Raw genomic sequence first — 115,343 nt, forward strand, 5'->3', positions numbered from 1 at the left:
TGCAATTGTCGGATTCATTTGTATTTCCCTTTAAGGAGGAAATTTTTATTATGCCTAAGAAAATTCTCGTTGTTGATGATGAAAAGCCGATTACTGATATTATGAAGTTTAACCTTGAAAAAGAGGGTTACGAAGTGGCCGTTGCCTACGATGGCGAGGCTGCGATTCAGCAGGTCGAAGAGGATAGCCCTGACTTGGTTATCTTAGATTTAATGTTACCTAAGGTCGATGGCCTCGGGGTTGCCCGTGAGATTCGCCGGAAGCACGATATGCCAATCATTATGGTAACTGCTAAGGACTCTGAATTGGATAAGGTCGTTGGTCTGGAAGTTGGGGCTGATGACTACGTGACTAAGCCATTCTCTAACCGGGAGTTGGTTGCTCGGGTGAAAGCTAACCTGCGGCGGCAGGATACTGTCGCGCACGCCCAGCCAGAAGAACCAGAAAACCAAGATATTGAGATTGGTGATTTGACCATCCATCCTGAAGCTTATTCTGTTTCTAAGCGCGGCGCCAACATTGATCTGACCCACCGGGAGTTTGAATTACTCCATTACTTGGCCCAACACATTGGGCAAGTCATGACGCGAGAACACTTGCTGCAAACGGTTTGGGGCTACGACTACTTTGGTGATGTCCGGACTGTGGACGTCACGGTTCGTCGGCTCAGAGAAAAAATTGAAGATGCACCGAGCCACCCAACTTGGCTGGTAACGCGACGGGGTGTGGGGTACTACCTGCGCAACCCAGATTCAGACCAAGCTTAAGCTAGCGGCAACGCTAAATCTCGCATTGAGGAGTATGTGACTTCGTGAATAGTAAAATTAAATTTTTCCAGTCGATTCACTTTAAAATCGCGCTGGTCTTCGCGCTACTCCTACTTTTAACGCTGGAGATCGTCGGTGCTGTGTTTGTGCGCCAGTTGGAGCGGCAGAACTTAAATACGTTTAAAGCCCAACAAGTCGTGCAAACCTATATTGGGAATCGGCTCTCAGATGAGCTGACGATGACGAACACCGTCAAGGGAAATAAACAAATTAAATCAACGTTGTCGGAAATCAATAACACCAATAACGCTCAGATTCGGGTCATCGATAACAAAGGGACCATTCGGGGGACCAATGAAGTCGACAACCAAGGGGTCGTTGGGCAAAAGACGACCGATAACAACATTAAAAATGCCATCTACAATAACCGTGATGTGGTGCGGACGACGTATAATTCACAGAACAATAGTCGGTACTACACCACCATTACGCGGCTGATTCGGACCCAGGGAAATAACAGCGAATTAGTTAGGGTTATTTCAATGCGCTCTAGCCTGGACTCGGTCTATCAAAATATCAATCAAATCACGCTGATTTACTTCTCAGCCACGTTTGTTGCGATTATTTTGGGACTGGTCATGGCGATTATTATTTCGCGAGCCATTACCCGACCGATTGATGAAATGAAGAAACAGACGTTACGAATTGCCCGGGGGGACTACTCTGGCCACGTTCACGTGTACGGGAATGATGAACTGGGGCAACTAGCCAGTGCCGTCAATAACCTGTCCGTGCGGGTCGAAGAGGCTCAGGAATCCACTGAGTCTGAACGACGCCGGCTGGATTCAGTGATGTCTCACATGACCGATGGGGTTATTGCCACCGATCGCCGGGGAAACGTCACGATTATTAACGAAACCGCCGGTAGCCTGCTCGACCAGGAGACGGACGATGCCGTGGGCAAGTCGATTCTGGACCTGCTCGACATTCGTGATGACTACACGTTGCGTGAACTGTTAGAGGACCCCGATGATTTGGTCCTGGACTTCTCAACGAAGGAACATGATCTAATTCTGCAAGCTTACTTCTCCCTGATTCAACGGGAGTCTGGCTTTATTTCCGGGTTGGTCTGTGTCCTACACGATGTCACCGAACAACAGAAGATCGATCAGGACCGGAAGGAATTCGTTTCTAACGTGTCCCATGAATTACGGACGCCACTGACCAGTGTGCGGGCGTACATCGAATCGTTGTCCGAAGGGGCCTGGAAGGACCCTGAGGTGGCGCCACAGTTCCTGAAGGTCACCCAAGAGGAAACTGATCGGATGATCCGGATGATCAATGACCTCTTAACCCTGTCACGAATGGATTCTGGCACGCAAAAACTTGAACTAGAAATGGTTAACTTAAACGAACTCTTTAACTATGTCCTGGACCGCTTTGACATGATGTTGAAGCAAGACGACCAGCCTAAGAAGACGTACACCATCAAGCGGGACTTCACGAAGCGGGACCTCTGGGTCGAAATCGACACGGACCGGTTCACGCAAGTATTGGATAACTTGATGAATAACGCGATTAAGTATTCCCCAGACGGTGGGGTCGTAACGGCCCGCTTGCTGGAGACGCATAATAACGTCATTTTAAGCGTTTCTGACCAAGGTTTAGGGATTCCACGGGCAGATGTTCCCCGTATCTTCGACCGGTTCTACCGGGTCGATAAGGCCCGTTCACGGGCCCAAGGTGGGAGTGGGTTAGGACTTGCGATTTCTCGTGAAGTGGTCCAAATGCTGGGCGGCCGAATCTGGGTCGATAGTCGTGAGGGCCGTGGCTCCACGTTCTACATTTCCTTGCCTTACAAGCCGTACGATGAGGAGGATCTCTGGGATGAAGATAACTAAAGCATTCTTACCACTCGGGCTCACCATCGCCGTAGTGATCAGTGTGGCGTTGTCCGCCATGATCTGGACGAATCCGGCTCAGTACGAGCGTAACCGCCAGCGTAGTTCAAATACGCCCACGACCGAGTTAAATTCCCGGCCGAAGAAGGACGTTTATTTGCCGACGCAGGTGGTGTACACCAACGGTAGTGGCAACCAGGAATTGTTGAATAACCGGAAAGTTAATTTGACCACGGAGATTCGCGAGGCCCTGTCCAAATGGGACCTGGGACGAGTTCGCCGGGTCGATGCTAAGTCCCAAGCCGTTTACATGAAGTTTTTGACGACCAAGAGTAGCATTCTCTTGTCCTACGGGGCACCGGTCAACATTAAACTGTTCAACACGGTGTTTAACAGCAACCTGACCCGCTCCGCCACCCAATTTTCACGGATTATGGTGCCGCTGGATAACTCCAAGCACATCTACCTATTAGACGATAAGGATCAGGAAGTCTACCAGGTGACCGTGAAGAAGGGGAGTAACAAGCAACTGAACAAGATTCTGAAGGAAAATCTCTTTCGCATCGACATTAAGATGCAGTGGCTCAATGGCTCGGCGGTACCATACGTCTTGAACAACGTGACCGTGCAATCCTACAGTTACTTGGTCAACCAACAGTCGACGGACTACTTTACCACGCGCCTCCTGAACAAGGGGGAGTCGACCAACGTTTCAGCCAAGAAGAACAAGGACAATACCATCTATAGTGATGGGGCGTCGCAACAGCTGACCGTCTACCACAAGAAGGGGACGGCGCTGTATGAAGACTACAGTGCGTTGCAAGCGTCGCTGAGCTTCAGCCAGGCGCTGAATGCTAGCTATAGTGCGGTGAAGGCCGTGGGGATTCCAATGGAAAACTTGCGGTATTATGGGTACAACCACACGAACTCAACGGTCACGTACCGGAGCTTCGTTGAAGGGTTCCCTATCTTTAATCAAAGTAACTACGGGGCGGCGCGGGTTCAGATGCTGTCACAGGGTGTGCGGCGGTACTATTTCTCGCTGTACAGCTTGCAGGTCCCCGTGCCAACCGACAAGAAGTCCGTTTCGCTGCCTAGCACGCAGAGTGTGATTGACCAGCTAACGGCCGCCGGGTATAGTAAAAAGAAGATTGCGACCGTGCAACTTGGGTATCAGTGGCTGGCTTCGTCCTCATCGGATAAGGTCGTCAATCTGACGCCTACCTGGTACGTTTTCTACGACGGTAACTGGAAGACGTATTCACAGATGCTGAAACAGTAGGTCGTTAAAAAGGAGGGTGGTTTGGCATGGATTTCCGCCGCATCGAATGGTTATTCCTAGTCGCGTTCATTGTCATTGATATTTTCTTGTTCGTTGCCTTTCAAAGAGATACATCCGGGCAAACGGAGACGGCCTCGACGCGTTCGGCGGATAGCGATGCCACCATCGTCAAAGAAATGCGGTCCGACGATATCACCTTCAAGACGCCGTCGAAGGCCAGCAGCGAAGGCTACTACATTTCAACCAGTAACGACAGCAGTGTTAAAAATATGCTGACGACGCTGAGTGATCAAACGGTTCGGTACCACGATGACGGTACGGTTGCGTCGACGTTTAAGACGCCCATTACGGGTATTGATGCCAAGCATCCGGATAAGACGTTGGATACCGTGGTCAATAACGGCGCCATGATTTTGAACGGAACGAATTACTTCTACAATAAGCAGTTGTCCAGTCAGAACACCGTGGTCTACACGCAACACGTGACGGACGGACAGATCTACTCGCGGTACGGTGAGATTCGCTTTAGTCTGACCAACGATGGCACGGTGACCGGCTACACGCAGGGCTACCTGTCAGACGTGTCGACCTTACGTGAAAAGACGGAAACCATTTCCGAGCGGAAGGCGTTGATCTGGTTGTATCAGTACAATCAGATTTCGAATAACACCAAGATCGTGTGGACCAAGCTGGCGTACACCCGCTACTTCACTTTGAAGAACAGCAGCGTGTACATTCCGACCTGGGTCATTGCGGTCAAGGCCAACAGTGGGAACAACGCCGGGGTCTTACAGCTGAAACACGTTAACGCGTTCACGGGGGCTATCTTGACCAACGACAGTAACGTGAAGACGGTCAGTGGGACCACGTCAACGAGTGATTAAACGCATGATGAATCGGGGGGCGGCCAGCTGGTTGCCCCCTTTTTACTTGGTTGCGGACGGCGTTAGTTACAAAGCCGGCCAGATGCGGTATGATAACGGTATTGAATTTAAGGAGAGGTCGAATGGACTTGCGGACAGAAACAACAGCAGATGACTTACGCATCAGTATTCTTTCCAGTGGGAGCACGGGTAACGTGGCCTACGTGGAGAGCCCTAACGAAAAGATTATGATCGACGCGGGACTGAGTGGTAAGAAAATTGAAAAATTAATGGGCGACATTGACCGCAATATGAGCGACGTCAACGCCCTCCTGGTAACGCATGAACATTCTGATCACCGCCAGGCTGTGGGTATTTTGGCGCGACGGTATGAACAACTGAACGTGTACGCCAACCAGGGGACCTGGGATGCCATGTCTTCCAAGATTGGGAAGGTCGATTTGGCCCAGAAGCATATGTTTGCGCCGGACACGGTTCAGACGTTTGGGGACATCGACGTGGAGAGCTTTTCCGTGTCTCACGATGCCGCTGAACCCCAGTTCTACGCCATCCACTACCATGGCAAGACCTTCGTCATCCTGACCGATACCGGCTACGTCTCCGAGCACGTGGAGGGCGTCATCAAGGATGCCGACGCCTACCTGCTGGAATGTAACCATGACGTGGAAATGCTGCGGATGGGTGAGTACTCATGGCCACTGAAGCAACGAATCTTGGGTGACAAAGGGCACCTCTCCAACGAGGAAGGCGCCGACGCCCTGATGGACGTGCTGGGTAACCGGACCAAGAAAATCTATCTGGGCCACCGGAGCCTGCACAACAACATGCAGTCGCTGTGTCACTTGACGGTTGCCTCCATGATGAAGAACCGGGATTTTGGTGTGGGTCACGATTTCCAGCTGATCGATACCAACCCCGAAGAGGCCACGCCCTTAGTTGCTTTATAGGTTAAGAAAGCGTAAATTTTAGGACTTGTGCATGAAATTATCAAAAAAAATTCACACTCACTCGCTATGATTAAGTTTATAAAATAAGCGGTTGAAGGTATTTTTCAACTGACGGATAAGGGAGGGTTCGCGCGTTAGCGCAATGTGATGGATAACAACAATAATCAAAATAATGATAACAACCAAACAACTGATAATAACCAAGCAACTCCAACGCCTACTCCAGAACCACGGAAGAAGCGGGGCGGACTGACTTTGACCAAGGTTGCCGTGACGGCACTGGTGGCCGGGCTACTCGGTGGGGGTGCCGCTTACGGTGGTATCACTTACATCAACAACAGTGGTCTCAACGATACGGCGGTACCTGCCGGGAGTAATAAGAGTGGGAATGCGTCGACCTCTAATGTGACGGTCAACGTGTCCAGCCAATCCACCAAGGCCTTTAACAAGGTCAAGGGGGCGATGGTCTCTGTTATTAATTTACAAAAACAAAGTAGTAGTAACAGTACGTTGGGCCAATTATTTGGCGAAGACTCTTCGGGCTCATCGACCAGTAAGGCGGCCCTGCAGGAAGCTTCTGAAGGTTCCGGGGTCGTTTACAAGAAGAGTGGGAACTCGGCGTACATCGTGACCAACAATCACGTGGTGTCCGGGTCATCGGCGCTGCGGGTCGTCACCAGCTCAGGTAAGCAGCTACAGGCGAAATTAGTTGGGAAGGATTCCGTGACCGACCTGGCCGTCTTAAAGGTCAACGGCGCGGACTTGAAGACCATTGCGTCGTTTGGTGATTCTGACAAGGTGAAGGTCGGCGAAACGGCCTTGGCCATTGGGTCACCACTGGGTAGCCAGTACGCAACGTCTCTGACGGAAGGGATCATCTCTGCCAAGAAGCGGACGATTGAGACCACTAATTCTAACGGGGCTCAGACGGGGAACGCCACGGTTATTCAAACCGATGCGGCGATTAACCCTGGGAACTCTGGTGGGGCGCTGATCAACGTCGGTGGCCAAGTCGTCGGGATCACGTCTTCCAAGATTGCCAGCGATGCTGAAGGGACCAGCGTTGAAGGGATGGGCTTTGCCATTCCATCTAACGAAGTGGTCAACATCATCAATCAGTTGGTCAAGCGGGGCAAGGTCGTTCGGCCAGCGTTGGGGATCACCTACGTGGACTTGGCGAACGTCTCCAGCTCACAACAGAAGTCGATTTTGAAGTTGCCAGCTAACGTGGACAGCGGTGTGGTTGTGATGAGCGCCACGGCAGGGTCACCAGCTAAGAAGGCCGGACTGACTAAGTACGATGTCATCACTGCCATGGGTGGTCACGAAATTTCGAACCAATCCACGTTGCGGGACATTCTGTACAAGTACAAGCTGAACGATACCGTTTCGATGACGTACTACCACAATGGTAAGAAGAAGACCACGAAGGTCAAGTTGACTGAGACCTCTTCACAATTGAAGACCACGTCCGGGACAACGACGAATTCCGAAAGCTAACCGAATAATCTCTGAAAAATGAAAAACGGCAGTCGGATTTTCCGACTGCCGTTTTTGTGTATGATAAACTGTTTAGTGAAAAGCCGAAGTTTAAGGTCGGCTTAAGGGGGATGAAAACGTCCCCGCCGGTTCGGTAACCGAACGAAAAATTTGTGAGTGGCCTGCGTAATTCAGGGCCGAAAATAATTGAATTTGTATCTGTGGATAACTTGGGGGATAATCAGAGGGCTGACCCGGTGGAAAACTCAAAAATTGGGTAATACCGGCAATGAAACCGGTGCAAAAGTTATCCACAGGTACGGTGGGTAACTGTGGATAGAAAAAGTTGTTCGCCATTTTAGACGCTCGAAACCCTTATACAATGCGGTTTGTAAGCGGGAACCCCGAACGTCCGTTTCGGTGGACAACGGTGGATAACTAATTTGAGATTGACTTTTTAACAAAAAATATATGTGGTGGGTGGTCCGACGACTCACCCCAATATCTAGGAAACCAGGTTGTCCACCTGTGGATAACTTTGTGGACAACCTGTGTACAGGAGGCTAATTATGAACATCAAGTTTGTGGTTGTGGGCAAATTGAAGGAAAAGTACTTCAAACAGGGCATCGCGGAGTATGCCAAAAGATTGTCGCGGTTCTGTAAATTTTCAATCGTCGAGGTCCCAGATGAAAAGGCACCAGAGAATTTGTCGCAGGCGGAGATGGATCAGGTCATGGCGGCAGAAGGCGAACGAATCTTGAGTAAGATCAAGGACCGTGAATACGTCTACGCATTGGCCATCTTAGGCAAGGAACGCTCGTCGGAGGAGTTTGCCAAGGAACTGAAGGACTTGACCACGTACGGCCACTCAGACATCACGTTCGTCATCGGGGGCTCATTGGGACTGACACCAGCCGTTCTGAAGCGTGCGGACGCCCAGATTTCGTTTGGCCGGTTCACGCTGCCTCACCAGTTGATGCGGTTGGTGCTGACGGAACAGGTTTATCGGGCGTTTATGATTAATGAGGGGTCTCCGTATCATAAGTGATGCGGTTTTTCCTGGGATTAATCGCTAAGTGGGTAGTTACGGGAGTCCGTATCATAAGTAAGTCGAGCTATAGCCATGGAATTATGGAAAAGTATTTTTGATAAAAGGGGGTTACGTCAATGAATAGGCATGAGAAGGTGTGGTATGACGAGTTCGATAACCTGGGATGTTTGGGTCAAGGGGGAAATGGGGATACATTCAGAGTAGTCGAAAAAAAATCTGGTAAAGAGTTTGCATTGAAAGAGCTTAGAGAGAAGAGTAAAGAGAAGAAGAGACGATTCGTCAGGGAAGTGGACTTGGTTTCTGAGTTTTCGTCATGTATTGAAGGGATTATTCCAATATATAAATATTCAAAAGAGAATTTTTGGTATACCATGCCGATTGCAATTCCCATTGATAAATACATTCAGAAAGGGAATAAAGAGGTTGATGACATTGTATCTGGAATCATTCAAGTTGCCGAAACATTATGTAAATTACATTTGAATGGAATAAGTCATAGAGATGTAAAACCATTTAATATTTATTTTTTTGACAATCAATATTACATAGGTGATTTAGGCTTAGCAGGTGATGAAAGAAACTTGGATGACGATACAAAGTCTGATAGAGCATTGGGCGCGATATTTACAATGGCGCCCGAAATGAAACGAAATCCTAAAGTGGCTGATGGAAAAAAAGCAGATGTTTTTTCATTGGCTAAAACGTTGTGGATGTTGTTAACTGGAGATACAAAGGGATTCGATGGTGTATACAATCCATCTGATCAAAGTTACGGATTGAAATATATATCAAAGTTCAAGGGAATGCATTTAGTCGAATTAGAGGATTTGTTGAAAAGCGCTACAAATAATGATCCAGAAACGCGGCCAACGATGTTGGAATTTAAAGAATCCTTGAGTGAGTGGTTAGTTATTAAAAAGGACTTTGAGAAGTCTCAATTGAGTGATTGGAAAGCTATCAATAAACATTTATTTGGCACAAATAAAGTCGAATCAGTTGTGTGGAAAGATCTTCAATCTATTATTAACACGATGAATGTATTAGGGGAATCACCAGTGTTTAATCATATGCTTTTTTCCGAAGGTGGTGGTCAGGATTTTACTAGAGTGACAAAGGCAAATGAACTAGGATGTATCTACTTATATGATGATAGTGGAACTGCTTCTGTAATAAAGCCTAAAGCACTATACTATGAGACCTTTGGAAATAGGTATTCGTGGAATTATTTTCTTTTAGAGGCCACTCCACTTAATTCAATTCTAGGGGATACAACGGAAGAAGGTTATGAGCGGCTTGTTGAAGATAAGTCAAATCCAGTGCATTACGTATCAGCTGCAGACGCTCAATATGGGGTTTATGATTACGATAGTGGGGATAAATTACCAGATGGGTACAAAGTTGTATATCGATACACAACCGGGAAGTTTTTAATGGTTTTAAAAAATGGTCCGTACAATCAAATTTCAGGGACCTATGATGGTCGACATGGTATGTGTAATGAATGTGAATTTAGAAAGTATATTGAGAGTTTGGCGGATGTTACTGAGCGATTGGAGCAGCAGGGATATAAAAAAGAAGAAATTTTACGGCTTAAATATTTTGATATAAATCCTTTTGAGAAAAAAACTAGTGTAGGCAGGGATATAAAGGAGAAAGAAGATATAGATGCAGTGGCATCGTTTATTATCAATAACTATGAAGAATGGAATTTTAAGGAGATATTTGTAGCTAAGGATTGTACTCATGATTTGGCCTATGAATTTGAGTTCTATAAAGATTCAAATTTTCAGCTTAATAGGTACTTTATTAATGTGGATGGCTTCATAGAATTAAATACGGGTAAGACAAAGAATTATGTAGTTTATAGTCGGTCTTCAGCGATTGAATTTCTGCAAAGATTAGAGGCTTTTCTAGAGAAAAAGTTTAAGGCTGGAGGCATGGTTAGCACACAGTTTAAATCCTATTTTAGACCAGTATTGAGAAAAGTTAGAAAGCCTCAGCACTTGTTTAATTTAGAGGAAGTAAAAGGTGCGATGAGAGGGGCGGATGATCGTGTAAATAATACGTTAGTTATCGATGAAAACGGGTATGTCAGTATTATTAAGAGAAATGAAAATGTAGATCTATATCCTGTAAGGTTAGAGACTTGGATAGCTGGTAATAATTATGTTGGTAAGTATTCTAATTTAATAACGGCTGATGAAACGTATACAGCATGTTTATCAGGCTGGCTTGATTTTTTGAAATCGGGAAAAGACAGCTTCGTGGATTATTTTTATACGGAATATAGCAATGAACAGCTGGTTAGCATGATTAACAAGTATTACTGATAATATGTAGTAATCAATTTTCAGATACTTGTTTGAGGGGTTCGACAAGCGGATATTAGTTTGATTAGGTTTTAACTTTTAACGTGATGTAATCAAATAGATACCGTCCCCTTGAATGATGATAGGATTATTGTGGAAATTAGGAGTGTCTATGAATTATTATGACTATTTTAGAATCAGATCAAATCAATTGATTGGGGGAATCGCAGAATAGTCTGTTACGGTTCTCCGTATCATAAGTGACGCGGTTTTAGATAAAAATACCAGATAGTCGTCATATGACTGTCTGGTATTTACTAGTTATGCTCAGTTACGTAAGAACTACTTTTGAATATGTTTTCTAATGAGTTTTATGTACTTGATGATTTTTAAGTAGTATTTTTCACCTGAGTTGACACAAATAGTATGCTTAGAATTGTTTGTCTTTGATAGAGAAGGTTTCATTTTCTGTTCTATATGTGTCTTGAGCAGTTTGAATCGATTTGATCAATGGTGTAAACGCTGAAATCCGTAGAATAGTAATTGCTCTTACAGCAGTTACTATTCTACGGATTTCATGGGGAATTCTCCGCTGTGGTAGAATTTCTTATCATAGACTTGTATTAATTATCAGCGTCGGTACATTTGACTCCCCTTATAGCCAAGAGCATGGACAAATAGGTACAAATGCTTCTTTTTATCGTGATAGAACTTGTTCTTATAGAATTTCAGTTTTAAATTGTACACGGGCATATTATCTGCATATACTCGAATATGATTCTTACTGTATGTACGTGAAAAACCAACGCCAGCATATATAGAGCGGTCTGACAGATAGCCAGTTGACATGCTATGTTTGGTAAACCTTATCCAATCACCATCCCAGGTTCCTCATTTATGACGGTACTTTTTGGGAACGTACTTTACAACGTGGGAAGCAGATGCATTAGTGGAACCAGAATTTAGAGTAATTCCGGTTCCGAGTACAAGACCAAAGAGCATTAGGAATACAAGTGTAGTTGTTTTTTTCATAAAAATCCTCCTAGTTTACAGTTTTAGTATACAAGAGCTGGTAGCTTATTCAAGCGAGCAGTAGCAAGTTCTTTTCATTATGATTGACCTAATGAAGATGAATTATCTGTGTTTTCAAATATATATTATTACCATGAAGACTTAGTATATCTTGTTATGCAATGGATTATAGGAACATAGAAAAGGGAGAATGATATTATGACAGAATCAGCAGTGACAAGTCCTGTAAGTTTCAAACTTGAGGGGCCAGTGAAGTTCAATAAGGCAAAGACTCATCGGTATGAGTTGAGAATTACGTGGAAGCAGCTAGCCAAGAAATTAGCGATGATCACTGACAATTTTGCCGGGTAGTAGTGATGGCATAGTCATGGATTTGACGACAGTGCTTAAGTCGCTCACATCACCGCACTGTCTCCGGCTAAATACCGCTCAAGCTTATGATCTATCACTTTCAGCTGTTCCTGCTTATCAGCAATCGCAGCGACGACTTGCTTACGCTGTTCACGCATTAATTCAATTCGTTGCGGTAAGCTGCTAGCGCCTTCACGTACTAAGGCGGTGTAGTGTTGCAACTCAACGATTGACATGCCAGCTTCTCGCAAGTAATGTAAATTAGTTATCCAGTGTAGATCTTCATTATTAAAGACCCGTTGATTATTTTTATTACGTTTTTCTGGTGGTAATAAGTCACATTCTAAGTAATACCGGACTGTTCGAATAGTAACATTAGCGGTTTTCGCAAACTCACCGATTCGCATCAATTTATTATTAGCCATTTTGGCTTGACCTCCCGTTACGTTAGGCTGATATAGTAGGTCCATCATAACAGAAAAGGAAGCTATGGATATGACTATCAAGACATTAATTACTGGTGCTGATCGCGGGATGGGTTACGAATTAGCCCTAGAACTTGGTTTGAAAGGCCAGTTTATCTATGTTGGTTCTAGGAATTTAGCTCGGGGACAGGCCGCTGTTGCCCGGCTCAAGGCTGCTGGTGTTCAAGCTCAGGCGGTACAGTTAGACGTGACCGATCATGAGTCGATTGTTGACGCGAAAACGAGTATCACTAATTTAGATATTTTAATCAATAACGCTGGGATTGCCGTTGATCATGAGACTAAGCCGTCAGAACTGTCACTAGACGCAATTCGGCAAGATTTTAACGTGAATTATTTCGGCTTGATTGACGTCACGCAGGTCTTCTTACCACTTTTGAAGGCAGCACCGGCTGGCCGGATTATCAATATCTCTAGTGCAGTGGGGTCATTGACTCTGGCCAGTGATGCCAATACCAGCATTCACAAGCTACAAGCATCAGGCTATCAGGCTTCCAAGTCAGCGGTCAATATGTTCACCGTCAAACTCGCCGCCGAACTTGAGGGAACGTCTGTCACGGTAAATGCCGTCAATCCTGGGTGGGTAGACACCAGTTTTGGTGGTGGCGGTGGTAATCGGACCGTGCAAGTGGGTGTGGCGCGGACTGTGGAATTGGCCACTTCTGATGCGTTAACTGATTCTGGCACGTTTTCGGATATTGATGGTATTGTGCCTTGGTAACCTTTTTAAACGCCAGATGATACCTGAAATCTAGAAGTTGGTTATCCGACCATTTATGTGGCATTAATTCCTTGCAATAATTTCAGTTCAAAACATATAAAAGAAGACTTAGCTTTTCGACTAAGTCTTCTTTTATGCGTCGTGCAGGTTAGCTCGCTGCCAAGTATCCTGGTTTGTAGAATTGATCTGAACGCTGTTTTAATAAAATTCACCAATTCATTTTAGATGATTAGTCAGGAATGTCTTAGTTTGATTATCCTCGTATATTTGCTAGAACCATCTTAGCTATCGCGTCAGAGTGCAGGTGCTTCAACTCCTTACGAAATGAACAAGACTCGGTCATTCCTTAGATTGTTGCTATTGAGTTCTGCGTAATTTGAGGAGATCATGATTATGTTAGACTGAGTATTTTACTATAGGGTTAGGCAGATTTAAGCTGCCTGATACGGAGCACCGTGCCATAAGTGACGCAATTTTTCTTGCGATTAGTAGCTAAGCGGCGTTAGTGAGAGGCTATAAGGCAGAATAATCCTGAATTTAGAACTTTTAATATATAGAGAGAAGGTCGCTCAAAATATATGGGCGGCCTTCTTCATGGTTACTTGATATGCTTGAGCACAGTAAATGAACCCTTTTTGAAGTGGGCACTGTAGCCATATTTACTAGTAAACTTATATTTGTGGGGGCTTTTTACTATAAACGCATAACCATCATGAGCGTAGTATGTAATTTTAACGACAGAGCCCTTATGTAAAGTGTAGTGCCCTGAAACCTTATTTAGATAGGCGTACTTTCCCTTTTTAATGCGGTCAACCCTGGTATTTTTTTTAATTTTCACTTTATAGAAACCGTCAGAATACTTCGTTTGCCATGCGGCTGCATGGGCTTCTTGAGCTGGATCGACAAGTGGTGCAAAAGCCGAAATTCCTAAGATGGCAGTCGCCGTAAGGGTAACTAATTTAATTTTTTTCATGGATAATCCTCCTCGTTGATAGTCTTAGTATACAAAATCTAGCTAACTATTCAATCGGGAAATAACGTATGCCCTTATTGATAAACTACACCAATGAAACTGAGCTGTTCCTAAGCATTCAAATCCCAACGTTTATCCGAGTTGCTAGAATATAACAAGTGAACGGACGGGGGCTTTCCTGCGCGTCGTCCAACAATATCACAACCGAAAATTATTTATGTATTCCGACTGTTAACCCAGTGCTATAATTATGATGTAATTGATGAATTAAACTATAGTCAATTGGAGGAATACATAATGAAAGTTAAATATTTGGTTGCAGCGGCTGCCTTAAGTTTGGGCCTTGCCGGAGCGGTGACGACCTTTGATCAACCGGTCAATGCCGCAGCGAAGACGAAGCGGATTACGACCTACAAGACGATGCCTAAGGCTCTACGAGGGACTTGGCAAGAGAAGAGCTACTCTAAGTACAAGAAGGGTATCAAGGTTAGATGGAGCTATACTTTCAACAAAAACTCTTATTCCATGAGAATGGACTTTAAGGGTGGTCCTAGAAAGTCTAAAACCATTCATTTTCCTAAAAACCAAATTGGTGGCATGAACTATGACCACCACTACAAAGTGTATAACGTCTTTCCTGGCGGGTCATCGATTCCTAAGAGCAAGCTGCCCTATGCCGCTTACCTGACGTTTACTGCTGGTCGCCACAATGGAAAAAAGGCATTGGGACAACATGGCATTGCCGATGATAAGATTACGTATTTCTACCGTAAATAACCGACCACAGCTAGGCTAGCTACGTCAGTAAGTCTGGAATAATCTAAATACTCACAGGAGGTCGTCTAACAACGTTGGGCGACCTTTTTCCTGTCCTTAAGCATTATCAAGCGGCTCTACACAGGCTTTCATCTAAGTTATCCACGCAACTATCCCGTACAAGCCAATCAAGAAGCGAAAGAAATAATCAACGAAACCAGTCGCCAGTACCTCAAAACTCAGAACAATCGATTCCTAACTATCCCCGAAAACCCCATCTTTCCGCCAAACGCCCCTACTTTATAGAAGCAACGCCACCCACAACTGTTCAATATATTTAGAGGTTGACATAATCGTTTTAGTATATAACACAACAACCTTGTTAATATTATTATAAAATACATATGGTGTTCATAAGTTATTCACATTTCGTTGGTATTCTGAAATCACTCGAAAAAAGACAGAACGAAACCCACAGGGGATATGGAGGATTACCGCATGAAAAAACTATTACGAATTATTGCGATACTGGGATGTTTCCTTGGCTTGGCATCACTGCTACGGATTCAGGCGCAAAAGCGAGAAGACATTATTAAAACGGCGGCCCTCCAAGACCAGGCGGGCAAAGTTGTTGAAAAGATTAGCAGTCACGACCCCCAGGAGCTACAGATGGCGTTGACCATCAAGCTACCCACTGGGGAGACGATGATGACGTTAGCCGACCAGGACAACGTAAAGCTTAAGACCGGGGAAATCGTTGACCTGCAGCCTAACGAAGACATCACGGCACGAGTTGACCAACAAAACCAACTCGTTATCCAAAACGACCGAGGCCGCGTAAAGAAAGTGAAGCTGGTCGTGCCAGTCGAAGTGACGAACCCACTACTGGTAGCCAAGCTACAACTGGACTTACACGTTGCCGACTCAAAAGAAACTTACACGCTTCCCGAAATCGCGGTTACGGCTGAGGAAACTAAGGAAGTCGCCGAAGAAAAGACCGAGGAATCAACGGAAGGTTTAGTTAAAGAACCAGCGGAAGACACGACTAAGGAATCAGCTACGAAAGTTCCTGAAAAATCCGCGAAGAAGATGACCGAAGAAACTACTAAGGAAACTACTAAAGAAACGACCAAAGAAGTTACACCAGCGTCGGACACGACCAACGACACCAAGACGACTGACAAGCAACAATCAAATTCACCAAAAGAGGGGCAAACAACGACCACCAGTGATCAACCAGCAACTACTAAGGAAGACACTGACGAAAAGGCAGCTAAGACGGCTACCACCACTAAATCCACGATGGCCGCGGCGCCGACAGATGCGCTATCTGGCGCAAATATCGACGTTCACCGGGCGCAAATCCAGGTGGACAGCTGGTCAGACAGCCTAATTGTTGCTGGTTCACTGCCTGCTAAAGATAATGTGAACGTGTTAGAAAAGGAATTAGGCGTTAAGGGTATCATTTCAGGTGGTTACTACGGTGGAGATAACTTTGATAACTTCGAAAAGCACTACCACCTATCCTACATGCGGAAGGGCGATGGCACGGGCACTGGAAATGGTGAAAAGGCCTACGCCGTGGCGGTTGACGGCGAGCCGACTAGTAATAAAACAGACGACATTCTAGTTTATTACCAAAACGTCGGGGCCTACACAGATTCAACAACGGCCGACAATCCAACGGAACCAATGGGGGCCATTGTGAAAATCTCCAACATTCAGTACCATACAAAGATTACCGGCAAACCTAAAGATGGCAAGGCCTTCATTGATTTTTCCAACAACTTCTACTCTGGAATGGTCTACAACGGGATTGAGACCCTCGATATCGACGTGACGTTTACCACTTCTGACTGGAAGCAAGCGCTTGTTTTCCCACCACTTGATGGTGACGGGGATGCTCGTAGCTACTTCACGTTTGGGTCACTGAACGGGAATACAGAAGGCGAACACGAATGGGCTGGTAGTCGATTGGAACTACCAGGAAAATTAGCGCCCAATGCCAAGATAGAAAAGCATGACGGTGGTTGGTACGAAGGTACCGGTATTGGAGTCGTTGATAAAGAAGAGTATGAACAGAAACGAAAAGAAGGCGATCCGCCAGCCGACTGGGGGGACTACCTCGGTTCTAGTGACTACGAATTAGGCGCCGTTTCCTTCCCACTGGTTGGGCGTGACCAACTATTCAAGTTAAAAAGTGAATCAGGCTTTACTTGGCAGTCCTTCTCTAGCGGCTACATCATGCCACTAGAGCAACCAGCACCACAAAAAAATGTTCACCGAGACAAAGAGTTGGGACTAGACAAGAACAATTTAGACGGCGTGACGATTGACCGGGACAATGACGACCAGAACAAGCTGTTCTACACGATTTACCAAAAGACCTACAGTATTCCCAACGAATCAATCGCGAAACCGAATGAGATTATTTTTCGGGACAAATTGCCAGCTGGCGTAACTGTTGCAGATGGTGGCTTTCGACTATTCAACACGGATGGCGGAAAAATGGAGCCGTTGACTGGTGATCTCGAAATTACCCCTGAAGGCAAAATCACGTACAAGTTCTCTGAAAAAGAAATTGAAGAGTTGAAATTTGACGGTGGCCACTTCGCAGTTCAAATAGAAACGAAGATCGGTAACGACTTTGTCGGAACCCTTAAGAATCGAGCTAGCATCGAATTCAACTCTGGTGAGAAGCACAGATGGCGGAAACGCACGAACAAAGTGGTAACCCATTTCATCCGGGGCAGTTACGAGTTCCAGAAGGTCGATGGCACCACTGGCAAGGCCCTCGCCGGCTCCACGTTTATCATTCAAAACGCGGATGGCAAGTACCTGACCTTTGATGGCAACAATCACCAAACTGGATTAGTCGCTCTGAAATCACGGGCGACCCGCCTGCAGGGCGACAGCGACGGCAACTTTAAGGTCGCCGGCCTCGCGAAAGGCACGTACAAGTTAATTGAAACTAAAGCGCCCGATGGCTATGTAATCGGGAAGCCAACTGAATTCACCATTTCTGGTAAGGTTCAGACCACACCAACGCAAATTGAAAATGACCCGTACAGTCTTCCCGTAACCGGGGGGCAAGGAATCTTCTGGTTCATTGTCGTTGGGCTCATACTCACCCTATCGTCTCTCGCCATTTGGCGCACTTACCCTAGAGGAGGATAACCCATGAAATTCACTAAAATTAGACAGCTGGTGCTCGCGACCTTCGCCGTTTGTGGCTTGGCGCTAGGCGGTCGGGCCGTTGCCCACGCCAGCACGCAAGCGCCAAGCACGGTCACCATGGAACTGCACAAGCTAGACAACAACTCGGAGGATCAAACGACAGAAACGATCAAGAACACTGGGGATGAAGTTTCCCTGCCAACTGGCGTGATACCTTACGACGCTGACAAGTACGGTAAGGTCACCTATAGTGTTTATGACTTGACCGACGTGATGAAACAGCGGGGCATCATCAGTGGCGAAGTAACTAGCGAAGCCTTTGAAGCCGCCCGGACCCAGCTACTGAAAGATATTACAGATGATCAGACTGATCCAAAGGCCTTACTCGCCGCCCAGGAAGCCTTCGTGAAGGCCAACGGGTTAACCAGCATTGCTGATAAAACGTTGGAAGGCCAGTCTAGTTCCCTAACTTTTCCTGGCATCCGCAACAGCGGCTTCTACCTGATCATGGAAACGGTCGCCCCGACGCACCATTTGACGAAGCTGTCGGCGCCCCTGATCATCGGGTTACCGTTGAGTGACAAGGCGACCATTCACCTGTACCCCAAGAACCTGATCGCCCGGGATGTCGACCCTGAGATCCACAAGGTGGGACGTAACCCTGAAAATCCGACCAGTAAGACATACCTGCCATTAGGCAAGGTGGAATTCACCCTGGCACAGAAGAATGGCGAAGGTGAAGTACGGACCCTGAAGACCGACAAAAACGGGGACATCGAGTTTGGTGGCCTGGAAGTCGGAATCGAGTACGTGTTAACTGAGTCAGCTAACAAGCGCTACCCGTGGTACCAACAAGCGGATACCAAGAAGCACAAACTATCATTGACCTTTACGGTTGATAAGGACGGCAACATCAAAGCACTCAAAACGTTGCCAAATAGAGCCCACTTTGACATCCAGGGCACGCGAATCGGAATCAAAAACGACCTGATTCTCGGGGGCGCCGAATTCAAGAAGGTGGACGCGCAGACCGAGAAAGGCTTAGCCGGAGCGAAGTTTAAGGTCCAAAAGATCAGCCCAAAGGGCAAAACTTACTGGGCCGTCTTCAAAGGCAAGACCTTCGTGAAATGGGTGACGAGCAAGGCCGCCGCGACTGAATTAACGTCCGCAGAGGATGGGACCTTTGACTTCACCGGCGTCCCTTACGTGTATGACCAACGGCATGGCAAGGTGACCTACAACTTGGTTGAAACGCAAGCCCCCGCGGGTTACGCGTTGTTGAAGGAAGCGACACCATTTGAAATTAATGAAGAAACAAATATCCAGACGATCAAAAACGAAAGCTACGCCCTCCCAACCACTGGGGGGATGGGTATCTGGCTATTCCTCCTCATCGGGAGTCTCCTGATGGGTGGCGCCGGTTACCTCTACTACCGACAACGGAAGGCGGCCTAACTGGTTAGCCACTTAGACAATTAGAGAAGGGAGGACCTCCACATGCGTAAATGGCTAGTGATTCTGCTATGTTGTTTCGGCTTAGGCCTGATTGCCTACCCAGCCGCCAGTAACCTGGTGATTGGTTGGCGTCAGCAGGGGGTCCTGGTGGCGTATAAGAACCAGTTACGGACGGCGAGTACTAGGCAGCGAAAAGCACTCCAACGGTCCTTACAGCGGCAGGCAAGGGATACTCGGACCACCCTCTATAACCCGTTCAAACAGGAAAATGATCGGTTCATGGGGACGCCCCCTCTAGCGTTAGTGGCGATTCCCACGATCAACGTGGAACTTCCGGTGTTTGCCGGAACCAGTGACCCCGTTTTACAGAAATATGCGGGGCTGGTTCACGGGACGGACGTTCCTCAGGGCAAACGTAACCAGCACAGTCTGATTACGGCTCACCGGGGATCACCCAACGCGACCCTGTTCACGGACCTACCGCGGTTACAACGGGGCGACCATTTCTATCTGAAGAATGCGTACGGGTTGATGACCTATCGGGTGACGAACATTCGGACTGTGAAGGCGGCCACGCGTCAGCCAATCCTGCGGGACACGGCCAAGAATCAGGTGACGCTGATGACGTGTACGCCGTATATGATCAATACCCACCGGCTCTTGGTAACGGGCCACCGAATTCCGAACGAAACTAAGACGATTCCGCAAGGGAAGATGGTGTGGGACTGGTACAAGATTATCTTGTTGGTAATTGGAGCACTCCTGTTGATTGGCGGCACGTGGGCCGGTTACCGGCGATTCAGACAAGCAAGGGAGGGCAACTAAATGACGAAACGTAAACGACGCTTCAAAAAAGGTTCCCTCTGGTTGCTGGCGATGTTTCTCGTCGGGAGTGGGTTGGTCTTACTAGGGTTGACGCAAAATTCCTCGGTAACCCGGATGGGTGATACGGCTAAGCGGGAGATGACGGTTGAGAGTGTTCAGCGAGCTAAGCGGTCGGCCCAAAGCAAAACAGAGCAAGGTAAGACGGCCCCGTTTGATTACGCCAAGACCTCGCAGCTGACGCCCCTCACGGTCGGTGGGTATCGCCTACGTGAGTTGACCGGGAATAGCGGCTACGATGGCGCGGTGGGTCAGCTGAAGGTCCCAGCGGTGGGACTGGACTTGCCGATCGGCATTGGTGTCAGTAATACCGTGCTGGTTCGGGGGGCGGGAACGCTGAAGGCGGACCAACGGATGGGCCAGGGTAATTACGCACTGGCCGGGCATTACATGGCGGCTAAGCGGCTCCTGTTTTCCCCGCTAAAGGGCGTTCAACGAGGAGATAGTGTCTACCTGACGGACAAGCAGCAGGTGTACCAGTACCAAGTCTCGCGGGTCCGGGTGGTGGATCGCCACCAGGTCAACGTCATCGATGACGTCCCCGGCAAGAAGTTGGTGACACTGGTAACTTGTGCTTCCGCCAAGCGCGGCGAACCTAAGCGGTTGGTGGTGCAGGGAGAACTGGTGTCGGTCCGGCGGGTTCGGGCTTGAGGCAGGATGAATAGGTGAAGGTAAACGAAACGAGCAGATACCGTGCTCGTTTTTTGTTGCGGATAAAATCAATAAGCGTCGTCAGTTGACTGTCCCGCAACGTTATAGTTTATGATTACCTACAACAGTTCGATTACTGAAGTCTGAAGGTAGGGTGGCGTCGTACATGAAACAGGAATCACTTTTCTCAAATCAACCGGAGAACACGCCGTTGGCTAGTCGGGTTCGGCCCCAAGACCTGGACCAATTCGTTGGCCAGCAACATCTACTGGGTCCTGGCAAGATTTTGCGAGAAATTATTGAAAATGACCAAGTCTCGTCCATAGTTTTCTGGGGACCGCCGGGTGTTGGGAAGACCACACTGGCTGAAATTATTGCGCGCAAAACGCAATCCAGTTTCTTGAGCTTTAGTGCCGTGGATAGCAGTATCAGCAAGATCAAGAAGATTATGAAGCAAGCTGAATTGGACCGAGAAATTGGGCAACGAACGATTGTTTTTGTGGATGAAATCCACCGGTTTAACAAGGCCCAGCAGGATGCGTTTTTGCCCTACGTTGAGCGGGGGAGCATCATTTTAATTGGGGCAACGACGGAAAATCCCTCGTTTGAAATCAACTCGGCCTTGTTGTCACGGTGTAAGGTATTTGTACTGAAAGCCTTGAAACAGGCGGACATTATCACACTGGTCGAGAATGCCCTGCATAATCCCAACGGTTACGGGAAACAGACCATAAAAATCGGTGACGAAGAGATCCAGGCGATTGCCAACTTCGCCGACGGGGATGCCAGAATGGCGTTGAATACGCTAGAAATGGCGATTCTCAATGGTGAAAAGGTTGATGGGGCCACGACGGTGACCATGGATAATCTCAGCCAGTTAATTACGAAAAAGTTTGTGTTGTACGACAAGAATGGTGAGGAACACTACAACATCATTTCTGCGCTGCATAAATCTATGCGTAATAGTGACACCGATGCCGCTATTTACTGGCTGTCGCGAATGCTAGAGGGCGGCGAGGACCCGTTGTATATTGCTCGGCGGCTCGTTCGATTTGCCAGTGAAGACGTTGGGTTAGCCGATACGAATGCCCTCAACGTGGCAATTAACGTCTTTCAGGCCTGCCAGTTTCTGGGGATGCCGGAGTGTGACATTCATCTGGTTGAGGCCGTGACCTACCTATCCCTGGCCCCCAAGTCCAATGCTATTTATAAGGCCAGACTCGCGGCGGCTAAGGACGTGAAACAGACGGTGAATGATCCGGTGCCGCTACAGATTCGGAACGCACCGACTAAGCTGATGAAAGATTTAGGGTACGGCAAGGACTATGAATTAGCCCACTATGCCAAAGATAAGCTGACGACGATGAAAACTATGCCACCTTCCTTAGAGGGGCATGAATATTATTTGCCGACGACTGAGGGCCATGAACGGCGTTTCAAAGAGCGATTGGCACAGATCAAGGCTTGGCATGAACAGAATGGGTAACAAAAATGGGTATCCTCAATGAGGACACCCATTTTTGTTAGACTTCAGGATGATTAAGATGTAACGTGTACTGCTCCTTAAGTTTCAGCCTAAACCAACGTTTTCTTCTGGCCGAAATCCATGTCCATTGGTCGGATGAAGGACCACGTTGAGTGAATGACCTTCCAGTCAGCACCTTCGCGTTCATAAACCTCAATGCAGTTGTAGCGCATCTCATTCAGTGAAGTCTTCGCAAACAGTTGGTAAGTTAGCACGGCCATGTCGCCTTTAATTTGAACGCGGGGGTCCTCGAAGTCGTAGGTGTCGGCGAATAGTTTGCCTTCCACGTTAGCGAGAACAAACTCTTTGATTTCAGCGTAAGTGTCGACCCGGTGCGGTTTAGCGCTGTCAAAGTAGGAAAAGTTCTTCTGGGACCAGATGGTTAGGTAGCCGGAAGTGTCTCCCTTGAACCATTTGTCCAGGGCGCCCTTTTCAAGCGCAATAATCTTTGTGGTTAAGTCAGTATTTTCGTTAGTCATGGTTTTTCTCCTATCTTTAATTAAGTAGCAGGGCCGGTTCTCCATAGGGGTGTTGCATAGAATGGGGAAGTAAGCTCGTGTATAACCATGAGTTTAGACTATGCCGTAACGTTACAGTCAAGCGTAATTCTTTGAAATTAGTGATATTGGTAAAGTAGCTACTGTTGTTTCGCATGAAACATTACTGCTAGCGGTATACTAAAAAGGCGATTCACCTAGTTACCCTGGAAACGGGTATTAGGTGAGTCGCCTTCGCTTAGGTTAGATGTAATTATTTGCCAGTTTCAGCTAATTCAAGTAGCCGTTGCCGTAAAGCATCGTCGTAGGCCGTCAGGTACAGGCCGTATTTCCCACGCTTCATCAGGACGTTCAGGACGTTAGCGATAAACGTTTTGTATTCGTCACGGCTAAATTGGATGTCCTTCCGTTTTTTGAAGATTTCCTTGTGGGAGTATTTTTCGGGAATGATGGTCATTGTATCTGTCTTAGGGTCGTAGCCAAATGATGGCCCAATGATCATACCCACGTAGTTGAGGTCAAAGCCCTGTAGGGTGTAAATGGTACCAACCTGGGTGATGGAGCCTTCACGCTTGGCCCAGTGGGTTCGTTGGGGGTCCCATTCGTCCCAAGGCAGGTTGAACGTATCCATCTCAACGTTGTGGCGGCCATCAATGCGAGGGAAACCAGAGGTGGCTACGACGCGGCTTATCCCGAATTCCTTGTTGCGCTTCTTAATGTTTTCGAACAATTCGCCGGCAGTATCAAACATTTTGAATTCGAAGTCGCTGTTGTCGGGGAAGGGTTTCAATGGCTTTTCAGCGGACAAGTCATCCATCCAAGCAACCTGTTCGTCGCTGGCAACCATCCGGTACTGGAAGTTCATGTTGAACAGCTTGTGTGGGTGGGAGCCGATGGTCTTGTAAAGCAGGTCTTTATCCCAGTACATCTTAGATTGGAAGACTTGTTCAAAGTCGTACACGACGACCACAACCTTAGCCAAGTTCATGAGGTCGGTCAGTTGGTTTTGGCCGCGGTAATGGGCGTAGGGTTCTGATTTGGAATAGAGCAAATGAGCTTCATCGACGAAAATAATGTCGTATTTTTTGTGGTTCTTTTGCGCGTAATTGATCAGAGCAGTGGGCCGCCGAATGGATTTTACCTTCATGTTCGGAATTGATTCAGCGAGGTCCTGATAGGCTTTGTATAACTCGGGGTGGTTGACCACCAGTGAGGTTTGGTAGCGACTATCGGTCATGTACTGACGAACGAGTTCCATCAGGACAACGGACTTCCCGGTTCCAGCAGCGCCTTCAATGATTGCTACGGAAGACTGGTTGCCGTTCAGCCCTTGCTTGATGTAGTCGTTGATATTGGTGATAACAGTCTTCTGGTCGTCTGACAGGTCATCGACGAAGAACTGTGCCTTTAAAATTTTATTCATTCTGAAACTCCCTTATGCCTTAGTTGATTTGCGTACGTAAACGAGACTAGATTCCTCTGTGAAAATTGCTATTACTAGTATAGCAGTTATGGGGTGGGAGACTGTAGAATTTTGAAAAGAGGGGAGTGGAGCGGAACCGTCAGACTTGATTGTGGATAGAGAATCGCTGATGTATCCTTAAAATATGAAGTGAAAATTACAGGCATGGCAACTATCAAAACATGGTGTGACGGTGATTGAGGGACTTGATAGCAGGTAAACCAGACGGTCATTACTGCTCTTTCAAACGACATATAGAGGTTGTTAATAAATTGACGTCGAAGTTTAAGGCGGTTAACGCATTGGGGATGAAAGAATGAATCAAAAGCCGGAGTTCGATGGCGATGGATTGGGTTGTGTTCACGTGATAGTATCATTGGCAATCGTCTATGTCTTATTTCAATTATTCATTGGCGTGTTGACCTATTAGTTACGGGAAATATAAAGCTGTCCTAAAAATAATATATTGTTATTCGAAATAGGTACGAATATAATTAATCCCATGAATCAAGGTGCATAACGAAGTTAGTTTCTCAGGAGGAGTAGAAATGCGTAAATTAATTCGTATCGCAGTGGTTGGCCTGATAGTTTTGCTGATTGGCGGGATTTACTTTGCCACGGGAACCACGGCCGACGCGGCCAAATGGCACAAGGGTGTGCCTAAGGTTGTTCGTAATCGGACTTATATGATCAGTCATGTTACTGACAAAAATTTGATGGCTTACGTGGGTTACACGTTCACCAACAAATCGTTGTTTGCCGGTCATACCATGGATGGCGGTCATTTCGTCAAGCATCTAAAGTATAAAAAGGTTGGCAAGCAGACCTATTCAATCAAGGGAAGTGTTTCAGGCGACAAGGAACGGTTAAAGCTCAAGGTTACCAACAAAAATAAGCTTACAGTCAAGGACCTCGACAATGGCGGGTTCAAAGGCTATGCTCCGTACAAATATTCTGGTAAGGCCTGGCCTCGGGTGCATTAAGCACCATAGTCAGTTAATTGAGTTGCACAACCAAAAGAATCTGTCACCGATTTGGTGGACGGGTTCTTTTTTCGTCTATGTAAGAATTAGAAATATCAAAAATAATATGGCTAAAAAACATTGATTTAGCAACGCTGATAGACTGGACTTGTTGGGCTGAACGATTGCCCGCCATGAGAATTTATAATAAAAGTAAATTAGCTTTATTATCGGTTATGATATATACTAGTTGTAACAGAGTGTTTATAATTCACGTGTATAAGCATTTGATTAAGATGACTATTACTTATTTATTTTTGTTTGGACACCCTAAGCAAACCCTGAAAGGGGAGGAAATATCGTGTTGAATCAGATGAGTACGAAGCGTCATTATAAGATGTATAAAAAAGGAAAGCATTGGCTATTTGCCAGTGTTATTGCAACTTCATTGGCATTGGGCGCAGTTGATGTGACCGCTAATGCCGATACGACGGCAGATGAGACCACGCCAGTGACAACTGAGACTGATGAAACACAGTCCCAGCTTCAGGATAAGCAGGTCAGTTTGACACCAACGCCGGCTAAACCAGCTGCTGATGAATCGGATACGCCAGAACCGGCAGCCACCACGGCAGAGTCAGAGACTCAGGTGCCCACTGCAGTTGGTTCGGTTAAGAATGGAGAATCAGCTAAACCGGTAAACAGTGAGGAAAAGGCGACGCATTCACCGGCCACTGTGGCAACTCCTAAGCCTGCCGCTAGAACAGCCAATGTCACACTGCCAACGGCGCGGACGAGTGCGCCGACTACGGCAGTAAAGGCGATGGCAGCGCCAGTGGTTAAAGTGTCCACCGATGACTGGTTGCCCAACAAGACGTTGCAGATAACTGTGCTGAATGCATTGAATGATTTGGGGATTGGTCGGACCTGGGCTACACCTGAAGATATCACCCAGGAAGACATGGCTTTGCTGAAACGTTTGGATGTGGCCGGGAGTCCTAACTCTGGTTCAAAGGATACTTACATTGATGGCACCACGGAATTTTCGTTGAAAGGTCTGGAGTACGCCGTTAATATCACCCGGCTGAGCTTAAAATCCAACCTGAACGCCTCGGGCCAATACTTTGGTGACGTGACCGATATCTCAGCGCTGGCGAATATGAAGAACCTGACGGATCTGGACTTAGCCGGTAACCGAATCACGGATATCAGTCCGTTGGTGGGCTTGAAGAATCTGAAGAATGTGGATATTCAATACAACAGTATTCTAGATTTGTCGGGCTTTTATGGTATGAACTTGACGTCGTTGAAGACCTGGTTCCAGTACGTGGTGCTGCCCGTCGTGCGGGTTGACCGGGCGACTAAATCAGGAACGCTGACGGCGGCATTTATCGATGAAGATAATTACCATTGGAATCTTTCTTCAGCCACTAAATGGTGGGTGGCGACTGATTCGAAAGTTCCCGGCACGACTTACGGCTTGGGATACTATCGTGGTGGTGACCGACAGTTTAACCCGGACGGTACGCTTACTTTTAACAATATGCCGGAGCAAGAACCGGGTGTGACGACGTATCCGCAAAAGAATATTCACGTCCAGCAATATAAGTATTTCATGATTGGTATCGTCAACGAAAATGGCACTAACCGACTGGCAATGTTCCAGCCCTATGTGTTGTCAGACAAGGCCGGCGCGGTCACCGTTTCCTACCAGGATAAGGTGGGGAATAAGTTAGCGGATGACGTTGTTTTGGATGCGAAATTAGTTGGCGACAGTTACACCACGGTAGCCAAGGATATTGCGAGCTATACACTGACCGCTCAGCCGGAGAACGCCACGGGAACGTACGCTGCGGAGGATATTTCCGTCGTGTACGTGTATGAGAAGACGCCGGTGAACCCACCAATCAATCCGCCAATCGTGACGCCTAGTGAAACGATTAAGGTGACGGTACACTATCAAACAAGTACAGGATTGACGGTGGCGAATGACGATGTTTTGACTGGCAAGGCTGGCGATAGCTACACCACCACGCCAGCAGTTGTCGTGGGTTACGAACTGATTGCGACGCCAGCAAATGCGAATGGTGTGTTCGGGGATCAGGATAGCGAGGTGACTTACGTCTACGCGAAGGATGGCGGAGACGGCGGCCTGGTTGATCCTGGCACAGAACCGGATGAGCCGGATATTGATCAGCCGACTGGGGAGACCCCAGACAAGGACGTCACGGGTGGCGATGCCGCGACGATTAGTAAGATGCCAACTGCGAAAGCTAAAGGAAATGCGGTGGTAAACTTAGAGACAACTAAGTCAGTGACAGCCAAGGAAACTTTGCCACAGACGGATGAAAAAACAGTCTCGCCGTTGTGGGGATTGGCTGTATTGGGATCATTGCTGGGATTAGCGGTGATTGGACGTAAACGGAAGAAATAATTTGGAATTTTTGTAGGGAATCGGTCGAGGGCCGGTGCCCTTTTTTTGTCTAGGGTTAAGCGGAACCATTAAACAGAAACTGTTGAAGAATACCGTGAGGAGGTTAATTAGAAGATAGTTGCAATGTAATTTTGGGTCATAAATTCAGTGTGAAATTTAGTTTATGGGTAGGTATTAAATACATTGTTAACTAGGTGCTTGTCAGGTATGCTTGAGAAGCAAACTAAAGGAATTTAGGTGCCTGGGAAATTTTGAATGCTGTTAAATCAACGTTTGTTTAGTGTATTCCCCACGGATGTGGGGGTGATCCCGCTGACCTTGGCAGAGTAACCCGGCAAGAACAGTATTCCCCACGGATGTGGGGGTGATCCTCCTCCCACACTGTGAACACTGGGCTTTTGTCGGTATTCCCCACGGATGTGGGGGTGATCCACTTTTGTGGCTCGACCCGCTCTGCTAGTGGTGGTATTCCCCACGGATGTGGGGGTGATCCTTCGACCATGCCGCGAGTAATCATCTCGATTGTGTATTCCCCACGGATGTGGGGGTGATCCTCGGGTTAACCTGTACCTTGGCAATCACTAACGGTATTCCCCACGGATGTGGGGGTGATCCCCACCACAGGGGAGCACAAACCATACGACGAGGGTATTCCCCACGGATGTGGGGGTGATCCTTTGAAAACAGAGTAAGGGATTTAAACGATTAAGTATTCCCCACGGATGTGGGGGTGATCCCAAGTCAGTTGAATAATGCTTAGTCATGGCGATGTATTCCCCACGGATGTGGGGGTGATCCCATCGTTTCCAACCTTTACCCAGATCTGACCTTGTATTCCCCACGGATGTGGGGGTGATCCCGTTATATGGCCACCCTTTAGGCAGGGTGGCTTGTATTCCCCACGGATGTGGGGGTGATCCTCATCGCAAGGGCAAGTGGCTTAAAATATATTGGTATTCCCCACGGATGTGGGGGTGATCCTACTAACACGAGGTGAAAATTATGGCTAGCAAAGTATTCCCCACGGATGTGGGGGTGATCCTCATTGCCAGCCCCTTTGCAGTTATGAGTCACTGTATTCCCCACGGATGTGGGGGTGATCCCTCGTTGCCGACAAGTACGGCACCCAGGTGTTTGTATTCCCCACGGATGTGGGGGTGATCCTTACTTGCCAGAGTAGGGTTTCGACTTCCGGGTGTATTCCCCACGGATGTGGGGGTGATCCCGAAATGCCAAAAAAGCACAAGCAACACCGGAAGTATTCCCCACGGATGTGGGGGTGATCCTTAAAAATTACACTGACCATAACTTCTACGCTGGTATTCCCCACGGATGTGGGGGTGATCCCCCCGTGACCATTGTGTCACTGCTGGCCGGCTCGTATTCCCCACGGATGTGGGGGTGATCCTGGAAGAAACACGCTCTATTTTTGTCACTCATAGTATTCCCCACGGATGTGGGGGTGATCCTGACATTCACTATTGGAATAGTGGGAAGGCTGCGTATTTCCCACAGATGTGGGGTGATCCCAGCTGGTCAAGGATTTGGATTGTGCTGTCACGGTGTTCTCCAGAGATGCGGAGGTGATTCTGATATGAAATTTGATGGTTATGAAGGCGATGGATGTGGTTGTACCAGCATTATTATTTCGGGTTTAGTATTATGGTTCCTACTTAAATGCCTACTGTCATTGCTATAGCATTCTCCATAGATGTAGGGACAAAATAAAGCGGTAAAAATGAAAATATGATTTATGAACATGTTTTCATTTTGCTTTTTGACATATTTTTCTAAAACATTATGACCTAATCTTTGACTAGTACTGGGACCATTACATAAATTACCTGTGCTTGTATATAGCGACGTATCAAGTATCTATCAGTAGATACGTTTCAAAAGAAAAAACAATAAATAAACATTATGAATTATTTTGTCGATTTACTACATTGACGTAAGAGTACTTAATCTGTATTGTTGGTAAAAAGAAAGTAACTACGTTGTGACATTTTTAAACTGTTGAAGGTATTTTTGGCAAACTTGATACGAAGGGAGGTTGGGTAATGGAACTATCTAAACAAGCCAGCGCTTTATGGGCTAAAAAACGCTCAGAAGATGGACGCCAGCATTGGTTGCCTTTAATAATCCATTTGTTGGATACGAAAAAAACAATCAATTGGCTATTTAATAACTGGCTTAGCCGTAGTCAAAAGCGACTGTTGATGAGCTCGTTTTCGGAAAAAGAAATACAGAATCTTGTTAAATTTTTGGGATTTAGTCATGATTTGGGGAAAGCAACAGCGGCCTTTCAGTCAAAGAAGTCTTATGAGCATGATGATTCGTTAGATCTAGATTTAAGACAACGATTATTGCGGAGTGGTTTTACACAAATAGAAGACCTGTACCTGGCTTCTGCTAAGGAATCGCCTCACGCTTTGGCTGGTGAAGCTCTTTTGGAAGACTTCGGTGGCCCAGCCTCAATTGGCGCTATTATTGGTGGCCATCATGGTAAACCGGCTACTGAGGCTCCTGATGAGCAGCTCGATGTTTATTCAGCCAACTTTTGGCAAAGTGATAATGATCCAATGATCCAAGCGCCTTGGAAGAATGTTCAAAGAGAATTATTTGAATATGGGCTAGCTATTTCTGAGTATCAAGATGCTAAGGATATTCCGGAGGTCACACAGCCACAAGCTGTCATCCTAGAAGGCCTCTTGATTATGGCCGATTGGCTAGCCTCCAGTGAATACCTAGATTTTCAACAAACCAAGCCCCTTTTTCCGCTGATTTCACTGGACCAATCCTGTCACGATATTAGTTTGAAAGAACGCTTCCGCAGCGCACTAGAAAACTGGAGTGTAGATGATGAATGGGAGCCCAGTCGAGTTGAGTTAGATACGGCTTATGAAGCGCGTTGGAAGTTTAAACCGCGTTCTGTGCAGCGCATCATGAGTCAAGAAATCAGTAAGGCAATTGATCCAGGAATGGTGATTATTGAGGCGCCTATGGGAATTGGCAAAACTGAGATTGCATTATTGGCAGCCGAACAGCTAGCTTATATTACTGGGAGTGATGGTCTCTTTATGGGATTACCTACGCAAGCGACGAGTGATGCCATGTTTAATCGGGTGAGCGAGTGGTTGGCATTTTTAGCGAAGATTCAGAGTGGAAACTTTGTGATTAAGTTAATGCATAGTAAAGCGCAATTTAATCAAAAGTATCGTGAATTACCAAATGCTTCGGGTGTTTACGATGAGTATAAATCCGGATAAGTAGTGATTAATGGTTGGTTTTCCGGTAAAAAATCCATTTTAGCTAAGTTTACGGTAGGAACAATTGATAATTTATTGTTGATGGGACTAAAGCAGAAGCACCTATTTTTACGGCATCTAGGTTTTAGCGGCAAAGTGGTGGTAGTTGATGAAGTTCATGCTTATGACGCCTATATGAATCAGTATCTTTATAAAGCATTGGAATGGTTGGGGGCTTATCACGTACCAGTTATCATTCTTTCAGCAACCTTGCCTAAGGCGAAAAGAAATGAACTACTGACATCCTATCTGAAAGGTAAGTATGGCAAGACGTATAAAAAACAATTAAAGGCACCTGAAGGTTGGTCAGATGTACAAGCGTATCCACTATTGAGTGTTTTAGACGGTCCTGAAATTCATCAGATTACGTCATTTCCAGATGCAGGTAAGCAGGCAACAACTTCCCTTCAGGTCCAGCGATTGCAATTGTTGGATGAAGAAGTGATTTCACATGTTGTCGACAAACTTCAATCGGGCGGAATTGCCGGCGTTATCGTGAATACAGTTAAACGAGCACAAGCCTTGGCTCAGTTAGTACCCACGGATATTCAGTTGATGGTTTTACATTCAGCATTTCTAGCTCCATATCGGTCAGTTCAGGAAACTAGGCTTCAAAATGCAATTGGGAAGAAGGCTCACCGACCGGCAAAAATGATTGTGATTGGGACCCAAGTCTTGGAGCAATCATTAGATATCGATTTTGACGTGTTATATACCGATATTGCGCCGATGGACCTCATTCTTCAGCGTGCTGGCCGACTGCATCGTCATCAGGTTGAACGGCCGCAAGCCTTACAGGTACCACAGGTTTTTGTCATGGGGATTGAGGGGCCCAATGCTTATGGCGATGGTAACGAAAGTGTCTATGGGAAGTATTTGCTCATGAAAACGGACCATTTTTTAAAGGCCGAGATTATCTTGCCAACTGATATTTCACCATTAGTGCAATTGGTTTATGATCCGACGAATGATTGTGAGGTTCCTGATATTACTGAAGCTCAGAATAGGTTTGAGACAAAGCTTAAACGTGAAGAACGTAAGGCCCATACTTTTCAGATTGCGAGTCCGAAATTGAAATTGGGCAAAACTATTCACGGTTGGCTAGATCGCAATCAAGGCAACCTTGATCAAAATGAACAGAGGGCGAGCGCCGCTGTGCGGGACATTCGAGAAACGTTGGAAGTAATTTTGATTCGGAGGACTACTGAGGGCAATTTTCTATTGGATGGGCGCAGGATGGCGGACGTTGCACCACAGGTTGTTGCTCAGCAGACGATAAGATTACCTTCAGTGGTCACGCTAGGACGCGGCAGACTTGACCAAGTGATTAAAGCTTTAGAAACAGTGACAAATCGATATTTTTTAGAATGGCAGGACAATATTTGGCTTAAAGGCGCGTTAGCCCTGCCAATGGATGAGGACTTGTCGACGGTCCTTGAAGGTTGGCGGCTAACCTATTCGACAAGCTTGGGCCTTACGTATGCAAGGGAGGATTGAGGAAAGTGGACAATAAAAGCTTTAACTTAACGACTAATCCATGGATCAAAGTAATTGCAGTTGATACGCAACGGGAACAGACAGTTTCGTTAATTGAATTATTTGAGAACGCTCAAAATTACCGTCAATTAGCTGGTGAAATGTGTAGTCAAGACTTAGCAATTTTACGATTGCTGTTGGCAATCTTAACGACGGTTTATTCACGATATACTGCCAGCGGCGAATCTTATGACTGGCTGGTAGCTAGTGGTGATTCAGAATTCGCAATCAATGAGGATAAATTCGATGAAGATGACAGTCAGGATGATTTATTTGAAACTTGGCGACAGCTGCAACAGGCCGGCCGTTTTTCTCAGGTAGTCACGGAGTACTTGAAAACGCAGGCCGATAAATTTGATTTCTTTGGTGAGCGCCCCTTCTATCAGGTGACAACGGCAGAATATGATGACTTGGTGCCTGAGAATAAAAGTGTGGCTAGGGGAAAAGGGCAAGTTTCTATCAAGCAGATCAATCGCCGGATTTCAGAGAGTGCTAATACACCAGCGATTTTCGCACCTAGCGCTGGGAATGCTAAAAATGAGCTTCAGGTAGATGAACAAGTACGTTGGATAATTTCATACCAAAACTTTACGGGAGTTACCGATAAGACAAAAGTTACGACTGAAGAAAAATTCTCGAATTCTGCCGGTTGGGTTTATCAGATTAATCCAGTATTTGCGCTGGGAAAAACACTTTTTGAAACGCTGCTTTTAAATCTGATTCTGGTGAATGATTGGCAAGATGATGTGGTGTATACGTTGCAAAAACCAGTTTGGGAATTCAAATCCGTACGTGAATATATTACGCAGAGAAAGTCACAAATTATTCCTGATAATTTGGCTGAATTATATACCGGTTGGTCGAGAATTCTTCACATAGAGTGGAATGAAGCTGGTCGTCCTCAAATTTTTAGTGCAGGTATTCCAATTTATGGCGATGAAAATGCCTTTATAGAGCCAATGACGACCTGGCGTTTGGATAAAAAAACTAGTGAATATCGGCCAGTGGTTAAGAGGCTACCCTCATTAGGAATTGCAATGTGGCGTGATTTTGGGCAGTACGTCAAAGTTACACAATCAAAGGATACGCAAGAACCAGGAATAGTGGTTTGGCTACGTTATCTAAAACGGAAAAAGTTAATTTCACACGATTACCCACTTATTTTAAATTCAGTAGCGTTGATCAGTGATGGAAACGCTACTTCACAGTCACCAGCGGCAGAAGTAAGTGATGATATGCAATTAGCAACAGATGTCATATTTGATGAGGATGGAACTAGGCAAGACCCAACTTCTCGGTGGCCATCTCGGATTGAAGAAGTTATTGATCTGACACAGGTTATTGGCCAACATTACTATCGCTTTGCCAGCAATATTGGCAAAATTCGTAACCTGGATACTCGCACATTTGCGGGTAGAATGAGTGCCAAATTTTATAATCGATTGAATGAACCCTTCAAGGTATGGCTGGCTGGTTTGTCGGGGCAGGATGACCGAGAAGAAAAGATTAGATTATGGAAAAGTGAACTTCAAAAAATTGTATCGGCTGCTGTCACAGACGTTATGGAGGCGAGTTCCCCCAGAGATATGAAGGGAATTGATACGGATCGTGGACCATTAAATATTTTTACGGCCAAGAGTCATTTAGAATATAGCGTTCGAAAAGACCTTGAGTTGGATAAGGAGTGATGAAAACTTATGCTATATAAAATTAAAGAAACGACCGCTCAAATCATTACCGAACTTTACCGGGATGGTCAGCCTGATAAAGCGGTATTAGCAAGTTTAAGAAATGCACCTACCATTGCCAGTCAACATGCTCAAGCAGTTTGGCCACTTTTAATGGCTAAACTAAATGAAAGTCAACTTAGTCAAAGTGGAGTCCCTACCCGGGCGGAAGTCGCTGTGTATACGGCAATTCGGTTCTATGCTATTCACCAACAAGCCAATCATACGCAATCGGTCAGTGCGTCGGCTTATGGTCATGGAGCAGAGGGAGAGACTTTCTTTGCAGCTTTGGCAAGACTACGGGGAATTGAGGGGCTACGGACGGCAATGGATCGTCGCGTACAGCCGCTTTTGGCAACAACCAATTCTGCTGGCATAATCAACGAACTTTCCCATTTAGTTAGTATTTTAAAGGCTAATGGTGGCTCACAAAAGGTTGACTATGCCTGGTTAGCACAGGATCTGTATGGTCTGCAGGGAAGCTATGAGCAAGCTAGCCAAGTTCGTTTACGTTGGGGGCAACAGTACTTTTGGGTAAAACAATCAGTAAAAGTTGAAGGAGAGAAAACTAATGACTAAATCAAATTTATATGTTGACGTAAGTGTGTTACAGACGGTTCCATCTTCAAATATTAATCGAGATGATACAGGCGCGCCTAAAACAGCACTTTATGGCGGGGTTTCTCGGGCGCGAGTTTCTTCTCAAAGCTGGAAAAAGGCTGTTCGAGATGCTTTCAAGCAAGACAACGTTTTAGTAGGTACGCGAACAAAAAAGGCGGCTAGCCTGTTAGGTGAAGAATTAAAATCGCTGAATTCTCTTCTGGACGATGATACTGTCGCAACTAAAGTTAGCGAGATTTTTAAGGCAGCCGGAATTAAATTGAATAAAGATAACGAAACCGGGGCTTTACTATTGGTTAGTCATGGTCAGATTAATAAATTGGCGCAGTACGCATTGGATAATGAGGAGTTGGATAAGAAAGCTGTAAAAAGTGTTTTGACAACTGACCACTCTTTGGACTTAGCTTTGTTTGGTCGAATGGTGGCTGACAATCCTGAATTAAACGTTGATGCTTCAGCTCAAGTAGCCCATGCGGTATCAACACATGAAGTTGTTCCAGAATACGATTACTTCACAGCATTAGATGACGAACAACCCAAGGATAATGCTGGGGCGGCTATGCTTGGAAGTATCGATTTCAATTCAGCAACGCTTTATCGATATGCAAACGTGAATGTAAATGAATTGGCACATAATTTGAATGCAACAGATGCAGTTCATGGGGTAGCAGATTTCATCAAAGACTTCGTACTTTCAATGCCAACTGGGAAGCAAAATACTTTTGCCAACAAGACTTTGCCAAGTTACGTGTTAGTGACAATTCGGACTGATACACCGGTCAACTTAGTTTCTGCGTTTGAGGCTCCGGTATCAGCTGCCGGGGGATATATTGAGCATTCTATTGAGAAATTGGAAGCTGAGTATCAACGGACTAGTGGTTTTGTGGAAGAACCAAGTAAGACGCTGGTTCTTGGAAAGACTGACTCGCAGATTGGTACCGTTGTAACTAACCTGTCTGAACTTTTGGAAGGTATCACGGATAAGTTGTCAGAGGTAGTTCAAGATGAAGACACTAACGATTAATTTAACGGCGCCACTACAATCGTATGGAAATGAGGCGGCTTTTACACGGCGGACAACAAATGATTACCCAACCAAAAGTGCCGTGATTGGAATGATTTCAGCAGCTTTCGGATATAGACGTATGGATGACCGGATTGTGGGTTTAAACAATTTGAGTTTTGCAGTCAGAATCGATCAAGTTGGCCGAAATTTGACAGATTTTCAAACTGTTGAGTGGAAACCGGGTACTCGAAAAATAACGTATCGGGATTATGTTCAAGATGCAATCTTTGTTGTGGCATTGGGTAGTGAAGACGATGTCTTGATTGATCAAATCAAATTTGCACTCAAACATCCTAAATTTCAACTGTGTCTTGGACGTCGGTCTAACGCTCCAGCCGGTGTCTTAAAATTACAGGAGTTTTCTGAAGTAACGCCCCTTGAGGCGTTCAAGCAGCTAGCTTGGCAGGCGGCCCCTTGGTATCGGAAAAAACGGCATCCAGAAACACTCGAAGTTATAGCTGATGCTGATTTGATTGAAAACAGTCAGGGCGTAATGGTCAAAGACCGCGTAGTATCTTTTGATCAACGTAACCGGCGGTATGGGTTTCGGGCAATTGCTAGAACCAGAATCAAATTAGATGAGTTTGAAACTCAGGGTGCTGAGGCTGATACGCGACACGATATTATGGAGGCCCTGGGAGAGGAGTAAGTATGTACTTATCAAGAGTAGAGATTGATAGTAAAAATCGTTCTAAAACGAAAGATTTAGCGCATCTTGGTGCTTATCATAACTGGGTTGAGCAAAGCTTTCCTGGGGAAGTCGAAGCAGGTCAGCGTAAACGGCATCTCTGGCGAGTTGATCAGTTAGCTGGTAAGTGTTACTTGCTAGTCTTGAGCGAGAAAAAACCAGTCATTACGTTGTTGGAACGCTATGGTGTTCCGGGCGCAGTTATGATCAAGTCGTATGATCATTTATTGGAAAGTATTGAAGTAGGACAAGTTTTACAGTTTCGGCTAACGGCTAATCCGACGCGGACTGTCAGTGAACCTGGTCAGAGTCAGGGACGAGTTTTCCCACATATTACGCTTGAGAATCAGCAAAATTGGTTGATCGACCGGGCCGAAAAATCAGGCTTTCAATTAATTAAGCAAACAACAGTGAATGGACCGGATGGTGAACCTACGTGGGCATTTAAGATTGTTGGTCGTGAGTGGCCAGTGCTTCATCGTAAGGCAGGCAAGAGTCCGCGCTTGAGTCGGGTCACCTTCGAAGGACTTTTACGGGTCAGTGACGTAGAAAGATTTAAGCAAACCTTGACCAAAGGAATTGGTCGGGAAAAGGCCTTTGGTATGGGGTTGATGACGGTTATTCCGGAGGCATAAATATGGTTAAAAAACAGGCTGGTGCTAAAAAGCCAGAGCGTTATGAACTCGGACGAGTACGTGACCGCATCACGTTTTTATATTTGGAACATGCGAAACTTAATCGGCAGGACAGTGCCATTCAGGTCATGGATGAGCGGGGAATTGTTTACGTTCCTGCGGCAATGTTGAGTGTTCTCATGCTAGGGCCGGGAGTTGACGTAACTCATCGTGCCATGGAGTTGATTGGGGAGGCCGGATTAGGTGTAGTTTGGGTTGGTGAGCGGGGTGTGCGACAGTATGCTTATGGTCGCGCGTTGAATCATTCTTCAGCTTTGCTTGAGGCCCAAGCAAAGCTGGTCTCTAATAAGCGCTCACGGCTGATGGTTGCTCGGAAAATGTATCAGATGCGGTTCCCAAACGAAGACGTTTCTCAGCTTACGATGCAACAGTTGCGTGGAAAGGAGGGGGCTAGGGTCCGCCAAGTTTATCTTGAAGAATCACAAAGGACTGGAGTTGCTTGGTCACGTCGGGAATATAACCCTAACGATTTTGATTCGGGAAGTCCCATTAACAAAGCTTTAACGGCGGCTCATCAAGCCCTTTATGGACTGAGCTATAGTGTTATTTCGGCTTTGGGGGCTTCAGCTGGACTGGGATTTGTTCATACAGGCCATGATTTATCCTTCGTGTACGACTTTGCTGACTTGTATAAGGCGGAGTTCTCAATTCCGGTGGCTTTCAGCGTTACTGAAAAATATGGTGATGATGCCGACATTGGGTCTAAGACACGGTTAGCTATGCGTGATGCCTTTGTCGACGGTAAACTGCTGATACGTATGGTTAAGGACTTGAAAACTCTTTTGGGAATGACGGATTCTGACAGCGATGCAGATGTGGTCAGTCTTTGGGATGATCGTCTGGGCTTACAAAAATTTGGCGTTCAGTATCAAGAACGACGGGAAGATGATATCAAATGATTGTTATAACCTTGACGAAGGTCCCCAGGTCTTTGCGTGGTGATCTCACTAAGTGGTATCAGGAGATTCAAACGGGCGTATATGTCGGTAGTGTAAGCGCACGGGTCCGTGACGCGTTGTGGGATAGGATTATGGAAAATATTGGTCGTGGTGAAGCAACCATGGTCTATAATTCGAATAACGAACTGGGTTATCAATTCAGAACGACCCGTCAAAATTGGCAAGTTGTCGAGTTTGATGGCATTCCATTGATGAAGCATTTAACTGAATCGACGGGGAGCGTTAAGCACGGATTTAGTAATGCCGCTAAATTTCATAAGGCCAAGGTGATGACCCAAAAATCTATAAATCGGCGGCCAACATCTGCGTCAAAGTTGGTAGCAGTTAGCATTGATTTGGAGACGACAGGGCTAGATCCTACAAAAGATGAAATTATCTCAATTGGCGCGGTTAAACGTGGTAAGGATAATCAAATTACAAAATTTTATCAGTTGATTCAGACCGATGAAGTGCTCCCACAAAAGATTGTGACACTGACGGGCATCACGGATGGGATGCTTGCTTCACAAGGTGTCAGCTTGAAAGACGGTTTAAAAGGATTACGAGCTTTTATTGCGGACTTTGAGGTAGTTGGCTACAATCTACGATTTGATGAAACGTTTTTGACCGTTGGGTTTAGGAAAATTAAGGAACCAGATTTAACAAATCGGATGATTGATTTGATGCCCTTAGTTAAGAAGGCCAATAAATTCTTAGATAATTATCGGTTAGACACAGGTTTAGACGAATACGATGTCGAAAATCAACAGCCACATAATTCATTTTCAGATGCTCAAGCGACATTAGAGTTGGCGACTAAACTGAAGGAAAAAGGGACTTTTTGAAAATTCAGATGCTGGTATGGCGGCGTTTCTTTAGTGTATTCCCCACAGGTGTGGGGGTGATCCCTAGTCGCCGAAAAGTACGGCACCCGGGTATTTGTATTCCCCACAGGTGTGGGGGTGATCCCTATTCAAATGAGATTTTCAAAAACTTTCCTCCGTATTCCCCACAGGTGTGGGGGTGATCCCCCCGTTTAGTTGCACTTTCACGCAATCATCAGGTATTCCCCACAGGTGTGGGGGTGATCCCGAGGTGGAATAATGAACGCGAATTATGAAGCAGTATTCCCCACAGGTGTGGGGGTGATCCCGAGGTGGAATAATGAACGCGAATTATGAAGCAGTATTCCCCACAGGTGTGGGGGTGATCCCGAGGTGGAATAATGAACGCGAATTATGAAGCAGTATTCCCCACAGGTGTGGGGGTGATCCCGAGGTGGAATAATGAACGCGAATTATGAAGCAGTATTCCCCACAGGTGTGGGGGTGATCCTCGCTTTCCGCGGCTTATGCCGCCCTATCTTAAGTATTCCCCACAGGTGTGGGGGTGATCCTGCACGAGTTGACACCTGATATGGGGTATGACAGTATTCCCCACAGGTGTGGGGGTGATTCTCAGTTTGAAACTATACCATTTATCTTTTTCTAGTATTCCCCACAGGTGTGGGGGTGATCCTATCAGAGCATCGCTTGAGATTCGATCAGGAGGGTATTCCCCACAGGTGTGGGGGTGATCCCGTTGACCTGACCGGTATCACGAAGAACGGGTAGTATTCCCCACAGGTGTGGGGGTGATCCCGTGGATGGCAATACCAATATCTTTAAGGTTACGTATTCCCCACAGGTGTGGGGTTGATTCCCTTAGCTGATGAATAAAGTATAACGACGTTAAGTGTTCCCCACAGCAGTAGGGCAAAAATTTTAAACCCACCAAAAAGAGTAGCCAGGCAAGCACAATCGCCTAGCTACTCTTTTCGAATAAACAACTAAATTTACCCATTCAGCTGATGATGCCTATGCCCGTTCCGGAACCCCAACATAGCTGGTAGAACCACCAATATAATTGGCGCAAAAGTAAATTCCACCAACACCCGCAACAAGCTGGGTAACAGGTGGCCCTCACTCCCGGAAAAATCTTGAATGGGGGTCATTGGTAAACCAGCGGCATAAGTCTTAGCCTTGGGCGCTACTGATTTGGGCTGATTCATCGGGTGATAGTTTGCATTGGCACGACGAACCAAGAGGTGATCGAACAACACGTGAACCCAGGGAAAGGCCAAGTAGCTGATTACCAGATACCACGACTCTGCGTTCCAGGTGAAGACGAAGCGTCCCACCGTAAACTGACAATTCAATAAAATTAAAATGATTAAGATTGGCAACGCCTTGACGTATAGCGCCAAATAATGGGCTGCTCGGGCAGTCAACAGTCCCCTTAACGGCTTATCAGATACTTGGTATAAGCTTTTCATCCCCATCGTCTTCTTTCATCGAGATTTGGATTCAGTATAGGCCGTCTGACTACTGGCAGTGCGTATTTCAAGCTGGACAGCATGCGTTTGTTCTGTGTTCATGTCAACAGTAGCCCATCTGTTGGCCGTATTGATGCTTAATTGGACCAACGTTTGCCGTTAAAGCAGATGCAACAGTTAGTAATTATCTGTAGATGAGAATTTTAATTTGTCTTTAATCGATGCTATGTCCACCCGGAAATAAGGGGAAATTACGTGGGCTGGGTTAGTTTCCACGTGGTCGTCGTGTTAAAAAGCGTGATTTATCAACGTTCTGACAATTATTTCTGATGAAAATGTAATTGCCATAAACCAGATTACACCAAAACCTTCTTGAGGTATCCACATTTGCAGAGTTGTGCAAGCACAATAAAAATATGAAATCGGATTCATTTAGCTTTAATTTTTGTGATGAAATCGCGGCATACTAGCATTTTAGCCTACTATTCCACCTGCGAATATGCTATAGTAACAGTAAATAATTAAAGAAAAAGTATATGGGGTGAGCTAAATGAACCGAGTTTTGAAGCAAATCACAGTGTCAGGATTAACCTTGTTACTACTAGGAGGCATCGTTAGTCCGAGCGCTGCTCGTGCAGATACGACTGATTTGCCCGCTGTGGCTAAGACCGCCGCTGCTGCGAAAACGACTGGGGACACTGATGTACAGGTTAGTGGGTTGGAGATGCCTTATACGGCCCTTCAGGATAAGACCGGGAAACAGACTAAGGTTTACATTTATTCCAAATTACCAAGTGTTGTAACTGCTGAGCAACTGGACGATGCAGATTATGTCACGTGGTTCAAGGACCAGTATCCTGCCAACGAGACGTTGAAAAGCTTGGCGACTGTTGGTGGCTCTGCTGTGAAGGGGTTGTCTGGTAAATATGATCTGAGTGTGCCGTTCATTGATTTTATGATAAAATCCACAGGTGGTGCTCTGACGGTTCAAAGCGTTGAAGCGCAGGCGGGTGGTCAGATGGCTGCGTTCGCCTGGATAATTGGTGATGGAATTAAATTTAATAAACACGAGTTAACCCAAGCCGACATTAAGGCTGATTTTGAAAAAAATGTTCAACCATTTCTCGAGAAGAGTCCTGAATTGGCGGGGATGTTGACTCAATATCAACGAGACATCAACTTAGACTCAGAGAGTTTTGAGCCACAGTTTAGTCAGATGGTCGATCAGACGGTTGCATTGCTATTTGGTGAAGACTATCCGAGTGATCAGTTAGCTAACCTGGATAGTCAAGCCTCATACGATGCGACTATTGCGGCCTACAGACAGCCACTTAGTCACTTTGTACAGAAGCAAACTGATGGCACCTACGTACTAGATCCAGCCATGGCAGGTCTTTCTGGTGTGAGCGTTTTTGCCGAGGCACCTGAGACACATACGACTAAGCCGACACCGACGCCTGAAACGAGCCAACCGGTGACTGTGCATTACGTTGATGCGCAGGGCAATCAGATTGCGAAGGACAAGACGCTAACTGGTAAGTTGGGCGCGACGTATCAAACGGCCGCCCTCGACATTACGGGTTATCATTTGAACCAGACGCCAGCGAATGCCACTGGAAAGTTCACCAGCTCTAAACAGTCGGTCACGTACACTTATGATGCCGTGGTACAATCTGGTTCAGCTGGTGCAACGATTGCGCCTAAGGGAACCGTGATTTATGCCACTCAGAAGATTGGTTTGTACAAGCAAGCCACCTTCACGAAGAAAGCTCGCAAGCAGTGGTACCATAAGAAGTCACGGATGAATCGGCCGATGTTTGTGGTCACAGGTTACGCTAAATCGAAGAACGGCGTGAAACGCTACCAGGTCAGAGACGTCAATCATCATAGTCGCACGGCGGGTAAGACTGGTTACGTAACGGCTAACGCGAAATATACAGTACCTGTATACTATGCAACCAAGCATTCGCAGATTACGGTAATCAATCCGCAAGGTATCAATGCCTACAGTAAGAAGACTTTGACTGGCAAGCGGACACATTACCGTCAGGGGCAAGTACTCAAGGTCAAAAAAATTGTGACACATAATTTAACGACGCGCTTTGTTCTCAGTAATGGGCGTTATGTGACTGCCAACAAGCAATTGGTTCAAGCGGGCAAGCAAGCGATGCCGAAAAAAATTGTGGTTAAGCACGCCATTAACCGTTACGGCACTGCCAACTTGACTAAGCGTAACCGGCATTATCGTGCTGGTGAGGTGTTGAAGGTCAAAGGCTGGACGTATTCCAATGCGCATAACTTTGGCAAGAACGACACACTGCGGTACCGGGTGAACGGGGGTTACGTAACCGCCAACCAACATTTTGTACGGACTGTTAAATAGAAACTAGTACGAGATAATTGAGCGTAGGTTGCGTCCATTATTAGCAAATAAAACGAGGTCGTTAGGACTGGTTCATTCCAATCCTAACGACCTCGTTTTAGCTAGTGAGAGTGGTTAGTGGTATTTTTAATCAGTGAAACATCCTTCAACTGAATCCACCGTTTCTTGCCGTGGGGACTTTGAACCTCAACGTAGGTCTTGGTCTTTCCGTTGAGTCGCAGTTTGGCTTGTTTGATGAGCTGCCATTTAGCGCGGGGATGACGACCAGTCTTGCCAGATTTACCGACTTTGTGTTTGAGATGCAAGTCGAAGAAGTAGGCACGGTGAGCTTTTAAATGAACGGCCTTGGCGTGCTTCAATTTCTTCACCGATAGGACTTTCACTTTAGTTTTACCAGCCTGATGTGGCTTAGTAACGACGAGGTCCGGTTGACCGGTGTGAATCGGTGTGGGACTGGTTACTGGTTTGGCCGGTGTTGAGACAGTTGGTGCTGGCGTTGGCTTTTCAACGGGTTTAGGAGCAGGGGCTGGTGTTGGCTTTTCGCTTGGATGTGGAGTGGGAACTGGCGTAGGTTTTTCGCTCGGGTGTGGAACAGGCAACCCTGATGGTACTAAGTATTTGGCCCGTAAGGCAGCTTGCTGGTCAGCACTGAAGTTTAACCCTTTAGGACTAGTGATGTAGTCATTCAGGCTACCAAATTTTTCATCGATTTGACCGATGTAGGTTTTGAGCCAAGAGTATTCAACCTTCTTGTCGACGTAGTTATTCGACATTAAATAGTCGTTGATGATGTCCTGATTACGCATCCCCAGAATTGACATCAACAGTACCGTCGCAATTCCCGTTCGATCGTTCCCGTGTTTACAGTGGTAGAGGACGGGGCCTGGCGCATTGAGTAGGTCCGTTAGAAAATCGTGGTAGCCACTCAGTGCAGTTCTGGAGAAGGCAATTGAGCCGCCATTGGCGCGGTTGTAGTGTTGGACGCCTGAAAAAACTTTATCTTCTGACCTAGAGTAGATGGAATCGTTTTTGGATTTAGCTTTGCCAACATAAATATCAGGATGTTTTTGTCTCTTCTTATCGGTACGCAAATCGATTATCAGACTAATATTCAGCGCATTTAAAACTTTATTGTCCGTTGGTGTTAAGTCGGTTAGTCGTGCTGAACGGAATAGTGTGCCAGGTTTGATTTTTTTGGTAGTATCGCGAGTTAGATAGCCAGCTAAACTTCGAGTGTTAGCGTTATAGCCATCGGAACTAGTCGACAGCGTAATCCGGTTCCCAGGCTCCCCCGCCGCTGGCACCTTAGGCGTTGTCACGGTTTCCGGCATCTGCTCGCCATTTAGCATGGGCACGCGGTCTGGGTCGGCCTTATCCGGTGTTTTACCGGGGACTTGGGTAGTCGGTGTCGTGGCGGCTAAACTAGTGACGACGGGGGTCCCCAGCCCCATCAAGGTTAGAGTCAGCATGCTGATGCTAAAAGTTCGTTGCAGTCGATGAGTCATCAAATTCCTCCAATTTGTTCGTCTAGGTAGTGCTTATGTACAGCAAGTTGCTTCCCCAGAATAACGAATAGATGTAGGGATTTGATGGCTGGTACGTATTATCTTGGTAAATGTTTTATTTATTAATATTTGAAAGCGGATTATATAAATAAACCAGTTACGTTGGTTTAAAATCGCGTGTGCTTGGGTTTTAACAGCTCCCCGGATTTCGCAGGCCAAACCTAGCTAAAGGTGGTTTCTACGTGGTAGGAATGGCAGGCTTCTACCCTCCAAATCAGCTAAATTTCATTAAAATTAAATTTTAACCCCTCAGATCGACTGAATGACATAATGTGTCATACCCATGTTGTACGATAGACCTATCGTAAGTCAGGCTATGCGCCGATGTTAGCAAAATTATTAGTGATTGAAGGTATTAGCTATGGATGATGAAAAACAACTGGTGCGAACCAATAAAGATGTGCAACGAATCTATCAGCAAGCCAAAACGTTACAGCAGTCCGATGATTGGCAAATGCCGCAGCACGATTGGAACGTTGAGAAATTGCAGCAACTTCAAGTGATGGCGTTACCTGAATTAATTGAGCATTTACGAGTCACCGTGGCCACGAAGGTTACTTTGGACAACTTAAAGGACACTAATCGGCAGAAGACAGTCAACTATGTGCGAGCTTTTAACGACGAGCTCGATGAGTTAAAGAAACGGTTTAAACACTATACATATTTGAATCAGCATCCAGTTGAAATTGCCTATCGTCGGGAGCATCACGTGAAACACCTCCCAACGGCTAAACACATTGATAATCGGAGTACGAAGATAGCTAAGATTGGCTTTTTCGCAACCATAATTTTGGCAAGTTATGATTTTTCTAGCTGGGGGAATTTTCTCTCGAATCCAATTTACACGGGTTTACCCTTAATGTTGTTGATTGTACTTGGCTTCGTGGGTTTTGGACTCTTGTACTTCGCAGCGAAACTAAATTTGCCGTTCTCTCAGCCTTGGGCCATGTACCATAACCATCGCATCAAATCCTTAGTGAATCGAATTCATCGTGCGGATGAGCGTTATTGTCAGGAAAATAAATGTGACGAGGCGACTTTAAGGAAAAGGTTTAAGTTCCATGAGAGTGTAACTGCCAGCCGCGGTGTTTATTTTGAAAAAATGAACGCGGAAGAGATCCAAACACGGGAGAATTTAAACGGTTACGTCACGACGCTGAAGGAGCATGTAGCCTACTTTCCCATGGATGATATGCAGGATGTGCGGCACGTTTTTCGTATCTATAAGCTACTGATAAATGGTCGTGCGACGAACTGGAAAGAGGCGGCCGTCCTGGTTGATGAGGATGAACGGATTCATCAATTAAAGCAGACGTTGGTTGATGAAATTCACGCTGCTAAGGGCGATATTATCAATTCAATTACTCAGGCCAGTGAGAAAATTACGCAGAGCGTGCAAGCGGCAACCAAATCAATTTCCGACGTCCAGAGTTCTTTAGAGGATCAAACCAGAAGAATGGATGAGTGGAATCAGGAACAGACGGAAATCATGTACTACCAAACAGGAATCATGCAAGACAGCAACGACCGCATCAATGAGTTCTATGGTCGCAAGCAAAAATATTACTAAGGAGTAAATCAATGAAAATAGCAAAAATTTTAAGCGTGACCGTTCTCGCCACGGGCCTTGGCCTGGCGGGTGTGTTTGCGGGTCCGAATACCACCCAAGCAGAAGCAAAATCAACGCTAAAGACGTTTCCAAAATCGTTTCGACACAATTGGTATGAATCAGCCGGAAAGCGTGGGAACGCCATAAAAATTACGGCTAAAAAGGCTTCTATGCGCTACGATACCAACACTAGGTTCACTCATTTTCAGTTACACGCGCGCAAGCTACCGATTCATAAAATTAAGAATACGAACAAGTGGTCGTGGATGTATGCCACGAAGCACCATGGGACAATCCATATCAAGCCGTGGGGTACCATGCAGACGCTACCGCTAGAGGGAAGTTACCGGGTTAAGACGAAGACGTATAAGAACCATAAGATTAAAGTCCTGCAGAATGTTTCTGGCGGGCAAGTAAACGAATCTTATTACACCACGAAAAAACTAGCATCACATTTTAATAAATAATCGTCAATTCAAAACTAGCCATCTAGTGATTTCCCAACGAGGAATCATCAGATGGCTAGTTTTTTTGAGATGTTGCGGCATTTGGTGGCGGGCGCCTGTTACTTGGTCGAATGGGTTATTTATTAATTTTAAAAAGCGGCTTATGATGGGTGTAGTTGATTATCAATAAAATTTATGTACCAACTGGCGAGTTGATTTTCTCCGTCCCGCCACACTCACCACGCTAAGGAGGTTGTCCATGTTAACCCTGAAATGCTATCAAAACGTACCAGCAGATAATGCCTTGCTGACCACCTACCAACTGTCGGACCCAACCTACACCGCCACACCCGAGCAGGCGCTAGCCATTGCCAACACCACCCCCGACCGGTTACCGGTCATGGCCTTAAATGGGAATCAGTTGGTTGGCTTCCTAGTTCTCATCAAGGGGGCCGATGTCCAAGAGGTTGGTGCTGATCCCGCAACGGCCGTTCTGGTGCGTTCATTTTCCATTTCCGAGACGCACCGTGGCCAAGGCTTTGCGACCCAAATGCTGGAACAACTGCCCACGCTAGTGCGGACCCAGCTCCCATTTGCCCGCGAAATCGTCCTGTCCGTAGACCACGGCAATCACCCCGCCCAAGGGCTCTACCACAAGGTGGGGTTCACCGACACCGGTCGCCGCGAGTTCGGCCAGTATGGGGAGCAGTTTGTCCTGACCCTGAGCCTCGATTAAGAAAGGATGATTCCATGTCTAACCGTGATAAATTACATACCGGGGACCTCTATTTACCGGATGACCCCGCCATTGAAGTTGAGCAAAAACGGTACCTTGACCGACTCTACGACTTCAATCAAACGCGTCCCAGTGAGCCCGAACAGCAACAGAAAATCCTCCACGAACTCTTTGCTGATATGGGTCCCAACTGTTACGTCGAACCACCGCTGCACGCTAATTTCGGCGGCCATCACGTCCATTTTGGCGCGGATATCTACGCCAATTTCAACCTGACACTGGTCGATGATACCCACATCTACGTGGGCGACCACACCATGATTGGGCCGAACGTCACGTTGGCCACAGCCGGGCATCCCATCGATCCTGAGCTACGGGCTAAAAACTATCAGTACAACATGGCCATTCACATTGGCAAGAATTGCTGGTTGGGTGCCGGCGTCATTGTGGTCCCCGGCGTCACGATTGGCGATAACGTGGTGATAGGGGCTGGTAGCGTGGTCACCAAGGACTTGCCGAGCAATGTTGTCGCGTTTGGTGATCCGTGTCGGGTTGCCCGGCCTGTTGGTGAGCATGATCGCGAGGTTTACTTTAAAGACCGACGAATCGATCCACAACTATTTAATAATTAAGGGCGTGAGCTCACCAAAAACGTTTGCCACTGTGAATTGGGCGAACGTTTTTTAGTAGTGATTTAATTGGTGGATGTTGGTACCATCAAGCTAGTCGTCAGTAACTGAACTAGCCGCTGTACGGCAACGTTTTGGTTAGCCTTTCTAACAAGGAGTTGAACGTGCAGGTCACTGGGAACTTCGGTGGCTAGTCGTTTTAGCTGACCGCTCGCCAACTCCGATTGCATGACGTAGTCCGGGAGAAATGAAAACCCTAAACCGGCCGCTACAGTCTGTTTGATGGCGGCCAGGCTCCAGACCTCCATGGTTTGAACGTTCTGACTGTTGGTCTGCTTCAGGAAACGCTCAAAGGCCTGGCGGTAACCGCATTCCGGTTCATTGATGACGAAGTGGGGGTGCCTCGTCGCTAGAAGGTCCGCCAGTGTGGCCGGTCCGTTCGTACTAGTGACTAGGGAACAGGGCTGGGCCCCGAAATCGTGAACCGCTAGTTGAGAAGATGGGGCTACTTGGGGCCACAGCATGAGCGCAATGTCTGCCTGGTCGGCAATTACGCGCTCACGATTCCGGATACAGGTGGCGTTGTTGATGGTGAGGTCGACCTGCGGATAGTCGCGCACAAACTTGGTGAACAGGGGCCCCAGTCCGTACAGCATGAGCGATTCGGGAACGGATACCCGGACTGGTCCGCTGATTTGATCTGGTTGATTTAGCGCGGCAATTTTAGCGTAATCGCTCAGGATCTGTTCCGCTAAAGGAACCAGCTTACGACCAGCGTTTGTGAGGTGTAGGTGTTTGCCATAGAAGGTAAATGGTGGTTCACCAATCAAGGCCTCAAGGCGCTTCATCTGCGCGGTCACGGTCGATTGGGTGTAGTTTAGCTGTTTAGCGGCACCGGAATAGGTCCCAGTCGTAAGAATTATACGAAAAGTTTTGAGATATTGAATATCCATGAGAACCCGCCCTTCAAAATATTTGATAGTGACTATCAAAACGTTCAATTTTTATGATGCTTGAGTTGCTCCTATACTAGTCCTAATGACACCCGTTCGTAAATGTTCGAACGCCGGAAATTGGTTGAGGAGGGGCAACATGACTGAAAAATTTATGACCACTGACAAATTACGTATTGCGTACGAAGTGAGCGGACCCACGACCGGAGAACCGGTAATCCTACTGCACGGTTGGCCGGATGATGTTCGGACCTGGGATGGCGTTCTACCGGGACTACACGCAGCCGGTTACCGAACCTACGTCCCTTCGTTGCGAGGCTTTGGTCAGACCACATTTTTGAGTCAACAGACTCGCCGGACTGGTGGGGCCTTGGCGTTTGCCGATGACTTACGGCAATTTATCCAGGCACTAGATTTGGCGCCTGTGCGACTGATTGGTCAGGACTGGGGCGCGTTCACGGCCTTGACGCTGAGTGCAGTAATGCCCACCATGGTTAAATCACAGGTGATCTTAGCCGAGGGGTGGCAACTCTTTAGCGACTTGAACCTACAGCAGATTCAGAACTTTTGGTATCAGTGGTACTTCACGACGGAGCAGGGGGCCACTTATCTGCGGCAGCGGCGTGATGAGTTCACTCAATATCTCTGGCAGTTGTGGAGTCCGCAGCATCAGCTGACAGAAGCGGAAACGACCGACTTGGCGGCGGCCTTTCAAAATCCGGATTGGGCGGAGATAACGTTGAACACCTACCGTGAACGCTGGGGCTATGCGCCGTTTGACGGGGCCTACGCCGACTGGGCTGAACGGTTACGGCAGTCTGCGCAAATCGACGCGCCCACGTTAAACATTATCGGCAAGTCAGATACCTGTACCGATTACCGGTTGGCGCCGCAGATGGCCCCTTACTTTGAGGGTGCTTTCAAGCAAGAATTCTGGGACGCGACTGGTCACTTCATCCAAAGGGAAGCGCCTACGCGACTCAGTCGAGCTGCCGTTTCCTGGTTTCGGGGGCATTAGTTAAAGGTTGAAAGCACTGAAACACCCACTATGCCTGATACAACGAGGATTGGGAAAGTCAGACATAGTGGAAAATTACCGCCTTACCGGTCGCCAAATTTGGACTGGAACGCGGTGGGAAGGGCGGGACAAGCCAAAGGGCGGTCTTGCCCCTCGCTTGAAGCCGCAAAGGCACGTCTTCAAGTCGCCATTTTCAAGAAAATCACTTGAAAATCCCACGGCTGAGTCCAAATTTGACTCACTCTCGGCTACTTAGTGGCGCCAATACTACTGAGTAAGTGCTGTCATTCAGGCATGTAAGCAGGTTTAGTTTCCAAGAACCCGTTTAACCGAAATCTCTGACAGCCGCAGGTGGCTGGGTGAGACCAATTTTAAGTCTATAACGCCGTACCATTCTTGGGTTGATAACGGTTTTCTTTAGTGCATTAGTTACAACGCTGAATCACTAGCACGATAACGCGATTCTTCTTGCGTTTACCGGCTACTTTGCGCTACACTTTTAGATAACTTAATAACACATCGGAAGACTATTTAGTTAGATAAGGTGCTCGTTGAGCATCGGAGGGTTACGGCCAGATAAGATTATTCATTTAATCTTATTTGGCCTTTTTTGTCTTCCGGAGAGGAGCGCAACGCGTGAAGGAATCGTATTGGAGTCGTAATTTCATTTTAATTTTAATTGGGAACGCCCTGTTGTTCATGGTTTACAACATGCAAGTGCCCGTCCTCCCGTTATACGGGAAGCAACTGGGACTTTCCCCCGCTCAAATTGGGGTCTTCGTGGGCGCCATTATGTTCGCTGCGTTGGTAACGCGACTGTTCGTGCCGTGGTTTTCTGAACGGTTTAGTAAAAAGGTGTTGCTCGTCGTTGGGATTTTACTGTATCTACTGGCGGCGGTCGGGTACCCGCTGTTGAGTGGCTTTGGTTTGTTGGTCCTGTTGCGGCTATTCAACGGCCTGGGACACGGCATCACGACCACCTATTTTGCCACCTCTGCGGCCGATGAACTGCCCAATCAGAAGATCGGTGAGGGGATGGGGTACTTCGGAATCGGCACCATGGTGACGGCCTCGCTGGCGCCATTACTCGCTTTGGCCCTGGTTCACCGGTTCGGGTTTCCAGCGTTTTTCCTGGCCTGCATCGTTATCCTGTTTGCGGCGATGGTCACGATTCTAGGAACGACGACGGCCAAACGAACACCGGTCAAGGCCGTAGCGACTGGTCCCGTCTTTGACCGTCAGTTTTTGCCGCAATGTGGGTTGGTCTTCATCCTGGGAGTGCTGATGAGCGGCGTTATGACCTTCACACCGATCTACGCCCAACTGCAACACCTGACTGGCATCTCCGGGTTCTTCTTCATTGCGGCAATTGCGGGGGTCGTGATTCGACCCATCGTCGGGCACACGTTTGACCGGCAGGGACCACGGTTGATTTTGCTAGTGAGCACGGTGTTACTGACGATTGGGATGGTATTGATCGCCCTGATCGACCGCAATTGGTTGCTGTTACTAGCGGGCGTGTTCTACGGTGTGGCCGATGGGGCCATTTATCCGACGCTGCAGGCCTGGCTCTTCAAGCTGACCACACTGGAAAATCGGGACACGGCGACCGGGATGTTCCTCAATTCCTACGATTTGGGGATGGGATTGGGCGCCGTGGTCCTCGGCTGGGTCGTCGAGGCCGTGGCCTACCAGGGGATGTTCTGGGTGCTCACGGCGATTTCACTCCTGTACATTGCGTTGGCGCTGGGGTGTAGTCGTCGGCTTAAACTAGCCTAAATTAACGAACTGCGAGAACGGATGTCTGTTTTCGCAGTTTTTTGATATTTAGGGGTGACAAATGGGCGTTGGATTTCGTTAGTAAGAGTAGGGATGGTATGATAATTAAGACTAACTGGATTTATTAATTTATTCAAAAACTACTTAACCTCTAAAAGGAGCCAACTAACCATGAAACACATTGTAGCGGGAATCGTTGCCCACGTTGATGCTGGCAAGACCACGCTATCCGAGGGCCTGTTGTATCAGTCTGGTGTGTTGCGCCAACTGGGGCGAGTCGACAAAGGGGACGCATTTCTCGACCCCGACGACCTCGAAAAACAGCGCGGCATTACCATTTTTTCTCACCAGGCCAGCTTTACACACGGTGACCTGAACGTGACGTTACTGGACACCCCTGGGCACGTGGATTTTGCTTCGCAGACTGAACAGGTTTTAAGCGTCTTGGATTACGCCATCTTAGTGGTTTCCGCCACGGATGGTATCCAGGGATACACGCGGACCCTCTGGCGGCTGCTGGATCACTATCAAGTGCCCACGTTTGTTTTTGTGAATAAAATGGACGCAGATACGGCCGACCGCGACCGGGTATTGGCTGAGCTGCAGACCGTCTTTTCTGCGGGCTGTATTGCGTTTGGTGATGATGCAACCGCCGCGGCCGAAGATATTGCCATGCAAGATGATACCGTGTTGGAACAGTATTTGGATACGGGTGAACTGAGTGATGAGACGATTCGTGGCATGATTCAACAGCGGCAGGTCTTCCCGTGTTACTTTGGGGCGGCACTGAAATTAGATGGCGTAGATGCTTTAATGGCAGGGCTAGAAAAGTGGACGCAAGCCCCAACTTATCCGACTGAATTTGGTGCAAAAGTTTTTAAAATTTCCCACGATAAGGGCGAACGATTAACTTGGTTGCGCCTGACTGGTGGCCAATTAGCGACCAAGGCGGTGCTGTTGGGCGAGCAGAAGGTCAACCAACTGCGCGTTTACGATGGCACGAAATACGTGGTCAAGCAAACGGTGACGGCGGGGGACGTCTGCGCCATTCCAAATTTGACGGACACGCATCCGGGACAGGGATTAGGCCGTCAACCTGATGGTCGTACGCCGGAAATTCAACCAGTCTTGAACTACACGTTGGATCCTAAGGACCACGACATTCACGATTGCCTGACGATTCTGCGGCAGTTGGAGGATGAGGATCCACAACTGCACGTAGCGTGGTCGAGTCAGCTCCAAGAGATTCGTGTGCAGATCATGGGTGCCGTCCAACTGGAAATCTTGCAACAAATATTGCGAGACCGGTTTAATTTGGATGTCGGTTTTGGCGAGGGCAGCATTCTCTACAAAGAGACCATCAGCCAACCAGTCGAAGGGGTCGGTCACTTTGAACCGCTACGGCACTATTCCGAAGTCCACCTCCTGATGGAACCCGCACCACGCGGCAGCGGCGTGACGATTGCGGCCGACTGTTCGCTAGAGATTTTAGGGAAAAACTGGCAACATCAGGTGCTCAGCAATTTGCGGGCGAAGGAACACTTAGGGGTCTTGGTCGGGGCACCGCTGACCGACGTGAAACTCACCTTAGTGACTGGTCGGGCCAGTATCGTCCACTCGGTCGGCGGTGACTTTCGTGAGGCCACTTGGCGCGCCGTTCGGCAGGGATTGATGATGCTCAGAGATCAGGGTGGCGACCAGCTCCTTGAACCGTGGTATCGTTTCCGACTTGAGGTGGGGCAAGACCAAGTCGGTCGGGCGATGACGGATATTCAAAAGATGAACGGCAGTTTTGAGACGCCAGATACGGCTGGTGACAGTGGCTTGGCGACGTTGACGGGGGTCGCGCCCGTTTCAGAGATGCAAGACTACGCGCAGGCAGTCAACGCCTATACGCACGGGCAGGGGCAATTGGAATGCCTGATCGATGGCTACCGGCCTTGCCATAACACTGATGAGGTCGTGGCGGCCCAGGACTATGCGCCAGTGGCCGACCTCCCCAATACGCCGGATTCCGTATTTTGTGCGCACGGGGCCGGTTACCCGGTTCCGTGGGACGAGGTGCCGGAGATGGCGCACGTGGATTATGCCTATTCGGCGACAGATTTAGCGCAACTACAAATTGATAGGGGAGTAAAATGATGGACATCGTTTTTAATGAGAGTTTTGGCAACGCCTTGGCGGACGCCCTGAAACAACCCGTGATCGGTCTGCAATTGGACTTGCAGGTTGGTGACTTAGGTCGGCTGACCGGAGAATCAACCGACTTTTGGCAAATGAAAGCCCGGCTAGAGGGGACAACGATGGCCACCGAATTGGCCCAAGCTGTGCAACAAGGAATCGGACAACTGCAAGCGGCCATTGAACGGGGCGATGCGATTCGCGTGTGGTGGAGTGACCATCCCGATGACCGGTTAGGTTTCATGTGGGTATGTGCCCTGATGAAAGATGTGCCTAATCGACTGACACAAATCAAGGTTCCCTTGGAACGGGTTACGAGTGGGTCACCGACTGCGTTTCAGCAGTTTGTGAGCCTGGCTGAATGGGACGGCGACGCAGCTTTGGCGTTCCTTGATGGGGCGACTGATGTGCCTGCCAGTGAACGTCTGGCGATTAGCGACGAGTGGGCGCATCAGGTAGCGGAAAATGCCCCATTGCGCGTGACGGTCAATGGTCACACACTGGGCGTGCCAGCCGATTTCTGGGACAATTTGATCGCCACGGAAATGCAGCCGAATAAATCGGTTATTTGGACGACTGGTCGGGTGCTGGGTGAGCTCCCGGTGGGTCTACCGGACTGGTGGGTGCGTGGCCGATTAGCAGGGCTACGTCAGGCCTAGCTAGAGTGAATACAGGATGAGGGACATGGCTGATCAGGGAAACTGGCAGTGATGTCCTTTTTTTAAATCAGCATAATTGGCGAAACAAATGAGTTGCCTTCGACTGGGACGAAGGGTGTACGCTTACGTCATAAATAATTCAGGAGTGTGATAATTTTGACAAAGACATGGTTAATTACGGGAACATCAACGGGTTTTGGTAAGTCGCTAGCAACCTTTTTAGCGCAAAAGGATGACGTGAACTTAGTGGCTACGGCTCGGCACACGGACCAGTTAGCTTATCTGGACCAATACAATCACGGCCAGATCCTCAAACAGGTCTTGGATGTGACCAAGCCAGACGAAATTACGGCCGCTGTCGCAGCTACGACCGACAAGTTTGGCGCCCTCGATGTCCTGATCAACAACGCTGGTCTCGGGTACTTCGGGACGTTTGAAGAAAGTGACCGGGACGCCGTTCGGTACATGTTTGACGTGAACGTCTGGGGCCTGGTTGATATGACGCGCGCCGTATTACCAACGATGCGAAACCAAGGGGCGGGTATCATCGTGAACTTTTCATCGATTGCCGGATTGGCTTCCTTCCCAACGCTGTCCTTCTATCATGGTAGTAAGCACGCCGTTGAAGGCATTAGCGCGTCATTGGCACAAGAAGTGGCTGACCAAGGCATCAAGGTTATGTTGATCGAGCCAAGTGGTTTCCGGACTGATTGGGCCGGTCGTTCGTCACAAAAGGCCATGCCTAAGATTTCAGCGTACGCGCAGTTCGCCGATAGTATTGAAGGTAGTGAGACCGGGGCGCACCACGAGCCTGGTGATCCTGACAAGGCAGCGGCCATCATTTACGATCAAGTGATGAACCACGCTGCAGAGTTACCGCTGCATTTGCCACTGGGTAAGTTTGCGACGGACACGGCCATTGCTAAGTATGAAAAGTCATTAGCTGACTTTAAGGCGGTTCGGGAGATTTCACTTTCCGCGGACCAACCGGAAGAAAAGTAGGCTTTGAGAGCGTGAGATAAAAGGCGGTTAGTCAATGAGCAGTAATGGCGATAGACGAATAATCCCAATTTTGGATTGTTTGTCTATCAGGTTAAGCGGAGTTAACAGCCTTTTGTCGCACGTTTCGACCCTATATGGTCGGAGCGCAAAAGGGGGTAGGGATTTTGTCCTACCTCCTTTTTTGTCACCAATTTTTCCAGCCGTTAAGGCGCATTAACTAACCCCCTGCTGCCCCAATCAATTTATGTTTCATGTGAAACAATGAAGACCTTTAGAACAACCGGGCAAGTGGGTATAATGAACCTAAAAGTGAGGTCGGTAAAATGAAAATTCAAGAAGGTTACATGCCCTTCGGGTCGTATCAAACGTACTATCGTGTGGTGGGCGATCTAACGAGTGGGTTAACGCCACTATTGCTGCTACATGGTGGCCCCGGGTCGACGCACAACTACTTCGAGGCATTTGATGAATTGGCGGCACAAACGGGGCGGCCCGTGGTCATGTACGATCAATTGGGATGTGGAAAATCATCGCACCCGGCGGATACTAGTCTGTGGCGAGCAGAAACCTGGGTGGCCGAGTTACAGGCTCTCCGTGACTATCTGCACCTCGACCGGGTTCATTTGTTGGGGCAATCCTGGGGTGGAATGCTGGCTATTATTTATCTGTGTGACTATCAACCAGCTGGTATCCAGAGCCTGATTCTGGCAAGCACGCTATCTTCCGCTAAGCTGTGGGCTCAGGAACAACATCGCATGATTCGTTTCATGGCGCCAGCTGATCAGGAAGCCATCAAACTAGCGGAAGCAACGGGTGACTTCACCAGTGCTGCCTATCTGGCGGCTAATGACCGCTACATGGTGGCCCATGCCGCGGGACCAGTGACGGCGGACTCTCCCGAGTTTCTTCGCCGGCCGAAACAGAGTGGCACCGTTGCTTATGAGACGGCCTGGGGGCCTAACGAGTATTTCCCGACCGGTACCCTAAAGAACTACGACTACACAGAAAAATTGACGCAGTTGACGACACCAACCTTGGTGACGAGCGGGACCAATGATTTGTGTACGCCATTAGTCGCCAAAACCATGGTCGATCACCTGCAACACGCGGAGTGGACGCTCTTTGCCCACAGCCGCCATATGGCGTTTATTGACGAAACGCCGGCCTATTTTGCACGCTTGACGCGGTGGTTAGCTGACCAAGAATAATAAGCCGTTATAGACTTAAGGTTAGGCTCACTCAGCCACCTGCGGCGGTCAGAGGTTCCGCCTGCTGTGGGGAACGCCTGCGGCCTGAAAAGCGGTCCTTCGGCTCGGTTTGAAGCCTGGGGAAACCACCAGTCTCCAAACACGTCCCACGCTGTAAGCCGAGAATCGGCTAACACCGTCGACACAGCAAGCTCCACCTCTGACCCCCTCCGGTTAAGCAGGTTCTTGGAAGCTAAGCTAGCTTAGATGTCTAAATCATAGCATTTACTCAATGTTGTTGACGCGCCACTAGGTAGCCGAGAGTGAGCCAAATTTGGTGAACGGTCAGGCGGGAATTTTCCACTATGTCCGACTAGACCCCCAGTACCCAATCCTTGTTGTATCAGGCATAGTGGGTGCTTCAATCTTTAGTTAATTACGTTAAAACGCACGAACACCAGCCAAACTTGGCGGTGTCCGTGCGTTTTTGTAGTGAAAATCGATTACTGTTTTCTCAAAAAGGGGGTGACAAATCTCAACTGAATTTCGTTAGTAAGAGTAAGGGCTAAGTTTCCGAAATATCCATGGCACTGATTCGGCCGTGGCGGCGCGCGTAGAACAAGACGGCCATACCCGAGAATACCAAAGCAATCAGCAGGAGCACGCCCATTTCTGTTAGGGCGGAGTCTCCGATCATCAGCGTTTCACGCAACCCCGTGACTGAATAACTCATTGGCAACCAGGGATGAATGGCCTTGAAGAAACCGTTGGTCAACTGGAGGGGGTAGGTACCAGCCGACCCGCCTAACTGGAGGACCAGGAGGACCATGCTAAAGAAGGCACCCGGTTTGCCAAAGACAAGATTCAGCCAGTAGACGATACTCATGAACGCTGCACCGGTAATGACTAGCATCAGGAACGTTGCCCACGGGTGAATGGGGGCTAGACCATCAATGGCTGCCATGAGTCCGGTCATGAAGAGGGCTTCACCTAGAACAAAGGCACTCATGATGGAAGCTTTGCCTAGCCACCAACGCCAACCGCTCCGGGGGTATTTACGTGGTGTGTACATATCAAACATCAGGTTGAAGGCTAATGCGCCTACAAAGAGAGAAACGGACATCATGTACGGGGCCATCCCCGTTCCGTTGTCCGGGGCGTCGTCGTGGTCACTGTGCTGGGTGGTGGTTGGTTTAGCAAATTGACGGTAGGTCAACTGGGACGGGTGTACGGCTGCTTTACGTCCAGCCATGTTGAGTGATTTGGCCAGCTTCGCATTGCCCGCAGTGACCTTGGTAGCTCCGGTCGTGGCTTGTCCCGCACCAGTTGCCAGTTTTTGCGCACCCGCGGAGACTCGACCACTACCGTTAGCGACCGTTTGCAGGGCCGTCGTCAGTTGGGGCCCACTGGTAGCTAACTTGGTGAGACCGCTGTTTAGAGTGGCTGCCCCATCTGCCAATTGGGTGACACCGGTGGTTAGTCGAGGGGTCTGGTCATTGAGTGTGGTGAGGCCGGACGCAACTGAAGTAGCACCGTTGGTGAGGGTGGCATTTTGTGCAGTTAGTTTTTGGCTACCGTCGGCCAGCTGGGTGGTTCCGTCTGCTAATTTGGCAGTACCAGTCGTCAGTTCCGTACCGCTGTTGTTCAGCTTCGCCGTCCCCGTTGCTAGGCTATTGGCGCCGGTAGCAAGTTTAGCCGTGCTAGTGGCTAGGGCGGGTGTTTGCTGGTGTAAGGTTTGGAGACCATTATCCAGGCTAGTGAGGGCAGTATTAGCTTTTTGTAAGCCAGTGGTCAGCGACTGTGCGTTGGTGGTCAGAGTGGTGATACTGGTAGTTAGCGTATCCTGAGCGCTAGTGGCCGTAGCCAGTGACTTTTGCAGCTGGGCTGCGGCTGCAGTATCGGTGGCCAGGTCAGTCAAATCATTGCTGAGCTGTTTGGCAGCCTTTTGCGCAGCACCAACAGAACTGCTAGTGCTATCGTCAGCCGCTTTTAGCATAGCGGCCTTTTGTGAGGCGGTTAACCCTTGCGCATCAGCGGTACTGGCCAATTTGGATTGAAGAGCACCGCTGTCCGTGTCCGCCAAGGTGGTTAGAGCGGCTTCAAGGGCGGTGGCATCGGTTTTGACCGTTGCGGAACTCTGAGAACTAGTGGCCAATTTTTCAGAAGCCTGCTTGAGGGCGGCCTGTTGTTCTTGCGACGTTTTCAATCCGGCTTGGACCTTTTGCAGGCCACTAGTGAGGGCGGCGGATCCGGTGGCAAGTTGGTCAAAATTGGTTACCAGTTGCTGACTACCATCTGCTAATTTGCCCACACTGGTATCGAGCGTCTGGGTGCTGCCCGCTAGTTTTGTCAGATTACCCTTAAGCTGTTGGGCACCGGTGTTGGCAGTGTGTACACCAGCGACGTAGGTTTGTGTGCCGTTCTGCACGGTACGACTGCCCCGTGTGAGTTGGCCACTAGCGGCGTTCATTTTGCTGGCGCCTTGCGTGTAGGCTGCCACGCCGGTTGCTAAACGCTCGCCACCAGTCTTGAGTTGGCCGATACCACTCACGAGTTGGTGGGATTGGCTGAGTAACTGGTCGAGGCCGGTGCTGATTTTTTGACTGCCGGCCTGGGCCTGTTTTACGCCCGTGACGTAGGCGTTTAATTTGGTCGTGATGGTGGTTTCACCGTTGGTCAATTTGACGTTGCTGGCAGCCAAATTGTTGAGACCCTGGGTAATTTTGCGGTCGGCACTGGTGAGTTGCTGACTCCCAGTTGCCAACTTCTGGCTACCAGTTCCAGCAGTCGAGAGTCCCACGCTGAGTTGCTTAATACTGGTAAAGAGGGTCTTGGCATAGCTTTGGGTGACCGCATTGCCGACGGACTGAGCGGCAGTCTTGGCAGCAGTGGTGGTCATTTTAGCGGCGGTGAAATTGTGGCCGGCACTGGTTTCATAGTGCAGAACCATCTTGTGCGGGGTTCGTTGCATCAAGGTGGTGGCGTTGTGCGAAAAATCTTGGGGAACGGTAATGACCATGTAGTATTTTCCGTGTTGCAGACCGCGCTTGGCGGCGGCCTCATTGGTAACTGGGATGAATTTCATGGCATCGGAGTCTGACAAATTGTGAACTAGGTTTTGACCGGCGGCGAGGTGCTGGCCCTGATAGGTGACGGGGCGGTCTTGGTTGACTACGGCAACGGGTAAGTCCGCAAGCTTGCCATAGGGATCCCACATGGATTTTAGAAAGGTGACTGCGTAAATCGATGGAATCAACATGATTACAATCAATACAATTAATAACAGTTTGTGTTTAATTAAATAACGCCATTCGGCTCGAATCATCGGTGATTCCCTCCTTGAACTGTGGTATGCTGTGAGCAAATATTTTATGCCTCACGTGTGGTTAAAGGATAAGGACTTGGGAACCAAGCGTCCACAACAAAAAGTGGCAACCTGAGGAGTAAGCCACACTTTTGCCACATCTGGGGTCTAACTGGAGGAATACCATGACTGATCGACGCGTTATCAGAACTAACCAGGCACTGCGAGCGGCATTTAGAAAGTTGGCACAGCAGTACCGTTTTCGTGAGTTGACGGTGCAACAGTTGACGGATGAAGCGAATATTAACCGCAAAACATTTTACTTACACTATGACTCGATTGATGACTTGGCAGATAGTTTTACGGCGGAGATTGCGGATCAGTTGTTAGAGCTGCTACTACGTGAACCGGCTAATCATGATCCATTGCATCATCCAGGGGTTTGGTTTGACCGGTTGGACGCCTTCTTTGAGGAGGCACCGACCTTTTACACGTTCATTTTAAATTCGGATGACTACAGTTTTCTTTCACGGCGGGTCAAGCATCGAGTAGCAACGGGGCTGGCGGCTAGTTTTGAAACGGACTACGGCCTGAATGCGACGGATGCCAAGCTCGCTGTGACGTTTCTGATCGACAATACCCTCACGTTATTTCGACTGTACATCACCGGTCAGTTGGACTTGTCGGTAGCGGCGTTTCGCGAGCGCATCGTGACGCTCAATCTTCGGGGGATGCAGGGATTTTTGGCGGAAGTAAAGCAGAAAAAATAAATTTTGAAACGTTTCTGTTGGCGTTATCCGGTCCGCGACGTCACTCAACATAGTCGAACGGCGGGGAAGGTTCATCACTTTGCGCAGGGGGCTAAGTTTATGGTGTGGGTATCAGCCATCACAATTTGATGACACGATTCGTCCTGGAAAACGGCCACTATGTGACAGCGAATAGGAAGTTAGTTATGGCAGTTACAAAAAAGACGAATCTGGGGAAAATCTCAGATTCGTCTTTTTATATTTGAAAAGGTGCGTATCAGAAGGCGGCTAGTTTATTTCTGATGAATAAAGACCAGCTCATCATCGGTTGACCGCAGGGCATCAAACGCCCAATCGGGGTGATCAAAGGTAGTGACATCCTGGATATCGGTCGCATGGTGTTCCGCCAAGAACCGTACCATTTCGCCCCGTGCCATCTTAGCCAGTGTGGCCTTGGTCTTCACCTGACCGTCGACCAGACTGCCGAAAACGACCGTAACGAGTCGCTGCCCTGGCTGGAGGTAGGGCCGAATAGTCTTTGCGTATTCCTGTGAGGCTAAGTTAATGATGGGTTCCGTGGGCGGCGTTGCTAGCGCTTGGTACAGGCGGTCGCCCCAGAACGTGTAAAGGGAATTGGCACCCGCCACCTGAAGGTGTGACTGCATTTCCAGACGGTAGGGCACGATGCCGTCGAACGGTCGGAGAATCCCGTAAAAGCCGGATAGGATACGTAGGTTTTTGCGGATATAGTCTAGAGCCGCTGCTGTAAATAAGTCCGGGGCCATGTACTGGTATTGGATACCGGAGAACGCTAGGATGGCCGGGGTGAGTTGGCGGTTCAAGTCGAGTTTTTGTAACCAGTCATAGTTGGGTTGCGCGAGCTTGTCGCTGCAGTGCCAAAGTGCCTTGGCTTCCGCGTAGGTTAACTGCCGAAGTGCTGCCAGAATCTGCTGCGTTTGGGCCAGGTATTGGGGGTGACCGTCACAGCCAAACGTGTCCGTGTCGACCACCATTTTCTTGGCGGGAGCAATGATTATTTTCATGGTGCCGGGACCTTCTTTCTCGAGGTGCTTGTCCCATTAGTATACCAATAATTAACTAAAAAACGCCCCAGCACGGTGGGAATTTCCTAACCATGCTGGGGCGTACGTTTAATTTTAAAATTTAAGCTTCGTTGACTTGGCCAAGCTTACGGAAACTCGGAATCGTCAGCATGACCGTGAAGCTGATCAGGTAGAGCACGGACAGGAAGCCCATGACCACGACCAGACTGTAGTGGTCCATCAGAAAGCCGATGGCGACGGAAGAGAACCCCCCGATAGCCCGACCAACGTTGACGATGACGTTGTTGGCCGTGGAACGAATCTCCGTTGGGTAGAGGCGACTGATGACGGCGCCGTAACCCCCAAACATGCCGTTAGAGAAGAATCCGATAACGGCACCTGCGAGGACCAGTGTGAACTGGTTAAAGGCCAGCGTAATACTGAAGACGGCGATGGCGCTGGCAATCAGAAAGATGCCAAATGCCCGCCGGGGACCAAAGTAGTCGAGAATACTCCCGAACGTTAACATCCCAATGCTCATACCGACAATCGTGGCAATCATCCAAACAGACGAGCCAGCCACCGTCAAACCGAGCTTTTGCTGCATGATGGCAGGTAGCCAGTTCATTAGGCCAAAGTAACCGGCAATCTGAACAATCACCATCACCATCAGCGCCAACGTCTGGTACGCCAGTTGTGGTGTCTTGAACAGTGAGCGAATCTGGACTGGTTGGCGGTCGGCCTTGGGCGCGTGTTTAGCGGCTAAGAACTCATCGCTTTCGTGCAGGTGCCGCCGAATGAAGTAGGTCAGGGCGACTGGAATCAGCCCAAAGACGAAGAGGGCTTGCCAACCCAGCGTGGGAATGATGAAGGCTGCGGCAACAGCGGCGAGAATTGCGCCCACCTGGCCACCAATAGCGGCCAGGGAGGTCATCTTACCAATCTTGTTATGTGCAAAGTTTTCGGCAATCAGAGCGATTCCAACGCCATATTCACCACCGGCACCGATGCCAGCGATGAAGCGAAACAGGTAAATCAGGTGAATATTGCTAGCGAAGGCCATGGCCGCCGTAGCGAAGGCGAAAATGAAGATGGTGTGCGAGAAGATCTTGACGCGGCCAAAGCGGTCGGCCAAAATACCAAATAAAATACCACCCACTAGCATACCCAGGTTCGTGATCGATGAAATCAAGCCAGCTTGGGCACCGCTGATATGTAAATCGGCGATGATCGATGAAAGTGCGAAGGATAGAAACATAACGTCCATGTTTTCCAAGGCAAATCCTGCTGAAGTTGAAGCGATGGTCCACTTCTGGTGGGTGCTAAGCGCGCGGTCGTGCATAGTGTTCTCCATATTCAATTTCCTCCAAAATGAATGTTCTCTGACATTCGTTATTTTTGCCGGTTTCCCGGGGTGTTGTTAGTATTGTGCCATGATACTCGCTAAAAAGCAACCGTTCGGGCGTTTATTAATTTAATTATACGGCTTGACGTTTTTACCAGTCTAAGGTAAACTCAATCAAAATCAACTTTAACTTAGCCCTGTGAGACTAAAAAGGTGAACGGATGACCGCCCTCAGTGGAGATACTGGGGATGGTTAAAACCGGGTAGCCCGCTGCAGGCTACCCGGTTTTTTTGAGAGAAAGGTGGATTCGATGCGACCCGTTATTATTGCGTTAGACTTTCAAAATCAGTCCCAAGTTTTCCAGTTTCTCGATCAATTTCCACACCAGGACCAGCTAATGGTCAAGGTGGGCATGGAAATTTTCTACGACGCTGGTCCCCAGATTTTACGGGAGTTGCAAGCCCGCCAGTTGCGCGTGTTCCTAGACCTCAAGCTCTACGACATTCCCCACACGGTCGAGCAGGCGATGGTGCAGCTTGGACGACAAGGCGTGGCCATGGTCACGGTTCACGCGGCCGGTGGGGCGACCATGATTGCGGCGGCTAAACGGGGCCTCCTTCGTGGGAGTGAACTAGCAGGGGTCCAGCCAGCGCGTTTATTGGCCATCACGCAGCTGACCTCCACCTCTGAAACCCAGATGCAAGCGGAACAATTGGTCACGGCTGATCTGACCACTGCGGTCACCCATTTGGCCCAACTGGCACATGCGAACGGGGCGGATGGTGTTATTTCTTCTGCCCTGGAAGACGCGCAGATCCACGCGGCCACGAGTCCCAAGTTTCTCTGCATCAATCCCGGGATTCGACTCGCAACGGATGATCCTAACGACCAACAGCGGGTGGTGACTCCGGCCCAAGCGGCCGCGCTTGGTAGTGATGGAATCGTCGTTGGCCGGTCCATCACGCAGGCCAGTGATCCGGTTGCAGCGTATCAGCAGATTTTACAAGAATGGGAGCGGAAATAATGACAATTGACCAGCAAATCGCAACGGACCTCTTAGACATTCAGGCGGTCACCTTGGCCCCTAACCACCCATTCCTGTGGGCTAGCGGGATGCAAGCCCCCATTTACACGGATAATCGTAAGACGATTGCGTACCCGCAAGTGCGCGCAGAGATTGCAGATGGGTTAGCAGCATTGATCAGGGAGCGGTATCCGGAAGCGACGGTGATCGGTGGGGTCGCGACCGCCGGAATCCCCCATGCGGCGCTAGTTGCGGATCGGTTAAACTTGCCGATGAACTACGTGCGCGCTAAGCCTAAGGACCACGGTAAGGGCAAGCAAATTGAGGGGCAGATTTCCGCGGAAGAACGGGTCGTCTTGATCGATGATTTGATTTCAACTGGCGGCAGTGTGTTGGCCGCTGCCAAGGCCGTACAAGCGGTAGGCGCCAAGGTGTTGGGTGTCGTCGCCATTTTCTCGTACGAACTACCAGATAGTGTGGTCAACTTTCAACAGGCGGGCTTGACGCTGACGCCATTGACCACGTACAGCGCTTTGATTGCGGTCGCGCGGCAACAGGGGGAGATGACACCAGCCGAGTTTGCGTCACTGCAACAGTGGCGGGAAGATCCCTGGGGTTGGCCGAAGTCAGCTCAATAATGTGAGTAATAAGCTAAGAGAGTGGGACAGAAGGCGGTTAGTCAATGAGCATTAACGTCGATAGACGAATAATCCCGGTTTTGGATTGTTTGTCTATCGGGGTTAAGCGGAGTTGACTGCCTTTTGTCGCACGTTTCCGCAATATATGTTCGGAGCGCACGAAGGGTCTGAGACTTTTGTCCCAGACCCTTTTTGAAAAATATTTTTTTAAAAAACGGCTAATTCTGTGACGAAATGGGTGTGCTCATTTAATAATTACTAATGTAATCAATTAGTAATTAGCGTATAGGGAGAAAATAGGGGTATCGACGACAATTTGGCGGGAATTGCGTGTCTTGTCTGATGTGGATGGGCGATTAGCACTTGTAAATAATTAATATGAAATGGAATCCATAATCACTAACTTATCAAAATGCCGAATTAAGCGTTTTCAAACAAGTCCAAGTCTTGTAGTATTGGAGGGGAAGTTTGTACATAGTAGGAGGAGTTTTCATGAAGCAACTAACCTTTCAACACGTTAAACAGCGACTCATTCTAGTAACGGCAATTGTGGCCCTGGTTCTTGGAGGAACCGGCGTCACTTTGCCAGCCTTTGCCAGTGATACGACGACACCAACGGTTTCAACGACAACGCCGACCGGGAGTCAAACGCTGACTCAGGCCCAGTACGAACACGCCACGGCCACGCAACTGGCCGATATGGTGCGTTCTGGCAAAGTGACTAGCCAACAGCTGATTCAGTTAGCGTTGGCTAAAGTTAAGCAGGATAATCCACAACTCAATGCGGTCCTGACTATGCGGGAGGACGCGGCTTATAGTGAGGCCGCAGCGCTGAAGGATACCGGTCAGCCATTCTATGGCGTACCAGTCTTGATCAAGGGACTGGCGCAGGAATTGAAAGGGGAGCCCGCCACGCAAGGGTTACCTTATTCTAGCGACCGAGTGGCGAGCTACACGAAGCCATTTGTCACAAAACTACAGAGCTTAGGCTTCATTGTGATCGGTCAGACGAACTATCCCGAATTGGGATTGACCAATATTACGGATTCAAAGCTCTACGGAGCCGCCAAGAATCCTTGGAACACGAGTGATAATCCTGGCGGTTCGTCTGGTGGGGCAGCGGCTAGTGTTGCCGATGATATGGTGCCACTGGCAACCGGGAACGATGCTGGTGGGTCACTGCGGATTCCTGCCTCCTGGTCGGGAGTCATTGGGTTAAAGCCGACTGCGGGGATGATTCAAGGTGATAGTGCTAGCAGCAGTATGGCTAGTTTTGCGGAAACTAAGAGCATGCAGGATACGCAGACACTCTTTGACAACATGCTCAGCGGGAATGTGACCGCTGATGCCGCACCGCAGGATTTGAAATCAGTAAAGATTGCTTACTCAACGAAGTCACCCGTGGGCACGCCGGTGAGCCAGGATGCTGTGAACGCGGTGATGCGCAGCGTTTCGTTCCTGAAGGCTCAAGGATTCAACGTGGAACAGGCGGACAGCCCAGTAGATGGGAAAGCCTTGATGCAGGCCTACTACAAAGGGGCCACATCGAGCGGGTTTGCAGCGAACTCGTTTGCCAGATCAGCCTTCAAGCGGGACCTAGAGCCAGATGACGGTAGTATTATGACTTACGCGTTGTTCGAGGCTAGTAAGAAGCTGGCCGCGGATAGTCAGAATCAGGCAAGCTATCAGGCGGAAATTGCCACGGCCAAGCAGCAGATGGCCGACTTCCATCAAAAATATCCGTTGTACCTAACGCCAACCACGGCGACTACCGCGCCTAGTAACACCGATCCGGCCTACTTACCGGAATACGTTGAGAAGATGCGTAACATCTCTTCGTTAGACAGTCAGGATCAGATGCAATTAATTTACGATGCCTGGTTGCATGGCTTGAGTAAGTCGCCATTTACGCAATTGGCTAACGTGACGGGGGAACCGGCCATCAGCTTGCCAACCTACGTTAGTGGCAACCAGATGCCATTAGGGATTCAGCTTGAAGCAGCTACGAGTCAGGACCGCTTACTCTTGGCGATGGGTGATCTCTTCGAAAAGCAGGGCCAATTGAAGTTCTTGGACGATCAGAAGCAACCGGCCACGACTACGCCAGCGCAACCTACTACGCCAGCGAAGAAGCCAGCCGTCACGACAACGAGTCCCGATAAGTCCGTTACCGTACGTTTTCCGACACAGATATATGCTAAAACAGCGGTTAACCTCTATAAGGACGCCAATCTTACGAAACGCGTTCGGCATTATCGCGCTAAGCCACGGACTAAGAGTACAACGTTCAAGGTGTTAGGCGTCGCTTACTCCAAGCATGGGACGCTGCGTTACCGGGTCAAGGGTGGTTACGTGACTGCCAATTCGAAGCTAGTGGCGGCACTTTACTACCAGAAGAACCCTGGTAAAGTTCGGGTCATCAGCCGAGGTGGTCTTTACGAGTATCAACACTTGACGTTTAAGCAGAGTCAACGGGTTAAACACGTTAAGCAGGGACACGTGTTAAAAATCAAGTCAATTAAGGTTCATGGTCAACGGACTCGGTTAGTACTGACAAATGGTCACGTCATTACAGGAAACAAGCAATTTTTAATTAAGAAGTAGTGAAATAACGTCGATACCATTTGGGTGTCGGCGTTTTTGTGGTCTGAAAATAGACAAAAAACAGCCCTACGCAGAGCGTAGAGCTGTCAGTGGTGAGGTGCGGCGACCTTCGGAATGCTTGCGCACCGATCGCGTACCCCCACCTTGGTTTGGCACCAGGAGCTAGTATCGCACGTGGCAAGAATGAAGTCAAGGATATTTAAGGATTGTTTCATGTGAAACATCCTGGCATGATATCTCCCCAAAGCCCCGGCCGTGTGCGATAATTGGAGAAAATAGTGCGGGGAGATGGCGTCAAATGGAGTTAACCACGACGGTGTGGACGGCGGCAACTTATCAGGAATTCTTGCAAGACTTACGGGATTTGGGGGATGACCACTTCCGGGATCGGAGTGCAAAGATTGTAGCGACCGAGCGACCATTGTTGGGAATCCCAATGAAGACGCTGCGGTCACTTGGGGTGGCAATCAGTCAGGGGATGCCACACGATTTCTTAGCAGTAGCTGGGACAGAATATTATGAAGCGGTTATCATTCAGGGGTACGTGCTGAGTCGATTGCCACTGGATGTTGCTTACTTTACGAAGCTATGCGACGCCTACATTTCTAAGGCGGAAAACTGGTCGGTGTGTGATATGGTGATTCATTTTAATCAGGTCAAAGCGTTCCGGGCGGAATTTTTGACCGTGATTCAACGTTACCTGCAGTCGGACAATCCATGGTTTCAGCGGACCGGGTTGGTGTTTCTCCTGAAGTTCTATCTAACACCTGAATTCACTGAGGTTGCCCTACAATTAGCGGTGAGCGTAGTCAGTACCAACTATTACGTGCAGATGGGCCAGGCCTGGTTACTGGCGGCGGCCTTTCCTAACCAACAGGCCACAATCTATCATCTGTTGCGGACGGAGTTTTCCCTGCCAGTTGTGCAGCGGACTGTTCAGAAGATTAAATCGTTGCGACACACGACAACGAACGAGAAGGCTTCGTTAACGGCGTTATTGGCTGAGAAGCGGACTGAAGCGAAACGAAGGGGCGGGCAAGCTTGAAGACGTTACAAACGAAGTTAACGCAATTGTTTCAGATGCCGTTGCTAGTGGTTCAGCTGTTAGCGGCGTGGTGTGTTGCCATTTTGGTGATCTGCTTGTGGCTACTGGCGACGCATTTTTCAGCGTAAACGTGATTACGGCGTTTGGCCTGACCTTGCCGTCGGTCCTTCATGCGACGTGGAGCGGCTGTAAATTGCTATTTTGGTATGGGGTCTTTTCACTGATTCCATGGCAGTGGTCGTTGGTAATACCGGTCATGTGGAATTTAGCATCGCTGACTGGTGCTGGGCTACAACTGGTTTTGGCCCTATTACAGGGAAATTTAGCGGTCGCTATCTTAAGATTAGCCTTTATCTTGGGGCTAGGCGTCGCCACGTTTTATCTAGCGCTGCTGGCCCGTAAAACACAGTTGGTAGCACCGTTAAGGGTCAGTGGGGCTGTTTACTTGCGTCGTTGGTGGCAGGCCTTAGCGGCAAACATCAGGTTAAATTGGCGGAGGTTAGCCGGTGGTTGGGCGCTGTACGTGTTGAGTTTAGCGATTTTTAATCCAGGCCAGTTATTTTAAAGCTTTTCTACAGTGTTGTTTTTGACACCGTCTTTGTTTGGCTATTTGTATTGATTTTGTTATTAATAATAAATTGTGATTAATAACAAAGCACTGTGGCCTTTGGACGACAAGGCTTCCTGCACTGCCTGCAGAATTAATCGGATTGCTACCCCATTGAAAGGTCAGCGGGGGTAGCTTAGAATGAGAGTGGTTAGGGGACAGAACTTTTTTATCACTTGAAATCGGAGGAGCGACAGATGAACATGAAACGGATGGTCACCTTGCTATTAGCTGCAGTAATGGTGTCAACGGCGGTTGTTACACTTGGAACTCAGCAGGTAGCGGCGGCGAAGACCCGCTACACAATCAGGACTTTTCCCAAACGTATGCGGGGAACGTGGTATACCTATTCAGGGGGCAGGTATTATCGCGTCAAGATTACGGCCAAGAAAATCAGTGGCGCAGCGGGTACATGGCATTTACACCCTAAGAAGGTCACAGCAACCACTAATTTTCGCAGTCGGCGACATCGCAATTGGATCTATGGGACGACGTTTAAAATTGACGGTGAAAAGTGGACGTGGACGTACGGTTGGACCCAGGGAGCTGGCGCAGGGGACTACTATCGTGGCGTTGCCCATCGACTCGATGGTAAGACGTATCACACGCTGCAATTGGCAAGTGGTGCTGAAGCTTGGACCGATGCGTACGCCTATCATAGTAAGCGTGCCGCGAAGAAGTATGCTAACCATTTTTTCGGGAATGAGCGGCTACGCGATGATTTTTAAATAATTTAGGAGACGATACATAGTGAAGTTGAAAAAAATGTTCATGTTCGTGGCGTTATTAGTGGGTGTTGGAATTGGGTTAGGAATGATGCAATCGCCAGTATCGGCTAGTGCTAGTCGGGCGATTCCACGGGCTTACCGGGGACACTGGTATGGCAATCACACGACGTTTATCGTGAAAAAGCATTCGGTGTATTCGAATTATAATGGCACTAAAAGTACCCTTAAAGGGAAACGACTCTACGTTTCTAATGGAAAAAATGGCTGCGCTTGGGGAGTTAGTGGTACCGATGCAATATTGTCGAACAAACGCGTAAAACGGACAATTCATGGTAAACGCCAGGCTGTGTTGATGAATTTTGCGGACGATTACAAGCCCGCTGCACCCTACTCTGTCCGATACTTCACGCGACACAAGTCGGATCGCAATAAGAAACTGATGGGTCACGTGAATTACAGATTTTAACTGAGGAGGTACTGGATGAGAATCTGGTGCCTTTTTGCTGGCGGTTTTCGAGCATTCAGAAGATGTATAATGAGGACGATAGGTTTATTAGGAATACATATCTTTGGAGTGATTTTTTGAAAAAAATAGCACCAATTTTCGTAGCACTGGGCGCCGTTAGTTTTGGAATTCCGGCGTCATTGTTCAAAATTGCGCGGCGAGAGGGCGTCGTCAACGGACCATTGCTATTCTGGTCCTTCCTTAGTGCGGTCATTATTTTAGGAATCATCCACGTTGCGCGGCGACGCTGGCTGCGATACCAGCACACTAATTGGAAACAAATCTTGTTGGTGATTGCGGCGGGAACGGCTTCTGGGTTTACCAATACTTTTTACATACAGGCGTTAAAATTAGTTTCGGTAGCTGCAGCGGCAGTCATGCTGATGCAGGCGGTCTGGTTGTCAGTTTTGCTGGGATCACTGATTCACCATCGGTGGCCATCACGTCTACAAGTTTTAAGTATCGTCCTCGTTTTAGTGGGCACGGTTTTGGCGGCTGGTCTCTTTCCGATTGAGGGGGCCTTATCACCGTTGGGACTGTTCTTTAGCTTCTTAGCGGCCTGTGCTTATGCTTGCACGATGCAGTTTACAGCCAGTCTGGGAAATAACTTGGATCCCTTAAGTAAGACTTGGCTATTGTGTGTGGGTGCTTTCCTCTTGATTTCAGTCGTTTGGGGCCCACAGATTGCGACGGCACCGGTTACCGGAGATACGATTAAGTGGGGAATTCTGATTGCCCTCTTCTCGATGGTCTTTCCGCTGGTGGCCTATTCGATCTTTATGCAATATTTGGAATTAGGAATTGGCCCAATCCTGTCATCATTGGAACTGCCATCATCCATTGCAGTTGCCTTTATACTATTAGGAGAAACGGTCAGCGGCTTACAGATGGTCGGCGTCGTGATTATTATCTCAGCGGTTATTCTGCCAAATGTTTGGGGGATGCGTCGGCGAGAACAGTTGAATTAAATACTGCTTGGATAGAGATAAAGGGACCTCAGTGACAAATATGTCGCTGAGGTCCCTTTATGTGACGTGTTAATTTCGTCCGAAAGTCATGATACAAACCGTTGTAAATAAAGCAGCAAAGCATGAAATGAATTTAGCCAACTGCAATCTCCTCCTCCAAAAGGTGACCGGTTATTGAGGCCATCATAGCATGAATCAAGGGGGAGCGGGAAAGAATCGTTTTACCCATTAAGTTGCTTAGTGGGAAGTCTGAGGGCTCCCTGATTAATCGTGGCGCAAAGTCATTCAGGCCCTACGATTATTCCCGGGATAGAAGCATCGTGAAAAGTAAAGGTACCTGGTATTCTGAAACCAATAAAATTGTTGGAGGGATTCGTATGCAAGCACCGATTACTTATTTAGCTTTAAAAAAGGTGCTTGATTGAAGTCAATCAAACACCTACTCGGTGATCACTTAGTCTGAACAATTGTAGAAGTTGCGTGGCTTTCTGCCGCTGCAGTTTTAGTCAAGGCCACACCGGCCACCGCACCCATCAATAGGATCGCCAAGATAAATTTAAAAAGTTGTTTCATCACCCGCGCCTCCTTAGCGTTCTTTAAGGGTCAGTTTACCACGACTCGTCTACAGTGGCGGTTATCCAGCTTAATTATCAGGATAAGCAAACCCGTCGTAGCCAAGGTAGGTTGCGGCGGGTTTATGCTGAGCGTTAATCGCTCACGCCATCATAGCCAATGAAGGTGTAGTATTTGGTACCACCAATGGTATACAGGCTATCAAAGATGCCGGCAATCCCCTTGGTGGGGTTGCCAGTGGTATGTTGGGGTGTGTGTAGATTCTTTAGCGTCAGACAATACTGCTGAGCCCCAGAATGACTGATTCGTTTGGTATTAACGCCCTTTAAATCGTGGCTAAAGTATAGTTTTCGGTAGGGATCGTTAAAATTAGTTTTGGTGATTTTAGCAATACTGTACGGCTTTTGCGCAAACCCTAAGCCAGAATTAGCCTTGTTGTCATATTTGAGGACTTCAACGTAGCCGTCCGGCGTGATGCGAAGACTAGTTGTATGTGGCTCAATGGGGCTCAACGCCGCCTTGGCACCACCAATGTATAAGTCACCATGACTATATCCTGGCATGTAAATTGGCGCCTTAACGCGCTTGAATCCGGCTAATTTATCCGTGGCCGTGATTGTGGCTTGCGGGTCGTAAGCACCAGCACCAGGGTCCATGGTGTAGCCGGCCTTAGCACTATTTAAGAGAGCAGGGTAACTGAGCCGTGCTAAGTATAGCTGAAGACTAGGGACCAAATAGCTACCTTTTTTCGTTGTCGTTAGATTTCCCGCCACCGTGATTCCAGCAGGCAACGTTAGTTTTTGCATGATAGCTTGACCAGTCTTATAAGTTGGTAGGTAGGCAACTTTTACTGTGATCGGTTTAGTTGTTTGGTAGTAGGCACTTAGGTTTAAGAAGTCTGTGCTGGCGGTGTAGTCTCCGACCTTAACCAGAGCACTGGGTTTTTCGGTTTGAGCTTTAGCCAAGAGACCACCGCCTAATGCAACGGCACTAATTGCTAGCAAGCTAAGGCCAGTTTTAAGAACTTTTCTGAGGATGAATACCGCTCCTTTCTGAGATAAACTGTTACCTCAATTATACCTTAGAATATGTGAAGAAAAATGGAAGAACTGGGATTTGTTTCATGTGGAACCAAAAGATAACCTGGGTTATATGGGTTGACTATCAAGCGTCTAATTCAAGCAGTTAACCTGGGAAATGTTTTTCAAATCATATGTGAATGAGTCGACCGTTTAAATTGTGAAAGACGTTGATATATACAGTTAGTGTTGGTCAAAATGGTTAAAATCCACCTATCTCAAACATTACTGAGACTAATTGTGAGGCTTCTTGTTATAAAAAAACTTGTAAGCAGTCCCGAAAGGATTTTCGTTGAGCAGTTGGTATACTGATTTTGGTAACCAACCACTGTCGCTAAATAGACGAAAAAAACGATTCTGGAGGGCGAAGATGATGCGTAAAACGGGGAAAGTATGGCTAATTGGTCTGACGGTTTTGACGATGGGGGTGGTGACAACTACTACCACCACCCAGGCTGAGGCAGCCAGTTGGCATGCGGGGACGCCTAAGGCCTTACGGGGAACTTGGCACCGGACATATCATAATCAGGGCACCAAAATTGGCATGCATTTCAAGGTTAGTGGCAAGTCAATCGACTTAGCTCGTAAGCACCACACTGAATCGAAGTGGACTAATTTGAAGTACCGCCAAATTGGTAAGGGGACTTATCTTTTGGTGGGGACGTATAAAACGGGTGAGCTCACAGAAAAGTCATCTCGGCTAAAAATCATTCAGAAGAAAAACCAGCTTAAATTCAAAAATGCCTGGTCCAGCAAATATGAGTATCTCGGCTGGTACCAACAATCTTAATATGAAACGGTTTAGTCGGTATGGATGGACATTTGAACCGACTGAATAGTGCTTAGCTTGAACGGGGTGGTTATCGGGGTTAAGTAGCATAAATGGGGTCATTAAAGGATTTCATCACGAAAAAAAGAGATTGGGATATTTTCCCAATCTCTTCATGCTTTTAAGGGTCCTCAGCTATTTCTTGTAGAAGGTGCCGAAGCTCTTAAAATGCGTCATCTTGGTATTTGTCGGGTAACGGAGAATCATTTTCCGTTTCCCAGCGAATGAGGCCACTTGGTAGGTGACGGATTCGCCGTTGCTGTAGCCACCAAGTAGGTACGTGTTGGCGGCAACTTTCGTATGAATAAGGCTAAAGACGATGCCGTAACCGGCGGAGTTGGTCTTCAGTTTTTTCTTCTTCGAGTAAATGAGATTGATCAAGTGAGACTGGCCCTTGTACCGTGTCGTGTACTGGATACGATAATAGTAATGATTCGTGGTTGGATGCTTGAACTTGTGGTACTTAGTGTACCAGGTACCGTGCATCTGGTTGGGCGTGCCGGCATACCAGGTTGCGGCCTTAGCGGTCTGTGGTGCACTATAAGTGAAAAAAATGAGGCTGAAGCCCAAGATAAGTAAGTTAAAGATAAATTTATGATGGTTCATAAGTCGTGACGCCTCCTCTACATAGCCTAGTATAGGACTCCTGAGGGTGGGAACAAGGGACGGAAATTGAGACGTGGACAAGCATCACCGCATTTAGCCAGTTTGAGGATTACAATTTACTTCCGCCCGTTTCATTCCGGAGAATCTGTTGTATAATAGCAATGTAAGCGTTTTAAAAAGGAGGAAAACTTTTGAAAGCAGAAATTTCTTGGCTGGATGATCCGCAGACTTTTCGGGTCAACCAGTTACCAGCACACAGCGATCACCGTGGTTACGCCACGGCCGCTGAAGCTGCTGAAGCAAAGAGTAGTCTGGTTCAGAGCCTCGATGGTAGTTGGGGTTTTGCCTTCTCCAAGGATCCCCAGCACCGGCCAGTGGGCTTCTATGAACCCGATTACGACCGGTCGGACTTTGATCGGTTAGCCGTTCCGGGCCACATTGAACTCGCCGGTTACGGTCAAATTCAATACATTAACACGGCCTACCCTTGGGAAGGGAAGCACTACCGGCGTCCTGCCTACAGCATGGGCGCTGATCATCCTGAAAAGGGCATGTTTAGTACCGATCCCGAAAATACAGTTGGGTCTTACGTGAAGCACTTTACGCTCAATCCTGAACTCCGGCATCAACGGGTCAGCATCGAGTTTGATGGTGTGGAACAGGCCATGTATTTGTGGCTGAACGGCCACTTTATCGGGTACGCTGAAGACAGTTTCAGCCGCGCTGAATTTGATTTGACACCGTACCTCCAAGATGGTGAGAACCTCTTGGCCGTTGAAGTCTTTAAGCACAGTACGGCCGCCTTCTTAGAAGACCAAGATATGTTCCGCTTTTCCGGTATCTTCCGTAGCGTGCGGTTAGTGGCTAAGCCCGCCCTACACCTGGAAGACATGACGATTCGCGCCGGGGTTGACGACGCCTTCGTAACGGGAAACCTCAATGTGAAATTAGCATTGTCCGCTGCCGATAAACTAGCTGGTGCCGTTAAGGTCAGCCTGTTTGACGCTACTGGCAACGTTGTTTGGACGGATGATTCTGAAGCCGCCGCTGAACTCACGGTGCAAACGACCGTTAACCACGTTCACTTGTGGAATCACCATGATCCGTACCTCTATCGGTTGGAAGTTACCCTGTTAGATGCTGATAGTCAGGTCGTTGAAGTTGTGCCTTACCCGGTTGGTTTCCGTCGGATCGAAATGAAAGACAAGATTATGCAGCTGAACGGGAAACGTTTAATTTTAAACGGCGTTAACCGTCACGAATGGGACGCCCACCGGGGTCGCGCCGTGACAGCTGCTGATATGGCTCACGATATGCAGGTATTCCACGACAATCACATCAACGCCGTGCGGACCTGTCACTATCCTGACCAAGATGATTGGTACTACTTATGCGACCAAAATGGAATCTACATGATGGCCGAAAACAACTTGGAAACCCACGGGACTTGGCAAAAGATGGGTGCCGTTGAACCGTCTTACAACGTACCTGGTAGCTTGCCACAGTGGCAATTAGCCGTCCTGGACCGAGCCAAGAGCAACTATGAAATGTTTAAGAACCACGCGGCCGTTTTATTCTGGTCCCTTGGAAATGAAGCGTACGCTGGCGACGATATTGCGGCCATGGATAAGTTCTACCATGACGCTGACCCAACGCGTTTGACCCACTACGAAGGTGTTTGCCGGAACCGGGTCTACGAGGACCGGATTTCCGACATGGAAAGTATGATGTACGATCCGCCTCGTGAGATTGAAAAGTACCTGCAAAATGATCCCGACAAGCCATTTGTTAACTGTGAATATATGCATGACATGGGTAATTCCATCGGGGGCATGAACAGTTACATTGATTTGATCGATAAGTATCCAATGTATCAGGGTGGCTTTATCTGGGATTACATTGACCAGGCGCTCTGGACCAAGGATGAAGTGACCGGCCAACCCGTTCTCCGCTACGGTGGGGATTTTGATGACCGGCACGCCGATTATGAATTTTCTGGTGACGGCCTACTCTTTGCGGACCGGACACCGAAGCCAGCACTGCAGGAGGTGGACTACTACTATGGCCAACACGACTAAACTAAACGTTATTTATGGCGACGTGACGCTAGGACTGAGCGGTCCTGGTTTCCATTATATCTTTGCATACGACCGGGGCGGCCTGGAGTCGCTTGTTCGTTACGGCAAGGAATGGTTGTATCGGACACCGAAGCCAGCCTTCTGGCGGGCGACGACCGACAATGACCGTGGCAACGGGTTTTCCACGAGTTCCGCTGCTTGGTTAGGTGCCGACATGTTTAGCGCCTGCACCAAGATTGAGGTCGCCGTTAATGGTCAGTCGATTCCGCTGCCTATTGCGCCGGAAAACAACAAATATTCCGACCACGAAACGGCCGAGACTGTGGCTATCAAATTTACGTACACCACGACGACGGTGCCAGCCACCACAGTCACCGTTGAATACGTCGTTGATGGGGCTGGTAAAATGACCATCAACACCCACTACCACGGGGCTGCTGGTTTACCAGAGTTGCCCGTTTTGGGATTGCGATTCGTGATGCCAACGGCGGCTACTGGTTTTGACTACCAAGGCCTTTCGGGTGAAACGTATCCCGACCGGTTGGCAGGTGGTCGGCCAGGGACTTACCACGTTGATGGGTTGCCAGTTACGCCATACATGGTGCCACAGGAATGTGGGATGCACATGGCCAATGACTGGGTGAAGGTTACTCGGGCCACGACGCAAAATAACGCCGACCCGGACCACCAACCATTTAGCCTGACAGTCAGTCAAAACGGTCATCCGTTTGCCTTCAGTTGTCTGCCATACACGCCGGAGGAACTCGAAAACGCGACCCACATTGAGGAGTTGCCGGTTGCCCGTCGGACCGTATTGACGGTGTACGGCGCCACCCGTGGTGTCGGCGGTATCGACAGTTGGGGGGCCGATGTTGAACCGCAATATCACGTTGCTGGGGATAGCGACCATGATTTCAGTTTTGAGATCAACGGTACTACGGAAGCTTAAGATCTTAACGAAAATACGTACAGAGGGTAGTCAGAGATGTATCGTCTCCGGCTACCTTTTTGTTTGGTCGAGATTAGCGGTTAAATACCTTGATGACGCGGGTTTAAGTCGCGGACAGTGGTCGACCGATTAGGTAATAACTTATGCTATAATGACCAGCAGATAAGTTAATGGTGTAAAAGGGTCGTTCTCAATAATTAAGTTATTTATGGAGGGAATCGTATGGGTTTAGCAGCGGGGCCGTCAACTAAAGACAAGCTCGTGACGAAACTGACGACGACCGGTCGACTAGCGTTACTCAAACCAGACATCTTCGTCAAAGGCCGCCCGTTACTGGGAGGTCTGGTCGGGTAAAGTCAGTTCGGAGGTTCTGTTATGGATATTGTCTTTTTAGTCTTATTGCTTTTGATTGCTGTGGTGGGTGGTAACGTTTTAGGGAAACATTTCCCCCGGGTACCGCAGCCATTTTTCCTGATAGGTTTGGGTTTGTTATTCGCCTTTTTCCCGTTATATCGGGGATTTCAATTCAGTCCAGATGTGTTCACCTTTGCTATTATTGCGCCACTTATGTACGATGAGTCGAAAAATGTTTCTCGGTACTGGGTGGGTCGCGGAATCGTAAACATCTTCTCCCTAGCCATCGTATTGGTTCTTCTAACGGTGCTGGTCGTGGGGGCAGCGTTGCACTGGTTGTTCCCACTCTTTCCATTGAGTCTAGCATTTGCACTGTGTGCCGTGGTCACACCGACCGATGCGTCAGCGGTCAGCGCCATTGCGCCTGAGAGTAAGGAATATCGGGTTCCTCAAACCATCCTGCAAAATGAATCGTTGTTTAACGATGCTTCCGGCATTGTGGCTTTCGATGTTGCGTTGACCGCGTATATTTCCGGCCAATTTGCGTTCAGTACAGCCATGCTGGATTTTGGCAAAGAGTTCTTGGGTGGGCTGCTCTTCGGGGCAATCTTAGGATTGGTGATTGCGGCGGTTCGGCAACAGCTGATTCGATGGGGTGACAATTCACCGTTGGTGTTGGTGACAATTGAATTAGTTACACCGTTTGTCCTCTACTACTTAGCAGATAAGATTGGCGTGTCCGGCATTTTAGCTGTGGTAGCTGCCGGATTGATTCAGGGAGGCGAACGAGAACAGCTTCGGTTGACGTCGAGTCGGATGCAGATGTTAAGCGCGAACGTTTGGGAGATTATTAATGGCATGCTGTCCAGCCTAGTCTTCGTTCTACTGGGAATCTCGTTGCCCAGGGTGCTCACGGCAATTTGGCACAATCAGCAGATTCCGTGGTGGGAATTAGTTTTGGCCGGTGGCTTGGTTTACGTTCTGAAATTTAGCTTGCGGCTACTGTGGTCGCGTTACTTTGTGTGGACCCATAAACCCAGCAAACATCGTTGGTCGGATAGTTGGTTGATGGCCTTAAGTGGCGCCAACGGAACCATTACGTTGGCCCTGGCCTTCTCGCTACCGTTGGTCGTCAATGGTCAGCCATTCGCTTTACGCGGAGCGCTGATTTTTACGGCCACAGTCGTGATTCTACTAAGTCTGTTGGTGCCCACGTTTGCGTTGCCAGTCTTGCTTAAGGCTGGCCCCACGCAAGGTGAATCCGCTCTGAAATGGAGCCGGCACATGCGGTTGACGGCGATTCATCAGTTAGAAGCCGAAACGGATCATCCTAGTGAGGCCCAAATTGTCTTGGATGCGCTGCGCCAGCAATTTCAATGGCGCCAGGTACCGCACCGTCGGCAGCAACGGCAGTTATTCAAGCAGGCGGATATGGCCGAAGAGGCGCAGATTGCGGAACTATTGGCAGACCAAAAGATTAGTCAACGGGAGCTAGACTATTACCGGCGCTTCCTACGTTATAGTCGGTTCACGGTTGATCAACGGTGGTGGAAAAATCTGGTTTTACGTATTTGGTTCAGCATGCACATGGGCCATGCTTATCATGATGTACAGACCGCCCAGGATACATTTATGACTTCGCCGATAGTGATGGAACAAGTATATTGGCAAGATAAATTCGCTCAGCTAGGGAAGGATATTCGGGTCTTAGAAAACGAAGGTTATCAGGCGGCGATGGCCAAATTAACCATGGTGCAAACAGCGGCGAACCGGACGGCTAATGACGTGGTTAAACGTTATTATCATGAGCGGCACCGGCGATTAACGGCAGAGAAGCCAGATCCCACGATTATCTACCAACTATTTCTCGCGGCGTTTCACGCGGAGTACGAGTTGGTTCAAGCGGAATTGGCAGCGGGCCGGATGACGACCGACGTTGCGAATACGCTTCAGGAACAAATTATTTTTGATGAGATGAGTTATATTCAGAATCAATCGGCATTTTTAGCTTAAACCCAATTGTTATAGATGCAGTAACACCACCTGAGGCAGTTCGCTCGGGTGGTGTTTTTAGGTTATTTCACCGGCACTCATGGTGATAGGCATTTGCCGGAAGCTAACAACGAAGCCAGAGTTGGCGGAAACAACAACCTTTTTTAAGTACTTCAGTTTGATTATTTAGACAAATAATACGATATATCATCTAAACCGTTAAATTATGATATTCTATATTTACAGGAGCTGATAACATGATTGACCAAAAATCTCTGACCAGTAAGTTGACTCACGTCATTTTAATTGAAGGGTTTCAAAAATTATCGATGAGTAAGCTGGCTGCGGCCGTTAATGTTAGCCGAGCCAGTCTCTACCTATACTTTAAAAATAAGGACGACATTGTGCAGGCAGTCGTGGCCCGTCACTTGAAGTTCATTGCCGAACATCCAGTACCCAAGCATTTTACGGCCACGTCATTTTTACCAATTTGGTTGGATTCATTACTCCTAATGGGGTCGACGACCTCAACGTTTACAACTGACTTGCAGAAGGCCTATCCAGCGTTATATCAAGAGTTTACGGGGGCCTATCGGGCCTACTTTGAGGGCTTAAAAGCTTACGTTGCGGCTGGGCAGCAGTCAGATTTTATTTTGGACGTTTTCTCGGCAGATTATGTGCTGTTCCAAGCGCAAGCGTTGGTTAGAACGGTTCTGGACCAGGTTCGAGCGGGCCAACTTTCGTTGAATCAGGCTGATGATTACTTAGCCGCCACGCTTCATTTACAGTTGGCGGGTCTGCTGACGCCAAATAGTCAAGCCAAACTGGATGTGCAGCAGGTGGTCGGCTTTGAGCAGACGGTGTTGAAAGAATTTCGAGAAACGTATGCGTTGATTTCTTAGCTAAAGGTTGAAAGTTCGAAAACCGTTATCCAACCAAGAGTAGTAAGGCGTTATCGGCTTAAAATTAGCCTCACCCAGTCACCTGCGGCTGTCAGAGATTCCGCCTGCTGTGGGGAACGCCTCCGGCCTGAAAAGCGGTCCTTCGGCTCGGTTTGAAGCCTGGAAAACTACCAGTCTTCAAACACGTCCTACGCTGTAAGCCGAGAATCGGCTAACACCGTCGACACAGCTGGCTCCACCTCTGCCCCCCCTCCGGTTAAACGGGTTCTTGGAAACTAAGCTAGCTTAGATACCTGACTAAACCCCAATACGCGATCCTTTTTGTATCAGGCGTAGTGGGTGTTTCAGTGCCTTCAACTTTTAGTTCTTAATGGTAGACTGCCTTGAAACGGATGACGGCGTTGTGGCCAGCTAATTCTCTGATTATGGATGCATAAAAAAACATCGCTAGAACTTTTTTACTTTTTCACTTGCCTTGAAGTACACATGAAGGTTTAATCTAAGGTCATTCAAGTTTAAACGTTGTTTTGAAAAGCAGACCATCAGCGTGCATAAACGTTGGCGGAATCAGACGAAGGAGTCTTTGTAATGCGTAAAAATGTCATGATTTTAGCAGCTAACGGCCAGATTGCCCGGTTAGTTGAAAGTCGAGTTCTAGCGGAAAAAGAATTTGCTGATGTTACGTTGACCCTATTCTTGCGGGATACGAGCCGCCTACAAAGTTTGCAGGCCAACCCTCGCGTGACCTTAGTTGAGGGCGATATCACCGATGAAACGGCCGTTAGTGCCGCCATGGCCGGGCAAGACTTGGTCTTCGTTGCGGTGGTTGACCATGACCAACAAAACTGGTTGACCAAAAACGTGGTGGCGGCAATGCAAACGAATCATGTTTCCCGGGTGCTTTTCACCAACGTATTGGGCATCTACAATGAAGTTGGCGGTGAATTTGGTCGTTGGAATTTTGAGATGATTGGGGCTGGCATGGCACCTGCACGGCGGTCCGACACCTTATTGGCTGGCTCAGGCTTAGACTACACGACGTTGCGGTTGCCGTGGTTGAATGACCGGGGCATCGCCTACACGGTAACGACTAAGGATCAATCTTACAATGGGGTTTCGGGTTCTCGGGCCAGCGTGGCCGACGTGGTTTTAAGCATAATTGCCGATCCCACGCGCTACAGTCGTGATAGTATTGGGATGGCTGACCCTGCAACTGAGGGTCAAAGTCGTCCGGTTTATTAAGCGAGTTTTAAGGAGTTGAATCAGGATGAATATTAAAGAAGCTAGTGAAAAGACGGGGGTCTCCTCTGCAGCAATCCGGTATTATGAAAAGGAATCACTGATTCCGGCCATTGACCGAACTCCCGTTGGTAACCGGGACATTGACGATCGCATTATTCGCCGGATTCGGTTTGTGACCCAGATGCGGAGTGCCGGGATGAGTGTTGAGAATCTACGGCGCTACATCCAACTGTTTGACGCGCAGGAGGACAACACCAAGGAACAGAAGGCGTTATTGCAGGAACAATTGGCCGTTATGGAAGAAAAGCGGGACGACCTGCAGGCGGCCATTGATCATCTGAACTACAAGCTTAATCACTTCTATGACCATATGGAAGCCACCGAAGAGGAGCTCCGAGCCTTAGAACGGGAGCATGCCGATAAAGTTGCTAAACAGACGGATGATGACTGGGGACAATATTAAGCTTGATTCGGCATGATTCGCTAAGATAGGCATCCGACTATGGCGTAGTACAGTTCAGGTTGTTAATCGCTCTCAAATAAATTTGGGATTTTGTTTCAGACTTCTTCAAAGATGAAAAATTGAATAAGCCGTTATTCTTGTGACTCAGCTAGCAAGCGTATATACTGAGATATACAAAATAGGGGGGGCGGCTGAAATGATGAAGCCATCTGTAAATGAACACGTAATTGGTGAATTTGAAACCAGAAAAATTGGTAATTCTTTAGTCTTAACCGTGCCTAAAAAGGCTGGTATTGGCGAAAGAAAGAAGTATTTGTTGGTTAAAAAAGTCGATGGTTCATTGGAGTATCGGCCGGTGGAAAAAAATCCATGGTTGGCTGGTGAGTATGCGGATATTGACTTTGAGACCTTGAACAAAGATTTAAATGGTTTTGCTAATGGTTCATCAACCGGGCAGGAGAACATCGAATGGTAACTTTGAAGCAAGGTGATATCATTTTTATTGATGCAGAACCACACGCTGGTCATGAAGAAGGCGGCCACAAGCCACAAGATGGAAATATTCGACGGCCACTGGTCGTTATTTCAAATGATGCTTATAATGCCCAAACTAAGATGATTGTTGGTATGCCAGTCACGTCTAAGCTACTTACTGATCGACGGATCTTTTTACCGATTGCTGACCCAGCCAGTGGGGTTAAAGGGTCAATTATCACTTACATGATTCCTAATTATGACTATATAGCTAGGCACGCTGAGGTTGTTGGAAAAGTTACGTCGAGTGTGTTGGCGGACTTATTACAGCGCGCACATAGTATTTTTTAGATATCATTACTATGCCAAATCTAGTTGGTATGAAACGATTTAAGGGTAGCTACCTAGCGGGTGGCTGCCCTTTTTTACGATATGGAGGTGCGCTAAACAATCATACCTGAGACCCAGAAAATTAGCCCGTGTAACTGACCAGGCAACAATTTATTTTAAAAATTTTCAAAGTAAGGGGTGACAAATGTCGGTTGGATTTCGTTAGTAAGAGTATGGCGGTCCAATTAATTTCGAAATTTCCTTGCCTTCAACCCACTCGAAGCTTGTATGCTAGAGGTAACAAGTTAGCTAAAGGAGATCTTCATATGGCAGCAGAAGTGTTAATTGTCGATTATTCGTGGTCTGGCACTACCGCTAAAATGGCGGCGGCCTTACAGCAGGTAACGGGCGCACAACTGGTTAATTTGACAGTGGCGCCAACCACTTTTGGGTCGGATATGTACGCGACGGCCGACATTGCCAATCAACAATTGGCGAGCGGACAGCTCCCCCAGTTGACCAATTCATTGCCTGATTTGAGTCAGTTTGACAGCATTTTAGTTGGTGGACCGGTTTGGTCAGCCAAGGTCTCGACACCGGTCCGGACCTTCCTCGGGAATTTAAAAAAGTACACCGAGACAGTTGCGCCATTTTATACAGATGCGGGTACCCCGGGTGACTACGAGGCAGATTTTGCAAAGCTGCTGCCACTAGCGACGATTAAGCCGGGCATCGGCATGACAATCCAAGATCTTCAGCAGGCGGACGCACAATTGACTGCTTGGTGGGAACGGACGCGTTAGGAGGATTTCGAAATGAATAAAGACGATAAAATTACAATTTTAGGAGTGACCGGCTATACCGGCGCTTGGCTAGCCAAAACATTAAGCGACGCTGGGTACACCAACATTACGGGAACCTACCGCGATGCGCAAAAGATGGCAACTTTGACGAAATTACTACCTAACATTCACGGCGTTCAGGCCGATTTATTAGCGTCCCCGGATCAGGTAGTGATCGCTCTGACCGATGCTCAGTGGGTGTTTAATAATTCGGCACCCTTCACGGGCCAGGAACGGACGACGGCTGACTTTGTCCGCACCAAGGTCACGGCAATCGATAACTTATTTAAGGGATTGGCCCGGGCCCAGACCGCTCAAAAATTAATTCAAATGGGGTCGGTGGCAGCAATCGATATGGGTATTGCGGATACCAGCGTGACCACCATCGACGAGGACACCTGGCCGGATTTAGCCCACATGGATGCAGCCTACGAACCGTTCGTCAATATGAAGGTGCGGGAGGAACAGCGCGTGCGCGAGTTAGCCGGTATTATGGGGTTAGCGGTAACCGTCGTTCATCCCACTAACATTGTGGGTCCCAGCTATACACCATGGCAACATGATATGATCTACGCATACCTGCACGGCAGTCAACCGTTAGTGGATGGTCCCATGGACAGCGTGGACGTTCGGGATATTGCCGGCCTTGAGTTGGCATTGATGATTAATCCAGCGAGCGATGGTAAACGTGTCATGGGACTGGGGTTCACGAGCACCTATGGCGAGTTGGAAGCGATCGTTCGAGCGACGCTGTCCGAAGACAAAATTACGCAATTGTTCGGGACGTTGCCAACTCTTATTTCAGCGCAGACGGCCCTGGCCCTCTGGCAGCCAATTGCCTACACGTCCTTTTATCAGGATCAGGCCTGGCGCTTGAATCCGCAATCAGTCTTGCAAACGAAGTACCCAGCGTTCTATCACTATCAATATACGGACGCTCAGGTGACGTTTAAACAAGCGCTCCAGAAAATGTTGGCCGATGCGTAAAAGCGCTTGCCTTGAAGTGAACTTTAAGGTTTAAGCTGAGTTTACCAGTTAGAAATTGGAGGATGAATTTATGAAAACAGCAGTATTCGTTGAACCGGGTAAAGTTGAAGCCCAAGAGTTGCCTAAGCCAGAGGTGAAAAATCCGACCGACGCCGTGTTGAAAATTGTGCGCGCGTGTGTCTGTGGGTCCGATTTGTGGTGGTACCGGGGCATCAATGATCGTCAAAAGAATACGCCGGTGGGTCACGAAGCTATCGGTATCGTTGAGAGCGTAGGGGCTGATGTCACCAATGTGCGACCTGGTGACTTTGTGATTGCGCCATTCACCCATGGATGTGGTCACTGTGCAGCTTGTCTGGCGGGCTTCGACGGTAACTGTGAGAACGCGCGGACCGACGATGAGATTGTTGGTTACCAAGGAGAATACTTACGTTTCAAGAACGCTGACTGGGCCTTGGTCAAGGTTCCTGGCCAACCAAGTGACTACTCCGACGCACAATTGAATGACCTGTTGACGTTGGCTGACGTGATGGCCACGGGTTACCACGCCGCTGCCACCGCTGAAGTTAAAGCTGGCGATACGGTCGTGGTTATGGGCGACGGTGCCGTGGGCTTGTGCGGCGTGATTGCTGCGAAGCTGCGCGGGGCTAAGCGTATTATTGCCATGAGTCGGCACGCTGATCGTCAGGCGCTGGCACAGGAATTTGGCGCGACCGATATCGTCGCTGAACGGGGTGACGAGGCCGTTCAACGGGTCATGGCACTGACCGATGGCGCTGGTGCCGACGCTGTGTTGGAGTGTGTTGGGACGGCACAATCCGTTGATACGGCCGTAAAAGTTGGCCGAGCGGGGGCCGTGGTTGGCCGCGTTGGTGTGCCCCAAAAGGCTGAAATGAACACCAACAATCTATTTTGGAAGAACATTGGTCTGCGTGGGGGTATTGCTTCCGTGACGACGTATGACCGGGCCGTACTGTTGGATGCCGTCTTAAAAGGTGAAATTCATCCGGGCAAGGTCTTCACGAAGCGCTTTGACCTCGACCACGTGGCTGAAGCTTATGCTGCAATGGATAAGCGTGAAGCCATCAAGTCATTATTGGTGATTGGTGACTAATTACGCGAACATGTTGGCATGTAAGTGATAGGTTCATAATGATAAATCGCAGTAATTAATAATTGAATTATTAAAAAATACAGTTCGACAGAGAGTGCCCTATGATTGTTTTGACAGCTAAGTCTAGCAATTGTAGGGCTTTTTTGAACTAGTTATTCTGATTTTCAGTGTTCAGTTAGTATTTGGATAGCCAACCCTAGAGCTTAAACGTCCGCAAAACTTGTTGTCGTTGGGCCAACGACTTTTTCTCAACTTGAGCGAAGTTGTGCCACTTAAAGTGCCAGAGCCGCGTTTTCAGGAAAGTTCCTCGGAACAAGAGCTTGGCGAGTGGTGCCCCAAACAGCAGGCGGTAGGCCCAATTGGGGGTGCTCATGGTCGTGATAATGTCGACCTGGGGTTGCTTGGTCAGTTTAGTCTGCATGTTATCGGCTTGATAGAGCTGGCCTTTGGCATAGACCTTGTCGAGAAAGCCCTTAGTCATGGCTGGCATGACTTCCCACCAGACGGGGAACATGAAGATGATGCGGTCGGCGGCGAGCAAGCGTTGCTGGTAATCGGCAACTTGGGGGTCGATTGGTTGCCCCCGCCGCCAGTTACTCAGGTCGTCCGCGGACATCACGGGATTAAAGCCGTCCGCGTGTAGGTCGATGAGATCGATGGCGTTATTTTCCTGATGAAGTTGGGCAGTAACTTGTTTGAGGAGAGCTGCTAAAAAGGAACGGTGGTGTGGCACGTTGTCGCCAGCGGTGGCGGTGTATGGGTGATCAAAGATAATGACAGTTTTCATAGTTAAGACCTCGTTTTTAATGAATAAAGAGAGTATAAATGAGGGGGAGCCCCGCGGCATTAACATTTGTTAATTGCGCAGATTGAAGGAGGAGACTGTGATGGAAATACCCACATATTTAGCCCAAAAATTACCAGAAATTGGTGAACACTGGTCAGAACTTCACGACCTGTTCATCTCTAAATCAATCCCGGCAGACACGACATTGCTGGCGGAGGGGGACGTTGCCACCGAACTCTTTATTGTGACGAACGGGGCCCTGCGTCTCTGGCACAACAGCGATGGGCGGGACATCACTCTGCAATTTTTCTTTGAAAATCAGGTCGTTTCGTCCTTTGAAAGCTTTTATCTAGATCAACCCAGTGGTTTTTCCATTGAGAGCTTTGAAGATACGCAGGTGTTAATTCTGCCGAAGACGGCGTTTGATCGGATTCGGCAGCGCTATCCTACGATTGAACCGGCCATTACGCGGTTTATTTGCGAGCGGTTCATCGCCTACCGCAACATTTTTTTTGACCAAATACAGCACTCACCTGAGGAACGTTATCAGCAACTAGTTAACGATGAGCCGGAGATTCTGGAGCGCGTCCCTCTGCGGTTGGTGGCGTCGTACCTGGGGATGACGCCGGTGTCACTGAGTCGGATTCGTACGCGGTTAAAGGAAAAGTGATGTAATGAGTTCATTTTGGGTACCTTATTAGGAATAATCAATAACGTGGCTTAAGTGCACAACGATTATGATTAACTAAAAATAGCAATCAACCCACGGATTCAGTATGCAGAATCTGTGGGTTGGTTGCTGTTTTAATAATGGTCTCGGACTGAGAAGATATAGAGGGTATCCCCTGAAACTTGATAAATTAAGTGATGCTCACTGGTAATTCGGCGAGACCTTTTACCAGTCAACTCGAATTTGAGAGGTTCGGGTTTTCCAATTCCCGAAAAAGGATGACGATCAACGTCTTTGATTACACGATTTATCCGTTTTATCATCGCCTTATTTCCCGTATCATGCCAATACATATAATCTGCCCAGGCATCATCAGACCAAGTTTTATTCATGATCAGTTTCCTCGATTAAAGGATGGCTTTCAAACTTTCCGGCTGAAAACTGCTGGTTGCCGCGCTTGATTTTTTCCATAAGATAAGAATTGGCAGTTATTTTTGCGGTTTCAATGAGCGAATCGTATTCTTCGACGGATAATACAACAACATCATCTTTAGAATCCTTGGTAGTCACGATCAAAGGTTCTGAATCGTCATTAACACTTTTTAGATGAGACTTTAAATTTTGTCGAAAATTTGAGTAATTAACAGCTTGCAAGTTTATCCCTCCTCTTATGTACAACAAACTCGTTTAAAAAACAATTGTTATGCCTCACTATCCTATGTTGCACTTGATTTGACAGTTGAGGACTAAAAAAGCGCGTCACCGCAATTTCACGGTGGCGCGCTTAGTAGTTAACTAGATAAATTGAATCAGTGACATCAGGACGGGTACCACGATAATGAATAGCACGGTACTAGTCGTGACGATGTTGGTGGCGTATTCAACGTCACCGTGGGCCTCGTTAGCGAGGATTGGCAGTACCGCTAACATTGGCGTTGCGGATTGAACAATCAACGTTTGTGTGGCCAGGGTTGGGAAGTTAGCCCCCAGGTGACCAGCAGCCAGTAAGACGGCTACCATCAAAATTGGGGACAGTACAAACCGGCCCAGCAGGGCAACGATGGTATCGCGGTCAAAGTGAATACTCTTCAAACCGGCGTCGGCCAAGACGATCCCAATGTAAATCAGGGATAATGGCGTTACCAGGTTACCCACGTAGGTCAGCGTTGAGTTGATGAAGCTGACCTTTAGGACGGGGATGTTGAGCAGTAGGAAGACCAGTGCTACCAGGAACCCAACCAGTGGCATAGGAATAACTTTCTTCCAGTCGATGTGGTTGTGGTGCTTTTCCTTGGGCTTGGTTGGGTCGTCGTTTGAAATCAGGAAGACCCCGAACGCCCAGGTCGAGACGGTGTTGACGATATAGTAGACCAGGAAGTAGGTCATACTCTTATCACCAAACAGCGCGATGTTCAGCGGCAACCCAATGAAGATGGTGTTGGCGTTAACAATGGCGTTGATGAAGATTCCTTTACGACCGGGTTTAACGTGCATGATCCGGACCAGACCGAACGCAATCAGGTAGCCGATGATGACGGCGATAAACGCGTAACCCAGGTAACCGGAGAAGGAGACCAATTGGCCCCGCGTCAGGCGACTCAGCACCGAAACGAAGATGGATGCTGGCAGTGCGATATTTTTAATAAACTTTGAAATAGTCCCGCCGAACTTATCGTCGAACCAGCCTTGGCGGCGTAACACGAAACCAAGAATCATGATTAAGACAACGACGAGGACGCTTTGAATTGAATTCCATAAAACAGCCACGAGAGACGTCCTTCTTTCAAATAATGTTTTTATGTTGTGACGGTGGGTCGCTTACAGCCATCAGGGGCAACACTGTGGGGCAACCGCTGAAGCCAAAGGGCGGTCTTCAACGGCGCCTTAGAAGCTTGCAGAAGTCGCAAGTTTCTAGCGCGACCCGTGTTCTAAGTCGGGATAATACCCCGACTAACAACATCGACACAGTGTTGCCCCTGATGGCTTCAAGCTAAGTCGCTAATTAGTGTTGGCTATGACAGATGACGGTAACTTAGTGGATGGTTGCTAATCAATTGTGACTGGTGAGTATTGGCTTGAAGCGGTGCTGTTCTGACTTTAGCGATACTAAAGTTTACAGGATGCTTAGTTTGAAAATACTAACCATCTAATTAATCGTCAGTATGAGCCGGAGGATGCCAGGGACTGCGCAGTGTCGATGTCCTTAGTCGGTGGTTTACCGGCTTAGGACATGGGCCGAGCTTGGAAACTCACGGGTTGGGTGAGGTTTCAAGTCGCCCTGAAGACTCGGGATTTATCGAGGCTTCAGGGTTGCCCCACAGCGCGGTCCCTGGCAGCCGCAGGCGGACAACCATAACTTAGATGTTTTTTTATTCAGGAACCCACTTCATATCAGCAACGGCTTGCTTGGCATCAGCAATTGGTTCCTTGTTGAGCTTCTGGTCGAGCACGCTTTGTGCCACGATTTCAGCCAATTTTTGTGAGAAGCTGGTCAGTTGTGAAACGGGTGGTAAGACGGCAGCACCTGGTTGTGACGTGTCGACGATGCCACCTAAGGCGTGGCAAGCGGCGGACAGCGTTTCGCCGTTCAAGACCTTAGCCGTGGCGGCAATCAGACCGAAGCCTAACCCAGGGTACATCAAGGCGTTGTTGCCTTGGCCGATGTGGTAAGTGGTGCCCTTGTAATCAACGTCCTTAGCGGGAATTCCCGTGGCGATGAGGGCCCGACCATCCGTCCATTTAACCAAGTCTTCGGCAGTTGCTTCGGCCAGCTTAGTGGGGTTGGACAGTGGGAAGATGATTGGGCGGTCGGTGTGAGCAGCCATGTCCTTCACGATTTCTTCAGTGAAAGTACCAGGTTGTGTCGAAGTCCCAATCATGACCGTTGGGTGGACCGTCTTAACGACAGCAGCCAGATTAGTCAGTTCGTCGGCATTATCAAATTCAGAACGATCACGCGTGAAATCACGTTGGGCAGCGGTCAGGTCAGGGGTGTCATTGAACAACAACCCTTGCTTGTCGACGGCGTAGAAGTGCTTCCGGGCTTCGTCTTCTGACAGGCCAGCACGCTTTAACTCGTCTAAAATTTGGTTGGCGATTCCCATCCCAGCGGTACCGGCACCAAACGTTAAGAACTTTTGGTCCTTGATGTCTTCTTTGGAGATGTTCAGGGCGCCGAGAATCCCGGCCAGGACGACCATCCCAGTACCTTGGATGTCATCGTTAAAGGTGGCAAATTTATCTTTGTACTTGTCGAGAATGACTTGGGCGTTGGAGCGACCAAAGTCTTCCCAGTGCAAGAGTGATTCAGGGAATAACTTCTGTTCTGCGGTAACGAATTGATCGATGACGTCGTAGTATTGATCGCCATAGACCCGTTTGTGGTGGTTCCCTAGGTACAGGGGATCATCCAGCAAAGTTTGGTTGTTGGTGCCGGCATCAATGCTGACTGGGAGTACTTGGGCGGGGTCGATGCCAGCGGCGGCGGTGTAAACCATCAGTTTACCAACGGCAATATCCACACCGTTGACGCCCCAGTCACCCATGCCAAGAATTCCTTCAGCGTCGGTAACCACGACTAAACGAATGTCCCGGTCGCCCGCAGCGTTCTTCAATGAAGCTTCAATGTCAGCTGGGTCATCAATTGAGATGAACGCAGCGTTTTGCGGGTCGGTGAAGAGGTGGCTGTATTGTTCAATGGAGTCGGCCACTGTTGGGTCGTAGACGATGGGCATGAACTCAACGACGTGTTCGTCCATCAAGCGGAAGAACAACGTCCGGTTTTCATTGAATAAGTTCATCAGGAACAAGCGCTTTTCCAGGTTGTTTGGCTTGCTTTGAAATTGGGCATAGGCTTGGGTGGCCTGTTCGTCCAGCGTTTGGACGTGACTTGGTAGGGTACCGACGAGTCCTAAGGATTGACGTTCTTCCTTAGTAAAGGCCGTGCCTTTGTTTAAAAATGGGTTATTTAAGATTTCATCTGCAGTTTTCATTGATAGATTCCTCCAGTTCATAATTAACTTTACGAGACATACTATAAATGGTGGCTAATTCTATAGTCAAATGTGGCACCTATTATAAATTTATTTTATAATAGGTAGATAAATGCTGAGTTGAAGGTGATTTTAAATGAATACGAAGGACCTAGCCTATTTTAATCGGCTGATTCAAGAAAAAAACTTTTCGAAGGTGGCGCTGGATTTTGGCGTGACCCAACCAACAGTCACGATGGCTATCAAGCGGTTAGAGACGGCATTCAAAACGAAACTCGTAGTGCGTGACCGCGTACACAATAAATTAGACGTGACCGCCAGCGGGCAACAGCTAGCGGTTCACGCAGCCACAATTCTGGGGGAGCTAGACATTGCCCACCAAGAATTGGCCCACTTGGCGCAAGAACAAACGGTGCTGGGGTTACCACCAATTATTGAAAACTATTACTTTCCGAAGGTGGCGGCTCGGTTACAGGCACAGGGGATGCTCGAGAATATTCGGACACTAGAGGGCGGCTCAGTTTGGTTGCGCAACGCGTTAAAGGATGGTCAGGCGGATCTGGCCTTGCTGGGTTCTGCGGAACCGTTAGCCTATCAAACACTCTTGGCCGAGGAGTTTGACCGGCAACCGTTTAACATCTTTGTGTCGGTACATCACCCGCTGGCCAATCGCAAACGCATCTACTTTAGTGAGTTAAAACAAGAAAAATTTGTCCTGTTCACCAGTAGTTTTGTTCACAACACGGCGTTTAATAAGTTAACGCGACGCAATCATTTCCGGCCGGACGTCGTGTTCCGCGCCAGCGATACGCACGTCATTATGAATCTGGTAGCGGAAAATGTCGGCGTTACTTTTCTAACCGATATCGTTGACCAACACCGCGATGACGTGGTGCGGTTGGAGTTGTTGGACGACGAACAGCCCGAGTTTATCACCAGTATCGTCTCGCGGACCTCCCACGTGTTAACGCCAGCCCAGGAAACGGTGCTGCGGATTATGCGGGAGACCTTGGAGGAATAGATAGGGTCGAGGGGAGCCTTAAGTGAAATTAACATGTTAGGTTCAATAACTAGCAAAGCCCCTGAGAATTATCTTCTCGGGGGCTTTTACAATGGTATTTATTAAATTCCTGGTGCAATTAAAGACCAAAGTCGTTCAAACCGGTCGGTATAATCGTCATCAAACCAGACTTCTTTAAAATTGGGCAAGGCAAAGACGGCAAAGGCTGACAGAATGGCATTGGATTGTTCGTGGTGGGGGTCGTGGTAACCCATGATGGTGTCGATCTGGTTAGCAGCTTCCTGTAGAACTTGTTTGAGGGCCCGGGGGTCGTTGTCAATATAGGTCGTGTTGAGGGCAAACATGCTGGGGTTTTGCCGGTAGGCGTTTCGCTTGGCGTTGGCGAAGCCCCACAGCCAGTCGTGGAGCTGTTGTTGCCGGCTGGCAGTCTGGGAGACTGAAATTTTTGCAATGATATTTTGATGAAACCAGTCCTGGGCGACAGCCTGCCAGAGACCCTGCTTATCGTCAAAGTAGCGGTAAATGGTGGCATGAGTGATGTCTAAACTGTCTGCCACTTGAGTGAGAGAGACGGTCGCTGAATGCGTCTGGGTAATTAGTAGGCTAGCCGCGTCAATAATGGCTTCTCGAGTCGTTTTCGTCATGAGTCAGGGCTCCTTATCTGTTTTTCTGTAGTGTAACATGAAATGGCTAAAAGTAACAATAATTGAATTTTGTAATTTATCTGGTATACTAGCTTTAATAAATGACAGACAAAAAAACGTTACTTTGAAGGAGACTGACCAATGAAAGCTGCCCAATTAACCACCTATGCGAAAGATTTTCAGCTGACCGTCACCACGTTACCCGTTCCAGAAATTGCTGCCGGTGAGGTGCTAGTCAAAGTGAAGGCTGCCGCCGTTAACCCCTTGGATCAGTTGATTGGTTCAGGAAGCTTACGGGTGTTGTACGGGTATGCCCGTCCCGTAACGATGGGCAACGAGATTGCTGGGACAGTTGAGCGGTTAGGTTCAGCCGTGACCGATTTTCAGGTTGGAGATGCGGTCTACGCCCGGTTGGTGATTGCTAAGCTAGGTGGCTTCGCTGAGTACGTGGCGGTTCCTGCGCGTGCATTGGCGGCGATGCCCGGTGGTTTGAGCTTTGATCAGGCCGTGGCAGTGCCACTGACTGGATTAACGGCGTATCAAGCACTGCACGAAAAGCTGAATTTAGCTGTTGGTGCGACTGTCTTTATCCCTGGTGGTTCGGGGTCCTTTGGTCAATTGGCGATTCCGTTAGCTAAGGCGGCGGGGTTAAAAGTCATCGTTAGTGGCAATGCCCGCTCCAAGCAGGCCTGCCTAGACTTAGGTGCCGACCGTTACTTGGATTATCGTGAGGAAGATTACTGGGAAGTCTTACACGATGTGGATGCGGTGATTGATACGTTGGGGGCGCAAGAAATCCCTCACGAATTGGCCATCCTGAAGCGTGGCGGTCAATTGCTTTCATTGAAGGCGGGACCAAACAAATTATTTGGCCAAACGGGCGGTTTCCGTTGGTGGCAACGGGTGCTCGTTTCACTGGCCGGCTTGAAGATGGACCGGATGGCCCAGAAACAGGGCGTTACGTATCAATTTCTCTTTGTACGGCCGGATGGTCAACAGCTAGAGACTGTGACCAAGCTAGTTGAACAACTTAACATCGTTCCAGCCGTGGACAGTCAGGTGTACGGGTTGGACGATGTGAATGCTGCGGTTCAGGCAATGAGAACCGGTAAGCACCGCGGGAAAGTCATTTTGCGGCTCGATTAGGTTTTACGGAAATCCATAATTTTGGTATGCTAGCAGAAGTCGTTTTAAAATTTTAGCCTCACCCATGTTGCGAGGTTTGAAGGAAAGTGAACCGCTGTGCTAGCCATGTATTTACGGGGCTTACTCTTAAGTATTGCCCTGGTGTCGTCTATCGGCATGCAAAATTTATTTCTGTTTAACAATGCCATTAATCAAAAATTATCGCGCGCGTGGCCGGTGACTATCATGATCTGGATTGCCGACACAGCACTGACGCTGGCGGCTTTCTTCGGGATGGGGGCCATCATTAGCTCCCATGAACTATTTAAATTAATTATCATGTTCTTGGGTGGTGTGTTAGTTATCTGGATTGGGTTTGGTATCTTGCGGTCGGCTGCGAGTTTCAAACTAGAGAGTGCTAATACGCCGTTACCCATGAAAAAGTCGTTGGTGAACGCTTGGGTCGTTACCTGGGCCAATCCCCAGGCGCTGATCGATACCAGCTTGATGTTTGGGGCCTTACGGGGGTCGCTGACTGATAGCCAGGTGACGCCATTTATTACGGGAGTTATTTCCGCGACCGGTATCTGGTTCTTTGGCATCACGCTGTTACTAGGACTGCTCAAGGAACGGTTGCCGCAGAAATTCTTGTTGTGGGTGAACATTCTGTCGGGGGTCGTCGTGATGGGCTACGGCTGTTATCTGTTGTGGCAGGCGGTTATGATGGTTATCTAATTTAAAAGCAAGTTTTGCATTTTAGGTGATTGATATTAGGCTAAACGAGTCTAAATACAAAAAGAAGTGGTGGTCGTGGATATTTCCATGGCCGCCACTTCTTTTGTTGGTTCACCAACTTAGTTACTGCCACCACTACTAGCGGCGGCAGCCGCCATTCGCTTGACGTAGTCGATGGCAATGACTAGGCCCACGAGTAAAAGTTCCTGGTCATCGTCGATGATGGTGATTTCATACTTGTCGCCAACACTGAACCAACGTTTGGTCACGCGACCCACGACGGTGCCTTGCCGGGATACGTCAAAATTCATATCCCAAAAGTCACCGGTAACGGTGAGACCAGCGGCCGTCAGCTCATAGCGCGGCTTCAGTAGCGTCAGACTTTTTTGAATAGTTGCTACCTGCTGGCCGCCAATTTCCAAGAAAAATTTGGGTAGCCAACTAAGTGGTTTCTTGGTAACACTGGCTACGACACGTTCGTTACGGTCGAGAATGTCAAAGTGTTTGGGAATTTGAAAGACGCTGCCGACGACTTGGTACACGGGTTGCTCACGTTCGTTGAGGACTGAAAACTTTTCTCGTAGCGAGAAGACTCGTTGATTTAAGTACAGTTTGTGCATGGGTATTACCTCCAGGGTTCATGGGATTGGGTAGTTGTTAAGTGACATAAATAGGCAGTCCGGCATCGCTGTTGGCGACACATGACTGCCTAACTGAAGTCTTATTTTTCACGTGGTCGAAAGGGAATGACGTTATCTTTGCGTTGTCCCTGTTGCATTTCAGCGAAGACTTCATTGATAAATCGGTCGAACTCTTCCTGTGAATCAGGAGCGTCTAAGTCGAGATCGTCAAATTCACTGGTTTTATAGATTTGATGAGACTTAGCGTATTGGACGATTTGATCCAATGCCGTCTGATTGGTTTGATAGGCGTAGAGAATGTGGGTGAGTTCAAGATCATCAATGTACTCTTGCAGACTGTCCGCATTCACGTCATTTTTAACTGATTTGAACTCGTCGTTGGGGACCAGCGAAATGTTGCGGTTGACCAGGGTGAGGTAGGTGACCTCGCCCACGCTCTCAACTTCTCGCAAGTCGGCTAGCTTGATGACGAGGGTGTTGCGCTGGTCGCTCGCAATATTTTTCACCATTAGTTTGACGGTGGCTGACGGTTTCAGCAGGTGGGGCCCCTGGTCCTCATCACTGTGGGCATCAACGTCGGCTAGTGTCATTTTTAAAAAGGCAGCTCGGTCTGCTCGCGATAGGTGCAGTTTCTCCTGCATCGTTTGGATGACCAAGGCCAGGATGGCGCTGTAGGCTTCGGGGTCGGCGTAGGTGTCGGCTGCCGGCGTGACGTCGAGCCAGGCCCCGTCGTCGTCATCTAGGCCAGCTTGAAACAATAGGCGATCGTTCTTCATGATTTCCCTCCCAAATGAGTACTCGTGGCCTCATTATACCGTTAAGGGGCGCAAGTTCATAGGTGAAAATGTAATCGCTGTCAGATATTTTTCGAGTGTTTCACATGAAACATTAAAGGAGAATTGCCAAGCCGACAATGATAAATAGAATCGGTGAGAGCCAGGCGCCGAAACGGGCAAAGAAATAGCTAGCTGGTGCCGATTTGGCTAGGTAATAGCTGATGGTCAACCAGCCACCAATCATGACTAGAAAGATTAGACTGACTGCCCCAAATGCTGGCAAGGTGAGCTTACTAAAGTAGGGGATGTAGATGCTGAGATTGTCCCCGCCGTTGCCGACGGTCAATGACCAGACGATGGGTAGGCTGACGGCACGGGTCAACAGGGACTTTAGCCCGCCGGTGTCACGGTGTCGTAGCCAATTTCGGAGGCCCATGGTTCCCAGTAGTAGGGGAATCAGCCCTAACCAGCGCGTCCAGTGAACCACGTTAAAATGTACGACCCCGCGACTGATGACCCAGGCTACCAGCATGAGGGTGATGATGCCTAGGTACTGGCCAATGATTACGGAGCGGCGTTGTTGGGGCGTCTTGGCGGCTAGCCAGAGTAATAGGAGTACGATTAAGTCATCGGTGTCTGTGACGAAGAAAATTCCGATGGCGGTGAAGATAAACGATAGTGACATGCGCCAATCCATCCTTCTCTAGAGGGTATGTTCTATCATACACTAATTATTAGTGTCGTGGATGAGAACTGGCCGCCTCCGGCCGCCAGGGAGGGTGCCCGCTGTGGGGACTGCCTCCGGCCTGAGGAGCGGTCCTCCGGCGCGACTTGAAACCACGCAAAACCCGCGTGTTTTCAAGCTCGTCCCGTGGCCTAGACTCGGTCAGCCCACCGAGTTAACGCCACCGACACAGCAGGCCCCCTCCCTGGCGACCTCCGGCTACGGTGGAGAGAGAAGATTCTGCCGGTGGGTTGTGTACGATGGAAAAGAGAAAGTATGTTGTCTGGTAGAAGATAATTCAGACGGATAATTTGTTGGCCGCCTCTAGTAGCCAGGGAGGGTGCTAGCTGTGGGGACTGCCTCCGGCCTGAGGAGCGGTCCTCAGGCGCGACTTGAAACCACGCAAAACCCGCGTGTTTCCAAGCTCGTCCCGTGGTCTAGACTCGGACAGCCCACCGAGTTAACGCCACCGACACAGCAGGCCCCCTCCCTGGCGACTTTCGGCTACGGTGGTGGGCGAGTTTCTGCTGGTGGTTTGTGTACAAGTAGATAGACTGAAGCTTTGATATGGAATTGTCGTTAATCTGGTAGGGAATGAGAGACTCATATTGGCTTTACTTCCGCTTGTTAGAAACGAAAATGTGGTCCAGATGTTTTAGAGATAAGTCGGAGACTGAGAAAATTTGAAATTTCTCACGAAGACTGAGAAGCTTGTGGCCGAGATGGTCAATCTAAGCCGGAGGCGGACGGGGGTGGGGCAGCTGTGAGAATTGTGTTGGCACACAATGGGCGACTTTTAAGACACGGGGGGTTCGTGGCTTAAAATCGAGCGAGAAGCCCGTTTCTCAGGCTGAAGCGTCCCCACAGCAGGCCCCACCCCCGTTCGCTGGAGTGCGCCAATTTAGAATAAAAAACACGCATCCCAGTTAACTGAGATGCGTGCGAATTTAGTTGGTTTACTTTAATCAGCAGGGGCCGGTTGGTTCTTGAAGACTAACTTCTTGGAAACGAAGAAGTTCAGAACTAACGCGATGATGTGGCCAATGACCTTCGTGATGGTCTTGTTGGCACCAATTACGGAAATTCCTAACCATAACAGTAGCGTTTCAATCAAGAAGGTAATGACACGGGTCATGTAGAACGTTCCCATTTCCTTCATTGGCTTGTCTGACTTGTGTTTGAACACAAATTGACGATCCAACCAGAAGGAAACTTGAACACTGATCAGCCAGTCAATGAAGTTAGCCAATTGATATTCGATACCCATTGTGTGGTAGAACAGGTAGAACAAAGTGATGTTGATAACCACTGAGACTGCACCGAATAAGAGGTAACGGGAAATTTGACCTTGAACTTTGTCTTCGACCTTTTTGAGCTCGGCGGCGTGTTCATTTTCCGTTTCGGTTAACTCAGCTTCGTATTCCGACTCGGTGGTCGGATATTCATGATGACGTAATGGGGCCATAATCAATAAGAACCTTTCCGTAACGTTTTTTTAGCTGGGTCAACCGGCCGAGAAGCTTTCATCGGTTCACCTGAGTCATGAAAACGTGTAATTAAGACGCTATCCTAATTATAACGTTTCTCACTCTCAGTGCAATGGAACTTATCCGTCAATTCGACTGAATTAATCGCCAACGTAGGCGTGCGTATAGTCTGCACTACCGTTAAATTTATTGTAGACGACACCCTTGATTTTAGAGTTGACCAAAGTTCCAGTCCGACCCTCATAGAGTGGGGTGACGGCTTGATCATTGGCAGCTGTTTGGGCAGCTTTGACTAAATCAGTGTAACGGGCCGTGGACTTCAATGCATCACGACCTTCAGAAGCGTTCAGTGCTTGGTCGTAGGTCTTACTGTCGTAGTGGCCCATGTTGGAGTTGTTGGTCGATTCCAGAATCTGTAAGGATTGGATGGGATCGGCGTAGTCCATGCTCCAGCTGGTCAGGTTAAGCTGGAAGTTTCCCTTGGAAACGTTGCTGAGCATGGAGGTAAATGGCATGGCTTGTACGTGGACCTTCAAACCGAGCTTGCTATTCAGGGCACTTTGGATAAATTCAGCCATATTTTGACTGGCATCATCGTCTCCACAGGTGATCGTCACGCTGGCGGATTTTTTGCCCAATTGCTTTAGTGCTTGTTGGTACAGCTTCTTCGCGAGAGTAGGGTTGTAATCGACCGTGTTCTTCACCTCAGCGTCGGTCGTGAAGTCAGTCCCGGTTTTAGGATTCTTCAGCATGTTCTTGATGGCAAAGGTTTTGGCAGGCTGGGACCCGTTTTTCAAGACCTTGGTGGTCAACTGTTGGCGATTGATGGCAAGTGAAATGGCGGTTCGTAAATCGCGGTTAGCTGCAACCTTGTCTTTTTGGTTGTATTGAATGAAGCCAATCCGACCTTGTGAGACGGACTTTAAGTCCGGGTTGTTTTTGTTTTGCGTAGTTTGTTCACCATCTAGGGTAACGGCGTCCAACTTCTTAGATTGGTAAAGGTTGTAGGACGTGGTGCTCGACTTGATGACCTTGTAAGAAATCTGCTTCAGCTTAACTGACTTGGCAGCGGCGTACGTGGCGTTCTTCTTTAAAGTCCACGTATCGCTGGTCCCGTTCCAGTTAGTTAGAACGAACGGCCCGTTGTAAACGGTAGTGGCGGCTGAAGAACCGTACTTTTTGCCGTACTTGTCGACGACTTTTTGGTTCAGCGGGTAGTAAGTCGTGCTGGCCAACATCTTCTTGAAGTAAGCGGCTGGCTGACTTAACGTGATTTTAAGTTGGTACTTACCGACTGCCTTGACGCCCAACGTTGCGGGTGCCTTCTTGCCGGCGGCGATGGCGTTCGCATTTTTAATGTTAGCGAATTGGTAGGTGAACTCCGACTTAGACTTCGGGTTCAGCGTCCGCTCCCAGGAATAAACGAAGTCCTGTGCCGTTACCGGTTGACCGTTGCTCCATTTGCCATCGTGTCGTAGGTTAATGGTGTATTGGTGGCCACTGTCACTAACGGTCGTTTTGGTAGCCAGCGCATTCTCAGCTTCGCTATTGGCATTGAGCCGGTAAAGGCCTTCGCCGACTTGGCTGAGGGCGTTGCTAGAAACGCTGTCGGTAATCTTGGCAACGTCGAGGCTGGTGATGGGAGCCGTCTGATACAGGTTCAGGTCCTGGGAAATGGCGGTCTTCGTTGATTTCGAGTGGGCGGTGATGGCGAAGATGCCACCAACTAAGATAATTCCGCTACAAAGTAATAAGGCTTTCTTGTGGTCGCGTAAACTCATAATGTATTCCTCCAGATTTTTTAGTCGTGGTTGTTAGAAATAACACTGAGTTTTGCCATCGTTTGAGCATAGGTGAATCCCCCTTGGTTAAATGTATACAAAAAACCGTCCTCAACAGCCAATGTGTTAAGGACGGTTTTAACCGCGGTGCCACCTTAATTAGACGGGTCCCAAAAAAGAGACCGCGCCCCTCTCCACAGGAAACTAACATTTCCCTGACAACTGACGTATGTCGCACGTCTTCCCGTACTACGAAATGATTCGGGGAAGCCCTCGGTGGTCCATTTAACTACCTGCGTTCGGTCGTACTCTCAGCAACGACGACTCTCTTTACGTGCACGATAATCTTGATCTCCACTTCAATGGTTTGTTTCGGACGATTTATTGAATTGAGGCTAGTTTACCGCTGGAAAAAAGATGTGTCAACTAGGAAATTTTAAAAAAGTTGCGTTTGATTAATTATTAATAATTATTTATTAGTAACAAGTTCATAACTACCATCGAGTAGTTGGAAGAGACTGTGGGCGTCAGTATCTTGATTCAAGATGATGCTGATCCAATGCTCCTTATTCATGTGGTAGCCAGCCAAGTAGCCGGGTTTGTCACGCAGGATGCTGGCCAGTTCAGGGTCAACCTTAACGTCGAGAATCTCGAGTTCTGTGGTTCCTGTGAGGCCTAACTTGTTTTGAGGAACGTTCATAACGAGGCCAAACCACTTTCCTTGCCGATTCTTGAGAATGGCATATTTGGGATTTCTTTTAAACGTATAGACGGGCGTGATTCCCAAATTATCTTCGGTGTAAGTGAAAATATCTTGCCGTGTGACCATGTATAGAACCTCCTATGGTTTAACTACTTTTAGTGTACGGCTAATCATGGGGGGATTCAATGAGGCGGGTGACGACTGATGCGGTGAACTGGTTGTGCTAGCTATTGCCAGAAATTTCGGGCATACTGGGTGAACTGACAGACACTTTTCTGATTCCTGGAAATCAGGCGGCCTGACATAGGACTTGGCAGCAACTATTGGTCACCGACTGTTCAAAAAAGCGTGCAAGGTTCCCATCGCAGGTAACGTTGCACGCTAGTTCGCTAATTTATTTTTTCGCGGGTTTCGGCGTCTTATCCACGAGACCACTCTTTAAAGCAGCACCAATGGCGGGGATTTGCCCCAGGTCGGCGATGTGATCATTGGGAACAACGACCACGTTAGCGGGGGATTTGGCTAGGTCACTGAAGGCGGAAATTGATTGGTTTTCGAAAAATTCCTTCGTGGCGGATTCTAGACTGGAATTGACCGTATCGATCCGGTATTTTTCAGCATCGGCACGGGTTCTGGTGGCTGTAGCTTCCGCGGTAGCCGTGGCCATCAGGGCGTCGTTCTTAGCCTTAGTGGTCAATTCGATGGACTTGGCTTCCCCCTCAGCCTTGGCAATGGCGGCCACTCGTTCACGGTCGGCCGTTAGTTGCTTGTCCATGGCGGATTGGATGGCCTTAGAAGGCGTTAATTCGTCAATGTTGGTTCGATCGACGTTGATACCGTATGTGTCGGTTAAATCACCAATGGCCGTGGCCAGTTCCTGGTTGATCTTGGCAGTTGAGCCTAAAGCTTCGTTCAACTCCATGCGACCAATAATATCCCGCAAGTGGCCACGGACCAATTGCGCCATGGATTCAACGGAGTCGGTGTTTTCGTATTGGTATTTTACGGAATTGGTGACGTGATAGTTCAACGTCAGGCTGGCGGATACGTCCGCGTTATCCTTGGTGATCACGGAGTAGTTGGGCAGGGCCAGTGGTGTCATGGCCAGATTGACCGTCCGAATCTTCTGGATGCCAGGAATGTAGAAGTGAATTCCTGAAGTGACACTGTGTTTGTACTTCCCCAACGTTTCAACTAAACCTTCATTATTTTGACGAACAATCCGAATCCCAAGCATACTAATTCCCCCTAGATTTTTTTAAGCGTTAAGATGTTGCCGTTACTTTCGGTAATGGTATAGCTAGCCGTTCGGTCCGGCTTTTCTGGCGCCTCAAGTAGGTAGCGATAGTAAATTCCCGCCACTAAGACTAAGCCAGATTTGGCATCTAATTCCTTGCCGGATAACGAGCGACCAATGAGCTGGCGTTGCTCCCAGGTCCCGTGTGGTGCCGCCCGGGAGAGCAATTGAACGATGTAGGCGTTGATGCTCCGACCATCGGCGTCCGCTGCCAGCGATAAACGTTGAAAGAGATCTTCATCCATGCGTAATAGAAAACGCTTTTGTTTTTCCTTAGCCATAAATAATGCCCTCCCTTGTGATAGCTTAATGATATCACTTTGATATTGTAACGACAATTGCTAAGTCGTTGTGGAGAAGGTTGGTTCGCAGACAGAAAAAACCGGCGGATCCGTCTCTCGTACGGATTCACCGGTTCAATTAGAACGATACTTTATTTGCCAGGAACGTAGCTATCATCAATAACCAGAACGGGTTTGATGGTCTTCCCAGAAACGGAGTCGGCGTTGGCTTCGTTGATTTGACTGAACTTGTAGAACTTTTCAGTCTTATCGAAGTCAAATTGGCCCAGCTTGTAGAATTCAATCAGACGAGGAATATCAACTTGAGGAATTGAATCACCCATGTTGACCCCAACAACCTTCTTGTCGTTGACACAGAGGTCGTTCCAGGTATCCAGGTCGATGTGGTGGTTCGTCACAGCGATCGCTGCGGAAGTCCCACCTTGTGCCAAGGCACTGATGGAGTTACTGATAACAGCGGCAACCCCAGTGGTATCAACGGCGTAGTTAACACCATAGCCACCAGTCAAGTCTTGGACGGCCTTGACAACGTCGTCAACCTTGCTGCTGTTGATAACGTCAGTCGCACCGAGTTCTTTAGCTAATTCCAAACGAGAGTCCACGATGTCAATGGCGATGACTTTGGTGCAACCAGAGATCCGGCCAGCCATCATGGCGGCCAACCCAACGGCACCAGTCCCGAAGACGGCAATTGTGTCACCAGGCTTTGGCTTCAAAGTGTTCAGAACAGTTCCTGAACCAGTAACGTAACCACAGCCCAGAGGTCCGAGCTTCCGCAGGTCCAAATCCTTGTCGACCTTAACGGCGTTCCGTTCACGAACAACCGTGGTTGAAGTGAAGGAGCTTTGGTCGAACATGTCGGCAACGTTATGGCCGCCTTCGGTGAAGTGGGCGCTCCCATCTGGACGAACACCAGATAGATTGTTTGCAGCGTAATTTTCACATTGGGTTGGGATTCCCTTCAGGCAGCTCTTACAGTTACCACAACCGTAGAAGCTCAAGACAACGTGGTCGCCTGGCTTGAATTGGGTAACTTCTGGGCCAACTTTTTCAACGATTCCGGAACCTTCGTGACCTAACACGATAGGGTAGTCAATAACGGCAACCCCAGTCCGTAAGGCTTCGTCGGAGTGGCAGATCCCACTGGCAACCATGTGGACTTGAATGTCGTCGGGACCCATGTCAGCCAGTTCAACGTCATCACGAATATCAAAATCAGCATTTTGCTTATCAACAACTGCAGCTTGAATCTTCATAATTGGCACCTCGTTTTATTAGATATGTGTTTGTTTTTACAATGTTCATTATCACACAATGAGATTGAAAAGCAAGCGCTTTCATTAACCGTTTCATGCCAAATTACCGTGTGGAAACTTGGCATGACTCACATTTACGATGATTAAAATTGTATTAGAAAGTTTTGAAATTGCTGTTTAATCAGTCACGTTCATAGAAAAACGATAATCCGAAAGCGGCTTATCGTTTTTCAACGGGTATTAACCTTGGGCTTTCTCTGGGTGACCTTGCAGGTAGATAACGTGGGTGTTCAGGAACTCTTCGATCCCGTGCTTCCCGTCATCGCCGCCAATGCCAGATTCCTTCCAGCCGGAGTGAGAACCGTTCATGGCTTCAAAGTTGAACCGGTTGATGTAGGTTTCGCCATCTTCTAGCTCACGAGAAGCCCGCATAGCATTGTCGATGTTCTCAGTGAAGATGGAAGAGGTCAGACCAAAGTCACTGTCGTTGGCCATTTCAATGGCGTCATCCAACGTCTTGAAGGTTAAGACTGGCAGGACGGGGCCAAAAATTTCATCCTGGACGATTTCAGAGTCTTGCTTAACACCACTGATAACCGTTGGTTCAAAGTAGAAGCCCTTGGCAATCTTGACCACGTGGCCACCGGTTTCCAGTTTGCCACCAGCTGCGACGGCTCGGTCAACCATGCCAGATACCTTATCCAGTGCGGCTTGGTTAATCAGTGGACCCATGCCAATGTCTTCGTGAGCCATTGGATCGCCAACGGTGACTGCGGCCATCTTCTGTGCCAGCTCTTTCGTGAATTTGTCAGCAATGCTTTCCTGAACGTAGACCCGTTCACAGTTGTTGCAAAGCTGTCCGTTGTTATCGACTCGAGAATCAATGATAGATTGTACGGCCAAATCGATGTCGGCGTCCTTGCAAACAATTGCTGGTGCCTTGCCACCAAGTTCCAGAGAAACTTTGGCCATGTGGGTAGCTGCTGCTGCCATGACCCGCTTCCCGGAGTTAACGGACCCAGTCAAACTAATGATGCCGATCTTCTTGTTCTTAGAAAGTTCATCACCAATGACAGCCCCGGGACCGGTAACGATGTTAACAACACCCTTAGGAATGCCAACCTTTTCACAGATCTTACCAAATTCCAGGCCCAAGTTTGGTGTATCGGAACTAGGCTTCATCACAATGGTGTTCCCAGTTACCAAAGCTGGTCCCATCTTCCGCGCAATCAGGAAGAATGGGAAGTTCCAAGGTAAGATACCAGCAGCGACGCCAATAGGTTGCTTGTCGATCATGATGCTTTCGTTGGCGTTGTCGGATTGTAGAATTTCGCCTTCATAGGTCCGTGAAGCACTGGCCATGTAATCAAAGTAGTCGGCTGAGAAGAGAATTTCGGTGGTAGCTAAAGACTTGATTTTACCTTGTTCTTCCTGAAGCATTTCAATCAGGTGATCGGCTTCCTGTCGAATTTCTGCGGCAACGTCGTGCAGGTATTGACCACGGGTTGCGGCGGGAACTTTCTTCCAGGATTTCTGAGCTTCATAAGCGGCATCAATTGCCGCACGCGTTTCCTCCAATGTTGCACTGGGAACCGTAGAAATTGGTGCGCCAGTAGCTGGGTTGATCACGGTAATGAGATTGCCAGATGAAGAATCCTTAAATTCGCCATTGATGTACATTTGATAGTGCTTTAAAGCAACAGAATTTTGAGCCATAGTAGGTCGTCCTTTCCCCAAATCAATAGACAGACTAACTTGATCCACAACACGTCATTGAATGACATTTATAAATGGTATGGTTAACACCAATCAATCATTTATAGGTGTTGAAATCAGTACAACGTTAATGATTGAGCAATCAAGGGTGCTGATGTATTACTGACATATCCGATTACTCGCCTACGTTATAACGCATTTATAGAAAGAATGCAAAACAATTCACAAGACAACATGACCATAAAATCTTGTGAGCTACTGCTGATCTTACTGCGCGTAGTAGTCGAAAATTTGATAATAGACTTGTTAAACTCAATGAAGAATTTAGTGGTCAAGGGCCTGCTTAGGACAGCTAATCGTTGATTTTTCAAGGGTTAGTGGCATCAAAAAAGACTGAATCAACGAGAATTCAGTCTCATACGAATCATTTTTGTAGAAAATTGGGATGATTTTGTAGAAAATTTACGGCACTGGGCCCTAAGATTACCGCAGCTTCTGCCATGCGGTGTTCCTCTTCAGGTTAATTTCCTGGACCGTACAGGTTGAGGATGACCACACCGGCAACGACCAGCACAATTCCCAAAACACTTGCCTGGTTAATTGGTTCATGCCAATAAGTCATGGAGATAAACGTGGTGATGACGATGCCAATTCCAGCCCAGATGGCGTAGGCAACGTTTAAATCAATATTCTTCATTGCTAGCGATAGAAAATAGAAGCACAGGGCATAGGCCCCTAATGCGCCCAGGGCAGGACCGAAGCGGGTAAAGCCGGCCGCTGCCTTGAGTAAGTTTGTTCCAACAAGTTCTCCCATAATTGCAATGCCTAAGTACATGTACGGCATGGTGAACACCCCCTCATGTTTCGTGTGAAACCCACTTGTAAGATTTACCCTAACAGTTCACTAACGCTGGGGCAATTAAAAGCGCTTACAAATTTAAAAGCTGGTTAACCAGTTAAGAAGAAACGACAGCAGGGGACCGGGGCAAACGTCCCGGCCCCCTGCTAAAGATGGTCCTACTTGATTTTTTCGTTCGTGATGGCTTCGATGTCTGCTTTGGCAATCTTGGCCATGTGTTTCTTCAAATGTTTGACGTCGGTTTTATTTGTAATAAAACCAGACTCAACTAGACTGTAATCAATGCCCCGCTTGCGCAGAACGTTACAGTTCCGAAGGTTCGTTCGGAAACTATAGCCATTGTAAGCGCGGTTTAAGCCAACGTATTTTTTAATAACTTTGGCCAGCCGCTTATCACGAGCCGTTGGGTGCTTCTTGTGAATGATCACGTGGCCCCCATGACCGGCTGGTGCATCTAAGTGGAACATGATAACGGTCGTTTTCTTATTAATCTTGTAGGAACCCTTGTGGTGATACAAGGTATCACTCACCAAGTTTTTCTTGGGATTATAGAAAGTGATTTCACTGTTTTTAACTTCCTTGGCATACTTTCGTAATTGTGGCAGCATGTGCTTCCGCAGGAAAGTTGCTTCGGTGGTGCCATTACCGCGAGCACCGGGATCGCCGGCACCGTGGCCCATGACGATCAGGTAATGTTTCTTGGCCTTGGTCTTGGGCTTAGTTTTAGTCGTGGTTGTTTTGGTAGCCGCGCTGGCGGTGGTTGTGGTCGTCGTTGCTAGCGTTAGTGGTAACAGTAACATGAGCCCCGCAACGAGACCGAAAGTCCATTTTTTCATATGTAGATTCGCTCCCTTAAAAGTGTTAAGGATGATGAGTCTTTAACTGCATTAAGCATACGCTAAATCCGCGAAAACGGGTAGACCTTTTTCCAAATTCAGCGAGAATATTTGATTGCTGCACCATTTAATCATCCAATTAATTGTTGATTGCGGTTTTCATTAGAGAATCAGGGTGCGATGCGCGTTCATCGCCTGGTATAATTAACATAATATTGTTTGGAGAGGGATGGACGCGTGTGGACGAGCAACGGGTCGTACAGATTATTCAACAGGTACCGGAATTGATGACCATTTTAAAAGTGATTGATCGTTGTCACCTGCGGCAGGGGGCTCTGGCAGCGGGCAGCATTCGTAACACGGTCTGGCAAGTGCTAAGTCACCAGCCCGTTCAGCTGATGAGTGACGTGGATGTTGTCTTTTTTGATCCGGACCGACCAGCTAGTGATGATTTAAAAATCTATGACCACTTAGTTCAGGTGGCTCCCCAGTTTAACTGGCAGGTTAAAAATGAAGTGTACATGGCGCATTACAATTTTGCGGATACGCCGGAGTTTACGTCAGTAGCGGACGCCATCGGCCACTTTGTTGAAACCCCCACTTGTGTTGGGGCATATTTGGCAGACGGTGAGGTGAAGCTGATTGCACCACACGGGGTGACGGATCTCCTAGCGCTGCGGTGTCGGCCGATTCCCTTCTATCAACAGGATCAGCAGCATTTGGCCATTTTTCGTGAGCGCATGGCGAAAAAGCAATGGCAGCAGCGTTGGCCGCAATTACAGATTAGCGAAAAATAGAAATTAAAAACGACCACCAAATAATTCTGGTGGTCATTTTTAATCTGCCTGGCGTGGGTCCATTAGCATAGAAAAACGCCGCAGCTATATCTAAATGATAGCGGCGACGTTTAGTTTAAAAATTAATTTTCGATGGATTCTGGTTCAGCTGACGCTTCGGCTGGGGCAGTTCGCTTTTGAACGGCACCCAGGATAGCGCGGGCGATAGGCCCAACGATTAAAAGCTGTAAAGGTAAAGCCATGAAGAGGTTGAAGATCCAGGTGTGCAAGTAGGTCAGGAAGAAGTTACCACCAAAGTTTTGGGTAACGACCATCCCGAAGAGGGACATCAGGGTAACCATCCCGGCCACCATCATTACAGAAATGGTGAGGGCGATACGAATCTGCTTCTTTTTCATGTAATCGTTAATGATAAAGTGGAAAAAGATGTATTTAACACCGGGGCCAATGATTCCCAAGTCGCAGATTGCGGCGACAATCAGGGCCAGCGGATAGCCAGTCAGGACTTCACGAATGAAGTGATGTGAAAATCCGTCGGCTAAGGCGATGTTGTAGCCAGCCATGACTAAGACCATGAGGCCTGCCATGACGGCGGTGAAAAGTAGTTCTTCTTTAAAATTTTTAGGCATTGTGTTGCTCCTCGTTTGAATTTCCCACGAGATGCCAGCATACCACGTTTAATTTCACGGCGTAAGGATTATTTTTGAAATGGGACAATGTTTTCGAGAAAAACGCCACCGTAGGCGTTACACGATTATAAATATTATTTATTGTGACTGAGTAATCATAAGTGGAAGAGACTAGTCTTCTTCAGCTGAATCCGTGGTGTTTTCTGCGGACTTATCCTTTGCTGGTAGCAGTCGTTCCATAATCTGATTAAAGTAATCAGATGCATAACCAATCAGGAAGATTCCCAGCAACATGGAACCGTAGAGTTGTCCTACGAACAGGACCCAGTGATGGACGGGAACGTTGGTAATGATCAACATGGTCGTTCCCCAAGCAATCAGCCAAGCGGGGACAATTGTAAACTTCATAATCGTCCCTTGTAGGAATAACACGATGAACGTCAGGAGGCCAAACATGATGGCGCTCGGCCACAGCTGACCCATGCCTGGCACCTGGAGCAGGCGAAAGGCGATTAAGCCCCAAGCAATCCCCAAGGCAAAGCTCACTAAGATATTCCAAATCTTATCTTTAGGGAAACCAGCGCCAAAAAAGTAGGAAACTGCAACGAAAGCGGCGGAGCCCATCCAGAGGGAAAAGCTACCCATGACGACGCTATAAACAAGGGTGAACAATCCCACCCCAATTGAATCCAACCAGACTTTTTTACTAATTTTCATACGGAATCCCCTTTGCTGATTAAACGCTTACACGGCTATTGTAATCAACAGTTTAAAGGATTCAGTTGATGGGCGCAAGGACTTTAGGTAAAACGTTATAACAAATGCTTGAAATATTTGAAAATTCACTGATTTTTATTGTGGATGAGGCTATTGTTTATTAAGCTTAATAGATAAAGCAAAGGACCGGGCAAGTACCCGATCCTTTATGTGTTGAAACACTAGATTTTAACGCTTGAAGATCATTGCACCGTAACTTTCGTTTCCGGTGTAGTTGCCATGTAGATTAAGGAAATGTTTCTGGATAATATCAAATTTTTTCTTATTCTGAATTTTAATTTTAACCAGCTTGGAACCCTTGTTAGACTTTTTCCAGTTGAAATGCAGGCGACCGTAGTAGATGGTTTTACTGTGTTTCTTCAGGCCAGTTAAGCGCCAGTGGTAGGTATGGCCTACAATTTTAATTTTAAGTTTATTCCCTTTGAATGTGGTGAGGTCGTTAAACCCACCTTCGGTACCACTTGTTTTACGATGCCAAACGTGTTTGCGAATATTGCTAGGCAGGTAAGTCGTTTTGGCACTAGCGGTCGTCGTTGGGATGGTGGCAAAACCAGTCGTCACCATGGCGGCGGCCATGAATCCAATCAACAATTTTTTCATTGTCATAGTGTCCTCCTAATCAGGTTATCAAATAATTTTAACGTGACATTATTCGAGAAAATGGACATTTTAACGCATCAACAGGACGTACTGTAGCTTGAGTGTCCCAGCTTGTGCGCTACCAGTCAGGTTGGTATGAATGGCATATTCTGAGGCGTTAGCGGCACGCAGCTGCTTTTCTAAGGCCCGGACTAGGCTGACCCCTAGTTGCCCCTTACCGGTCGTTTCAATAGCCAGTTTGCCATGCTGTGGATCGGCCAACCGGTTGAGGTGGTGTACGGTCGGTTGATTGATCAGCGTCAAGTCGCGGGCATTCAGGCTCTTGAGCTTGAGTGTTTGGATGACATCTTTGACGGTGTAATCAGCGAGGCGGTCATTGCCTGACGAATAGTAATTGAGAATCATGGATAACTGATTATTCAGTGGGTAACCGTCGTGTTGAAGCCGTTGGTAGATAAAGCGGTCAAACTGTCCGCGGTTGTTAAAGCTTACGGGTGAATCTAACTTCAAGCCGTCATTCTTAACTGTTTCGCGGTAGTAGCTGCCATCTTTTAAGTAACCTTGCCAGACCCAACCAGCCACGCGGTGATTACCGCTGACGACGTAAAAGTAATGGGCAGTCGTGGTGCCATGGCTGAACCAGGCTTCGCGATTGACGTGCCAGGATGTATGTGGATAGTTACGTAGATTATGTAATTTACGGGTGTGCGTCTTGTTCCAGAGATAGTGCGTGGCTGCATCACGGTTGTGGAAGACCTGTGTGTAAGGCAAGTTATGACTTCTGCTTAACTGATAGCTACTTGCCTTAGCCGTTGTGAAGCCACCTAAACAGATGCTGAGGAGCCCTAACATCAGGGTCAAACTGAACTTTTTCATAAAATCCCCTCCCAAGTCAGTATACCAGTTTGGGTAACCAATTTAATATAAATTAGGCAGAATTCCCTTGCTTTCAAGCAAGGGATGAATGCCACTATGCCTTTCGTTGATTAGCAATGTATCTTTCCACGGTCGTCTTGCTCATATCACCCAGGGTACTCATGAAGTAACTAGGCGACCAAAGATGTCCGCCCCAGAACTTTTGAGCCTTTATCTCTGGATGTAGTTCAAAGAATAAGCGAGCCGAACCGCCCTTAAAGGCTTTGACAATATTAGTTGGCGCGTACTTGGGCTTAAAGCTTAGTAGTAAGTGGATATGGTCAGGCATTACTTCTATTTGCTCAATGGTCACTTCGTTCAATCGGGCTATCTTCATTAGAATATCGGTCATCTCAGCGACTAATTTTGGCGTTGTAAATGCTTCATACCGGTATTTAGTGACCCAGACTAAGTGAAAATGAAAGTTGTAAACATAACCTCGTTCGTGAATTACTCCTCCAGCATCTTTGCTCATACGTTACCTCCATAAATATTATTATAAGACGCTTTGCTATGGATTAAGTATACTCATATGGTACGCTTGTTATCAAGCAAAGGGAGGTGGCAGTTTATGGCGAAAACAATGGCCCAATTACCTTATCATTATGGGCTCAAGGTCCGGATCTTCCCTTCAACCGAACAAAAACGGCTGATCAAGCGTAACAGTGACGCTAGTCGGTTTATTTATAATCAGATGAACGGCATGAACAATGATCTATTTTGGCTGAAGAAAGTTAAAACACCAATCACGCTTGTTTTGAAGCGAATCGCTGATTTGACTGAGCGTCTGAAGAAGCCATCAACTGCTATCTCCAATATTCATGGCTGGCTCAATCATCCGGATTTTGACAGTCTGATGAAGGCTAATGCAATCAAAAATTACAAGACCGCTTGGAAATTATTCCGCCAGGTTCATCAGGCTGGAACTCCTAAATTTCATAAGCGTGGCTACACGCAGGCCTATCAAACATCGTGTCTTTACAGTGCTAAAGTAACGGTCCTAAACATGGAGAACGGTAGTGTTAGACTAACTGACAACCACCACCTACAACTACCCAAGCTAGGGCATCTCCGATTCAAGGGACTTCCACTAAAGATTTTAGAACGAGCTAATGATATTAGAATTGGGACGACAACGGTCTCGATGGACGCAGTGGGTCATTACTTTGTGTCCATGCAGATTGGGTCGGAATATCCATTTGTTGCCAAGCAACCAATTGTCAAATCTAAAGTTGGCATCGATTTGAATCTCGATAATTTTCTGACAGATTCCAATGGACAGGTAATTGATAACCCCCGTTACTACCGAATGATTAAAGGAAGGCTGGCTAAAGCCCAACGGAAACTGTCACGGCGATCTAGACGAGCTAAAAATGGTCAACGACGGCTATCGGAGTCAAAGAATTATCAACGACAACGGTTATTAGTGGCCAAATTACAACTTAAAATTGCCAATCAACGTAAAAATTTTCTGCACCACATCTCTACGGACTTGATCAAAAACCACGATTTAGTCGTAGCTGAAGAACTGCGAAGTAAAAATATGTTGCGGAATCACGCTTTGGCAATGAGTATCTCGGACGTTGGTTGGCGAACCTTACTGAGCATGTTGGCTTACAAAGCTGACCTATACGGCCGAAAATTTTTGACAATCGATCCCCGAAATACAACGCAAACTTGTAGCCATTGTGGGCACGTCATGACCGGGAAGAACAAGTTAACGTTAGCTGACCGCGAGTGGACATGTCCCAGTTGTGAGACGTTTCATGTGCGTGACCATAACGCAGCTAAAAATATTCTAGCTAAGGGTTTAGCAGCTTTGTAAGAAACGAGTCCGTCTGGCAACCTGCGGACCTAAAAGGCTTTGGTAATTAGCGGATAAGTCCTATTCGTAGGCTAGCGCTGTATCTAAGCAAATTGTGGTCACCATGCCAAAGGGTGTGGTTCTCACAAGCGTCCATTTTTTAAACGGGCGTGGTTGACGATGACACTAGGGGTGCCAAGTGGCTGAGATAGCGGATGCCAATCCCTTTGAACCTGTTGAGTTAGTGCTCGTGAAGGAAAGTGTGCGGTTGATTGGGGAAATCCCTGGACCCTCGTTTTGCGGTGAGTAAAACGGGGGTCCTTTTGGGTAAAAATACTGGGGAGTGAGTTAGATGTCTAAGAAAGTTTATCCCATGACATTAACGGCCATGTTAGTAGCATTAGGCGTGATTGGCGGTAGTTTATTCTCATTTTCAATCGGGGTTGCCAAGGTGGCACCCATGCAACATTTGATCAATCTGGTATCAGGTGTGTTATTGGGACCGTGGTGGGCTGTCGCTCAAGCCTTTCTCACCTCGTTGATTCGTAATCTCATGGGTACGGGAACGGTTCTGGCCTTCCCAGGAAGTATGATTGGGGCCTTCCTCAGTGGCTGGCTATTTCGGCTGACGGGTAAGCTGGTAGCGGGATTATTTGGTGAGATGGTGGGTTCTGGGATTTTGGGCGCCTTAGTGGCTTACCCAGTAGCCGCGTGGTTAATGGGAACGACTGGGGCAGTCTGGCTGTTTCTGCCAAGCTTCTTCATGAGCGCAATGGTGGGGGCCTTAGTGGGTTACGTTCTCTTGAAGAGTATGTGGTCAACCGTGATTGCACCGCAATTAACGAAGTTACGGGGTAAATAAAAAGACGCTAAGAAACGGCGTCTAAGTGATTTCTATATCTTATTTTAATAAAGCGTGGCTGGCACGGGCATCGTATTTCAAGTGTGTAACTTTGCTAGAAATGTGCTTGAAATGCTGGCCTGACTTGCGTTTTCCGTATTTCTGTAAGGTGAGTTTCTTACCATCACGGCTGACTTTGGTATAAGACCAGGACTTTTCTAGCGTGTCATACGCGCGTAGCCGATAAACGCCGTGGCTCTGGCGATAGACCAGGTGATTGCCCCCGTAATCGTGCCCACCAAAGTCAGTCATCACGAACAGCCACTTCTTGGTTAAAATCATGGCATTGGTTGAAACCTCAGTGTCGTGGCCGTTGTGGTGGGACCGGTGCTGCGTCCATGAGCCCTTGAGCGCTTTAGGCACCCCCGTCGTCCATTTTGACTTGGCTTGTGCAGTCGTGGTTCCCCAACCAAGACAGCCAAGCAGACCTGCCGAGACAGCGACACTTGCTACAAATTTATTCATATAAATCCCCTCCGATGGGAACAAGTATAGCAAATGTTCGAGCGTGAGACAAAAGGCGGTTAGTCAATGAGCATTAACGTCGATAGACGAATAATCCTGGTCCTAGATTGTTTGCCTATCGGGGTTAAATGGAGTTGACTGCTTTTTGTCGCACGTTTCGGTTATATACATTTCAAACACAAAGAGTTTTGAGCTTTTTTGTCCCAAGCTATTTAATCGAGGTTTACTGGTTTTCAATCCCTGAAAAAAGTTTTAAACTTTCATCAGGAGGTTTTTCCTGTGAAAAAACAAGCAACGTTGTCACGTAAGACAATTTTACTAATGGCAGTGGTGACTGGGGTCATCGTTGCCAATTTAAACTTTATTCAACCCATTGAAAACCTGATTGCGGCGGATTTTAATCTGTCTAAGGCCGTGGTGGGGATGCTGGCCATGGTGACCCAATTGGGGTATGCGTTTGGTTTGTTACTCATCGTTCCGTTGGGGGATATTTTCAACCGGTACCACTTGATTCAGTTCATGATGGTGCTTTCGATTCTTTCCTTACTCCTGGCCTTTTGGTCACCGAATGCGGGTATTTTTGCGATTGCCACCGCTTTGGTGGGAATAACATCGGTCGCGCCACAGATTATCATTCCGTACGCGGGTTACCTGGCACCGTCCCTACAACGGGGCAAGGTGTTGGGAATCGTCTTGAGTGGACT

The 115,343-nt window shown here is 48.0% G+C and carries 105 protein-coding genes, 1 pseudogene, 2 CRISPR repeat arrays and 1 riboswitch (1 of these 109 only partly in view); of the genes and pseudogenes, 69 read left to right on the forward strand and 37 right to left on the reverse strand.

Features of this window, described 5'->3' with window-relative positions:
* Positions 1-50: 50 nt before the first annotated feature.
* From yycF to EKM87_RS12345, 9 genes are all read left to right on the forward strand, one after another.
* On the forward strand, positions 51-767 hold the full coding sequence (gene yycF, locus EKM87_RS00260; protein ID WP_125680637.1) for a response regulator YycF: 717 nt from the start codon (positions 51-53) through the stop codon (positions 765-767).
* Positions 768-811: 44 nt separating this feature from the next.
* Complete coding sequence (walK, locus tag EKM87_RS00265; RefSeq protein ID WP_125680639.1) at positions 812-2,668, forward strand: cell wall metabolism sensor histidine kinase WalK; 1,857 nt, start codon at positions 812-814, stop codon at positions 2,666-2,668.
* Positions 2,655-3,950 (forward strand): YycH family regulatory protein, encoded by a 1,296-nt coding sequence (locus tag EKM87_RS00270; protein WP_125680640.1) that lies wholly within the window; start codon positions 2,655-2,657, stop codon positions 3,948-3,950. The genes walK and EKM87_RS00270 overlap by 14 nt, the downstream gene beginning before the upstream one ends.
* 26 nt (positions 3,951-3,976) lie before the next feature.
* Positions 3,977-4,834 carry a two-component system regulatory protein YycI gene (locus EKM87_RS00275; protein WP_125680642.1) on the forward strand — a complete coding sequence of 286 codons (858 nt, stop codon included), beginning with the start codon at positions 3,977-3,979 and terminating at the stop codon, positions 4,832-4,834.
* A gap of 122 nt (positions 4,835-4,956) precedes the next feature.
* Positions 4,957-5,781 carry an MBL fold metallo-hydrolase gene (locus EKM87_RS00280; protein ID WP_125680644.1) on the forward strand — a complete coding sequence of 275 codons (825 nt, stop codon included), beginning with the start codon at positions 4,957-4,959 and terminating at the stop codon, positions 5,779-5,781.
* Between the two features lie 147 nt (positions 5,782-5,928).
* Positions 5,929-7,281: a S1C family serine protease gene (locus EKM87_RS00285; RefSeq protein WP_164506393.1), complete on the forward strand. Its 1,353-nt coding sequence runs from the start codon at positions 5,929-5,931 to the stop codon at positions 7,279-7,281.
* Positions 7,282-7,829: 548 nt separating this feature from the next.
* Positions 7,830-8,309 (forward strand): 23S rRNA (pseudouridine(1915)-N(3))-methyltransferase RlmH, encoded by a 480-nt coding sequence (rlmH, locus tag EKM87_RS00290; RefSeq protein WP_125680648.1) that lies wholly within the window; start codon positions 7,830-7,832, stop codon positions 8,307-8,309.
* A 119-nt stretch (positions 8,310-8,428) separates the two neighbouring features.
* A complete protein-coding gene (locus EKM87_RS00295) occupies positions 8,429-10,642 on the forward strand; it encodes a protein kinase domain-containing protein (protein ID WP_125680650.1) in 2,214 nt (737 codons plus the stop codon).
* A 1,209-nt stretch (positions 10,643-11,851) separates the two neighbouring features.
* Positions 11,852-12,004, forward strand: coding sequence for a hypothetical protein (locus EKM87_RS12345; RefSeq protein ID WP_164506394.1), 153 nt, complete (start codon positions 11,852-11,854; stop codon positions 12,002-12,004).
* A 44-nt stretch (positions 12,005-12,048) separates the two neighbouring features.
* Here EKM87_RS12345 and EKM87_RS00300 read toward each other — a convergent pair whose 3' ends face one another.
* Entirely contained in the window at positions 12,049-12,429 is a 381-nt protein-coding gene (locus EKM87_RS00300; protein WP_164506395.1) for a MerR family transcriptional regulator, read from the reverse strand.
* Between the two features lie 70 nt (positions 12,430-12,499).
* Here EKM87_RS00300 and EKM87_RS00305 point away from each other — a divergent pair, with 70 nt between their 5' ends.
* Positions 12,500-13,210, forward strand: a complete 711-nt coding sequence (locus EKM87_RS00305) for an SDR family NAD(P)-dependent oxidoreductase (protein WP_125680654.1) — start codon at positions 12,500-12,502, stop codon at positions 13,208-13,210.
* A 598-nt stretch (positions 13,211-13,808) separates the two neighbouring features.
* Here EKM87_RS00305 and EKM87_RS00310 read toward each other — a convergent pair.
* Entirely contained in the window at positions 13,809-14,183 is a 375-nt protein-coding gene (locus tag EKM87_RS00310) for a hypothetical protein (RefSeq protein WP_125680656.1), read from the reverse strand.
* Between the two features lie 297 nt (positions 14,184-14,480).
* On the opposite strand from EKM87_RS00310, the gene EKM87_RS00315 reads away from it, so the two are divergent.
* The 6 genes from EKM87_RS00315 (at position 14,481) to EKM87_RS00340 (ending at position 22,590) form a co-directional block, all read left to right on the forward strand.
* Positions 14,481-14,960 carry a hypothetical protein gene (locus tag EKM87_RS00315; protein ID WP_125680658.1) on the forward strand — a complete coding sequence of 160 codons (480 nt, stop codon included), beginning with the start codon at positions 14,481-14,483 and terminating at the stop codon, positions 14,958-14,960.
* A 477-nt stretch (positions 14,961-15,437) separates the two neighbouring features.
* The gene (locus EKM87_RS00320; protein WP_125680660.1) at positions 15,438-18,116 is read left to right on the forward strand and encodes a SpaA isopeptide-forming pilin-related protein; all 2,679 of its coding nucleotides are present in this window, start codon (positions 15,438-15,440) and stop codon (positions 18,114-18,116) included.
* Positions 18,117-18,119: 3 nt separating this feature from the next.
* Positions 18,120-19,571, forward strand: a complete 1,452-nt coding sequence (locus EKM87_RS00325) for a SpaA isopeptide-forming pilin-related protein (RefSeq protein ID WP_125680662.1) — start codon at positions 18,120-18,122, stop codon at positions 19,569-19,571.
* 42 nt (positions 19,572-19,613) lie between these two features.
* Positions 19,614-20,396, forward strand: coding sequence for a class C sortase (locus EKM87_RS00330; protein WP_125680664.1), 783 nt, complete (start codon positions 19,614-19,616; stop codon positions 20,394-20,396).
* On the forward strand, positions 20,397-21,104 hold the full coding sequence (locus EKM87_RS00335; protein ID WP_125680666.1) for a class A sortase: 708 nt from the start codon (positions 20,397-20,399) through the stop codon (positions 21,102-21,104).
* 166 nt (positions 21,105-21,270) lie between these two features.
* Entirely contained in the window at positions 21,271-22,590 is a 1,320-nt protein-coding gene (locus EKM87_RS00340; protein ID WP_125680668.1) for a replication-associated recombination protein A, read from the forward strand.
* An 89-nt stretch (positions 22,591-22,679) separates the two neighbouring features.
* Here EKM87_RS00340 and EKM87_RS00345 read toward each other — a convergent pair whose 3' ends face one another.
* Both EKM87_RS00345 and EKM87_RS00350 read right to left on the reverse strand, forming a co-directional pair.
* Positions 22,680-23,108 (reverse strand): nuclear transport factor 2 family protein, encoded by a 429-nt coding sequence (locus EKM87_RS00345; RefSeq protein WP_125680670.1) that lies wholly within the window; start codon positions 23,106-23,108, stop codon positions 22,680-22,682.
* A gap of 271 nt (positions 23,109-23,379) precedes the next feature.
* Entirely contained in the window at positions 23,380-24,549 is a 1,170-nt protein-coding gene (locus EKM87_RS00350) for a DUF2075 domain-containing protein (protein ID WP_125680672.1), read from the reverse strand.
* Between the two features lie 587 nt (positions 24,550-25,136).
* On the opposite strand from EKM87_RS00350, the gene EKM87_RS00355 reads away from it, so the two are divergent.
* The 10 genes and pseudogenes from EKM87_RS00355 (at position 25,137) to cas2e (ending at position 39,408) form a co-directional block, all read left to right on the forward strand.
* Entirely contained in the window at positions 25,137-25,571 is a 435-nt protein-coding gene (locus EKM87_RS00355; protein ID WP_125680674.1) for a hypothetical protein, read from the forward strand.
* Between the two features lie 340 nt (positions 25,572-25,911).
* Positions 25,912-27,984, forward strand: coding sequence for a MucBP domain-containing protein (locus EKM87_RS00360; RefSeq protein ID WP_125680676.1), 2,073 nt, complete (start codon positions 25,912-25,914; stop codon positions 27,982-27,984).
* Positions 27,985-28,266: 282 nt separating this feature from the next.
* Positions 28,267-29,453: a CRISPR direct-repeat array (repeat unit 28 nt; unit sequence GTATTCCCCACGGATGTGGGGGTGATCC).
* A gap of 591 nt (positions 29,454-30,044) precedes the next feature.
* Positions 30,045-32,789, forward strand: a pseudogene (gene cas3 / locus EKM87_RS00365) (CRISPR-associated helicase Cas3').
* 5 nt (positions 32,790-32,794) lie between these two features.
* A complete protein-coding gene (locus tag EKM87_RS00370) occupies positions 32,795-34,516 on the forward strand; it encodes a type I-E CRISPR-associated protein Cse1/CasA (protein ID WP_125680678.1) in 1,722 nt (573 codons plus the stop codon).
* A gap of 9 nt (positions 34,517-34,525) precedes the next feature.
* A complete protein-coding gene (gene casB / locus EKM87_RS00375; RefSeq protein WP_125680680.1) occupies positions 34,526-35,134 on the forward strand; it encodes a type I-E CRISPR-associated protein Cse2/CasB in 609 nt (202 codons plus the stop codon).
* Positions 35,127-36,200, forward strand: a complete 1,074-nt coding sequence (cas7e, locus tag EKM87_RS00380) for a type I-E CRISPR-associated protein Cas7/Cse4/CasC (RefSeq protein ID WP_125680682.1) — start codon at positions 35,127-35,129, stop codon at positions 36,198-36,200. The genes casB and cas7e overlap by 8 nt, the downstream gene beginning before the upstream one ends.
* Positions 36,181-36,891: a type I-E CRISPR-associated protein Cas5/CasD gene (gene cas5e, locus EKM87_RS00385; RefSeq protein WP_125680684.1), complete on the forward strand. Its 711-nt coding sequence runs from the start codon at positions 36,181-36,183 to the stop codon at positions 36,889-36,891. The genes cas7e and cas5e overlap by 20 nt, the downstream gene beginning before the upstream one ends.
* Positions 36,892-36,893: 2 nt before the next feature.
* On the forward strand, positions 36,894-37,565 hold the full coding sequence (gene cas6e, locus EKM87_RS00390) for a type I-E CRISPR-associated protein Cas6/Cse3/CasE (protein ID WP_125680686.1): 672 nt from the start codon (positions 36,894-36,896) through the stop codon (positions 37,563-37,565).
* A 2-nt stretch (positions 37,566-37,567) separates the two neighbouring features.
* On the forward strand, positions 37,568-38,524 hold the full coding sequence (gene cas1e, locus EKM87_RS00395) for a type I-E CRISPR-associated endonuclease Cas1e (protein ID WP_125680688.1): 957 nt from the start codon (positions 37,568-37,570) through the stop codon (positions 38,522-38,524).
* Positions 38,521-39,408, forward strand: a complete 888-nt coding sequence (gene cas2e, locus EKM87_RS00400) for a type I-E CRISPR-associated endoribonuclease Cas2e (protein WP_125680690.1) — start codon at positions 38,521-38,523, stop codon at positions 39,406-39,408. Before cas1e ends, cas2e begins: the two co-directional genes overlap by 4 nt.
* 35 nt (positions 39,409-39,443) lie before the next feature.
* Positions 39,444-40,265: direct repeats of the CRISPR family, unit length 29 nt; unit sequence GTATTCCCCACAGGTGTGGGGGTGATCCC.
* A gap of 132 nt (positions 40,266-40,397) precedes the next feature.
* Here cas2e and EKM87_RS00405 read toward each other — a convergent pair.
* Positions 40,398-40,877, reverse strand: coding sequence for a hypothetical protein (locus EKM87_RS00405; RefSeq protein WP_125680692.1), 480 nt, complete (start codon positions 40,875-40,877; stop codon positions 40,398-40,400).
* A 550-nt stretch (positions 40,878-41,427) separates the two neighbouring features.
* On the opposite strand from EKM87_RS00405, the gene EKM87_RS00410 reads away from it, so the two are divergent.
* Positions 41,428-43,260, forward strand: coding sequence for a DUF5776 domain-containing protein (locus EKM87_RS00410; RefSeq protein ID WP_125680694.1), 1,833 nt, complete (start codon positions 41,428-41,430; stop codon positions 43,258-43,260).
* A gap of 101 nt (positions 43,261-43,361) precedes the next feature.
* On the opposite strand, the gene EKM87_RS00415 is transcribed toward EKM87_RS00410, so the two are convergent.
* Complete coding sequence (locus EKM87_RS00415; RefSeq protein ID WP_125680696.1) at positions 43,362-44,765, reverse strand: tyrosine-protein phosphatase; 1,404 nt, start codon at positions 44,763-44,765, stop codon at positions 43,362-43,364.
* Between the two features lie 421 nt (positions 44,766-45,186).
* On the opposite strand from EKM87_RS00415, the gene EKM87_RS00420 reads away from it, so the two are divergent.
* The 4 genes from EKM87_RS00420 (at position 45,187) to EKM87_RS00435 (ending at position 48,248) form a co-directional block, all read left to right on the forward strand.
* Complete coding sequence (locus tag EKM87_RS00420) at positions 45,187-46,395, forward strand: hypothetical protein (RefSeq protein WP_125680698.1); 1,209 nt, start codon at positions 45,187-45,189, stop codon at positions 46,393-46,395.
* An 11-nt stretch (positions 46,396-46,406) separates the two neighbouring features.
* The gene (locus EKM87_RS00425) at positions 46,407-46,901 is read left to right on the forward strand and encodes a hypothetical protein (protein WP_125680700.1); all 495 of its coding nucleotides are present in this window, start codon (positions 46,407-46,409) and stop codon (positions 46,899-46,901) included.
* A 238-nt stretch (positions 46,902-47,139) separates the two neighbouring features.
* Entirely contained in the window at positions 47,140-47,616 is a 477-nt protein-coding gene (locus EKM87_RS00430; protein ID WP_125680702.1) for a GNAT family N-acetyltransferase, read from the forward strand.
* Positions 47,617-47,630: 14 nt separating this feature from the next.
* The gene (locus tag EKM87_RS00435) at positions 47,631-48,248 is read left to right on the forward strand and encodes a sugar O-acetyltransferase (RefSeq protein WP_125680704.1); all 618 of its coding nucleotides are present in this window, start codon (positions 47,631-47,633) and stop codon (positions 48,246-48,248) included.
* Between the two features lie 62 nt (positions 48,249-48,310).
* On the opposite strand, the gene EKM87_RS00440 is transcribed toward EKM87_RS00435, so the two are convergent.
* Positions 48,311-49,198, reverse strand: coding sequence for a LysR family transcriptional regulator (locus tag EKM87_RS00440; RefSeq protein ID WP_125680706.1), 888 nt, complete (start codon positions 49,196-49,198; stop codon positions 48,311-48,313).
* A gap of 139 nt (positions 49,199-49,337) precedes the next feature.
* Between EKM87_RS00440 and EKM87_RS00445 the strand changes: the two genes are divergently transcribed.
* From EKM87_RS00445 to pepI, 6 genes are all read left to right on the forward strand, one after another.
* A complete protein-coding gene (locus EKM87_RS00445; RefSeq protein ID WP_164506396.1) occupies positions 49,338-50,216 on the forward strand; it encodes an alpha/beta fold hydrolase in 879 nt (292 codons plus the stop codon).
* 636 nt (positions 50,217-50,852) lie between these two features.
* Positions 50,853-51,995, forward strand: coding sequence for an MFS transporter (locus tag EKM87_RS00450; protein WP_125680710.1), 1,143 nt, complete (start codon positions 50,853-50,855; stop codon positions 51,993-51,995).
* Positions 51,996-52,166: 171 nt separating this feature from the next.
* Positions 52,167-54,137, forward strand: coding sequence for an elongation factor G (locus tag EKM87_RS00455; protein WP_125680712.1), 1,971 nt, complete (start codon positions 52,167-52,169; stop codon positions 54,135-54,137).
* Positions 54,137-54,835 carry a DUF1835 domain-containing protein gene (locus EKM87_RS00460; protein ID WP_164506397.1) on the forward strand — a complete coding sequence of 233 codons (699 nt, stop codon included), beginning with the start codon at positions 54,137-54,139 and terminating at the stop codon, positions 54,833-54,835. The genes EKM87_RS00455 and EKM87_RS00460 overlap by 1 nt, the downstream gene beginning before the upstream one ends.
* A gap of 153 nt (positions 54,836-54,988) precedes the next feature.
* Positions 54,989-55,837 carry an oxidoreductase gene (locus EKM87_RS00465; RefSeq protein ID WP_125681001.1) on the forward strand — a complete coding sequence of 283 codons (849 nt, stop codon included), beginning with the start codon at positions 54,989-54,991 and terminating at the stop codon, positions 55,835-55,837.
* A gap of 323 nt (positions 55,838-56,160) precedes the next feature.
* Positions 56,161-57,045, forward strand: a complete 885-nt coding sequence (pepI, locus tag EKM87_RS00470; RefSeq protein WP_125680716.1) for a proline iminopeptidase — start codon at positions 56,161-56,163, stop codon at positions 57,043-57,045.
* A 544-nt stretch (positions 57,046-57,589) separates the two neighbouring features.
* Here pepI and EKM87_RS00475 read toward each other — a convergent pair.
* Positions 57,590-60,349 (reverse strand): YhgE/Pip domain-containing protein, encoded by a 2,760-nt coding sequence (locus EKM87_RS00475; RefSeq protein ID WP_125680718.1) that lies wholly within the window; start codon positions 60,347-60,349, stop codon positions 57,590-57,592.
* Positions 60,350-60,513: 164 nt separating this feature from the next.
* Here EKM87_RS00475 and EKM87_RS00480 point away from each other — a divergent pair, with 164 nt between their 5' ends.
* Both EKM87_RS00480 and EKM87_RS12695 read left to right on the forward strand, forming a co-directional pair.
* Positions 60,514-61,098 carry a TetR/AcrR family transcriptional regulator gene (locus tag EKM87_RS00480; protein ID WP_125680720.1) on the forward strand — a complete coding sequence of 195 codons (585 nt, stop codon included), beginning with the start codon at positions 60,514-60,516 and terminating at the stop codon, positions 61,096-61,098.
* A gap of 128 nt (positions 61,099-61,226) precedes the next feature.
* Positions 61,227-61,343: a DUF5776 domain-containing protein gene (locus EKM87_RS12695; protein WP_225428361.1), complete on the forward strand. Its 117-nt coding sequence runs from the start codon at positions 61,227-61,229 to the stop codon at positions 61,341-61,343.
* Positions 61,344-61,370: 27 nt separating this feature from the next.
* Here the strand turns inward: EKM87_RS12695 and yaaA are convergent, their stop codons facing one another.
* Together yaaA and EKM87_RS00490 are read right to left on the reverse strand one after the other, a co-directional pair.
* Complete coding sequence (yaaA, locus tag EKM87_RS00485) at positions 61,371-62,120, reverse strand: peroxide stress protein YaaA (RefSeq protein ID WP_125680722.1); 750 nt, start codon at positions 62,118-62,120, stop codon at positions 61,371-61,373.
* A 121-nt stretch (positions 62,121-62,241) separates the two neighbouring features.
* Positions 62,242-63,474 (reverse strand): MFS transporter, encoded by a 1,233-nt coding sequence (locus EKM87_RS00490; protein WP_191988544.1) that lies wholly within the window; start codon positions 63,472-63,474, stop codon positions 62,242-62,244.
* A 302-nt stretch (positions 63,475-63,776) separates the two neighbouring features.
* On the opposite strand from EKM87_RS00490, the gene pyrF reads away from it, so the two are divergent.
* The 9 genes from pyrF to EKM87_RS00530 all read left to right on the forward strand — a co-directional run bounded on the left by pyrF (position 63,777) and on the right by EKM87_RS00530 (position 71,585).
* Positions 63,777-64,490: an orotidine-5'-phosphate decarboxylase gene (gene pyrF / locus EKM87_RS00495; RefSeq protein WP_125680726.1), complete on the forward strand. Its 714-nt coding sequence runs from the start codon at positions 63,777-63,779 to the stop codon at positions 64,488-64,490.
* Entirely contained in the window at positions 64,487-65,128 is a 642-nt protein-coding gene (gene pyrE, locus EKM87_RS00500) for an orotate phosphoribosyltransferase (protein ID WP_164506403.1), read from the forward strand. The genes pyrF and pyrE overlap by 4 nt, the downstream gene beginning before the upstream one ends.
* 492 nt (positions 65,129-65,620) lie before the next feature.
* Positions 65,621-67,732, forward strand: a complete 2,112-nt coding sequence (locus EKM87_RS00505; protein ID WP_125680730.1) for an amidase family protein — start codon at positions 65,621-65,623, stop codon at positions 67,730-67,732.
* A 298-nt stretch (positions 67,733-68,030) separates the two neighbouring features.
* Entirely contained in the window at positions 68,031-68,777 is a 747-nt protein-coding gene (locus EKM87_RS00510) for a DNA alkylation repair protein (RefSeq protein ID WP_125680732.1), read from the forward strand.
* Positions 68,774-68,905: a hypothetical protein gene (locus EKM87_RS12580; RefSeq protein ID WP_263853757.1), complete on the forward strand. Its 132-nt coding sequence runs from the start codon at positions 68,774-68,776 to the stop codon at positions 68,903-68,905. Before EKM87_RS00510 ends, EKM87_RS12580 begins: the two co-directional genes overlap by 4 nt.
* Before the next feature lie 128 nt (positions 68,906-69,033).
* Positions 69,034-69,342: a hypothetical protein gene (locus tag EKM87_RS00515; RefSeq protein WP_125680734.1), complete on the forward strand. Its 309-nt coding sequence runs from the start codon at positions 69,034-69,036 to the stop codon at positions 69,340-69,342.
* A gap of 239 nt (positions 69,343-69,581) precedes the next feature.
* A complete protein-coding gene (locus EKM87_RS00520; protein WP_125680736.1) occupies positions 69,582-70,112 on the forward strand; it encodes a hypothetical protein in 531 nt (176 codons plus the stop codon).
* 22 nt (positions 70,113-70,134) lie between these two features.
* Positions 70,135-70,578 carry a hypothetical protein gene (locus EKM87_RS00525; RefSeq protein ID WP_125680738.1) on the forward strand — a complete coding sequence of 148 codons (444 nt, stop codon included), beginning with the start codon at positions 70,135-70,137 and terminating at the stop codon, positions 70,576-70,578.
* A gap of 116 nt (positions 70,579-70,694) precedes the next feature.
* The gene (locus EKM87_RS00530) at positions 70,695-71,585 is read left to right on the forward strand and encodes an EamA family transporter (protein WP_125680740.1); all 891 of its coding nucleotides are present in this window, start codon (positions 70,695-70,697) and stop codon (positions 71,583-71,585) included.
* Between the two features lie 450 nt (positions 71,586-72,035).
* Here the strand turns inward: EKM87_RS00530 and EKM87_RS12585 are convergent, their stop codons facing one another.
* Together EKM87_RS12585 and EKM87_RS00535 are read right to left on the reverse strand one after the other, a co-directional pair.
* Entirely contained in the window at positions 72,036-72,158 is a 123-nt protein-coding gene (locus EKM87_RS12585; protein ID WP_263853759.1) for a hypothetical protein, read from the reverse strand.
* Between the two features lie 134 nt (positions 72,159-72,292).
* Positions 72,293-73,162, reverse strand: coding sequence for a hypothetical protein (locus EKM87_RS00535; protein WP_225428362.1), 870 nt, complete (start codon positions 73,160-73,162; stop codon positions 72,293-72,295).
* Between the two features lie 445 nt (positions 73,163-73,607).
* Between EKM87_RS00535 and EKM87_RS00540 the strand changes: the two genes are divergently transcribed.
* Positions 73,608-74,027: a hypothetical protein gene (locus tag EKM87_RS00540; protein ID WP_125680744.1), complete on the forward strand. Its 420-nt coding sequence runs from the start codon at positions 73,608-73,610 to the stop codon at positions 74,025-74,027.
* 174 nt (positions 74,028-74,201) lie between these two features.
* Here EKM87_RS00540 and EKM87_RS00545 read toward each other — a convergent pair whose 3' ends face one another.
* Complete coding sequence (locus EKM87_RS00545; RefSeq protein ID WP_125680746.1) at positions 74,202-74,672, reverse strand: hypothetical protein; 471 nt, start codon at positions 74,670-74,672, stop codon at positions 74,202-74,204.
* Positions 74,673-74,863: 191 nt separating this feature from the next.
* Between EKM87_RS00545 and EKM87_RS00550 the strand changes: the two genes are divergently transcribed.
* The 12 genes from EKM87_RS00550 (at position 74,864) to EKM87_RS00600 (ending at position 86,399) form a co-directional block, all read left to right on the forward strand.
* Positions 74,864-76,750, forward strand: coding sequence for a glycoside hydrolase family 2 TIM barrel-domain containing protein (locus EKM87_RS00550; protein WP_125680748.1), 1,887 nt, complete (start codon positions 74,864-74,866; stop codon positions 76,748-76,750).
* The gene (locus EKM87_RS00555) at positions 76,734-77,699 is read left to right on the forward strand and encodes a beta-galactosidase small subunit (protein ID WP_125680750.1); all 966 of its coding nucleotides are present in this window, start codon (positions 76,734-76,736) and stop codon (positions 77,697-77,699) included. Before EKM87_RS00550 ends, EKM87_RS00555 begins: the two co-directional genes overlap by 17 nt.
* A gap of 222 nt (positions 77,700-77,921) precedes the next feature.
* Positions 77,922-78,053 (forward strand): hypothetical protein, encoded by a 132-nt coding sequence (locus EKM87_RS12590; protein ID WP_263853760.1) that lies wholly within the window; start codon positions 77,922-77,924, stop codon positions 78,051-78,053.
* A 21-nt stretch (positions 78,054-78,074) separates the two neighbouring features.
* Positions 78,075-80,066, forward strand: a complete 1,992-nt coding sequence (locus EKM87_RS00560; protein ID WP_125680752.1) for a cation:proton antiporter — start codon at positions 78,075-78,077, stop codon at positions 80,064-80,066.
* Between the two features lie 236 nt (positions 80,067-80,302).
* A complete protein-coding gene (locus tag EKM87_RS00565; RefSeq protein WP_125680754.1) occupies positions 80,303-80,947 on the forward strand; it encodes a TetR/AcrR family transcriptional regulator in 645 nt (214 codons plus the stop codon).
* 588 nt (positions 80,948-81,535) lie between these two features.
* Positions 81,536-82,189, forward strand: a complete 654-nt coding sequence (locus EKM87_RS00570) for an NAD(P)H-binding protein (protein WP_125680756.1) — start codon at positions 81,536-81,538, stop codon at positions 82,187-82,189.
* Positions 82,190-82,214: 25 nt separating this feature from the next.
* Positions 82,215-82,652, forward strand: coding sequence for a MerR family transcriptional regulator (locus tag EKM87_RS00575; protein ID WP_125680758.1), 438 nt, complete (start codon positions 82,215-82,217; stop codon positions 82,650-82,652).
* A gap of 139 nt (positions 82,653-82,791) precedes the next feature.
* On the forward strand, positions 82,792-83,127 hold the full coding sequence (locus EKM87_RS00580; RefSeq protein ID WP_164506398.1) for a hypothetical protein: 336 nt from the start codon (positions 82,792-82,794) through the stop codon (positions 83,125-83,127).
* Positions 83,121-83,477, forward strand: a complete 357-nt coding sequence (locus EKM87_RS00585; RefSeq protein WP_125680762.1) for a type II toxin-antitoxin system PemK/MazF family toxin — start codon at positions 83,121-83,123, stop codon at positions 83,475-83,477. Before EKM87_RS00580 ends, EKM87_RS00585 begins: the two co-directional genes overlap by 7 nt.
* A gap of 305 nt (positions 83,478-83,782) precedes the next feature.
* Positions 83,783-84,259, forward strand: coding sequence for a flavodoxin (locus tag EKM87_RS00590; protein ID WP_125680764.1), 477 nt, complete (start codon positions 83,783-83,785; stop codon positions 84,257-84,259).
* Positions 84,260-84,271: 12 nt separating this feature from the next.
* Entirely contained in the window at positions 84,272-85,285 is a 1,014-nt protein-coding gene (locus tag EKM87_RS00595) for an NAD-dependent epimerase/dehydratase family protein (RefSeq protein WP_125680766.1), read from the forward strand.
* Positions 85,286-85,355: 70 nt separating this feature from the next.
* Positions 85,356-86,399 (forward strand): zinc-dependent alcohol dehydrogenase family protein, encoded by a 1,044-nt coding sequence (locus tag EKM87_RS00600; RefSeq protein ID WP_125680768.1) that lies wholly within the window; start codon positions 85,356-85,358, stop codon positions 86,397-86,399.
* A gap of 196 nt (positions 86,400-86,595) precedes the next feature.
* Here the strand turns inward: EKM87_RS00600 and EKM87_RS00605 are convergent, their stop codons facing one another.
* Positions 86,596-87,186, reverse strand: coding sequence for an NAD(P)H-dependent oxidoreductase (locus EKM87_RS00605; RefSeq protein ID WP_125680770.1), 591 nt, complete (start codon positions 87,184-87,186; stop codon positions 86,596-86,598).
* Between the two features lie 100 nt (positions 87,187-87,286).
* On the opposite strand from EKM87_RS00605, the gene EKM87_RS00610 reads away from it, so the two are divergent.
* Positions 87,287-87,856: a Crp/Fnr family transcriptional regulator gene (locus EKM87_RS00610; protein WP_125680772.1), complete on the forward strand. Its 570-nt coding sequence runs from the start codon at positions 87,287-87,289 to the stop codon at positions 87,854-87,856.
* A 134-nt stretch (positions 87,857-87,990) separates the two neighbouring features.
* On the opposite strand, the gene EKM87_RS00615 is transcribed toward EKM87_RS00610, so the two are convergent.
* From EKM87_RS00615 to EKM87_RS00630, 4 genes are all read right to left on the reverse strand, one after another.
* Entirely contained in the window at positions 87,991-88,248 is a 258-nt protein-coding gene (locus EKM87_RS00615) for a Txe/YoeB family addiction module toxin (protein WP_125680774.1), read from the reverse strand.
* Positions 88,241-88,510: a type II toxin-antitoxin system Phd/YefM family antitoxin gene (locus tag EKM87_RS00620; protein WP_125680776.1), complete on the reverse strand. Its 270-nt coding sequence runs from the start codon at positions 88,508-88,510 to the stop codon at positions 88,241-88,243. The genes EKM87_RS00615 and EKM87_RS00620 overlap by 8 nt, the downstream gene beginning before the upstream one ends.
* 141 nt (positions 88,511-88,651) lie before the next feature.
* The gene (locus EKM87_RS00625) at positions 88,652-89,623 is read right to left on the reverse strand and encodes an AEC family transporter (protein WP_125680778.1); all 972 of its coding nucleotides are present in this window, start codon (positions 89,621-89,623) and stop codon (positions 88,652-88,654) included.
* A gap of 602 nt (positions 89,624-90,225) precedes the next feature.
* Positions 90,226-91,848 carry a malolactic enzyme gene (locus EKM87_RS00630; RefSeq protein WP_125680780.1) on the reverse strand — a complete coding sequence of 541 codons (1,623 nt, stop codon included), beginning with the start codon at positions 91,846-91,848 and terminating at the stop codon, positions 90,226-90,228.
* A gap of 136 nt (positions 91,849-91,984) precedes the next feature.
* On the opposite strand from EKM87_RS00630, the gene EKM87_RS00635 reads away from it, so the two are divergent.
* Entirely contained in the window at positions 91,985-92,869 is an 885-nt protein-coding gene (locus EKM87_RS00635; protein WP_125680782.1) for a LysR family transcriptional regulator, read from the forward strand.
* 101 nt (positions 92,870-92,970) lie between these two features.
* On the opposite strand, the gene EKM87_RS00640 is transcribed toward EKM87_RS00635, so the two are convergent.
* A complete protein-coding gene (locus EKM87_RS00640) occupies positions 92,971-93,513 on the reverse strand; it encodes a TetR/AcrR family transcriptional regulator (RefSeq protein ID WP_125680784.1) in 543 nt (180 codons plus the stop codon).
* Between the two features lie 141 nt (positions 93,514-93,654).
* Between EKM87_RS00640 and EKM87_RS00645 the strand changes: the two genes are divergently transcribed.
* Positions 93,655-94,659 (forward strand): NADP-dependent oxidoreductase, encoded by a 1,005-nt coding sequence (locus EKM87_RS00645; RefSeq protein ID WP_125680786.1) that lies wholly within the window; start codon positions 93,655-93,657, stop codon positions 94,657-94,659.
* Between the two features lie 105 nt (positions 94,660-94,764).
* On the forward strand, positions 94,765-95,373 hold the full coding sequence (locus EKM87_RS00650) for a LysE/ArgO family amino acid transporter (RefSeq protein WP_125681002.1): 609 nt from the start codon (positions 94,765-94,767) through the stop codon (positions 95,371-95,373).
* A gap of 119 nt (positions 95,374-95,492) precedes the next feature.
* Here EKM87_RS00650 and EKM87_RS00655 read toward each other — a convergent pair whose 3' ends face one another.
* From EKM87_RS00655 to EKM87_RS00710, 12 genes are all read right to left on the reverse strand, one after another.
* The gene (locus EKM87_RS00655) at positions 95,493-95,993 is read right to left on the reverse strand and encodes an LURP-one-related/scramblase family protein (protein ID WP_125680788.1); all 501 of its coding nucleotides are present in this window, start codon (positions 95,991-95,993) and stop codon (positions 95,493-95,495) included.
* Between the two features lie 101 nt (positions 95,994-96,094).
* Positions 96,095-96,790: a hypothetical protein gene (locus tag EKM87_RS00660; protein ID WP_125680790.1), complete on the reverse strand. Its 696-nt coding sequence runs from the start codon at positions 96,788-96,790 to the stop codon at positions 96,095-96,097.
* A 112-nt stretch (positions 96,791-96,902) separates the two neighbouring features.
* On the reverse strand, positions 96,903-97,475 hold the full coding sequence (locus EKM87_RS00665; RefSeq protein WP_125680792.1) for a cadmium resistance transporter: 573 nt from the start codon (positions 97,473-97,475) through the stop codon (positions 96,903-96,905).
* A gap of 1,000 nt (positions 97,476-98,475) precedes the next feature.
* A complete protein-coding gene (locus tag EKM87_RS00670) occupies positions 98,476-98,979 on the reverse strand; it encodes a GtrA family protein (protein ID WP_125680794.1) in 504 nt (167 codons plus the stop codon).
* Between the two features lie 162 nt (positions 98,980-99,141).
* Entirely contained in the window at positions 99,142-100,782 is a 1,641-nt protein-coding gene (locus EKM87_RS00675) for a peptide ABC transporter substrate-binding protein (RefSeq protein ID WP_125680796.1), read from the reverse strand.
* 469 nt (positions 100,783-101,251) lie between these two features.
* Positions 101,252-101,611 (reverse strand): MmcQ/YjbR family DNA-binding protein, encoded by a 360-nt coding sequence (locus EKM87_RS00680; RefSeq protein WP_125680798.1) that lies wholly within the window; start codon positions 101,609-101,611, stop codon positions 101,252-101,254.
* Between the two features lie 268 nt (positions 101,612-101,879).
* Positions 101,880-102,722, reverse strand: a complete 843-nt coding sequence (locus EKM87_RS00685; protein WP_125680800.1) for an SPFH domain-containing protein — start codon at positions 102,720-102,722, stop codon at positions 101,880-101,882.
* An 11-nt stretch (positions 102,723-102,733) separates the two neighbouring features.
* Positions 102,734-103,063 carry a toxin-antitoxin system HicB family antitoxin gene (locus EKM87_RS00690; protein WP_125680802.1) on the reverse strand — a complete coding sequence of 110 codons (330 nt, stop codon included), beginning with the start codon at positions 103,061-103,063 and terminating at the stop codon, positions 102,734-102,736.
* Between the two features lie 152 nt (positions 103,064-103,215).
* Positions 103,216-104,340: an NAD(P)-dependent alcohol dehydrogenase gene (locus EKM87_RS00695; RefSeq protein ID WP_125680804.1), complete on the reverse strand. Its 1,125-nt coding sequence runs from the start codon at positions 104,338-104,340 to the stop codon at positions 103,216-103,218.
* 240 nt (positions 104,341-104,580) lie between these two features.
* On the reverse strand, positions 104,581-106,056 hold the full coding sequence (aldA, locus tag EKM87_RS00700) for an aldehyde dehydrogenase (RefSeq protein WP_125680806.1): 1,476 nt from the start codon (positions 106,054-106,056) through the stop codon (positions 104,581-104,583).
* Between the two features lie 520 nt (positions 106,057-106,576).
* The gene (locus EKM87_RS00705; RefSeq protein WP_125680808.1) at positions 106,577-106,900 is read right to left on the reverse strand and encodes a DMT family transporter; all 324 of its coding nucleotides are present in this window, start codon (positions 106,898-106,900) and stop codon (positions 106,577-106,579) included.
* Between the two features lie 173 nt (positions 106,901-107,073).
* The gene (locus tag EKM87_RS00710) at positions 107,074-107,751 is read right to left on the reverse strand and encodes an N-acetylmuramoyl-L-alanine amidase (RefSeq protein ID WP_125680810.1); all 678 of its coding nucleotides are present in this window, start codon (positions 107,749-107,751) and stop codon (positions 107,074-107,076) included.
* 287 nt (positions 107,752-108,038) lie between these two features.
* Here EKM87_RS00710 and EKM87_RS00715 point away from each other — a divergent pair, with 287 nt between their 5' ends.
* Positions 108,039-108,548, forward strand: a complete 510-nt coding sequence (locus EKM87_RS00715) for a nucleotidyltransferase family protein (RefSeq protein ID WP_125681003.1) — start codon at positions 108,039-108,041, stop codon at positions 108,546-108,548.
* A 122-nt stretch (positions 108,549-108,670) separates the two neighbouring features.
* Here the strand turns inward: EKM87_RS00715 and EKM87_RS00720 are convergent, their stop codons facing one another.
* From EKM87_RS00720 to tnpA, 5 genes are all read right to left on the reverse strand, one after another.
* Positions 108,671-109,177 (reverse strand): DUF2798 domain-containing protein, encoded by a 507-nt coding sequence (locus EKM87_RS00720; protein ID WP_125680812.1) that lies wholly within the window; start codon positions 109,175-109,177, stop codon positions 108,671-108,673.
* Positions 109,178-109,348: 171 nt separating this feature from the next.
* The gene (locus EKM87_RS00725) at positions 109,349-109,894 is read right to left on the reverse strand and encodes a DUF1097 domain-containing protein (protein WP_125680814.1); all 546 of its coding nucleotides are present in this window, start codon (positions 109,892-109,894) and stop codon (positions 109,349-109,351) included.
* 228 nt (positions 109,895-110,122) lie between these two features.
* A complete protein-coding gene (locus EKM87_RS00730) occupies positions 110,123-110,560 on the reverse strand; it encodes a hypothetical protein (protein WP_125680816.1) in 438 nt (145 codons plus the stop codon).
* Between the two features lie 63 nt (positions 110,561-110,623).
* Positions 110,624-111,430 (reverse strand): hypothetical protein, encoded by an 807-nt coding sequence (locus EKM87_RS00735; RefSeq protein ID WP_125680818.1) that lies wholly within the window; start codon positions 111,428-111,430, stop codon positions 110,624-110,626.
* A 94-nt stretch (positions 111,431-111,524) separates the two neighbouring features.
* Positions 111,525-111,944, reverse strand: a complete 420-nt coding sequence (gene tnpA / locus EKM87_RS00740; protein ID WP_125680820.1) for an IS200/IS605 family transposase — start codon at positions 111,942-111,944, stop codon at positions 111,525-111,527.
* 96 nt (positions 111,945-112,040) lie between these two features.
* On the opposite strand from tnpA, the gene EKM87_RS00745 reads away from it, so the two are divergent.
* Together EKM87_RS00745 and thiW are read left to right on the forward strand one after the other, a co-directional pair.
* Positions 112,041-113,294, forward strand: a complete 1,254-nt coding sequence (locus tag EKM87_RS00745; RefSeq protein ID WP_125680822.1) for an RNA-guided endonuclease InsQ/TnpB family protein — start codon at positions 112,041-112,043, stop codon at positions 113,292-113,294.
* Between the two features lie 157 nt (positions 113,295-113,451).
* Positions 113,452-113,549: riboswitch (TPP riboswitch) on the forward strand.
* Positions 113,550-113,625: 76 nt separating this feature from the next.
* A complete protein-coding gene (thiW, locus tag EKM87_RS00750; RefSeq protein ID WP_125680824.1) occupies positions 113,626-114,135 on the forward strand; it encodes an energy coupling factor transporter S component ThiW in 510 nt (169 codons plus the stop codon).
* A gap of 39 nt (positions 114,136-114,174) precedes the next feature.
* Here thiW and EKM87_RS00755 read toward each other — a convergent pair whose 3' ends face one another.
* Complete coding sequence (locus EKM87_RS00755; RefSeq protein WP_125680825.1) at positions 114,175-114,639, reverse strand: hypothetical protein; 465 nt, start codon at positions 114,637-114,639, stop codon at positions 114,175-114,177.
* A 279-nt stretch (positions 114,640-114,918) separates the two neighbouring features.
* Here EKM87_RS00755 and EKM87_RS00760 point away from each other — a divergent pair, with 279 nt between their 5' ends.
* On the forward strand, positions 114,919-115,343 hold the start of the coding sequence (locus tag EKM87_RS00760) for an MFS transporter (RefSeq protein WP_125680828.1). Its footprint extends 760 nt past the window's final position; the window shows 425 of its 1,185 coding nt (coding positions 1-425); it begins with the start codon at positions 114,919-114,921; its stop codon lies off the right edge, out of view.

It is taken from the genome of Levilactobacillus yonginensis, from assembly GCF_003946265.1.
GTDB lineage: Bacteria > Bacillota > Bacilli > Lactobacillales > Lactobacillaceae > Levilactobacillus > Levilactobacillus yonginensis.

Bases quoted from the DNA above. Each gene is read 5' to 3' on its own strand.
- yycF (WP_125680637.1), top strand. From the start codon at position 51: ATGCCTAAGAAAATTCTCGTTGTTGATGATGAAAAGCCGATTACTGAT.
- EKM87_RS00270 (WP_125680640.1), top strand. From the start codon at position 2,655: ATGAAGATAACTAAAGCATTCTTACCACTCGGGCTCACCATCGCCGTA.
- EKM87_RS00275 (WP_125680642.1), top strand. From the start codon at position 3,977: ATGGATTTCCGCCGCATCGAATGGTTATTCCTAGTCGCGTTCATTGTC.
- EKM87_RS00280 (WP_125680644.1), top strand. From the start codon at position 4,957: ATGGACTTGCGGACAGAAACAACAGCAGATGACTTACGCATCAGTATT.
- EKM87_RS00285 (WP_164506393.1), top strand. From the start codon at position 5,929: ATGGATAACAACAATAATCAAAATAATGATAACAACCAAACAACTGAT.
- rlmH (WP_125680648.1), top strand. From the start codon at position 7,830: ATGAACATCAAGTTTGTGGTTGTGGGCAAATTGAAGGAAAAGTACTTC.
- EKM87_RS00295 (WP_125680650.1), top strand. From the start codon at position 8,429: ATGAATAGGCATGAGAAGGTGTGGTATGACGAGTTCGATAACCTGGGA.
- EKM87_RS12345 (WP_164506394.1), top strand. From the start codon at position 11,852: ATGACAGAATCAGCAGTGACAAGTCCTGTAAGTTTCAAACTTGAGGGG.
- EKM87_RS00300 (WP_164506395.1), bottom strand. From the start codon at position 12,429: ATGGCTAATAATAAATTGATGCGAATCGGTGAGTTTGCGAAAACCGCT.
- EKM87_RS00305 (WP_125680654.1), top strand. From the start codon at position 12,500: ATGACTATCAAGACATTAATTACTGGTGCTGATCGCGGGATGGGTTAC.
- EKM87_RS00310 (WP_125680656.1), bottom strand. From the start codon at position 14,183: ATGAAAAAAATTAAATTAGTTACCCTTACGGCGACTGCCATCTTAGGA.
- EKM87_RS00315 (WP_125680658.1), top strand. From the start codon at position 14,481: ATGAAAGTTAAATATTTGGTTGCAGCGGCTGCCTTAAGTTTGGGCCTT.
- EKM87_RS00320 (WP_125680660.1), top strand. From the start codon at position 15,438: ATGAAAAAACTATTACGAATTATTGCGATACTGGGATGTTTCCTTGGC.
- EKM87_RS00325 (WP_125680662.1), top strand. From the start codon at position 18,120: ATGAAATTCACTAAAATTAGACAGCTGGTGCTCGCGACCTTCGCCGTT.
- EKM87_RS00330 (WP_125680664.1), top strand. From the start codon at position 19,614: ATGCGTAAATGGCTAGTGATTCTGCTATGTTGTTTCGGCTTAGGCCTG.
- EKM87_RS00335 (WP_125680666.1), top strand. From the start codon at position 20,397: ATGACGAAACGTAAACGACGCTTCAAAAAAGGTTCCCTCTGGTTGCTG.
- EKM87_RS00340 (WP_125680668.1), top strand. From the start codon at position 21,271: ATGAAACAGGAATCACTTTTCTCAAATCAACCGGAGAACACGCCGTTG.
- EKM87_RS00345 (WP_125680670.1), bottom strand. From the start codon at position 23,108: ATGACTAACGAAAATACTGACTTAACCACAAAGATTATTGCGCTTGAA.
- EKM87_RS00350 (WP_125680672.1), bottom strand. From the start codon at position 24,549: ATGAATAAAATTTTAAAGGCACAGTTCTTCGTCGATGACCTGTCAGAC.
- EKM87_RS00355 (WP_125680674.1), top strand. From the start codon at position 25,137: ATGCGTAAATTAATTCGTATCGCAGTGGTTGGCCTGATAGTTTTGCTG.
- casB (WP_125680680.1), top strand. From the start codon at position 34,526: ATGCTATATAAAATTAAAGAAACGACCGCTCAAATCATTACCGAACTT.
- cas7e (WP_125680682.1), top strand. From the start codon at position 35,127: ATGACTAAATCAAATTTATATGTTGACGTAAGTGTGTTACAGACGGTT.
- cas5e (WP_125680684.1), top strand. From the start codon at position 36,181: ATGAAGACACTAACGATTAATTTAACGGCGCCACTACAATCGTATGGA.
- cas6e (WP_125680686.1), top strand. From the start codon at position 36,894: ATGTACTTATCAAGAGTAGAGATTGATAGTAAAAATCGTTCTAAAACG.
- cas1e (WP_125680688.1), top strand. From the start codon at position 37,568: ATGGTTAAAAAACAGGCTGGTGCTAAAAAGCCAGAGCGTTATGAACTC.
- cas2e (WP_125680690.1), top strand. From the start codon at position 38,521: ATGATTGTTATAACCTTGACGAAGGTCCCCAGGTCTTTGCGTGGTGAT.
- EKM87_RS00405 (WP_125680692.1), bottom strand. From the start codon at position 40,877: ATGAAAAGCTTATACCAAGTATCTGATAAGCCGTTAAGGGGACTGTTG.
- EKM87_RS00410 (WP_125680694.1), top strand. From the start codon at position 41,428: ATGAACCGAGTTTTGAAGCAAATCACAGTGTCAGGATTAACCTTGTTA.
- EKM87_RS00415 (WP_125680696.1), bottom strand. From the start codon at position 44,765: ATGACTCATCGACTGCAACGAACTTTTAGCATCAGCATGCTGACTCTA.
- EKM87_RS00420 (WP_125680698.1), top strand. From the start codon at position 45,187: ATGGATGATGAAAAACAACTGGTGCGAACCAATAAAGATGTGCAACGA.
- EKM87_RS00425 (WP_125680700.1), top strand. From the start codon at position 46,407: ATGAAAATAGCAAAAATTTTAAGCGTGACCGTTCTCGCCACGGGCCTT.
- EKM87_RS00430 (WP_125680702.1), top strand. From the start codon at position 47,140: ATGTTAACCCTGAAATGCTATCAAAACGTACCAGCAGATAATGCCTTG.
- EKM87_RS00435 (WP_125680704.1), top strand. From the start codon at position 47,631: ATGTCTAACCGTGATAAATTACATACCGGGGACCTCTATTTACCGGAT.
- EKM87_RS00440 (WP_125680706.1), bottom strand. From the start codon at position 49,198: ATGGATATTCAATATCTCAAAACTTTTCGTATAATTCTTACGACTGGG.
- EKM87_RS00445 (WP_164506396.1), top strand. From the start codon at position 49,338: ATGACTGAAAAATTTATGACCACTGACAAATTACGTATTGCGTACGAA.
- EKM87_RS00455 (WP_125680712.1), top strand. From the start codon at position 52,167: ATGAAACACATTGTAGCGGGAATCGTTGCCCACGTTGATGCTGGCAAG.
- EKM87_RS00460 (WP_164506397.1), top strand. From the start codon at position 54,137: ATGGACATCGTTTTTAATGAGAGTTTTGGCAACGCCTTGGCGGACGCC.
- pepI (WP_125680716.1), top strand. From the start codon at position 56,161: ATGAAAATTCAAGAAGGTTACATGCCCTTCGGGTCGTATCAAACGTAC.
- EKM87_RS00475 (WP_125680718.1), bottom strand. From the start codon at position 60,349: ATGATTCGAGCCGAATGGCGTTATTTAATTAAACACAAACTGTTATTA.
- EKM87_RS00480 (WP_125680720.1), top strand. From the start codon at position 60,514: ATGACTGATCGACGCGTTATCAGAACTAACCAGGCACTGCGAGCGGCA.
- EKM87_RS12695 (WP_225428361.1), top strand. From the start codon at position 61,227: ATGACACGATTCGTCCTGGAAAACGGCCACTATGTGACAGCGAATAGG.
- yaaA (WP_125680722.1), bottom strand. From the start codon at position 62,120: ATGAAAATAATCATTGCTCCCGCCAAGAAAATGGTGGTCGACACGGAC.
- EKM87_RS00490 (WP_191988544.1), bottom strand. From the start codon at position 63,474: ATGGAGAACACTATGCACGACCGCGCGCTTAGCACCCACCAGAAGTGG.
- pyrF (WP_125680726.1), top strand. From the start codon at position 63,777: ATGCGACCCGTTATTATTGCGTTAGACTTTCAAAATCAGTCCCAAGTT.
- EKM87_RS00505 (WP_125680730.1), top strand. From the start codon at position 65,621: ATGAAGCAACTAACCTTTCAACACGTTAAACAGCGACTCATTCTAGTA.
- EKM87_RS00510 (WP_125680732.1), top strand. From the start codon at position 68,031: ATGGAGTTAACCACGACGGTGTGGACGGCGGCAACTTATCAGGAATTC.
- EKM87_RS00515 (WP_125680734.1), top strand. From the start codon at position 69,034: ATGTGGAATTTAGCATCGCTGACTGGTGCTGGGCTACAACTGGTTTTG.
- EKM87_RS00520 (WP_125680736.1), top strand. From the start codon at position 69,582: ATGAACATGAAACGGATGGTCACCTTGCTATTAGCTGCAGTAATGGTG.
- EKM87_RS12585 (WP_263853759.1), bottom strand. From the start codon at position 72,158: ATGAAACAACTTTTTAAATTTATCTTGGCGATCCTATTGATGGGTGCG.
- EKM87_RS00540 (WP_125680744.1), top strand. From the start codon at position 73,608: ATGATGCGTAAAACGGGGAAAGTATGGCTAATTGGTCTGACGGTTTTG.
- EKM87_RS00545 (WP_125680746.1), bottom strand. From the start codon at position 74,672: ATGAACCATCATAAATTTATCTTTAACTTACTTATCTTGGGCTTCAGC.
- EKM87_RS00555 (WP_125680750.1), top strand. From the start codon at position 76,734: ATGGCCAACACGACTAAACTAAACGTTATTTATGGCGACGTGACGCTA.
- EKM87_RS12590 (WP_263853760.1), top strand. From the start codon at position 77,922: ATGGGTTTAGCAGCGGGGCCGTCAACTAAAGACAAGCTCGTGACGAAA.
- EKM87_RS00560 (WP_125680752.1), top strand. From the start codon at position 78,075: ATGGATATTGTCTTTTTAGTCTTATTGCTTTTGATTGCTGTGGTGGGT.
- EKM87_RS00565 (WP_125680754.1), top strand. From the start codon at position 80,303: ATGATTGACCAAAAATCTCTGACCAGTAAGTTGACTCACGTCATTTTA.
- EKM87_RS00570 (WP_125680756.1), top strand. From the start codon at position 81,536: ATGCGTAAAAATGTCATGATTTTAGCAGCTAACGGCCAGATTGCCCGG.
- EKM87_RS00575 (WP_125680758.1), top strand. From the start codon at position 82,215: ATGAATATTAAAGAAGCTAGTGAAAAGACGGGGGTCTCCTCTGCAGCA.
- EKM87_RS00585 (WP_125680762.1), top strand. From the start codon at position 83,121: ATGGTAACTTTGAAGCAAGGTGATATCATTTTTATTGATGCAGAACCA.
- EKM87_RS00590 (WP_125680764.1), top strand. From the start codon at position 83,783: ATGGCAGCAGAAGTGTTAATTGTCGATTATTCGTGGTCTGGCACTACC.
- EKM87_RS00595 (WP_125680766.1), top strand. From the start codon at position 84,272: ATGAATAAAGACGATAAAATTACAATTTTAGGAGTGACCGGCTATACC.
- EKM87_RS00600 (WP_125680768.1), top strand. From the start codon at position 85,356: ATGAAAACAGCAGTATTCGTTGAACCGGGTAAAGTTGAAGCCCAAGAG.
- EKM87_RS00605 (WP_125680770.1), bottom strand. From the start codon at position 87,186: ATGAAAACTGTCATTATCTTTGATCACCCATACACCGCCACCGCTGGC.
- EKM87_RS00610 (WP_125680772.1), top strand. From the start codon at position 87,287: ATGGAAATACCCACATATTTAGCCCAAAAATTACCAGAAATTGGTGAA.
- EKM87_RS00615 (WP_125680774.1), bottom strand. From the start codon at position 88,248: ATGAATAAAACTTGGTCTGATGATGCCTGGGCAGATTATATGTATTGG.
- EKM87_RS00630 (WP_125680780.1), bottom strand. From the start codon at position 91,848: ATGAAAACTGCAGATGAAATCTTAAATAACCCATTTTTAAACAAAGGC.
- EKM87_RS00635 (WP_125680782.1), top strand. From the start codon at position 91,985: ATGAATACGAAGGACCTAGCCTATTTTAATCGGCTGATTCAAGAAAAA.
- EKM87_RS00640 (WP_125680784.1), bottom strand. From the start codon at position 93,513: ATGACGAAAACGACTCGAGAAGCCATTATTGACGCGGCTAGCCTACTA.
- EKM87_RS00645 (WP_125680786.1), top strand. From the start codon at position 93,655: ATGAAAGCTGCCCAATTAACCACCTATGCGAAAGATTTTCAGCTGACC.
- EKM87_RS00650 (WP_125681002.1), top strand. From the start codon at position 94,765: ATGTATTTACGGGGCTTACTCTTAAGTATTGCCCTGGTGTCGTCTATC.
- EKM87_RS00655 (WP_125680788.1), bottom strand. From the start codon at position 95,993: ATGCACAAACTGTACTTAAATCAACGAGTCTTCTCGCTACGAGAAAAG.
- EKM87_RS00660 (WP_125680790.1), bottom strand. From the start codon at position 96,790: ATGAAGAACGATCGCCTATTGTTTCAAGCTGGCCTAGATGACGACGAC.
- EKM87_RS00665 (WP_125680792.1), bottom strand. From the start codon at position 97,475: ATGTCACTATCGTTTATCTTCACCGCCATCGGAATTTTCTTCGTCACA.
- EKM87_RS00670 (WP_125680794.1), bottom strand. From the start codon at position 98,979: ATGGCCCCATTACGTCATCATGAATATCCGACCACCGAGTCGGAATAC.
- EKM87_RS00675 (WP_125680796.1), bottom strand. From the start codon at position 100,782: ATGAGTTTACGCGACCACAAGAAAGCCTTATTACTTTGTAGCGGAATT.
- EKM87_RS00680 (WP_125680798.1), bottom strand. From the start codon at position 101,611: ATGGTCACACGGCAAGATATTTTCACTTACACCGAAGATAATTTGGGA.
- EKM87_RS00685 (WP_125680800.1), bottom strand. From the start codon at position 102,722: ATGCTTGGGATTCGGATTGTTCGTCAAAATAATGAAGGTTTAGTTGAA.
- EKM87_RS00690 (WP_125680802.1), bottom strand. From the start codon at position 103,063: ATGGCTAAGGAAAAACAAAAGCGTTTTCTATTACGCATGGATGAAGAT.
- EKM87_RS00695 (WP_125680804.1), bottom strand. From the start codon at position 104,340: ATGAAGATTCAAGCTGCAGTTGTTGATAAGCAAAATGCTGATTTTGAT.
- aldA (WP_125680806.1), bottom strand. From the start codon at position 106,056: ATGGCTCAAAATTCTGTTGCTTTAAAGCACTATCAAATGTACATCAAT.
- EKM87_RS00705 (WP_125680808.1), bottom strand. From the start codon at position 106,900: ATGCCGTACATGTACTTAGGCATTGCAATTATGGGAGAACTTGTTGGA.
- EKM87_RS00710 (WP_125680810.1), bottom strand. From the start codon at position 107,751: ATGAAAAAATGGACTTTCGGTCTCGTTGCGGGGCTCATGTTACTGTTA.
- EKM87_RS00715 (WP_125681003.1), top strand. From the start codon at position 108,039: ATGACCATTTTAAAAGTGATTGATCGTTGTCACCTGCGGCAGGGGGCT.
- EKM87_RS00720 (WP_125680812.1), bottom strand. From the start codon at position 109,177: ATGCCTAAAAATTTTAAAGAAGAACTACTTTTCACCGCCGTCATGGCA.
- EKM87_RS00725 (WP_125680814.1), bottom strand. From the start codon at position 109,894: ATGAAAATTAGTAAAAAAGTCTGGTTGGATTCAATTGGGGTGGGATTG.
- EKM87_RS00730 (WP_125680816.1), bottom strand. From the start codon at position 110,560: ATGACAATGAAAAAATTGTTGATTGGATTCATGGCCGCCGCCATGGTG.
- EKM87_RS00735 (WP_125680818.1), bottom strand. From the start codon at position 111,430: ATGAAAAAGTTCAGTTTGACCCTGATGTTAGGGCTCCTCAGCATCTGT.
- tnpA (WP_125680820.1), bottom strand. From the start codon at position 111,944: ATGAGCAAAGATGCTGGAGGAGTAATTCACGAACGAGGTTATGTTTAC.
- EKM87_RS00745 (WP_125680822.1), top strand. From the start codon at position 112,041: ATGGCGAAAACAATGGCCCAATTACCTTATCATTATGGGCTCAAGGTC.
- thiW (WP_125680824.1), top strand. From the start codon at position 113,626: ATGTCTAAGAAAGTTTATCCCATGACATTAACGGCCATGTTAGTAGCA.
- EKM87_RS00755 (WP_125680825.1), bottom strand. From the start codon at position 114,639: ATGAATAAATTTGTAGCAAGTGTCGCTGTCTCGGCAGGTCTGCTTGGC.